Here is a 111,811-nt window from a genome sequence, read left to right as displayed (position 1 = left end):
GTTCGACCAGCAGACCGTCCTGGAACTGGCGGACGGACGGGAGACCGTGTCGGGCCGGGGGCTGCACCTGCGCGAGGGCGTGGTCGTCCGGCCGGTCGTCGAGCGCCGCAGCGAGGTGCTGGGCGGGCGGGCGATCGCCAAGGTGGTCAGCGGGGCGTACCTGACCCGCAAGGGCGGCACCGAGTACGAGTGACACGGCCGGTCCGGGAGAGGCCGGCGGGGAACCGGCGCCGCGGTGACGGCGGCTGCGCCGCGTCCGGTCCGCCGGTTCCCCGTGCCCCGTACGGCGCGCCCGACCTTCGGCGCGCCGTACGGGGTCAGACCTCCAGGTCGGCTTCGATCCGGGCCAGCTGGTGGCGGGCCATCGCCAGATTGGCGCGGCCCTTGTCCAGGGCCAGGTAGAGGAACAGGCCCTTCCCGCTGCGGCTGGTGAGCGGCCTGATCAGGTGGTACTGGTTGGTCAGCGTGATCAGGATGTCCTCGATGCCGTCCTTGAGGCCGAGCATCTCCATCGTGCGCATCTTGGCGCGGACGACGTCGGTGTTGCCCGCGGCGGCCACGCTCAGGTCCAGCCCGCCGGGGCCGTCGACGGTGCCCAGGGCCATGCCGCTGTTGTAGTCCACCAGGGCGGCTCCGATCGCGCCCTCGATGGAGGTCATGGTCGCTCGGAGGGTGTTGTCCACGTCGGTCATGTCGGTCCTCGGTTCCTTCGGATCTGGGAGGTGATCGGTTCTGCGGTGCGGTCGGACGTGCTCCGGGCCGGACGTGCTCCGGGCCGGACGTGTTCTAGGGGTCGGTGGCGGCGGTCACTCCACCTCCTTCGGCCCGAAGGTGCCGTCCAGCAGCGCGCCGATGCGCTCCGCCGAGCGGCGCCCCTCCAGGTGCAGGCGGCCCACGTTGACGGCCGGGTAGGAGAGCACCGTCAGCACGCAGACGGTGCCCGCCGCGTAGGTCGCCACGTAGCCGTGCTCGCCCCGGACCAGCGACTCCTTGAACTCGCCCTGCCCGGTGGCGTCGGCCAGCCGCTGGGCCACGCCGAGGGCGGCTGCCGTGAGCGCGGCCAGCCCCGAGGGTTCGGTGTCGTGGGTGTCGTGGGCCATCAGCAGGCCGTCCACGCTGGCCACCAGGCCGCCCGCCAGGTGCGGCACCCGGTGGCGCAGGGCGCGAAGTTCGGCCAGCAGGTCGGTCTCCAGAGCGATGGGTGGTCTCCTTCCGATGCGCTGCTTCAGCGCCCGCCTCATGACCACGAGAGCTGGGCTGCGGGCGGAGAGGGAGTCACAGTCGGTCCTCCAGTGCGGTGAGGACCCGGGTCAGCAGGGCGACGTCCGGGTCGTGGACGGACAGCGGGTGAACTGCCGCGTGCCGGGGTTGGCGGGGGTGGGCGAGGCTCTCGCCGGGATTCCGGCGCAGCAGCCCGGGTCCGGCCCGGGCCGCCCGGCGCGGTTCGCCCGGCGGCGGCGGAGCGGCGGGGGCGCTCTCGAAGGCCCGGGGCTCCGAAGACCACGGCCCGCGAGACGGCAACCCGGCAGACGGCAACCCGGGAGGTTGCGGCACGGGACGTGGTGGGCGGGTGAGCGGCGGAGCGGGACGCAGCGGTTCGGGAGCCGGGGTCTCGACCAGGCCGCTCGCGGCGAGGCGCCGGATCTCGACCGTGGTGGCGAAGGCGGAGCGGCCCAGCAGCCGGGCGATGTCCGCCGGTGTTCTTCGGCCGTCGGCCAGCTCCAGCAGCCGGCACCGGCGCGGGCCGAGCCGCTGCCGGGCCCGGGGGTCGGCCAGGCCGGGCCGGACGGGTGAGGTGTCGACCTGCGGCCACGGCCAGATCCGCTCCAGCAGGTCCCGGCGGCGTACGGTTTCCCGGCGCAGTGCCCGGGCGCCGACCAGGTTCACCGGGCCGAGCCAGTGCCGGACGCCGGGTTCGAAGACGCCCGTCGTGGTCCGGGCGGTGAGCGTGAAGAACGCCGCGTCGTACAGGGCGTCCAGGTGGCAGAGCTCCAGCTCGCCCCGGGTCAGGTGGCCCCGCTCGACCAGCATCCGCCCGACCCGGTGTTCGGGGCCGTAGGCGCGTACGGTCTGCAGCCAGGTCGCGGGGGAGACCCGGCCGCAGGCGGTGAGGACGGTGGCCAGGCCGGTGGCCAGACCGCTCTCGACGTGGACCACGCGCCCCTCGACGAGGTAGACCGTGCCGCCCGCGCCGCGCAGCGCGCCGGTGGCCCCGGCGGCGGCCAGCCGCTCGACGGTCTCGCCTGGTGCTCCCACCGTGGCGGTCATCCCAGGACCAACTCCTCGGCGAGAGCCTGGAGCCGGAACCGGGCGGAGGCCAGGTTCCCCGCCGCGCGGTCCAGCCACAGGTACAGGACCAGCCTGCTGTCGAAGACGGTGTCGACGAAGCAGAGCAGGTGGTAACTGGCGTTCGCGGTGAGGATGAGGTCCCGCAGCGGTGTGCGCGGGTCCTCCGGATCGGCGAAGGTCGGGCTGTCGGCGGCGGCCCTGGCCAGGTCGGTCACCTCGGCCGCTACCGCCTCGTGGTCCCCGTTCGGGCCGGTGCCGGCCTGCCCGAGGGAGAGTCCGCTGCTCCAGTCGATGAGGCTCACGCCGCGCGCTCCGGCGATCGACATCGCCTCGGACAGGCACTCGTCGATACCTGGCACGCGGGCTCCTTCGGGCAGGGATTCGGGCAGGGAATCGCTACGGCGCGGCGCGCATCACTACGTCCAGTGGCGCATCCGACACGGAAGGCTACTGGCGGTGAGGGTGTGATGAAAATGTCGTAGTCATATTCGATGATCGTTCGACGGTTTCCGGACAGTCGGAGCGCCCCAGGAGCCCGCCGGCGACCCGCCGCTGACCTGTCCGATCGCCAATGTCCCCTGGTAGAAGCCGGGTTGGGACGTTGGCCGAAAAGCATACCGCTCGATTTGCGCCACCGGGGCGGCTCGGTCGTATCCGGACGACCGCCCCCGTATGCGCCCTTATGCGGTGATGATCTGTCAGTTACCTTGGCGCTGGCGCACATCAAGCCCCCGAGCGGCCCGGTCCGACACGGCCCGGCCCGGTCGGGTCCAGCCCAGCTCAGGAGTGATGCCATGCCCACCACCCGGATACCCGGCCCGTCCGGACTGCCCCTGATCGGCTCGATGTTCGAGCTCACCCGGGACCCCCTACGGGCCTGCCTGGACGCGCAGCGCGACTACGGCGACGTGGTGCGCTTCACCGCCGGGCCGCCCGGCCTGCGGGCCGAGTTCTACATGGTGTTCTCGCCGGAGGGGGTGCAGCAGGTCCTGGCCGGTCAGGCGGCCAACTTCCGCAAGGAGAGCGCGCTGTACGAGGAGCTCAGAATCAGCCTCGGCAACGGGCTGCTGACCGCGCAGGACGGCGACTACCAGCGTCAACGGCGCCTGATCCAGCCACTGTTCACCCGCAGGCGGGTGGACGGTTACGCCGGCGCGATCGGCATCGAGTCGCAGGCGCTGGTGGAGCGCTGGTCGGCGGTGCCGGACGGGGTGGTGGACACGGTCGGCGAGATGTCGCGGTTCGCGCTGCGCACGGTGGCCCGGATCCTGTTCGGCACCGACGTGGAGGCGGCGATCGAGGCCGTCCGGACGAGCTTCCCGGTGCTGGGCGAGTACATCATGGACCGGGGCTTCGCGCCGGTGCGGATCCCGCGCCAGTGGCCGACGCCGACCAACCGCCGGGCGCTCACCGCGCAGACCGAGCTCTACCGGGTCTGCGACGAGATCATCGCCAGGCGGCGCGCGCAGGGGGTCGGCGAGGCCGGTACGTCCGACGAGGCGGTGGACCTGCTCGGGCTGCTCGCGGCGGCGCGCGGTGAGCACGGCGAGCAGCTGAACGCGTCCGAACTCCGGGACCAGGTCCTGGTGTTCCTGCTCGCGGGCCACGAGACCACCGCGACCTCGCTGACCTTCGCACTGCACCTGCTGGCCCTGCACCCCGGGCAGCGCGAGCGGGCCCGCGCGGAGGTCGACGCGGTGCTGGCCGACGGGCGCACGCCGGTCGCGGCGGACCTGGAGGCGCTGCCGTACCTGACCCGGGTGCTCAAGGAGGCGATGCGGCTCTATCCGGCGGCCGGGCTGGTCGGGCGGCGTGCGGTCGCCGACTGCGAGATCGACGGGCAGCGGATCCCCGCCGGGGCGGACGTGATCGTCTCGCCGTGGGTGACCCATCGGCACCCCGAGCACTGGGAGAACCCGGCCGACTTCGACCCCGACCGCTTCACCCCCGAGCGGGAGGCGGCCCGGCACCGCTACGCCTGGTATCCGTTCGGTGGCGGACCGCGCGCCTGCATCGGGCAGCACTTCTCGATGCTGGAGTCCGTGCTGTCGTTGGCCGCGCTGCTGCGGGCATTCGACTTCGAGGCGGTCGACACCGAGGTTCCGGTGGGCCAGACCCTCACCCTGCAGGCCGAGGGACCGGTCCGGATCCGCCTGACGAACCGTCAATAATGCATCCACCGTTCACTGTTCATGTGATCCGGCGGCCGGTCCGGGGGTGACCGGCCGGCCCGGCGGCACCTCTTCGACCGGCGCCGTTGCCTCGCCGGACGTCTGTACTCCATCCATCGGACCCCCTGCTGTTACCCGGGCGTCCTCCTGACGTTCGCGTTTCGTCTCTCTGGCCTTGCGCTGGGCCGGATTTGCTGTGCGCCGAGCGAGTGCGTGATCACGTCAGGGTCGATTCGCACATCGCCAGGAGCCCAGCGAGGAGCAGTCGAGATGACCAGCCGGAGCGCACCGTCCCATGACCGGAGACCGGGTACGGGAGGCAGGGCAGGCGTGGCGGCCACCGCGCTGGCCCTGCTGCCCGCCCTGCTCGCGCTCTCCGCCTGCGCGAGTTCGGCGGCCGCGCCGGGCGGGGGCGGCGGCGACTACACGGTGATGACCTGGGCCCCCTCGGCCACCGGCAGCGACGACCGGCCCGGCGTGACCGCGCTGGCCGAGGCGATCGGCCGGGACGTCGACACCAAGGGCGGGATGCACGGCGGCAAGCTGCGGGTCATCACCTGCAACGACCACAACACCGCCGCCGGCGCGACGGCCTGCGTGCGGCAGGCGGTGGACGCCAAGGTGGTCGCGGTGGTCGGCTCCTACAGCCAGTACGCCGACAGCTTCATGCCGGTGCTGGAGTCGGCCGGCATCCCCTACATCGGCGGATACGGCCTCTCCGGGCCGGAGTTCAGCAGTCCGCTCTCCTACCCGGTGGCCGGGGGCACCCCCGCGCTGATCGCCGGCAGCGGACGCCAGCTGGTGGCGGCGGGGTGCCGCAGCGTGGCCGTCATCCGGCCCGACACCCCGGCCGGGGACACGCTGACCACCTACCTGGCGAGCGCGCTGCAGCCGGACGGGGTCGCGATGGTCGACGTCAAGGTCCCGGACAAGACGGCCGACTTCGGCGGCACCGTGAGCAAGGCGGTCAACGGCGACCAGCGCGGCGGCTGCGTGACCAACGCGCTCGGCCCCGAGCAGACCCTGAAGCTGCTCGACGCGTACCGGCAGCTGAACCCCCGGCACACCCTGTTCGGCTCGGTGATCGGCAGCGTCCAGCAGTCCGTGATCGACTCCACCGGCGGGGCCAACGGCCCGCTCAACGGCACCTACGCGACCGGCTGGTACCCGCCGGAGTCGGCCCACGTCTGGGACACGCTGCGGTCCGAGGCCGGCGGCGACCCCCGGATCGTCACCTCCGACCTCGCCGTGCAGACCACCTGGGTCGCCTACCAGGTGCTCATCCAGGCGGCCGACCGGCTGAACTCGGCCGGCAAGCCGCTCACCGCCAAGGACCTGCGCGCGCAGCTGGACAGCGGGGACACCCTCGACACCGGCGGCGTCACCCCCGCGCTGAGCTGGGGCCAGACCGACATGCTGCCCAGTGCGCAGTCGCCGCGGCTGGTCAACACCTGGGTGACCTTCCAGCAGGTCCAGGACGGCAAGCTGGCCCAGCAGCAGAGCGGCTTCGTCGACGTCCGCTGGGTGCTCACCGGCGGGAAGCCGCCGCAGTAGCACCGCCGGGCCCGCGCGCCGGGCCTGCCGGGCCTGCACGCCGGCCCCGCCGGGCGGGCCCGCGCCGACGCGCGGGCCCGACCGGCCATCAGCTCATGGCGGGCCGGGGGTCGTACGCTGAAAATGTGATCACCCACGAGGACCGCAAGCTGCGGACACTGGCCGGCCAGGAGCGCTGGGCGGAGCTGCTCGACGTCTACCGGCGGACCCGGGCGGCCGGTGTCGCCCTCGGCGGCGACGCACACGGGGCGGCCGCGGCGGCGCCGGCCGGCCACCTCATCGCCTACGGCGCGCCGCCCGAGCTGGCGGCCAGGCTCTTCGACCCGGACGGCGCCCCCGGGTCCACGGCAACAGTGGGCGACCACGACGCCGGGCCGCTCTGGGAGGTGCTGGCCACCCGGCACTCCTGGCGCCGGCTGGCCCCGCTGCTCGGCCCGGCACCCGTCCGGCGGCTCGTCGCGCACACCCGGGTGCTGCTCGGCGAGGACCTGCGGCACGACGCGGAGCCCGACCGGGAGGCCGTCCCGCTCGCGCTGGAGCACTGGGAGACGGCGGGCTGGGACGAGCGCAGCCGCGTCCGGGAGTACCTGCGGGACGGCGGCGCGCGCCGGGCCCTGCTTGCGCTGCCCGCCGGACGGGAAGGCCTCGGGCCGGTGGAACTCCCCGCGCCCGGCCGGGTCGCCTCCTCGGGCCAGGAGGCGACCCGGCTGCTCGGCGGCTTCTCGCCGTGGGCGGAGGCGATCTGCGTACGCGGCACCGCCCCGGACGCGGCGGCCCAGCTGGCCTCGGGCCGTCAGGTCACCGGTGGTTTCATCCCGTTCGCCCAGGCCTACCCGGCGCTCGTCCAGGCCGCCTCGGACGACCCGGCGGCCGGCACCGCCCAGGGGCGGCTCGCACTCTGGCGGGTCCTGGCCGCGATGACGGGCGAGCCCCGGGTGGTGGCCCGCGAGATCGAACGCCTGATCGCCCGCCTCCGCTGCTTCACCTGGTCCGACCCGGCCGACGAACTCCACTACCTCCACGCCGCCATCGAGGACCCGGCCACGGGCCTGGCCTGGGCCCTCAGCGGCGGCACCTACGAGACCCTCGCCGGGGGGCTCGTGTGCGACGGGTGAGCCCTTGGGGGCGCGGGGAACTGCGCGACCGGCCCTCTACGGAGGTGCACGGTTGCGCGCGCGGTTCCTCGCGCCCCTGAGGTGGTTGCCCGTGTGCGTGGGGTGGGCCCTTGGGGGCGCGGGGAACTGCGCGACCGGCCCTCTACGGAGGTGCACGGTTGCGCGCGCCGTTCCTCGCGCCTCTGCTGTGGTTGCCCGTGAGCGTCGGGTGGGCCTCAGGCCGAAGGCTCCAACGCGTAGGCGCCCGCAGTGGCAGCCAGCGCCCGTACCGCGTGGGCGACCGAGGCCAGGGTGGCGTGCCGGTGCCAGCCTTCGAAAGAGCGGCCCTTGAACTCGGCGAGCCCGACCTGCTCGCCGACCTCGGCGAAGTCCCGGTCGACCCGGCGGGCGAGCTTGGCGAGCCGGAGCAGCCGTCCGGGCGGGCCGGTCAGGTCGGTGAGCCAGAACTCGGTCGGCCAGCTCCGGATGTCGCTCCACTCGCCCAGCAGGGTGAGTGTCCGGGGGCTGCCGGGCTGCGGGCCGGGCCGGGACGGGCGGTAGGGGCCGGGCAGGGTGGCCGGCCGTGGGCGGGCCGGGGGCCGGTCGGGGCCCCGGCCGCGCGGCAGCCGGACCTGGACGGCGGCGGCCAGCGTGGTGCGGGCCGTCTCCTCGACCGGGTCCCACCACTGGACCGGCCGCCGCAGGGTCCGGGCCGCGACCCCGCCCAGCAGCTGCTGCGCGGTGATCTCCTGCCCGGAGCGGTCCGGCAGGGTCGGATCGGCCCCGCTGAGCGGCGTTCCGCCCGGGATCCGGGCCAGGAAGGGCACTCCGGTCGCCGAGCAGGCCGTCATCACGGCGGCCGACTCCTCGGATCCCAGCTCCAGCACCACGGGCCGCGCGGTGAGCCCCCAGCCGTCCAGCACCTCGGTCAGCACCCGGCCCGCGCACTGTCCCGGCGTGATCGTCCCCCAGCGCTCGGGGATCTTCGCCCGGTTCCGCCGGACGCGGTCCTCCAGCCAGTCGGCGGGGAGGTGGAGGCTCCAGTTGAACGGGACGGACAGCTGTCGTGAGGCGGCCCAGAGTCCGTACGCCCGCTGGCTGTTGACGATCCGTCCGGAGTCGGGGTCGACCCGGCGGGTCACGCCGACGCTGTGCTCCCCGTCCTTGCGGACGACCATCGGACGCAGGACCCAGGCCGGCGGCGCGAGCACCCGCTCCAGGTGCCGGGCGAGCGCCTCCCGGACGGGCCGCCAGTCCCAGGTGGAGGAGCTGATGAAGTGGTGCATGCTCTGGCCCCGGGCCTCGGGGCCCAGGTGCAGCGCGATGTTGCGCATCGACTTGGTGCCTTCGGTGAGCAGCAGGCCCCGGGCGTACAGCTCGCCCTTGGCCCGCTGGTCGCTGCGCTGCATCGAGGCGAGCACCAGGTCGCAGAGGGTGCCCAGCGAGTCGCCGAGGTCGCCGAGGGCGTCGGTAGGCAGCGGGTGGCCGGGGCGTACCAGACCTGCGCTCATGGGAGGGTCCCACCTTCTTCTCGGGGTCTGACAGGGCGTTGGTGCGGAGGGGACGACCCCGGATCCTTCGGGAGGTGCCTAAAGGCCGTACGGCGTGCTCTCGGCCGGGCCGGTGGTGCCGGTGGGGAGGCCGAGCAGCAGGAGGACCGCGTTGGCGGTGCTCTGGTGGACGGAGGGCGGGACGGCCGGGTCCGACCAGCCGCCCGGCAGCGGCATCGGGAGCGGGACGGTGTCGACCTCGGTGTCGTACGGGCCGTCGTACGGGCCGTCGGACGGGCCGCCGTTCGGGTGCGGGTCCGGGTCCGCCAGCAGGATCAGCCGGCCGCCCTTGCAGGCGGTCGCCAGCAGTTCCAGCAGGGCCGCGCGCTGCCGGCCGGCGCCGGTGGCCGCGGCCTCCGGCGGTTGCGGCGGGAGGAGGTCGACCACCAGGTCGAGCGGGCCGAGGTCCTGCGCGATGTCGGACAGCAGCTTGTCCACGTCGGCGGGGTCGTCCAGGTCGACCTGGTACGGCAGGGCGGTGAGCCCGAGCCCGGTGAGCTCCTTGCTGAGGTAGGCGGCGCTCCCGCCGTCCGAGACGGTCACGACGGCCACGTTGACTCCGGCCGCCGAGAGGCGGGTGCTGACGATCCGTCCGGGCCCGGTCGCGCCGTCCATGACGAGTGCGGTGAGGGTGGTGGGGGGTGGGGTGGCGGACACAGGTGGTGCTCCGATCGGGTGTGGCCGTCGTGGAGTGCGGACGGCGGCGCGTCCTGGCGGGTGGTCCGGGTGGTCCGTATCCGGTCCGGCGGGTCGGCCGGCGCTTCGGTGCGGTCGCCGCCATGGGCATGTCCGAGGGGGGTCATGGCGGTGCTCCTTGGCTGCCGGGCCTGGTCGGAGGAGGGGCCCAGGGCTCTCACGGGCCGGTTAGCGGCTCCGAGGGCTTCTACTGACAAGGGAACCACTGCGGATCGCGGGTGTCCGCCTCCGGGAGAGCCAGGAAGCTGCCGCGCAGACTCCTGCCAAACATCGGGAAAGCGAACCGCTGACGTACGTTCGAGGCGGACCGAAATGTTCGATTTTTGGTGGTCACCCGTGTGTCCCACGCCGCTAAGGTGAGTGTCTGCACAGTGGCGTTCGCGGAACCGAGGGGATTCCAGATGTCCGAGGGTGCCGACCTTGACCAGAGATCGCTCGCCGTCTACCGCGCGGTCCTGTTGCACAGGGAGGCGGATCCCGCGGCTCTGGCCAAGCGGCTGAACCTGCCGGAGGAGCAGGTGAGCGAGACGCTGTCGCTGCTGATCGAGCTGTCCCTGCTGGCGCCCTCCTGGGAGCAGCCGGGACGGTTACGCGCGGTCAGCCCCACGCTCGGTCTGGAGGTCCTGCTCCAGCGCGAGCAGCAGGAACTGGCGCAGCGTCAGCACCGGATCGAGCAGAACCGGGCCGCGCTCGCCTCCCTGGCCGCCGAGTACGCGGCACAGGGTCAGGCCGGCGGCCTGGACGACTCGGAGCTGGTCAGCGGACTCGACCAGATCCGGACCCGCCTGGAGGCGCTGGCCGAGAGCTGCGTGCACGAGTCGCTGGCCTTCCACCCCGACGGCGCCCTCCCGGAGGAGTCCATCAAGGCCGGACGGCCATTGAACGAACGGGCGTTGGCCAAGGGAGCGCGCTTTCGGACCGTCTACCTGGACAGCATCGCGCGGGACCGGACGACCCGGGAGTACGCGAAGTGGATGGCGGAGCGGGGCAGTGAGATCCGCACCTCGCCGACGCTGCCGATGCGGCTGCTGGTCGTCGACGGGACGACCGCGGTGGTGGCCGGTCCTCGGCACGCCGAGCAGCCGACCGCGCTGATCCTGCACAGTCTGGTGGTGGTGCAGGCGATGCGGGCGCTGTTCGAGGCCTACTGGGAGCACGCGACGCCGATGGGGCAGCCGGTGGTTCCGGTGGCCGGTGGTCTCACTCCGCAGGAGCGGGAGCTGTTGAGGCTGCTCGCCTCCGGGCTCACCGACGAGGCGGTGGCGCGCGCGCTGGGGATCGGGGTGCGGACCGAGCGGCGCATCGTCGCGGAGCTGATGGAGCGCCTGGACGCGTCGAGCCGGTTCGAGGCCGGCGTGAAAGCAGCTCGGCTGAACTGGATTTGATCCATTGCCCGGCTGGGTGTCCGCCGTGAGGCAGCCGGTGATTTCCTGTGACACCACGTCAATGTCATCGACACGAAAGTCGGTGGCCGGGGGTGGCCGGTGCCGATCCGCGTCCTGCCGCCGAAAGGCGGGTCGTGCAATCGACGTACCGAGCGCCCTGTTATGCGGCAGGGGGCGGCGGGGTGGTCGTGGAGCCGCTCCCGCTGCCGGGCCAGACGAAGTCGGCGGGGGTCAGCCGGGTCTGCGCGGCGGCGGGCGCGGGTGCCGGAGTGGGGGCCGGGGTGGGGGTCGGGGCGAGGCCCGGCCAGACGAAGTCCGCAGGTGCGGCGGCGGGCCAGACGAAGTCGCCGGGGGCGGCGGCCGGGGCCGGGTGCACCGTGGCCGGTCTCGCTCCGGCGCCGGCCAGGCCGAGGTGCAGCGCTGCGGCGAGTGCGGCGGCGGTGAGGACATTGGCGGTTGCGGCGGTCAGGACGGTGCGCCGGGAAAAGGACATCGGAGAACTCCAAGTCGGCTGTGAAGAGCAGGATTTAGCAGGACTCAAGATTGCTTCGAGCGATGCTCCGCTGTTGAAACAAGGACACCATCGAGGACTCCGTCATGTCCCTATCCGGAGCGGCCAGGAAGCTGCCTCGCAGACTCCTGCCAAGACGGGAAGGAAGAACGCTTTGCCATGCCTGTCGGAAGTGGGGCGCCGAGTGGACGGCCGGGAGAACGGAAACGTCGTGTACTGCGGAATTCCGCCGGGCAAAGCTTTTTATGCACAAGGCCGTTGGGGCACAACGGCCGTGCGAATACCCACCGCCCGCCCGGCGGTGATCCGGACGGCGAAAAGCCCGGGCCCGGAGGCCGCCGTCCTGTGACGCGGCTCCCGGGCCCGGGCTTGCGGAGGTGTTTCAGAGCGAGGTCTTCTCCAGCCCGGGAGCCTCGGGCTGGGCGGGGAGGCCGGTCTCCGGTGTGCTCCCGGCGGGTGAGTTCTCGTCGAACGGGGCCTGGCCGGAGAGGACTCGGTGCATCCGCTGGTGGTCGAGCTCCTTCGTCCAGTGGCCGATCAGCACGGTGGCCACCGCGTTCCCGGCGAAGTTGGTCAGTGCGCGGGCCTCCGACATGAAGCGGTCGATGCCGACGATCAGGCCCACCCCGTCGACCAGTTCGGGCCGGTGCGACTGGAGGCCGCCCGCCAGGGTGGCCAGACCCGCGCCGGTGACCCCGGCGGCGCCCTTGCTGGCGATCACCATGAAGACGAGCAGCGAGAGCTGCTGGCCGAGCGACATCGGCCGGTCCATCGCCTGCGAGATGAAGATCGAGGACATCGTCAGGTAGATGGCCGTCCCGTCGAGGTTGAAGCTGTACCCGGTCGGGACGGTGATGCCGACCACCGGGCGGCTCACGCCCAGGTGCTCCATCTTGGCGATCAGGCGCGGCAGCGCGCTCTCCGAGGACGAGGTGGACAGGATCAGCAGGAACTCCCGCCCGAGGTAGCGCAGCAGCGCGAACACGTTCACCCCGGCCACCAGCCGCAGCAGCGCACCGAGCACCACGACGACGAACAGCGCGCAGGTCAGGTAGAAGCCGAGCATGATGACGCCGAGGCTCTTCAGCGCGGCCGTCCCGGTCGCGCCGACCACCGCCGCCATCGCGCCGAAGGCGCCGACCGGCGCCACCCACATGATCATCGACATGATCCGGAACACCAGCCGCTGGAGGTGCTCGACACCGCGCAGCACGGGCGCCCCGGCCGGGCCCAGCGCCTGCAGCGCGAAGCCGGCCAGCAGCGCGACCAGCAGGGTCTGCAGCACCTTGCCGTCGGTGAGGGCGGAGAACGCGGTGGTGGGGATGGTGCCGAGCAGGAAGTCCGCCGTCCCCTGCGAGCCGCCCGCGACCTGGGCGTGGCCGGACTTGGCGAGCGCCTGGGTGAGGTGCAGGCCGGAGCCGGGCTCGATCAGGTTGCCGACCGCCAGGCCGAGACCGAGTGCGACGGTGGACATCAGCAGGAAGTAGCCGAGCGCGAGCCCGCCGACCCGGCCGACCTTGGCGGCTTTGGAGACCGAGCCGATCCCGAGCACGATGGTGCAGAAGATCACCGGGCTGATCATCATCTTGATCAGGTTGACGAAGCCCGTCCCGACCGGCTTCAGCCCGACGGCGAAGCCGGGCGCGGCGAGCCCGACCACGATGCCCGCGACGACCGCCGCGAGCACGGCGAGGTAGAGGCGGTGGGTGCGGTCCGGTCCGGCCCGGCCCGGTGCTGGGATCGTCGTCATGCTGCGGCTCCTTCGGCTCCTGGCGGCCCCGGGGGGAGGGCCGATCCGACTATGGGCGGCGCAGTGACGGCCGTCACGTTTGCGTTCATAGAGTTCACGTCCGGCGGATCGGCCGCCCCGGGGGAGGCCCGGCCGGACGGGCATACTGGCTGGCATGACCCCGAACCTCCCGCCGCGCCGACGCCTGGGCGGCCTCGCGGGCCGGCTGTTCGCGGTGCAGATCGTGATCGTGGCCGCCGTGGTCGCGGGCGGCGCGGTCTTCGCGTACCTGTTCGCCGCCGACCGGGCCGAGGACTCCGCCGTCCGGCAGGTCACCGCCACCGCCCGGGCCGTCGCCGACTCCCCGGCCGTCCGGGAGGCCGCCGCCGGGCCCGACCCGTCGGCGGTGCTCCAGCCCTACGCGGAGCAGGTCCGCCGGGACACCGGGGTCGCCTTCGTCACCGTCATGGACACCCGCGGCGTGCGCTGGACGCACCCCGACCCGGCGCAGATCGGCAAGCCCTTCCTCGGGCACATCGACCGGGCGCTCGCGGGGCAGACCTTCCCCGAGACGTACACGGGCACGCTCGGCCCGTCCGTCCGGGTGGTCACGCCGGTGTTCGACGGGCAGCGGCACGTGGTCGCGCTGGTCAGCGCCGGGATCAAGGTGGAGTCGATCAGCGCCGGGCTGCGGCTCCAACTGCTCGAACTGGCCGGTGTCGCGCTCGCCGCGCTGGCGCTGGGCGGCTTCGCCAGCTACCTGGTGGGCGCCCGGCTGCGGCGGCACACCCACGGCATGGGCGCGGCCGAGCTGAGCCACCTGTACGACTACCACCAGGCGACGCTGCACTCGGTGCGCGAGGGGCTGGTGCTGCTCGACCAGCGGCAGCGGGTGCTGCTCTGCAACGACGCGGCACGCGAACTCCTCGGCCTCCCGGACGAGTCGGTGGGTCTGCCGGTGGCCGGCCTCGGCCTGCCCGAGGCGCTCGCCCGCGCCCTGACGGATCCGGAGCCGGTGCGGGACGAGCTGCACCTCACCGCCGAACGGGTGGTGGTACTCAACACCTCGGCGGTCGGCGCGGGCCTCGGCACCGTGGTCACCCTCCGGGATCACACCGAACTCCAGTCGCTGTCCGGCGAGTTGGACTCCGTACGCGGCTTCGCCGACGCGCTCGGCGCCCAGGCGCACGAAGCCGCGAACCGGCTGCACGCGGTGGTCTCGCTGATCGAACTCGGCCGCCACCGCGAGGCGGTGGAGTTCGCCACCGCCGAACTCGCCCTCGCCCAACAACTCACCGACCGGGTGGTCGCGGCGGTCGCCGAACCGGTGCTCGCCGCCCTCCTGCTCGGCAAGGCCGCCCAGGCGGCGGAGCGCGGCGTCGAGCTCACCCTCACCGAGGACAGCCGGATCGACGACGGCGTCCTGCCGCCCGGACTGACCCCGCGCGACCTGGTCACCCTGCTCGGCAACCTGGTCGACAACGCGGTGGACGCCGCCGTCGAGGGCACCGCCACTCGCTCCGGTCCGCCCGAGGTGACGGTCACAGCGCGGGTGGACGGCGGCGAACTGCTGCTCCAGGTCGCCGACACCGGACCGGGCATCGACCCGGACGCCGTGTCCGAGGTTTTCGTCCGGGGCTGGAGCACCAAGAGCAGCGGCCGTGGCCTCGGCCTGGCCCTGGTCGCCCAGACCGCCCGCCGCAACGGCGGCACCGTCGAGGTCGGCCGGGAGCGTGGCGCGGTGCTGACCGTCCGGCTCCCGCTGCAGCGGGAGCCGGCCCGGTGAACGACATCGACGTCCTGGTGGTCGAGGACGACCCCGTGGCGGCCGCCGCGCACGCCCTCTATGTGGAGCGCACCCCGGGCTTCCGGGTGGCCGGTACGGCGCACAGTTGTGCCGAGGCGCTGCGGCTGCTGGAACGCGCCCGGGCAGCCGGTACCCCCGTCGGCCTGACCCTGCTGGACCTGCACCTCCCGGACGGCCACGGCCTACAGCTCTGCCGCACCCTGCGGGCGGCCGGTCACGGGACGGACATCATCGCCGTCACCTCGGCCCGCGAACTGGCGACGGTGCGGCAGGCCGTCTCGGCGGGCGTGGTCCAGTACCTGCTGAAGCCCTTCAGCAGCGCCTCCCTGCGCGACCGCCTCGACCGGTACGCCCGCTACCGGGACACCCTCGCCCGCACGGGCGAGGCCACCGGCCAGGACGAGGTCGACCAGGCCTTCGCCGTCCTGCGCACCCCCGACCGCACCGCCCTCCCGAAGGGCCTGAGCGCCGAGACCCTGGACACCGTCGCCGCCGTCCTGCGCGCCGCCGCCGACGGCCTCTCCTCCGCCGGAGCCGCCACCGCCGCCGGCGTCTCCCGCATCACCGCCCGCCGCTACCTCGAACACCTCGTCGACACCGGCCTCGCCCTCCGCGAACCCCGCTACGGCCAGGTAGGCCGCCCGGAACTCCACTACCGCTGGCGCCCACCCGCCAGATAGCCAACCCGCTCAGCCACGGCCAGGGCTCCGCCCTGGGCACTCGCTCAGCCACCGCCAGGGGCGCGAGGAACTGCGCGAAACCGGAAGAGTGCAGACCGTTGCCTCCCGCCCTCGCGCAGTTCCCCGCGCCCCCGGTTTATGGCTGATCGCGCGCTCAAGGCGGAGTCATGTCCGTGGCTGAACGAGCGCACTACACCGCCCGCTGCTTGCGGTAGTGCCGCGCAGCCCGCGCACGGTTGCCGCAGGCAGGCCCGCACCACTCCTGTCGCGGATGCTCCCGGACGAAGAACTGGGTGCAGCCGGGGGCGTGGCAGGCCCGCAGCTCAGGGCGGAGTGAGCCGCCGAGGACGGCGATGGCGTCGCGGGCGAGGGCTGCGAGGGCGGAGTCGGTGTAGCCGCCGCCGGTCCGCTCGACGACCGCGTACGTGTCGCCGGAGACCGTGAGTTCGGGCCAGCTCGGGACGGTCGCGGCCGCCGCGTTCAGTACCGCGATGTCCTCCGGGGCCGGCGCCTGTCCTTCGGTGGCCGTCCGCAGCACCGAGCGGACGGCCGCGCGCAGCCCCAGGAAGGCCGCCACCTCGCGTTCCCCGATGGAAGCCGCGCCAGGCTCGAGCCCCAGTGCCAGGGACTCGGCCGCGAGCCAGCCGCTCAGCTCCTCCGGGGTGCCGATGCCCTCCCGGAGTTGGCCGCGTACCGAGTACCGCGTGTTGGCGAACTTGATCGACGGTGACTCGCCGCGTACGGCCGCACCGCCCGTCGTCTGCTGGTGATCACGCTCCACCTGGTCACGCTCCCCTCGGTCTCCCATTTTTCTCATGGTACGACACCCTTGTAACCGTGAGAATAGCGTGTCATTCTCTAACGGTTCCAGGTGGGTTCAACCATAAGAAAAGAGCGAGAGATGACCGTGACCACGGCCGAATCCGACCAGCCCGCAGCCGACCGGGCGGAGCTCCCGCCGCCGCAGAGCCTGTGGCGGCACGGTGACTTCCTGACGTTCTGGTTCGGCGAGACGGTCTCCCTGTTCGGCACGCAGGTCACCGCCCTCGCGCTGCCGTTGACCGCCGTGTCGGTCTTCGACGCCGGCCCGCAGGAGGTCGGCCTGCTGCGCTTCCTGCAACTCGTCCCGTACCCGGTCCTCGGCCTGCTGTTCGGCGTCTGGGTCGACCGGCTGCGGCGGCGGCCGCTGCTGATCGCCGCGAACCTGACCCGGATGGTCCTGATCGGGCTGATCCCCGTCCTGCACGCGCTGCACCACCTGTCGATGGGCCTGCTGCTCGTGCTCGCCGCCGCCATCGGCAGCGCGTCGGTGCTGTTCGACGTGAGCTGGATGTCCTTCGTGCCGACCGTGGTGCGGGACCCGAGGCTCTACGTCGAGGCCAACCAGAAGCTCGGCGTGACCTCCTCCACGGCGGACGTCGCCGGGCCGGGCCTCGCGGGCCTGCTGATCGGCGTCGTGTCCGCGCCCACCGCGCTGGCCGTCGACGCGTTCTCGTACCTGGCGTCCCTGGTGACGCTGATCCGGGTGCGGACGCCGGAGCCGCGCCCTGCACCGACGGGCGCCCGGCGCCGTCTCGGTGCCGAACTGCGCGAGGGCCTGCGCTGGGTGTTCGGCCACCGGGTGCTGCGCCCGCTCGCGCTGATCGCGCCGCTCTGCAACTTCTCGCTGGTCATCGTCTGGACGGTCTTCCTGCTCCACGCCGTGCGCGCCGAGCACCTGAGCCCGGCGCTGATCGGCGTCGTCTTCTCGGCCTCCTCGGTCGGCGGGCTGGCGGGCGGCCTGCTGTCCGGCCGGGTTGTGAAGCGCTTCCCGCTGGGCCGGGCCTACGCTTTCTCCATGTCGGCGATCTTCCTCGGTCCGCTGCTGATCCTGTCGGCGCACGGCCCCAGGCCGGTGGTGGTGGCGATGTCCACCGCCTCGTTCTTCCTCAGTTACGCGGGTCTCGGCGTCGCCGGGGTGATCATGGTCAGCCTGCGCCAGACCTGCACCCCGCCGTCGCTGACCGGCCGGATGAACGCCGCCTTCCGCACGATGCTGTTCGGCGGCGGCGCGCTGGGCGGCCTGACCGGCGGGCTGCTGGTGGGCGCCGTCGGGCTGCACCAGGCGCTGGTCGTGGTGGCCGTCGGATCGGCCGCGGTCGTCGGCCTGCTCGCCCTCTCCCCGGTCAGTAGGCTGCGCGGCCTCCCGGAGCCGGCGGTGGCGCCCGCACCCGCTGAAGGGCGGGCCTGACATGCGAGTTGCGGAACTCTGGCGGTTCCCGGTCAAGTCCCTGGGCGGCGAGCGGCTCGACACCGCCGAGCTGACCGAGGACGGCGTGGCCGGCGACCGGCTGATCCACGTGCGCCGCCCGGGCGGAGTCCTGACCGGGCGGACCAGGCACGGCCTGCTCGGACTCGCCGCGAGCACCTCGCCGGACGGCCGGACCCTCGTCGACGGCCGCCCCTGGGACGACCCCCGGACGCTGGCCGAGGTCCGCGCGGTGGCCGGCCCGGATGCCGGACTGGCGCCCTACGCGGGCCCCGAGCGCTTCGACGTCCTGCCGCTGATGGTCGCCACCGACGGCGCGGTCGCGACGCTGGGCCACGACGGGCGGCGGCTGCGGCCCAACCTCGTGATCGGCGACGTCGACGGCCTCGCCGAACGGTCCTGGCCCGGCCGGGCGTTGCGGATCGGCGAGGCGCTGATCGGCGTGGAGTCCTTGCGCGGCCGCTGCATCGTCACCACCGTCGACCCGGACACCGGCGAGCAGAACCTCGACGTGCTGCGCCGCATCATCCGCGAGTTCGACGGCACCTTCGCCCTCAACTGCTGGGTCGCCCAGGGAGGTTCGATCCGCGTCGGCGACCCGGTGGAACTGGTCGACGAGCCCCTGCCCAGGCCGCCACGCGGCGGCTGGATCCTCGGCCGGCCCTACCTCGTCCCGTGACCCGGGCGCCGCAGGCGGCCTACCGGGAGGTCCGCTCCGCCACCGCGAGATAGCGGTCGTCGCCGTCCTCGTAACGCGTGAGCCGCCAGCCTGCGGCGGCGAGCAGCGGGCGGAGGCCCGGTTCGGCGCGGAGGTCGTCCGGGGTGAGCTCGCGGCCGTGGCGGGCGGCGAGGGCGGCGCGGCCGATGGGGTGGAAGAGGGCGAGCAGGCCGCCGGGGCGGGTGGCGCGGGCGAGTTCGCGGAGATTGGCGGGCGGGTCGGGGAGGTGGGAGACCAGGCCGGCGCCGAAGACCGCGTCCAGTGCGCCGTCGGGGAGCGGCAGGCGGCCGACGTCGGCCAGGACGAGTGCGGCGTCCGCGCGGTGCGCGGCGGCCCGCCGGAGCATCTCGGGCGTCAGGTCGAGGCCGAGCACCGTCCCGCCGGGGCCGACGGCGGCCCGCAGCAGCGGCAGCGCACGCCCCGTCCCGCAGCCCGCGTCGAGGACGAACGCGCCCTGGGCGAGTCCGAGTTCGGCGATGGCGGCGGCGTAGCGCGGGCTGTCGTCCGGGAACTTGGTGTCCCAGGTGGCCGCTCGCGCGGCGAAGAACTCACGGGTGCGGGCGAGTTCGTCCTCGTACGTCATCGGCTGGCTCCTCGGTCTCCCGCTCCCGGCGTCTCCCGGGCAGCGTACGTGACCTCGGGGGCGGTCGGGTCGTTGGGTAGCCGGGGACCGGTCGCCCGGTCGGGTGAAATTCCGGGGCCGGAGCGCGGTGGGCTGCCATCGGAGGATTAGGTTAGGTTTACCTAATCTAACCGGGAGTCCGCTTTGACCCTCACCGTCGACACCCCCGCCGCCGCCTCCGGCGCCGCGATCCTGCGCCGCCAGCGGGTCCGCGAGTCGGCCGCCCGCACCTACGCGCGCTCCTTCCCGATCGTGCCGGTGCGGGCGGGCGGGATGACCGTGGAGGGTGCCGACGGCCGCCGCTACCTGGACTGCCTGTCCGGCGCGGGCACCCTGGCGCTGGGTCACAACCACCCCGTCGTCCTGGAGGCGATCCGCCGCACGCTGGACAGCGGCGCCCCGCTGCACCTGCTCGACCTCGCCACCGCCGAGAAGGACGACTTCACCACCACCCTGCTCGGCAGCCTCCCCGCTGCCGTCGCCGACGGCTCCCGGGTGCACTTCTGCGGCCCGGCCGGGACGGACGCCGTCGAGGCGGCGCTCAAGCTGATGCAGACCGCCACCGGGCGGCGCGGCGCGCTCGCCTTCACCGGCGCGTACCACGGCATGACGGCGGGCGCCCTCGCGGTCACCGGCAACGTGGGCGTCAAGTCCCCGCTGCCCAGCGGCGGAGAGGTGACCAGGCTGCCCTACCCGTACGCCTACCGCTGCCCGTTCGGCGTCGGCCCGCAGGGCGCCGAGCTGTCGGTGGCGTACGTCGAGCGGCTGCTCGACGACCCGGCGGGCGGCGTCGTGCCGCCCGCCGCGATGATCCTGGAGGTGGTGCAGGGCGAGGGCGGCGTCGTCCCCGCACCGGACGGCTGGCTGCGCGAGATGCGCCGGATCACCGCCGAGCGCGGCATCCCGCTGATCGTGGACGAGGTGCAGACCGGTGTCGGCCGCACCGGCGCGATGTGGGCGGTCGAGCACAGCGGCATCGTCCCCGACGCCATGGTGCTCTCCAAGGCGATCGGCGGCAGCCTGCCGCTCGCGGTGGTGGTCTACCGCGAGGAGTACGACGGCTGGCAGCCCGGCGCGCACACCGGCACCTTCCGGGGCAACACCCTCGCGATGGCGGCCGGCGCCGCGACCCTGCGGTACGTCGCCGCCAACGGCCTGGCCGAGCGGGCCGCCCTGCTGGGGGCCGGGATGACCGCCCGGCTCGGCGCGCTGAAGGACCGGCTGCCGGCGGTCGGCGACGTCCGGGGGCGCGGCCTGATGCTCGGCCTCGAACTCGTCGACCCGGCCGCCGGCCCCGACAGCTGCGGCGCGCACCCCGCCGATCCGGCGCTCGCCGCCCGGGTGCGGGCGGCCTGCCTGCAACGCGGCCTGATCGTCGAACTCGGCGGGCGGCACGACGCCGTGCTCCGCCTGCTGCCGCCGCTCACCATCACCGACGAGCAGGTCGAAGCCGTCCTGGACCGGCTCGCCGACGCCATCGAGGCGTCCGTATGAGCACCCGGCTCTCCGGCGGGGCCGACGGTCCGGACGCGCTGCGCCCGCTGCTGGAGCAGGTGCTGGCCGGCCTGCGGGCGGGGGCCGAGCGCCGGGCCGGGCCGATCCCGGCCGGCCGTCCCGAGGAGCTGGCCGAGCAGGTGGCCGAGCAGGTGGCCGGGCACCTGGCCGCGCAGTCGGCCGGGCAGGCCCCGGCGGCGTTCGCGGCGGAGCCGGACGCCCTGGCCCGCCTCACCGAGTTCCTCGCCCACGGCAGCGCCGACCCCGCCGACCCGGCCTGCGCGGCGCACCTGCACTGCCCGCCGCTGGCCGTCGCGGTGGCCGCCGACCTCGCGGTGAGCGCGCTCAACCCCTCGCTGGACTCCTGGGACCAGGCGCCCGTCGCCACCTCCCTGGAGACGGCGCTGCTGGCCGAACTCGCCGCCCTGGTCGGCTTCGACCCGGCCGAGGCGGCCGGCGTACTCACCTCGGGCGGCACCGAGTCCAACCTGATGGGTCTGATGCTGGCCCGCGACCAGGTGCTGGCCGCCGAGGTGGAGCTGGACGGCCTGCCCGCCGGGGTGCGCCCGCGCATCCTCGCCTCGCAGGCCGCCCACTTCTCGGTCCAGCGCGCCGCCGCCCTGCTCGGGCTCGGCGAGCGCGCCGTCCGGGCCGTCCCGGTCGACCGCGAGCTGCGGATGGACCCGGCCGCCCTCGCCGAGGCGCTCGCCGACACCGTCCGCGAGGGCGGCACGCCGATCGCCGTGGTCGCCACCGCCGGGACGACCGACACCGGAGCCGTTGACCCGCTGCACACCGCCGCCGACCTCGCCGCCGAGTACGGCGCCTGGCTGCACGTGGACGCCGCGTACGGCGGCGGCGCGCTGCTCTCGGACCGGCTCGCCCCGCTGCTGGACGGGATCGCCCGCGCCGACTCCGTCTCGCTGGACTGGCACAAGCTCGGCTGGCAGCCCGCCGCCGCCGGGGTGTTCCTGGTCCGCCGTGCGCGGACGTACGCCTCGCTCGCCCGCCGCGCCGTCTACCTCAACCCCGCGGACGACGAACGCGCCGGCTACCCGAGCCTGCTCGGGCTGTCGCTGCGCACCACCCGCCGGGCCGACGCCTTCAAGATCGCCGTCACCCTGCGGACCCTCGGCCGGGCCGGTCTGGGCCGACTTGTCGACAGCTGCCACGATCTCGCGCTCGGCGCGGCCGACACCGTCCGGCGCGAACCCGCGCTCGAACTGCACTGCGCGCCGGTGCTCACCACCGTGGTCTTCCGCTACCTGCCCGCCTCCGGTGACCCGGCGGCGGCGGACCGGTGCAACGCCGAACTCCGCCGCGCCCTGCTGCGGGCGGGCCGCGCGGTGGTCGGGCGGACCGAGCTGCCGGGCGAGGGCCCGGGCCGGGTCCGGCTCAAGCTGACCCTGCTCAACCCGCACACCACCGGGGAGCAGGTGGCCGCCCTGCTGGCCGAGGTGGTCCGGGCCGGCCGCGCGGTGGAGCGGGGGGAGGAGTGGGCGGAGGGGGAGTAGTGAGGTGCGGGCGGTGCGGGCGGTGCGGGCGGTGCGGGCGGTGCGGGCGGTGCGGGCGGTGCGGGCGGTGCGGGCGGTGCGGGCGGGAACCGGCTCGGCGGTTCGGCCGAAATCAGCTGTTCCGAACAGAACCCGGAGCCTCACACTCCGTCGGCTTTGGATGAAGACACACTGGTCAGGGACGTGCACGGCTGCGCCTTGCCGCGCCGAATGACTCCGTGGACATACTTTCCCCCGGTCTGTCCAGCCGCTTTCGGTCGTCCTGCCGATCGGTTTCGGCCATCCGTCCGGCCGGGCTTGCGCACCGGCCGAACCCCGGCGGTAACTTCTAGTAGCCGCCGCCACACCAGGAGCACACGGCCCCTCGGGACTCGCGGCGCTAGGGGGATCCGCCATGCGCGACCGCGATCTCGCGGCCACCGCGGCATGTCGTTTCGAGGCACCCGAAACGCCCGGACCGGTCGCGGCCACTGCTGCCGCATCCTCGGTCCGTCCACTGCCGGCCCGGCTGTAGGCCCGGCCGGCTCCCCCGGCCCGTCCGGCGCGGCACCCTGCCCCGGCGCGGCCCGTACCCCCGCCCGGGCGGAAACCGCCTCGGCCGGGTGATCCCCCCCCGAGCGGCGGCGCCCCCGCGCCGGAACCGCCCCCTTCACCCCACCCTGCGCCACACCACCACTTCAGTGCATTCAGTCCTGCGACGCGGAGGCCGCGCGGTATGAGCGACATGCTCCTGAGCACCAGCACCAGCACCAGCACCAGCACCATCAGCATCACCGGAACGACCGCTACGGTCGGGACCGGCGGCACAGCCGGTTCCCTCGACGCCCCTGCCCGGTTCGAAGCTCTGCCGTACTCCGACCGCTGCCGACGGGTCTGGCGGCGCGGCGATCACCTGCTGATCGGCGTCAGCCCCGGCAACAGCTACTTCAGCCCCCAGCGGATCGCCGAACTCCTGTGCTGGGGAGGAGAGTTCTTCGGCTCCATGGACATCGTCTACGCCGATCTGCACGTCGACACCCAGTTCGCGGCCTTCGGCTACCCGCCGGACCGTGCGCTGCGACGGGCCACCAAGGAGATCAAGACCACCCACCGCCGCATCCAGCGCGGGGTCGAGGAGGCCGGTCTGCCCGGGGTCCGGGTCCGCGCCCTCTCCGAGTTCCGCTCCGACGCGGTGTACCAGGGCCTGCATCGCAGCGTGCTGGAGGCACTGGAGGACGACCCGGTCTTCCGGGAGGCCGCCGAGGGGATGGCCCGTGCCTTCCTCGCCGCCCGGACGGCCGACGGCCAGGACGTCTCGGCCGCCCAACTCGCCGCCGGGGTCGCGTACATAGCCGCCGAGCTGCCGTTCTTCCTGGACACCCCCAAGCTGCTCGGCGTGCCCACCTCCGTCTCCTGCTACCACGTCCAACTACCGCTCACACCCGTCCTGTTCGGCCGGAGCGAAGGCCTCAGGGCGGCGCCGGAGCAGGGCTACGCCGTGATCCGCCCGCTGCCCGGGCCGCAGGCCCCCGCCGTCGCCGCGGCCTGAACCGACCGTCAACCCCAGCCCGTACCAAGAGGAGCAGCACCCATGCCCATGAGCGCACCGCCCGAGTTCACCTTCCCGCTCTCCCGGCGCGGCGACGTCCTGCCGGAGGAGGCCGACGTGTTGCGGGCCAAGCACCCGGTGGCCAAGGTCCGCACCCTGACCGGCGACGAAGCCTGGCTGGTCAGCAGCTACCAGCTGGCCAAGCAGGTGCTGGAGGACGAGCGCTTCAGCCTCAAGGACACCGCCAACCCGGGAGTGCCGCGCCAGTACGCGCTGACCATCCCGCCGGAGGTGGTGAACAACATGGGCAACATCAACAGCGCCGGGCTGCGCACCGCCGTCATGAAGACCCTCTCGCCGCGCGCCGACAAGGAGTTGGGCGGCTGGCTGGAGGCCGAAGCGCACCGGCTGATCGACCGCCTGGTCGAGCAGGGCCCGCCGGCCGACCTGCGGGACGGCTTCACCGAGCCGTACTCCGCCGCGCTGCACTGCAAGCTGCTCGGGATACCGACCGACGACTGGCGCCGGCTGATGTCCGGCATCGACCTGGCCTTCGTCACCAGCCCGGCGGTCTTCGAGGGATCCGGGCCGAACTGGTACAAGGACCTCGGTTACCTGCTGGGCCGGCTGAACGCCGACCCGGCGCCCACCGAGGGCCTGCTCGGCCGCTTCGCCGAGCTGCGGCGCTCGCCGGACGTCTCGGACCAGGTCGACGACGAGCTGCTGGCCACCGTTGCGCTCTCGCTGTTCGGTGCCGGGGCGGTCTCCACCTCCGCCTTCCTGCTGCACGCGATCATCGCCCTGGTCCAGCAGCCCGAGCTGGCCGAACGGCTCCGCCGGGAGCCGGCCGTGATCGGCCGGGCGGTGGACGAACTGCTCCGCTACAACCTGTCGATCGGCGACGCGTTGCCCCGGCTGGCGACGGCGGACGTCCGGCTCGGCGAGGTGCTGGTGAAGCAGGGCGAGCTGGTGCTGGTCCTGGTCGAAGGCGCGAACTACGACCCGGAGGTCTTCCCGCACCCCGAGAAGATCGACTTCGACCGCCCGGACAATCCGCACCTCGCCTTCGGCGCCGGCCGGCACTTCTGCCCGGCCTCCGCGCTCGGCCGCACCCACGCGGAGATCGCCCTCCAGGCGCTGGTCGAGCGGCTGCCGGCCCTCCGCCTCGCCCTCCCGGTGGAGCAGCTCGCCTGGCGCCCGGGCTTCATCAAGCGGCTCCCGGAACGGCTGCCCCTGCTCTGGTAGCCCAGGGGGCGCGGAGGTCCGCCCGACGGGTGGGCTGACCCAAGGGGCGCGGGGAACTGCGCGAAACGGGAGTGATGGTGCGGTGCCTTCCGATTTCGCGCAGTTCCTCGCGCCCCTGGATAGTGCAACCTTGGGCGAGCTGCAGAGCTGGGTCTCAGGTGGGGGTGCCGAGGAGGATGGCTCGGGTGCGTTCCCAGGTGGCGGGGTCGGAGGCGACCAGGAGGCCGTCGCGGCCGCCCGGGGGCTCGGGGTGGTAGGGGGTGCCGTCGAGCCGGGCGCTGGTGCCGCCGGCCTCGGTGACCAGGAGGGAGCCGGGGGAGTGGTCCCAGGGGAGGGTCCGCCAGTAGAGGATGAAGTCCTGGTCGCCGTCGGCGATCTGCGGGTACTCGATGCCCGCCGCCCGCAGGCCCTCGGAGAGGTGGCCGAAGACGCGTGCGTTGGTCCGCAGGCGGTGGTGTTCGGCCGGCTCCAGGAACCGGCTCTTCAGGACCCCGCGCCACTTCTCCGGCGCGTCCCCGGCGGGCGTGCGGGTCAGCTGGTGCCCGTTCCGCCAGGCGCCCGAGCCCAGCTCGGCCGCGTAGGCCGTCCCGGTGACCGGCTGCCAGATCCAGGCGGCCACGGTCTGCCCGCCGCGTACCAGTGAGGCCATCACGGCGAAGTCCGGGCGGCCCGCGACGAAGTTCGAGGTGCCGTCGACCGGGTCGACCAGCCAGACGGCGGGCTCGGAGAGCAGCGCCCGGGCCAGGGCCGGGTCGGCGGCGACCGCCTCCTCGCCGACCACGGGCACGGGCAGCAGTTCGCGCAGGCGGCGGGTGATGATCTGCTCGGCCTCGCGGTCCGCGACGGTGACCACCTCGCCGGGGGCCTTCTCCATCACCTCGCCGGCGGCCAGTGCCCGGAAACGCGGCTCGACCGCCTCGGCCGACGCCTCGGCGAGGATTTCGGCCACCTTCTCCATCAGCACGTGAGCGCTCCCTTCGATGGGTACCACTCTCGCACGTCCGTACGGCCCCGACCTGCGGCGGGCCCTGCCCGTGGTGCACCTCGTCAGCTGCGGCGCCCGGCTGCGGCCGCCGACCCGAGGAAGTGGAAGCCCGGCCGGGGGTGCATCAGGAACTCGTGGTGGGAGATGTTCCACGCGTAGGCGCCCGCCATCGCGAAGAGCACCCGGTCACCGGCCCGCAGCGCCCGGACGGGGGCCTGACGGGCCAGGACGTCCTTCGGGGTGCAGAGCTGCCCGGCCAGGGTGACCCGGCCGGTCGTCACGGCGGGGCGCGGCCAGGGGCGCGGCCAGTCGGCGACGGGGCTGACGGTGAAGGGCTGGTCGTGGCCGCGGGTCGCGGGCGTCCGCAGGTGGTGGGTGCCGCCGCGCAGGACCGCGAAGTCCTCGCCGTGGCTCTGCTTCACGTCCAGCACCTCGCTCGCGTACCAGCCGCAGTACGCCGTCAGTGCGCGGCCCGGCTCGATCCGCAGGGTCAGTCCGGGGTGCTGCGCCAGCAGCTCGGCCAGCCCGGCGCCGAAGGCGTTCCAGTCGAAGCGGGCCTGCGGGTCGGCGTAGTCGACGGCCATCCCGCCGCCCACGTTGACCTCGGCGAACTCGATGCCGTGCCGGGCACCCAGCTCCGCCGACCACCGGACGACCTGGGCGGCGACGGCCAGCTGCTCGGCCGCGTCCAGCCCGCTGGCGAGGTGGGCGTGCACGCCGCGCAGCCGCAGCAGCTCGAACCCGGGGGTACCGAGCAGCCGTACGCAGTCCGCCACCCGCGCCGGGTCGAGGCCGAAGGGGGTCGGGCGGCCGCCCATCGCCAGTGCCACCGAGTCCAGCGCTCCCGAAGTGACGGGCAGGTTGGCCCGGAGCAGGACGTCGACCGGCTGTTGGGCCTGCGCGGCGAGCAGCCGCAGTTCGTGCTCACTCTCCACGTGCCAGCGCCGGACGCCGAGCCGCAGCGCCGCCGCGATCTCGTCCGGCGTCTTCCCCGGACCGCCGAAGGCCAGCCGGGCGTCCGGCACGGCGGCCCGGACATGCGCCAACTCGCCTCCGGAGGAGACCTCGTAGCCGTCCACCGCGCCGCGCAGTGCGGCCAGGACCTGCGGCTCGGGGTTGGCCTTCGCCGCGTAGTACAGCTCCACCCGTGCGGGCAGTGCGGCCCGGACGGCGGCGGAGTGCTCCCGCAGCGCGTCCAGATCGTAGATGTAGGAAGGAAGTTGACTGCTCGTCAGTGCGGCGGCATGCCGCGCCACCCGGGCGCTCACCGGGCATCGTCCCAGTTGCGCGCGGCCTCGGCCAGCACGTCCTCGGCGAGCGGCGACGGCAGCCGTACGTACCCGGCCTCCCGGTCCGCCTTGCGCTCCCAGCGGGTCAGCAGGTTGGCCTTGGCGGGCAGCGGCACTCCGGCGATCAGGGCGTTCAGCCGGGGCGGGCAGCCGTGCGCGTCCGCGTACCCGGTCAGCACCGACCGCACCTCTGCCCAGAACGCGCCCTCCAGCAGCGGGTACCGGTCGGCGAGGGCGGCCAGCAGTTCGGAGACGTGGTTGACCAGCAGGCAGTAGACCACCCGGTCCCAGCCGCGCTGCGCGTCGTAGGCTATCGGGCCTGCCACCTGGGGCGGCAGTTGCGCCAGCAGCTCCGCGTTCCGCTCGGGGAGCAGTTTGGTGCCCTCCAGGTCGCGGAAGAAGACCTGCGCGGGCCGTCCGTCCGCGTCCACGCCGAGCACCACGTTCTGCAGGTGCGGTTCCAGCACCACGCCGTGGTCGAAGTAGGCGGCCAGGACCGGCGGCAGCACCAGCCGCAGGTACGCCGCCCACCACTCACGGGCCTCCTGCGGGCCCGCGCCGTCCAGCAGCGCGGAGATGTGAGCCGAGCTGGTCGGGTACTCGTCCGCCACCGCCGCCGCCAGCAGCGGGGTGACACCGGGGCGCAGCGCGCCGGCCAGCCCCTCCCGGACGATCAGGCCGAAGCCCTCGAACAGCGCCGTGTCGGGGCGCCCGTCGGCGCCCGGCAGGGCGAGGGTGCGGTAGGCGGGCTCGCGCAGCATCGTCGAGTCCGGGAAGCGCTCGGCCAGGTCGCCGAGCGGCCCGGCCAGCAGGCGGGTCAGGGCGACGGCGCCGGTCAGCTCGTACGCGGCGTTCTTGCGCAGGCAGTTGGTGATCCGCACGTTCAGGCTGAACTTCAGGAAGGCGCCGGCCCCGTGCAGGGTGCGGACGGAGGCGGTCGGCGTGAACGGCGCGCCGCCCGGGCCCAGGTCCAGGATGTCGCCGCGTTCCAGCGCGGCCTGCAACAGCGGGTTGTCACGCAGCAGTTCGTACTGCCAGGGGTGGGCCGGCAGCAGCCGGTAGCCCTCCGGGACGGAGCCCAGGCCGTCGAGCAGGGCGAGCGCGGCGGGGTCGGTGGTGTCCTCGGCGATCAGTTCGGCGCGGACGGCGAGGTGGCGCAGCCGGAAGGCGGCGCGGGCCTCCGGCGCGTACGCGTCCCAGGCCGTGTGGTCGGCCGAACGGGCCTTGGGTGCCGGGTGGAAGCGGTGGCCGAAGAGCAGCGCCTGCTCGGACTCCAGGTACCGGTCGGCGCCGGGCGCGGCGCGGCGGGCGAGTCCGGCGCGGACGCCCTGGTGGCTGGAGGCCAGCTGCGGCAGGAACTCCTCGTTGCTCAGCCCGCTGCGCAGCGTCAGCTCCGCCTGGACGTGCTCGGCCAGCTCCCGCCAGCCCAGCTCGGCCCAGCCCGCCGCGGTCTGCGCGAACGCCGGGCCGGTGAACCGGTGCGCGCCGGAGAGCGAGGTGCGGCGCAGCTCGATCCGCAGCACGACCCCGCGCCGGGGCAGCCGCAGGTGCAGCCGGCCGTCGGCGACGGCGGTCTGGTGCTCGGGGGCGGAGACCTCGCGGAGCAGGCAGTTGAGCAGGGTGTGCGTCACGGCGTGCTCGGCGCTCGGGAGTTCGGCCGGAGCGGCGGTGGAGGGCTGGAGGGCGGGGAGAGGAGAGGCCATCAGTTGCTCCGATGGGAGAGGCGGAAGAGGAGGGCGAGGCGGGGGAGGCGGGAGAGGAGGACGAGTGCGAGCGCGGCGAGCGCGGCGGCGGTGCCGGCCAGGACGGTGGCGCCCGGGCCGTAGACGCTGTTGACCAGCGTGGCGACCAGCCCGGCGGCGACGGCGCCGCCCTTGGAGACCAGCTCCAGGGTCCCGAACATCCGGCCGGGTGCCCGGCCGTGGGCGGCTTCGGCCGCCAGTACCGAGAGGCAGACCAGCCCGAGGGTCATCCCGGCGCCGAGGACCAGCCGGGCCAGCGCGAAGGCCGCCAGCTGGTGGGCCGGCCAGTGCCCGGCGAGACCGGCCGCGACCAGGGCGAACCCGAGTGCCAGGCCCGTCCGGGGCCGCCGCAGGAAGGTGCTGTGCACGCGGCCGGCGAAGGCCAGGTAGCAGAGGTGCGGGAGGGCGAACAGCAGGCCCGCGGTGGTGCCCGGGATGCCGGGCAGCCGGGTGTCGACCAGGGTGATCAGGTAGGGGTAGGAGACGATGGTGGCGAAGACGAACGCGAACTCGACGGTGTAGAGCAGCCGGAGCGGCTTGGGCGCAGCCGGGGCGGAGCCGGCCCCGGCCCCGGCGGGCGCGGGCCGGACGGGCTCCGGCAGCAGGGCCAGGAATCCGGCCGCCGCCAGCGGCAGCACGGCCATCACCAGGTACTGCCGGTGCGGCGGGATCCACGGCGAGAGCGCGCCGACCAGGATCGGCGCGGAGACCAGCGCGGCCCGTGCGCTGCCCTGCATCAGGGTGAGCGCCCGGGAGAGCTGCGAGCCGTCGAGGGCCGCCGCGAGGAAGCCGTTGGTGGCGGCGAAGGTACCCCCGAGAAAGCCCTGGAGCACCAGGGCGGCGGTGAAGGCCGGCAGGCTGTCGGCCGCCCCGGCGAGCAGGAACGAGACGGCGAGGCCGAGTTGGGCCCGGAGCAGCAGCCGCTTGCGGCCGTACCGGTCGGCCAGGCGTCCCCAGAGCGGGGCGCCCAGCGCACTGAAGACGGTCGGCACGATGTAGAGCACCCCGGCCCAGTGCGCCCGGGGGTCGCCGAGGGTCGGCAGGATGGCCGTGAGGTAGGGCGGCAGGCCGAGCGCGGCGAACGAGGCCACGAAGTAGCAGGCGGCCACCGCGTGCACCTGGCGCCGACCGAGGCCCGGCGGTGCGGCCGGTGCCGCCGGTGCGGCCGGTGCGGTCGACGCCGGCCGGCCGGTCGTGGTGTTCACCGGGAGACCCCGTACGGCTTCAGGTAGTTGGGCCCGGTGGTGTAGTGCTTGTTGACGTCGGCGGCGCCGGAGCGCTCCTTGCTGAACAGGGTGCCGGCGCTGACCATCGCCTTGACCGGCAGCCGGTCGGCGTCCAGCAGTGCGGCCCGCAGGGATGCCCCGGCGGGGCCGAGCCGCTCGATCGCGGAGTCCAGCCGGGCGTGGAGCAGCCCCAGGGTGTCCGCCAGCGGCACCCGTCCGTGCGCGGCCAGCTCGAAGGCGAGCGAGGCGGTGCAGAGGTGGCCGGTGATGGTGGTGAACAGGTTGGTGAGGGCGCGGTCGTCCGGGGCGGTGACCCGCTCGTCGTCGAACTCCGCTCCCAGAGGAGCCAGTTCGCCGAGCCGGGCCGGGTTGACCCGGGGGCCGTCGTTGTCCTTGTAGAGCAGCCGGAGTCTGGTCCCGCCGCCCCTGCCCGCTTCGCCGTCGGCGCGGTCGTCGAAGTCGAGTACCAGCGAGGTGTTCTGCTGGTGCGACTCCAGTGCGATCCCGTACCCGAAGAGGGTGGTCTGCCAGTCCAGCAGCAGTTCCAGGAACTCGTCGTAGAGCCCGATCACCGACCCGTCGTAGAAGCGGTCGGCCAGCCGGTCGACGACCAGCCGCCCGCCGGGGCCCGGCGCCGCCAGGGCCGCCAGCGGCACCGTCACCGCCTGCTCCAGCCCGGCCGGGTAGCGGCGGGAGAGTACGGCCAGCAGCTCGTGGCCGGCGTGGGCGTAGCACTGCTCGTCGGCGAGCAGCACCCGCCCGGCGAAGCGCGGCTCACGGGCGATCACCGCGGCCAGCAGGCGTTGCCCTGCGGCGCCGTCCACCAGGGTGCCGGGCTTGATGGTGCGCCGGTTGCGAAGGCCGAGAGTGGCGGTGGCGAGCGGCAGCTTGAGGTGGCAGGCCGGGTCCTGGTCGACGGCGACGGTGCGCATCGACAGCGTGGGGGTGACCGCCAGGTACGGCCGCTCGGCGAGCAGCGCGCCGGGCAGCGCGGCGAGCGCGGCGTCCGCCGTCAGCGGGTGCACGGGTAGCGTCAGGTACGGGCCGTCCGGGCCGTCCAGTCCGAGCCGGGCGGGCGTCGGCCACCAGGCGGGCAGCGGGCCGGCGCCCTCGACGGTGAGTGCGGCGGCCGGCACCGCGAGCCAGCGCAGTTCGAAGGACGGGTGGAACTCGGGTGCGTAGGAGCGAAGTTGATCGTTGTCCAGGCCGGAGCGGCCGCGTGCGGTCGGGTAGACGGGGTGGTCCAGGTAGGCGGCCAGCGTGTCGAAGGCCAGACTCCCGGCCAGGCCGGTCCAGTCGGCCGGGTCCGCGCCGTACCGTTCGGCGAGGGCGGCGTGCACCTCGTCCCGGACGGCGTCGTGCAGCCGCATGGTGGCCAGGGTCTGCCGGCACTCCTCGGCGAACGCCCGGTGGCCGGGCCGGTCGTCGGGGTCGGCGAGATCCTCCAACACCCGGATGATCGAGCCGAGTTCGGTGTGGGCGGCGCCGTCCAGCTCCAGCAGCGGCAGCCTGGCGGCGTACTCGCACTGGAAGCCCTGCCGGCCCTCCACCCGTACCGGCAGCGCCAGGCCCCCGGTGCGCAGCCAGTCGCCGTCGGGGCGCCGCTCCAGCGTGCCGGTGCCGCGCAGCCCGGCGACGTCCTCGCGCAGCAGGGCCCCGAGCACGCGCAGCGTCAGGTCGTCGGTGGTGCTCACGGAGTGATCTCCCAGCTGTTCGCGGTGATGAAGGCGGCCACGGCCGCGTCCACGGCGTCCTGGTCCGAGCCGATCGCCCAGACCACCCCGAGGTAGTCCCGGTTGGTGCGGTGGTGCTCGTGCCGTTCGCCGAGCCCGCGCAGCGGCCGGTAGGCCAGCCGCACGCCGTCGGTGTCCCGGTCGTACGGGCCGGGGGCGGCGGTGAGCACGCCCGCGCGGTCGGCGCAGACCACCTCGTTGCGGGCCCGCAGGTCGCCGCGGGCGCCGAGGTCGGCGGGCAGCGGCTCGCCCAGGTGGGCGCGGAGCACGTGCTCGAAGTACGGGATCTCCAGGATCTGGGCCAGCATCAGATCGCACTGGTCGCCGATGGCACGGTAGTTGACCTCGATCAGGCGGGCCCGGCCGTCCGGCTGGACGACGAACTCGGTATGGCAGGCGCCGAGCCCGACGCCCAGTGCGTCCAGCTGCGCGAGCACCTGGCCGAGGACGGCCGGCGGATGCGCCGGGACGAAGGTCAGCACCTCCTCGACGAAGTGCGGCGGCGGGGACAGCCGGGTGTGGAAGCCGCCGAGCACGTGCCGGGTGCGGCCGTCGCCGAGCGTCTCCAGGGTGTACAGCTCGCCGGTCAGGAACTCCTCGGCGACCAGCACCGCGTCGGGGCGGCGGCGCTGGATCTCCCGGCAGCGCAGCGCGAGTTCGGCCGCGTCGGCGACGAGTGCGACGTCCTCGCTGGCCACCCCTTCGCGCGGTTTGAGCACGCAGGGGAACGGCGGGTCGAGTGCGGAGCCGTCCTCGCCGGGCGCGATCTCGGCCGACCAGACGCTGTCCAGGCCCGCCTGTGCGAGGTGCCGTCGGAGCTCGGCCTTGTTCTTGGCCCGCAGGGCGGCCTTCCAGTCCTTGGCGGGCAGGCCGAAGTACTCGGCGGCCAGCGCGGTCTGGGTCTGCAGGTGGTCGCTGTTGCTGAACACCGCGGCCGGCGCGTGCTGCCGTGCGATCACCGCGATCACCTCGCGGTGGTCGCGGACCTCGCACTCCACCACCTCGGGTGCGGCCGCCAGCCCGGTGTACGCCGCCCGGTGGGCCTCGGCGGAGTCGGTCAGCACGGTGACCGTCAGCCCGAGTCTCGCGGCGGCGGGCAGGAAGCCCTGGGTGACGGAGTCGGTGGGGTTGAGGGCGAGCAGGTACAGCCGCACGACGGGGGTCCTCTCGGTGCTGCGGGGTCGGGGAGCGGGGGCGGTCCCTCTGTTGAACCGCCCCCGCACGGTGGCTACTTGGGGGCGTCGACGCCTGCGGCCTTGGCGATGTCGACGAGCATGGCGTCGGCGGCCTGCACGCCGATGCCCGACATCCAGGTCTCGTCCGGCACGTTGAAGACCTTGTTGTTCCGGACGGCGTTCAGGCCCTTCCAGACCGGCGTGTTCTGGACCTCGCTCTCCTTGGTCTTCGTGGGGTCGTCGGAGACGGTGACGAAGACCAGGTCGGCGTCGGCCTGGTTGATCTGCTCGGGGCTGACGTCCAGCATCGAGCCGTCGACGTTCTGCGAGGCCGGGCGGGCGAGGCCGATGTCGCTCAGCACGGTGCCGCTGAACGAGGACTTCTGGTAGAGCCGGGTCGGTCCGGCCACGAACCGGACCACCGAGGCGGTCGGCATCGTGCCGTTGTTCTTCGCCTTGATCTCGGCGCCCAGCTTCGCCGCGCGGGCCTGGTAGTCGTCCAGGGCAGTCTTGGCCTCGGCCTCCTTGCCCAGAGCCTTGGCGTACAGGGCCAGGTTGGCCTTCCACGGGAAGCCGGTGGTCTCCGCCAGGACGGTCGGCGCGATCGCGTTCAGCTTGTCGTAGACCTTCTCGTGCCGGACCTTGGAGGAGAGGATCAGGTCGGGCTTGAGGGAGGCGATCAGTTCGAGGTTGGGCTCGGCCATCGGGCCGACGTCCTTCGCCCCGCCGGTCCGGTCCTTGAGGTACGTGGGGAAGCCGCCCTCGGTCTTCAGGTGCGGTGAGACCGCGCCGACCGGGGTGATGCCGAGCAGGGTGACGTCGTCCAACTCGCCGCTGTCCAGCACCACCACGCGCTTGGGCTGGGTCCTGATCTCGGCGGTGCCCATCGCGTGCTGGATGCTGCGGGGGAAGGCGGCGGCCGGGTCGCCGGCGGCCCCGCTCGCGGCGGCGGTCGGCTTGCTGTCGGCGCTTGAGCCACAGGCACTCAGCAGAGCGGTGGAGAGCACTACGGCGAGCAGGGCGGTAGGCAGACGGTGGGACCGGTACGACATCATTTGTCCTTGTTCTCGGGATGTTTTCGGGCAGACTGAAAGGGCCCGCCAGGGGCGCGGGGAACTGCGCGGGGCGGAAGGCGCACCACCGTCACTCCCGTTTCGCGCAGTTCCCCGCGCCTCGGGGGCAGCGCTCCGCGTGCCTAGCGGACGGGCATCGCGCTCCGCGTTCTCGCACGGGGGACGACCAGCGGGGTGCCGGTCTCCGGGTCGGGGACGACCAGGCAGGGGACCTGGAAGACCCGTTCGACCAGCTCCGCCGTGAGGACCTCGGCGGGTGGGCCGGCCGCGGCGAGCCGGCCGCCGTCCAGTACGACCAGGTGGTCGGCGTAGCGGGCGGCCTGACCGAGGTCGTGCAGCACCATCACCACCGTCCGTCCGGCCTGGGCATGCAGGTCGGAGACCAGGTCCAGGACTTCGAGCTGGTGGCGGAGGTCGAGGAAGGTGGTCGGCTCGTCCAGCAGCAGCAGTTCGGTGTCCTGGGCGAGCGCCAGCGCGATCCAGGCGCGCTGGCGCTGTCCGCCGGAGAGCCGGTCCACCGGCTGGTCGCGCAGGCCGTCGGTGCCGGTGCGGGCGAGCGCCTCCTCCACAGCGGCCTGGTCGGCGGCCGACCAGGGGCTGAGCATTCGCTGGTGCGGGTACCGGCCGAGCCGGACGAGGGATTCGACGGTGATCGACTCGGGGGTGACCGGCTGCTGCGGCAGCAGGCCCATCCGGCGGGCCAGCGCGCGGGCGGGCATCCGGTGGATGTCGGAGCCGTCCAGGGTGACCGTACCGGCGGCCGGGGTGAGCAGCCGGACCAGGCCGCGCAGCAGGGTCGACTTGCCGCAGGCGTTCGGCCCGACGATCGCGGTGACGGCGCCGCCGGGGAGGGTGAGGTCGAGGCCCTGGACGACCACCCGGTCGCCGTAGCGCAGGTCGAGCCGCTGGGCGGCGAGCTGGTTCATGAGTCACTCCGGTGGGTGGGCCGGCCCTGACGGATCATCAGGACGAGCAGCCAGGGCGCGCCGAGCGTCGCGGTGACGGCGCCGACGGGCAGGCCGTGGACGGGCAGCAGGTCCAGCACGATGTGGTCGGCCGCGAGCAGCAGGAGGGCGCCGGCCAGCGCCGTGAGCGCGAGTGTGCCGGGGGTCGGCGGCCCGGCCAGCAGGCGGACCAGGTGCGGTACGGCGAGGGCGACGAAGGCGACCGGGCCGGTCAGCCCGGCGGCCAGCGAGGCCAGCACGACGGCGAGCAGCAGCAGGCCCAGCCGGGCCCGTGCGGGGTCGAGCCCCAGGCCGCCGGCCGAGTCCTCGCCGAGCTCCAGCACCGAGGTCCGACGGTGGGTCAGGAAGACCGCGGTGGTGGCCAGCACGATCGCCGCGCCGCCCACCGAGACCTCCGTCCAGGTCCGGCCGTACAGCGAGCCGGTGGTCCACTGCAGGGCGGAGGTGGCCAGTTCGGCCGGGAACCGGACGATCATCAGGTTGACCGCTGCGGCCAGACCGGCCTGTACGGCCAGGCCGACCAGCACCAGGCGGCCGACGGCGATCCGCGAGCGCCAGGCGAACGCGCCGAGCAGGACGGCCGCCAGCACTCCGCCGCCGAGCGCGCCGAGCGGGATCAGCGCCTGGCTCGCGCCGGTGGCCAGCAGCAGGACGGCGCCGAACGAGGCGCCGCCGGTGACGCCGATGACGTCCGGTGAGGCGAGCGGATTGCGGAACAGCCGTTGCAGCAGCGAGCCGGACACGGCCAGCCCGGCGCCCGCGATCAGCGCGGAGACCACCCGGGGCGCCCGGAACTGCTGGACCACCAGCACGTCGCCGACGTCGCCGAGGCCGGCCAGGGCGCGCAGCGCGCCGGTCAGCGGCAGCCGCACCTGACCGGTGCTCAGGGCGAGGCCGGTGAGCCAGACCAGTGCGGTGGCGAAGGCGGCGCAGAGCAGCAGCGTACGGTGGCGCCGGGCCGGGGCGGAGCCGGGGGTGGTGGGCGGTGCGGCGGCGGGCGCGGCGGCGGAGGCGTTCACCGGGCCGCCTTCCGGGCCAGCAGGGCGAGCAGCGGTGCGCCGAGGAAGGCGGTCACGATGCCGACCTCGATCTCGGACGGCCGGGCCGCCACCCGGCCCAGCACGTCGGCGGCCAGCAGCAGGGCGGGCCCCGCCACCAGGCAGCCGGGCACCAGCCAGCGGTGGTCGTTGCCGAGCAGCGGGCGGACGAGGTGCGGCGCGGCCAGGCCGACGAAGGCGACCGGGCCGGCCACCGCGACGGCGCCGGCGGCGAGCAGGACGACCGCCAGCCCGCCGAGCACCCGGATCCGGGTCACCGGCACGCCGAGCGCCTGCGCCGTCTCGTCGCCGAGCGCCAGCGTGTTCAGGGCGGGTGCGACCAGCAGCGCCAGCAGCAGGCCGGCGGCTATCAACGGCAGGACGGGGGTGAGTACTTCGAAGCCGCGGCCGCCCAGCGAGCCGGCCAGCCAGAACCTGGCCTCGTCCAGCGTCCGGCGGCTGACCAGCATCAGCGAGGAGGTCCAGGAGGCGAGCACGGCGGTGAGCACCGTCCCGCCGAGCGCGAGCCGGACGGGATCGAGGTCGCCCGACCTGCGGGCCATCGCGTAGGCGGCACAGGCCGCCGCGGCGGCGCCGAGGACGGCGAACCAGACGTACTGCACGGGGCGGGTGCAGTGCAGCGTGAAGATCGCGGTGACGACGGCGAAGCTCGCGCCCGCGTTGATGCCGAGCGTGGTCGGCGAGGCGAGCGGGTTGCGGGTGACGCCCTGGGCGACGGCGCCCGCCGCGCCGAGCGCGGCGCCCACCACCAGGCCGATCACGGTGCGCGGCAGCCGCAGCCCCGTCACCACGTCCGCGTCGCCGCCGTGGCCGGAGCCGGACAGTGCGTCAAGAACGGTGCCGAGCGGGATCGGCCGCGATCCGAGGGCGAGGCTCAGGGCGGCGCAGAGCACCAGCACGCCGATCCCGCCGGCCAGCAGCAGGGGCTGCCGGACCGGCCGGGGCCGTCGTGCCGGGGCGGTGAGCGCCGGCGGGTCAGTGGTAAGCACAAGAGCGATATTAGGTTAGGCAAACCTAAGTTAGTCAAGTCGTTCGATCTTGGCGTGCGGCATCTGTCGAGAATCGGTCAGGTTAGGCTAACCTAAATAGATCTTCGAGGGGGTTCTGATGCTCCGTACGCCCGTCGCACCGCCCGCGGCCACCGCCGTCCAACGCCGCCTGGCGGCGGTCTGCGGCGCGCTCCGCGTCCACCTGCTCGCCGCCGGCCAGTCGTCCTCGGATCCGGGGCCCGGATGGCTCCCGGTTTCGGAACTACCCAGCCGGACAGCCGAGTTGGTGCGCGGTGAAGCGGCCAGGATCGAGGCCGGGAACGGCGTCGCACCGCGCGTGCACGTCGCCGCCTCGCGGCTGCTGCACCACTACCTCTGGTCCGGCTGCCTGCTGTTCAGCGGCCCCTGGTACCTCGCCGGCCAGGTGCCCGTGATCCGGCCGGAGGACCTCTGGATCCACACGGCGACCGGCGATCTGGCGCTCCGTCCGGGCGGGCTCGTCCCCGGCACGGCGGCGGACCTGCGGGACGCGGTCGTCGAGCACCTCACGCCGGTGCTCGACGCCTTCGGACCGCACGTCAAGCGCGGGCCGCGCGCGCTCTGGGGCATGGCGGCGGACGACCTGCTCTCCGGGATCTGGTACCTGGGCCGGATGCTCGGCGAGGAGGAACGCGCCGTCCGGGTCGCCACCGACCTGCTGCCCGGCGGCACCCCGCCCTTCCCCGGCACGGCCGCCTTCCGCCGCCTGACCGGGACCGAGGGGCGCACCCACCTGACCCGTACCCGGCTCGGCTGCTGCCTCTACTACGCGATCCGCCCCGCCGAGGCCTGCGTGACCTGCCCGCGCACGGACGACCCGGAGCGGGTCCGGCGGCTGGAGCTCTGACCAGGCCCCGCTCTCGCCGGCCACCCGCTCCGACCAGGCCCGGGGCCCGCTCGGGGCCCGTCCTATGCTGGCGGGACAGCCCCCCGAGCCCTCCTGGAGCCACCGTGCGTACGGTCGTCACACCGCTGTTCTCGTTCCCGCTCGGAGACGGCGCCGTACTGCTGCCGCGTACTCCCGATCTGCTCGACGCCTACCAGGAGTTGCTGGCGGCCAACCAGGAGCGGCTGGCGCGCTGGGAGCCGTGGGCGGTCGAGCTGCCGACGCCGGAGGCGACCGGGGCCAACGTGCGGGAGTCCGCCCGGGGCTGGCTCGCGGGGGAGCAGGTGCCGACCGTCATCGCGGTGGCGGCGGAGGGTGGTTGGCAGCTGGCCGGGTCGGTCGGCCTGCGGATCAACGCCTACCGGCGGTCGGCCGACATCGGGTACTGGATCGACGAGGCCCATGAGGGCCGGGGCCTGGTCCGCCGGGCCGTCACCGCCCTGCTCGACCACGCCTTCGGGCCGCTCGGCCTGGAGCGGGTCGCGCTGCAGACCGAGGTCGCCAACCTCCGCAGCCGCGCGCTCGCCACCCGCCTCGGCTTCGCCGAGGAGGGGGTCCAGCGCGGGGCCATCGCCTTCCCGGCCGAGCGCCGTGACGAGGTCACGTACGGGATCCTGGCCGAGGAGTGGCACCGCCGGAACGGCTGACCCGGGGCGGCCCGGCGGGGCCGGGGCGGGGCCTGAGCCGGAGTGGGGCGGTCAGTCGGGCCGGTGCAGCACCGCGTCGTACTCGGCGTGCACCCGGCGGTCCATCGCCAGCGCGAACTGGGCGTCCGCGACGGTACGGGCGAGCGGGCGGACCCGCTGGATCTGGCCGGTCAGCCGGGCGGCCTCGGCGGGGGTGACGTCCTCGACGTGGGCGAGGGCGCCGAGCAGCTGGTCGCGGATCAGGGCGGTGAACACCTCGGCGACGGCGTCCGCGTGGTCCTGGGCCGTGCGGCAGGCGGCCAGGACGGCGGCGAGCGGCACGCCCTCGGCGACCAGGGTGGTGGTGGCGTCCATCAGGCGGCGGCTGATGTGGGTGATGCCGTCCTCCTGGACGGTGATGTAGCCCTGGTCGACGGACTCCCGCGTGTTGGCCTCGGTCAGCTGGTCGCCGAAGGCCGCGGCCAGCTCGGCCCAGCCGACGTGGACGGGCGTCTCGTCCGACCAGGGGGCGGTGATCGCCGCCCGCAGGCCGATCAGCTCGGCGACGTCCCGTCCGCTCTCGCCCGCGCCGATCAGCTCGGCGATGCCGCCGAGGGTGTGGCCGCGCTCCAGCAGCCCGCCGATCATGCGGAGCCGCTCCAGGTGCTCCTCGCCGTACCAGGCGATCCGGCCCTCCTTGCGCGGCGGCTGGAGCAGCTTGCGCTCCCGGTAGAAGCGCAGGGTGCGGGTGGTGATGCCGGCCGCCCGCGCCAGCTCCTCCACCCGGTACTCGCGCGCCGCCGCGCCGCTGCCGTCCCCGGCCCGCCTGATCGTCTCCACGCCGCCCAGCATAGGGCCGGGCGGCGCGCCGGGGACCGGGGGAAACCGGTGCCGCCGGGCTCCTTCCGTACGGCTCCCGCAGCGGTTACCCTGCCAATCGTGCCAGTGATTACTGGCGCGGTTCTAATGGACCCGGGCACCCCCACCCCACTCCCCTCAGGAGGCCGCCCCGATGGCATCCAGCCCCAAGCGCCCCAAGCAGCCGCAGCCGAGCACCCATGTGCGGGTGGCGGTGGTCGGCTCCGGCTTCGGCGGTCTGGGCGCCGGCGTCCGACTGCGCCGGGCCGGGATCACCGACTTCGTGATCCTGGAGCGCGCCGACTCGGTCGGCGGCACCTGGCGCGACAACAGCTACCCCGGCTGTGCCTGCGACGTCCCCTCGCACCTGTACTCCTTCTCCTTCGCCCCGAACCCGGAGTGGCCGCGCAGCTTCTCCCGGCAGCCGGACATCCGCGCCTACCTGGAGCGGGTCGCCGACACCTTCGGCCTCCGCCCGCACCTGCGGTTCAACACCGAGGTCACCGAGCTGCGCTGGGACCAGCAGGCGGCCCACTGGCGGGTCACCACCACGGCGGGCAGCTGGACGGCCGACGCGGTGGTCTCGGCGGCCGGCCCGCTCGCCGACCCGCAGATCCCGGACATCCCCGGGCTGGCCGACTTCCCCGGCAAGGTGTTCCACTCCTCGCGCTGGGACCACGACTTCGACCTCACCGGCAAGCGCGTCGCGATGGTCGGCACCGGCGCCTCGGCGGCCCAGATCGTCCCGTCGATCCAGCCGCAGGTCGCGAAGCTGACGGTCTTCCAGCGCACCCCGGCCTGGGTCCTGCCCCGCGCGGACCGGGAGATCTCCGCCGCCGAGAAGTGGCTGCACGCCGCGATCCCGGCCACCGGCAAGCTGCGCCGCGCCACCCTGTTCGCGCTGCGCGAGCTCCAGGTGGATGCCTTCGTCCGCCGCCCCGGTGCGCTGAAGCTGGTCCAGCGGCTCGCCGTCCGTAACCTCGAACAGGCCGTCGCTGACCCGCAGTTGCGGGCCAAGCTGACCCCGGACTACCGGATAGGCTGCAAGCGGATCCTGCTCAGCAACGCCTACTACCCGGCGCTCGCGGCGCCCAACGCCGAGGTGGTCGCGGCCGGCCTCGCCGAGGTGCGCGGCTCCACCCTGGTCGACGCCGACGGCGGCGAGCACGAGGCGGACGCGATCGTCTTCGGCACCGGCTTCCACGTCACCGACATGCCCATCGGCGAGCGGGTGTTCGGCATCGACGGGCGCAGCCTGGCGCAGGAGTGGAAGGGCGGCATGGAGGCGCTGCGCGGCTCGACCGTGCACGGCTTCCCCAACCTGTTCTTCGTGATCGGGCCCAACACCGGGCTCGGCAACAACTCGATGATCCTGATGATCGAGTCCCAACTGAACTACCTGGTCGACGCGTTGACGACGCTCTCGGCGATCGGCGCGACGGCGATCCAGCCCACGGCCCGGGCCCAGCGGCGCTGGAACCTCGAACTCCAGCACCGGATGTCCCGGACGGTCTGGACGACCGGCGGCTGCAAGAGCTGGTACCTGGAGGCGGACGGCAAGAACACCGTGCTCTGGCCCGGCTCCACCACCAGCTTCCGCCGGGCCACCCGCCGGGTCGACCTGGCCGAATACGAGATCATCAAGCGTCCCGTTCCCGTCGCCACCGTCTCCCAGGAGGTCCCAGCGTGAAGTTCGTCAGCGATCCGGCCCCGGACTGCGTGCTCCCCGCGCCCGAGCGGGAGTACCGGATCCGCTCGGCCGACGGCCACCAGGTGCACGCCGAGGCGTTCGGACCCGAGGGCGCGCCGCTCGTGGTGCTGGCCCACGGCTGGACCTGCTCGATCGCCTTCTGGGCTCCGGTGATCCGCCAACTCGCCGGTGATTACCGGGTGGTGGCGTACGACCAGCGCGGCCACGGCCGCAGCGGCACCCCGGCGACCCCGGCCGGCTACTCCACCGCCAAGCTCGCCGACGACCTGGAGGCGGTGCTCGCGGAGGTCGTGCCGGCGGGGGAGCGGGCGGTGCTCGCCGGGCACAGCATGGGCGGGATGACCGTGATGGCCGCCGCCGACCGCACCGGGGTCGCCGACCGGACCGCCGCCGCCGTGCTGATCAGCACCGGAGCGGGCGACCTGGTCGCCGAACTCAAGGTGCTCACCGTCGCGGTGCCCGGCACCAAGCTGGCCCTGCACCGGATGCTGCTGTCCTCCCGGCTGCCGCTCGGGCGGCCGAACGGCCTCACCGCCGCCGCGCTGAAGTACGCCACGATGGGGCTGGACACCCCCGCCGACCGGGTCGCGGCCGTCGTCCGGGTGGTGCACGCCTGCCCGACCAGGGTCAGGTACCGCTGGTCCCAGGTGCTCGCCACACTGGACGAGTACCACCAGCTGCCCAGGCTCGCCGCGCCGACCTCGGTGATCGTCGGTACCCGCGACCGGCTCACCCCGCCTGTGCACGCGCAGCGGATCGCGGCGGCGCTGCCCGACCCGCAGGGGCTGCTCCAGTTGGCGGGCGTCGGGCACATGGCGCCGGTCGAGCGGCCGGCCGAGGTGGCCGCCGAGATCCGCCGGCTCGCGAAGATCGGCGCCGTCGCCGACGCGGGCGTGACCGAAGGGAGCGTGGCCGAATGAGCACCACCCCGGCACTGTCCGCCCAGGTCGTCGTCGTCACCGGGGCCGCCCGCGGGGTCGGCGCGCTGACGGCCCGCAGGCTCGCCCAGCGCGGCGCCAAGGTGGCCCTGGTCGGCCTGGAGCCCGAGGAGTTGAAGGCGGTCGCGGCACAGTGCGGGGCCGGCGCCTCGTACTGGGAGGTGGACGTCACCGACGTCGACGCGCTCACGGCCACCGCCCGGGCGATCCAGGACCGGTACGGCCGGATCGACACCGTCGTCGCCAACGCCGGGATCGCGATCGGCGGCCCGCTGCTGGACAGCGACCACCGGGCATTCAGCCGGGTGATCGAGGTCAACCTGCTGGGCAGCGTGGCGACCGCGCGGGCCTTCCTGCCCGCGCTGGTGGAGAGCGGCGGTTACCTGCTGCAGATCGCCTCGCTGGCCGCGATGACCCCCGCGCCGCTGATGGCGGCGTACTGCGCGAGCAAGGCGGGCGTCGAGTCCTTCGCCCACGCGTTGCGCGCCGAGGTCGCCCACCAGGGCGTCAAGGTCGGTGTCGGCTACCTGAGTTGGACCGACACCGACATGGTGCGGGGGGCCGACCAGGACGTCGTCCTGCGGCAGCTGCGGGCCAGGCTGCCCTGGCCGGCCAACAAGACCTACCCGCTCGCCCCGGCCGTCGACCGCCTGGTCGCCGGGATCGCCCGCCGCTCGCCGCACGTCTACGCCCAGGCCTGGCTGCGCGGCCTCCAGCCCGTCCGCTGGGCCCTGCCGGGCCTGATCGCGGCCGTGGGATCCCGCGATGTGGCCCGCCTGGCACCCGAGTTGAGGGCCACCGCCACCACCCGCCTGCGCCCGGTGGGCGCGGGCGGCGAGGCCGACTCGGCTGCCCGGGGCGCGGTGGAGTAGCCACGGTCCCACCGGTGGGCCCGGGGTTCCTTTTTCAGGGGGCGGGAGGCATCCCCCTTCGCGCGGTTCCTCGCGCCCCCTGCACTGGCTGCTCCTGTGCGTACAGGGCTCCGCGCCGGGGGCCACTCCCGGTGACGGGGCCTCAGGGGCTACGGTCGGGGGCATGACCACTGCCCTCATCACCGGCGCCACCGCCGGCATCGGTGCCGCGTTCGCCCGTCGTCTCGCCAAGGACGGGCGGGATCTCGTCCTGGTGGCCCGGGACGCCGAGCGGCTCGCCGCCTCGGCCGCCGAACTCGGCAAGACGTACGGCGTCCAGGTGGAGACCCTGTCCGCCGACCTGGCCACCGACGCCGGGATCACCGCCGTCGAGGACCGGCTGCGCGACGGCTCGCGTCCGGTCGACATCCTGATCAACAACGCCGGGTTCGGGAACCGGGGGGCGTTCCTGACGGTGCCGCTCGACCAGGAGCTGGACATGCTCAAGGTGCACGTCGAGGCGATCCTGCGGACCACCACCGCCGCGCTGCCGGGCATGCGCGAGCGCGGCTTCGGCGGCATCGTCAACGTCGCCTCGGTCGCGGCCTTCCTGCCGCGCGGCACGTACGGGGCGACCAAGGCGTGGGTGGTCAGCTTCACCCAGGGCATCGCCCGCGACCTCGGCGGCAGCGGGGTCCGGCTGCTCGCGCTCTGCCCGGGCTTCACCCGGACCGAGTTCCACGAGCGGGCGGGCATGGGCACCTCGAACATCCCGGCCTGGAGCTGGCTCTCCGCCGAGCGCGTGGTCGACGAGGCGCTGCGTGACCTGGCCCGCGGCCGTTCGCTCTCCGTCCCGGGCAAGCGGTACAAGGCGATCGTCGCGCTCGGCCGGGTGCTGCCCTCGGGCAAGCTCGGCGGGGTCTCCTCCAAGGCGGCCCGGACCTACCGCACCGACTGAGCGCAGCAGGCGGGCGGGAGAAGGTTAGGAGAGGGACGAGGAGGAGCCGGGCGGGCGACCTGACGGGAATAGGACGTACCTCATTATTAGCTTGGCTAACTATGAGCTACTCTCTATATGCTGGCAGCCTGCCCGCATCCGCCCGATCAGGAGGTCGCCCTTGAGGCCCGAAGGCACAACCTGGACCCCGTCCCCGCGTACGGACGACGGACCACCCCCACCCGCCCAGCTGCGCCGCATCCTGGCCCTGTTCCGCCCGTACTCCGGCCGCCTCGGCGTGGTCGGGCTGCTGGTCGGCGCCTCGGCGGTGGTCTCGGTGGTCACGCCGTTCCTGCTGCGCGCCGTACTCGACACCGCCATCCCGCAGGGCCGCACGGGGCTGCTCAGCCTGCTCGCGCTCGGCATGATCGCGGCGGCGGTGGTCAACAGCATCTTCAACGTGCTGCAGACCCTGATCTCGACCACCGTCGGCCAGCGCGTCATGCACGACCTGCGCACCGCCGTCTACACCCACCTGCAGCGGATGTCGCTGGCGTTCTTCACCCGGACCCGCACCGGCGAGGTGCAGTCCCGGATCGCCAACGACATCGGCGGCATGCAGTCCACCGTCACCTCCACCGCGACCTCGCTGGTCTCCAACCTCACCAGCGTGGTCGCCACGGTCGTCGCGATGGTCGCGCTGGACTGGCGGCTCACCGTCGTCTCGCTGCTGCTGCTCCCGCTGTTCGTCTGGATCAGCCGCCGGGTCGGCAGCGAGCGCAAGAAGATCACCACCGAACGGCAGAAGCAGCTCGCCCTGATGAGCACCGCCGTCCAGGAGTCGCTGTCGGTCAGCGGCATCCTGCTCGGCCGCACGATGGGCCGCTCCGACTCGCTCTCGCACGAGTTCACCCGGCAGTCCGACGAGCTCGCCGACCTGCAGATCCGCTCCAGCATGGCCGGGCGCTGGCGGATGTCGACCATCGGGATCGTGATGGCGGCGATGCCCGCCGCGATCTACTGGGCCGCCGGGCTCGCCTCCGCCGGCGGTGCGCCGATCGTCTCGATCGGCACCCTGGTCGCCTTCGTCTCGCTCCAGCAGGGGCTGTTCCGGCCGACCGTCAGCCTGCTCTCGACCGGCGTGGACGTGCAGACCTCGCTGGCGCTGTTCCAGCGGATCTTCGAGTACCTCGACCTGCCGATCGAGATCGCCGAGCCCGCCGCCCCCGTCAGCGTCCGCCGGGCGGACATCCGGGGCGACGTCGTCTTCGAGAACGTCGGCTTCAGCTACGGCCCGGACCAGGACGCCCCGACCCTCGCCGGTGTCGACCTCAGGGTCCCGGCGGGCAGCTCGCTCGCGGTGGTCGGCGAGACCGGCTCGGGCAAGACCACGCTGAGCTACCTCGTCCCCCGGCTCTACGACGTGACCTCCGGCCGGGTCACCATCGACGGCACGGACGTCCGCGAGCTCTCGTTCGCCACCCTGTCCGACGCCACCGGCGTGGTCTCCCAGGAGACGTACCTGTTCCACGCCTCGATCGCCGACAACCTGCGCTTCGCCAAGCCGGACGCCACCGACGCCGAGCTGGTCGCCGCCGCCGAGGCCGCCCAGATCCACCAGATGATCGCCGGGCTGCCGGACGGCTACGACACCGTGGTCGGCGAACGCGGCTACCGGTTCTCCGGCGGCGAGAAGCAGCGGCTGGCGATCGCCCGGACCGTCCTGCGCAACCCGCCGGTGCTGATCCTCGACGAGGCCACCAGCGCGCTCGACAACCAGACCGAACGCGCCGTCCAGCAGGCCATCGACGCGCTGGCCGAGGGCCGCACCACCATCACCATCGCGCACCGGCTCTCCACCGTGCGGCACGCCGACCAGATCGCCGTACTCGACGCCGGCCGGGTCGCCGAGCTCGGGACGCACGAGGAGCTGCTCGCCCTCGACGGCCGCTACGCCGCGCTGCTGCGGCGCGAGCAGCCGGTACGGCGCCCGGCCGCCGCGGCCGTCCGGGCCTGACGGCGCTCAGGCCGGCGGTCCGTGCCCGGGGGCGGCTCGGGCCCGACGGCGGTTCAGGCCGCCAACGGGCGCTCGTTGTAGACCTCGGCGCACTCCTGGCCGGAGAGCTTCTGGATCGACCGCATGACCTCGTCCGTCACCTGACGGCGGGCCTGGGCGGAGCGGGCCCGGCCGTGCAGCTCGGAGAAGTCCAGCGGCTCGCCGAAACGGACCGTCACCTTGCGCAGGCGCGGGATCCGCTTGCCGACCGGCAGGATCTCGGCGGGGCCCTCCAGGGCCACCGGCACCACGGGCACCCCGGCGGTCAGCGCCAGCCAGGCGACCCCGGTCTTGCCCCGGTACAGCCGCCCGTCCAGTGAGCGGGTGCCCTCGGGATAGATGCCGAACGCCTTGCCGTCGCGCAGGATCTCCAGTGCCGACTCCAGCGAGGCCTGGGCCGAGCGGTAGGTGCCGCGCTCGACCGGCACGGCGTTGATCGCGCCGAAGAACGCCCGGGAGAGCGCGCCCTTGACCCCGGTGCCGGTGAAGTACTCGGCCTTGGCCAGGAAGAACACCTGGCGCGGCGCGGTCAGCGGGATCACCACGCTGTCGATGAACGACAGGTGGTTGCTGGCCAGGATCACCCCGCCGCTGCGCGGGACGTTCTCCAGACCTTCGATGACGGGCCGGTAGACCGCTCTCGCCAGCGGCTTGAGCACGAGCTTCGTGATGAGGTTGATCATGGACCCTCCCTGGCCGGCTGACGCCCCGGACTCACAACGGGGCCGAGGTCAGACCGCAGAGTACGACATTCTCCTAGCGGCTCGTCCACCGCGACGGCTGGGCGCGGACTGCGGCGCTCGTCACGCGACGCGCACGGCCGGATGCGGAACCGGTCGGCCGGGGTGCGGCGGTGACGCTTCGTCGGTAGGCGAACCGTGCCCAATCGGTACACAACCGGCAGTGGACCGGCGTGCAGCCGGCCCGCAAGCGGGCGCGGCCGGTCCCGGGGGCGGGAGGGCCGGAGGCCGGCGGGGGTGAGCGTTGTCACGATCGTGCGCCACCCCGGGCACGGCTCGGCGAGTGGCCGAGAGCGGGTGCCCTGGGACGGCTGTGACGGGTGGGGTTCTGGGGCGTGCGCGGACGGCGGCGCGCCCCCGGAGCCCGGCTCCGCGCCGGGGAGGCCCGCCGGGCAGTGCCCCCTGGGCAGTGCCCCCCGGGGGGTGTTCGCACCCGCCCGGGGGAGGCCCGGCTCCGGCGGGCCTGCCGCCGGAGCCGCTCAGGCCTCGGCCGGCGAGGCCGCGCGCGGAGAGGCCGCAGGCGGCGGCACGGCCGCGCCGCCGTGGACGGGGAAGATCTGCCGGACGACGCGCTCGGCCGCTCCGCCGTCGTCCCAGGGGCAGAACCGCTCGCGGAAGGCCGCGCGGGCGGCCGCCGCCGGGTCCTCGGCGAGCAGCGCCTCGGCCAGCTGGTCCAGGTCGGTGGCGACCGCACCCGGAGGCGAGGCCATCAGGTCGAAGTAGACGCCGCGCGCGCGGCGGTACTCGGTCCAGTCCGGGGCGAAGATCACCACCGGGCGGTCCAGGACGGCGTAGTCGAACATCATCGAGGAGTAGTCCGTGACCAGCACGTCGGCCGCGAGGTAGAGGTCCTCGACCGCCGGGTGGTCGGAGACGTCCACGATCGCGGCGGCGCCCTCGCCGGCCGTCAGGTCGCCGGCCCCGCCGGTGTGGAAGTAGTGGGTGCGGACCAGCAGGGTGTATCCGGAGCCGAGCCGCTCCGCCAGGTCGCGGACGTCCAGCAGCGGCACGTACCCGCCCCGGCCCTCGCGGTGGGTGGGCGCGAACAGCACGGTCCGCTGACCGGCCGCCAGCCCGAGCCGCTCGCGGACGGCGGCCGACTCGGCGGCGCCGGCCAGGGCCAGCCGGTCGTTGCGCGGGTAGCCGGTCTCCAGCAGCTGGTACCGGCCGGGGAAGGCCCGGCTGAAGTGCTCGCTGGTGTGCGGGTTCGGCGAGACCAGGTAGTCCCAGCGCCCGACGGCCTCGCGCAGGCGGTCGAAGTCCATGCCGTCGGCGGCGGCCGGGCGGTCCTTCAGGTCCATGCCCATGCTCTTCAGCGGCGTGCCGTGCTGGGTCTGCAGGTGCACCGTGCCCGGGCGCTTGGCCATGGTGTGCGGGAAGTTGACGTTGTTGACGAAGTACTTGGCGGTCGCCATCGCCCGCAGGTAGCCGGGGGTGTTGACGATCACGTACGGCACCCCGTCGGGCAGCTTGGCGGCGTGCGCGGCGGTCTCCGCCACCCAGACCCCGCGCACCTCGGGCGCGAGTTCGCGGGCCTTCTCGTAGATCGCCGCCGGGTTGCAGGCGTAGCCCCGGTGCCAGTAGGCCGCGTAGACGGCCAGGTGCTCGTCCAGCGGCAGCTGCCGGAAGGCGTTGTACGCGGTGAACCGGGCCCCGCTGCGGACGCCGCGCCGCACGGCGGGGGCGACGGCCCTGGCCCGCCGCCGCAGGGTGCGCGGGAGGCGGCCGGTGCGGCGCAGCTCGTCGTACGCGCGCCGGGAGCCCATCGAGGCCAGCCGGTACTGGACGCCGCGCAGGCCGGCCGGGAAGGAGTAGCCGGCCGGGCGGTGCCGGGCGAAGTGGGCGGAGATCTGCGCGAAGAACTCCCGGCGCAGCTCGGCCGGGACCAGCCCGGGGGTGTCGTAGACCGTCAGCGCCTGCTTGACGGTGCGGTCGAAGACCAGGCGCTGGTTGGTCAGGCCGCGGCGGCTCAGGAAGGCGAAGATCGCGTCGTACTGGGCGAAGACGTCCGCGTGCTTGGGCGAGGCGGTGCTGGTGATCGCGCCCGGGCGGCCGCGCCGGTAGTTGTAGCAGGAGCGGTCGAGGTAGCGCAGCCGGCCGGCGGCCAGCAGGGCCGGGTAGGTGACCGAGATGTCCTCGTAGAAACCGCGCCCGAAGGAGACCTCCAGGCCCTCCAGGAACTCGCGCCGGAAGATCTTGTTCCAGACCGCCATCACGGTCTGCAGCAGCGCCGGGTGCTCGGCCGCGGTGCAGCCCTCGACCAGGGGTGAGCCGGTCAGCAGGTGGCGCCACGGGTTCGGCTCGCTGCTGCCGTCGGGGTAGCTGTGGTCGAAGTCGGTGAGCAGGACGTCGGCGGGGACGGGCCCGGCCTCCTCGCGGCGCAGCTCGGCCGTCACGGCGGCCAGTGTGCCGTCGGGGAGCCAGTCGTCGCTGTCGACGAACCAGACGTACCTGCCGCGGGCCTCGGCCAGCCCGGCGGTCCGGGCGCCGCCCAGGCCCTGGTTCCGGCGCAGGTGCAGGACCCGCAGCCCGGGGTTGCGGGCGGCGTACTCGTCCAGGATGGCGCCGCAGCCGTCCGGGGAGAGGTCGTCCACCGCGATGATCTCGACCTCGTCCGGGGAGCCGGGGGTGTCGGGCGGTGCGGCGGGAAGGCCTGGACCGGGCGTGCTGCCGAGTCCGAGCGAATCGAGGCAGCGCGGCAGGAAGCGCTCCACCCCGTGGACTGGCAGCACAATGCTGAGGAGGGGACTCACGCTTGTTTACTCCGCGGAGGGGCTGGGCTTCGGCAGGTTGCCCGATGGGACCACTCTACCGACCTCGGATGAGAGGCCCGGCCGGTGGCGGGTGCTGCCGGAGCGCCCACGGGCCCGACGGCGGCTCTGCGGGACCGGTGTGACGGGCGGGGCGGGTGGGATCCTCGGGACGGGATCCATGGGATTCATGGGATTCGCGGGATCTGCGGGCCTCGGAGGGCCGGCGGAGTTCCGGAAGTAGCGGAGAATGTGACCGCCGGTGCCGCGCCGTGCGAGCGGCGGCACCGGCAGTCTGGTCGGCGGCCCGGCCGACCCTCAGCGGCCGGCCACCAGTCCGTCCACCAGCGGAGAGCCGGGTCGTCGCGACATCGGGACGACCGGACAGTGACTCGCTTCTGGTGTCGGAAGTTCTGTTCATCTGTCGAAAGCACTGGACCGGGAAGCTTGCCGGATCGCCCCGGAGTTCCCGTCGTTAGAGATATTGCTTGTAGGTTACGACGGCGTCAATCCCCCAGATGTGTTCAATTCCTGAATCATCAGGTCAAGAGTGAGTTCCGGCCCAGGGCGCTGGGACGGTACTGCGGCCCCCTCGGCCTACCCGGACCGGCCGGCTGCCGAGGCCGTCCGCCGGGGCCGTCCGGCAGGGCCGTCCGCCGGGTCGGTGGTGCGCCCGGCGCGTACGGTCTGACCTGTGCGCCTCTGCGGATGCCGCACCATTTTCGGGCTTCCGGGTTTCACCACTGTTCCGACACCGTCGATGCGCAGTCGTGACCGAGGCCACGGGCTCCTGGTGAAGCGTCAGTTCGCTTCGCACGATACGGTGGCGGAACACCAGGACGGTTGCGCGAAGGCCGTCTCTCACGGATAGTCTTCGCCTCACGGCCCTGGCGCCTCGTAGGGGTGGGAAAAACAGATGGAACACATGCAAGTGCGGAGTCGGCCTCGGGTGCCGGCGATCCAGTGCGGTGTCGGCGCGACCGGCCGTCGGATCGACCGTCACCTCGCGGTGCTCGGCGCACCGGCCCTCTCGGTGGGTGACACCGTTGAGGCACTGGGTCTGATAAGGGAGCTGACGCCGCGTGGCGTCAGCACCCCGGCTGCCCCGCGCCGCATGGCGCGGGTGTCGCTGCTGGCGCCCCTGCGGCGGCTGCGGCGGAGCCTGTTCGGCGGGCGTGGCTGAGGTCTCCGACCAAGGCCCGCTCCACCGACCCGATGGACCACCAGGTCCATCGGGCCAGTGGCATGTCCGGAGCCGGGAGCGGTACGGCACCCGGGCGGCCCCGGTCTCGCGGTACGGATGTCGCACGCGCCGCACGTCGGCCCTGGGTCAGGATGGCACCATGGCGGACACCTTTCACTCCATCACCTTCGACCTCACCACCGGTACCGGAGAGGTCGCCCTCGACATCACCGACCGCTGCGCCGCGTTCCTCGACAACGCGGCCACCGGCCGGGACGGGCTGCTCAACGTCTTCGTCCCGCATGCCACGGCCGGCATCGCCGTGATCGAGACCGGCGCCGGCAGTGACGACGACCTGCTCGCCACCCTGCGCGAGCTGCTCCCGGCCGACGGTAGGTGGCGGCACCGGCACGGCACCCCCGGCCACGGCCGCGACCACGTGCTCCCCGGGCTGGTCGCCCCGCACGCCACCCTGCCGGTGATCGGCGGCAAGCTGGCCCTGGGCATCTGGCAGTCGGTGGTCCTGATCGACACCAACGGGGACAACCCGCGACGGACGGTCCGGCTCTCCTTCCTCGGCTGACGGTGCTGACGGTGCTGACGGTGCTGACGGTGCTGACGGTGCCGACGGTGCTTGCGGGCGCGCGGGGACCGGGGTAGGAAGGCCGCATGACGGACAACGACAGCGGCCGGTCCTGCGAGGTGCCTCCGGCGGTGGACACGGCCGCCGCGCTGCGGCCCGCGGCCGACGGGCCACGGGCCGACTGCGTCCGGTGCGGCGAGCCCACCGAACTCCCCGCCGACCACCCCGACGCCACCACCCTCTGCCCCCTCTGCGCGTGGCAGCAGGGGCAGCGCGGGGCCTGCTCGGGCTGAGGGCCGGTACGCACCGGGGCGGACCGTACGCACCCGGGTAACCGGATCAGGGGCGCGGGGAACTGCGCGAGCAACCGTGCACCTTCGTGGGTGCCTGGTCGCGCAGTTCCCCGCGCCCCTGGGGGTTGTCCGGCTGGGGCGTGAGATCCCCCCATGCCACTGGGAGGGGGACCAGCCCTGAACGGTCCGGTGTGCCTCAGGTGTTCTCCTGGTCGGCGAGGCGGAGGGTGGAGCCGTGGCGGGTCTTCCTGACCAGGAGTTGGGCCGGGATGCGGGAACGCAGGTGGGGGACGTGGCTGACGATGCCGACCGCGCGGTCGCGCTCCCGTAGGCCGTCCAGTACGTCCATCACCTCTTCCAGGGTCTGTTCGTCCAGGCTGCCGAAGCCCTCGTCGATGAAGAGGGTGTCCAGCGGCATCCCGCCCGCCTCGTCGGTGACGACGTCGGCCAGGCCGAGGGCCAGCGCCAGGGAGGCGAAGAAGCTCTCCCCGCCCGAGAGCGTCGCGGTGTCGCGTTCGCTGCCCGTCCAGGCGTCGACCACCCGCAGGGCCAGCCCGGACCGCCGGTTCCCGGATGCGCGGCCGTCGCTGTGGACGAGGGTGTAGCGGCCGCCGGACATCCGGACCAGCCGGGCGCTGGCCGCCGCCGCGACCTGCTCCAGCCGGGCCGCCAGGACGTACGACTCCAGCCGCATCCGCAGCACGTTCTCGCCCGAGGTGCCGGAGGCGAGCCCGGCGAGCCGGCTGATCCGCTCGTACCGGTCCAGGTCGGGGGCCAGCCGGGTGGCCAGCCCGGTCAGCTCGCCGCCGATCCGGGCGAGTGCCTCGCAGCGCTCCCGGGCCGTGCGCTCCTCGGCGGCAGCCGTCCGCAGCCGGGCCGTGGCGGCCTGCAGCTCCGCCTGCACCAGCGGCAGGTCGACGGCCGGGCACGCGGCGGCGGCGACCAGCTCGGGCTCCGCGAGCCGTGCCTCGGCGGTGTCCCGGGCCGCCCGCAGGCCGTCCAGCCGGGCCTTGAGGACCGCGAGCTCGGGGCCGGGCAGCAGCGCCGCCCGCGCCGCCTCCGGGTCGGTGAACCCCGCCGCCTGCGCGGCCTGCCGCAGCTCCCGCTCGGCCTCGGCCAGCCGGGCCGCCGTCTCCGCGCGGGCCCGGGCGGCGCCCGCGGCGGCGGCCAGCGCCTCGGCGAGTGCACCCAGTGCCGCGGCCCGGGCGGCCACCGACGGAGCGTCACCCCGGGCGGCGGCGAGCCGCAGGCCCAGCTCGGCCCGTTCGGCCGCCAGGGTCTGCACCTTCGCGGCCAGCGCGGCGGCGTCCTGCCCGGCGCGGCGGAGCTGGGCCTGCTGGTCGGCCTGGTCGGCCGTCAGCCGGGCGAGCTGCCGGGTCGTCCGGCCGAGGCCGTCGGCCGCCCGCAGGGCCTCCTGCCGGTCCTGTTCGACGGTGTCGAACGCCGCGCGCAGCTCCGCCGCGTCCTGGGTGCCGGCGGCGCCGGCCGCCGAGGCCTCGTCCACCCGGAGCGCCGTCAGGGCCGACTCGGCGGCGGCCACCGCCTGCTCGGCGCGCAGTTGGACGGCGCCCGCCCGCTCCTCGTCCTCGGCCCGCACCTGCGCCCCGCTGGGCCGGGCGGGGGCGGGATGGACGGCCGAGCCGCAGACCCGGCACGGTTCGCCGTCGGAGAGCTGCCCGGCCAGCTCGGCGGCCATCCCGGCGAGCCGCCGCTCGCGCAGCTCCTGGCCGTGCTCGCGGGCGTCCAGCGCCCGGCCGCGCAGGGCCAGCAATCCGGCCTCGGCCTGGGTGATCCGGCCGCGCAGCCCGTCCCGGCGGGCGGCGGCGTCGAGCCGGGCGGCCAGCTCGGCCCGGCGGGTGTCCAACCGCTCGACCTGGGCCTCGGCCGCCCGGGCCTCGGTCTGCTCGTCCTGGAGGGTCTTCAGCCGGGCGTCGAACCCGGTCAGCCACTCCTGCGCCTCCTCGGCGAGCTCCTCGGCCCGGCCGCGTTCGCGGCCGAGCTGCTCCTGCTCGCGGCCGAGCGCGTCGTGGCGCCGCTCGTCGGCGCCGGCCGCCGCCAGCCGCCCGAGCTGCTCCCGCAGCAGGCGCTCGGCCGCGGCCAACCCGTCGGCGTCGGCCGCCGCCTCGGGGCCGGCCGCGGCCCGGGCCGCGAGCTCGGCCCGCTCGGCGTCCCGGTGCGCGAGGGTCGCGCCGTCCCGCAGGCGCAGCAGGGGCTCCACCCCGAGCGCGGCCTGCGCCGCGGCCAGCCGCTGCCGGTCCTCGGCGAGGCCGGCCGAGGCGTCGGCCAGCCGGGCGGCCTCCAGGACGGCCGCCCGGTGCCGGCGCTGACGGTCGGCCAGCTCCCCGGCCCGCTCCTGGCGGTGCTGGGCCGCCTGCTGGGCGGTGTCCGCACCGGCCAGCGCCTGGTGCGCCACCGCCAGTTGTTCGGCGGCGCCGCCACGCAGGATCGCCGCCCAGGCCAGCAGCCCGTCGGCGTGCCGGCCGGCCGGCCCGTCCTCCTCCGGCACCCAGCCGTCGGCCGGCTCCGCCGCCGGGCCCGCGACCTCGTGCGCCCGGTTGGCCAGGTCGCGCAGCTTGAGCCGCCCGGCCTGGACCTTCGCCTCGTGTCCGCGCCGCTGCTCGCCGAGCCAGCGTTCGACCTGCTCGAAGCGGCCGGTGTCGAACAGCTGGCGCAGCAGCGCGGCCCGGTCGCCCGCGTCGGCGCGCAGGAAGCGGGCGAAGTCGCCCTGCGGGAGCAGCACCACCTGGCAGAACTGGTCCCGGCTCATCCCGATCAGGCGGCGCAGCTCCTCGCCCGCCTCCTGGTGGGACTTGCTGACGGCCTGCCAGCCGGAGCCGCCGTCGGGCAGTTCGGCGCACCACTCGCGCAGCAGGGTCTGCGGCTTCTCCACCGTCATGCCGGTGCCCCGCCGCTTGGGGCGGAGCTGCTCGGGGCTGCGGGTGATCTCCAGCCGCCGCCCGCCGAGGGTGACCTCCAGCCGCACCTCGGTGAGCCGCAGCGAGTCGGCGTGGTCGCTGCGCAGCGGGTTGCCCTTGCGGGCGCCCGGCACCTCGCCGTAGAGGGCGAAGCAGACCGCGTCCAGCACGCTGCTCTTGCCCGCGCCGGTGGCGCCGCGCAGCAGGAACAGGCCGGCCGAGGCGAGCCGGTCGAAGTCGACCCGCTCCGTCCCGGCGAACGGCCCGAAGGCGGTGACCGTCAGTTGGTGCAGCCTCATCGCGCCGTCTCCTCCCGGGACCGGTCCTCGCTCTGCCGGACGCTCTCGAACGCCTCCCGCAGCCAGCTCCGCTCCGACTCGTCCACCGTGCTGCCGGGCCGTACGTGCCGGACGAAGCCCTCGGCGACCTCCAGGTCGGGACGGCCGCTGACCCGGGCCGCGTACGAGGGGTGCGGCTCGTCCGGCGTGTGTTCGGGGTCGAAGAGCAGCTGGAGGGTGTGCGGGAAGCGCTTGCGCAGCTCCTCCATCGGGTTGGCCGGGCGGGCGGCGTCGGTCAGGGTGACCTGGACCCAGGACTCCTCGTGTCCGGCGTGCTCCGGGTCGGCGAGCAGGTCGGCGAGGCGTCCGCGCAGCCGGGCCAGCGGGCGGGGCGCCGGGCAGTCGACCCGCTCGGCGGTGACCGAGCCGTCCCCGGCCAGGTCGACCAGCCACACGGTCTTGCGCTGGTGCACCTCGGAGAAGGAGTACGCGAGCGGTGAGCCGCTGTAGCGCAGGTGCGGGGCGAGCGTCTGGCTGCCGTGCAGGTGGCCGAGGGCGGCGTAGTGCACGCCGTCGAAGACGCTCGCGGAGACGGCGGCGACGCCGCCGACCGTGATGTCCCGCTCGCTGTCGCTTGGCTCGCCGCCGGTCACGAAGGCGTGCGCCAGCACCACCGCCCGCGTCCCGGCCGGGCGGGCGGCGAGGTCGGCCCGGACCAGGTCCATCGCGGCGCCGAGCACCTGCTCGTGGCCGCCGCGCTCCAGCCCGAACCGCTCCCGGGTCAGCGCGGGCTCCAGGTAGGGCAGGCCGTACACCGCGACCGGGCCGTGCCCGTCCGCGAGCAGGACGGGCTCGGCGCAGCCGTCCGGATCCGTCCGCAGGTGGATGCCGGCCCGGCCGATCAGCCCGGCCCCGACCCCGAGCCGGCGGGCCGAGTCGTGGTTGCCGCTGATGAACACCGTCGGCACCCCGAGAGCGCCGAGCCGGTGCAGCACGTCGTCGAAGAGCGCCACGGCGTCCAGCCCGGGCAGCGCGCGGTCGTAGACGTCGCCCGCGACCAGCACGGCGTCCACGCCCTGCTCCCGGACGACCGCCACCAGGTGGTCGAGGAAGGCGCGCTGGGCCTCGTGCAGGCTCTCCCGGTGGAAGGAGCGCCCGAGGTGCCAGTCGGAGGTATGCAGGAGTCGCATGGTCCCCGACCCTAGCGGCCGCCGCCGACAACGCGTGCCGGACGGGGGCCGGGTGGTCGCCGACGGTGGATTGTCAGTGACGGTGTGTAGCTTCGGCGGCATCGGGGTCCGGCTTCGGCGGGTGCTCCGTGAGTCCGTCTCCCGAAGGAGGGTCCATGGCGAAGAAGCACACCTCCGAGAGCCGTCCCACGCGTGGTTCCGGCTCCCTGCGTCCGCCCGGCTTCGGCCGCCGTGGCCGGTCCCGGGCGGCGCCGCCCCGGGAGCCGGTGGCGGTCGCGGTGGCGGCCGACGCCGCCGACTTCGCGGGGCTCGGCCGGCACGGGCTGTTCGGCGAGGCCGACTACCCGTCCTACCTGCGCCGGACGGAGGGCCGGCTGCGGGCGATGTACGGGCAGGGGCTGGACGTCCACCTGCGGGTCCTGGAGCCGGCCGACTTCGAGGAGTTCTGCGAGGAGCACCTGCTCGACCCGGCGGACCCGGTGGCCCGGGTCGCGTACGCCGCCGACCCGGAGCTCGCGGGGGAGCCGTTCCGCTACACCGGGCAGCGGCTGGCCGAGCTGCTGCCCGCCCTGCTGGCGGACCACCTCGCCCGGGTCCGGATCTCGATCGGCTGCGCGGCGCTGCTGGCGGCCGTCGGCTGGGAGGACCGGCCGGAGGAGCGGCTGGCCGCGGTGCTGGGCTACGTCTCCGAGGTGTGCCTCGCCCTCGCCGCCGGCGCGGGGGAGGGCTGTCACGGGGTCACGCTGCGCTCGGTCGGCCCGGCCGACGGGGAGGAGTTGGCGGCGTCCACCGACCTCTGTGTGGTCTCCGGCGAGCTGCCGGGCGGCGGGCGCGGGCTGGAGGCGCTCTGCGTCACGCTGGCGGCCGCCGTCGCCGGCTGCGGGTCGGGCGAGCTGCTGCTGCGCACCGACGGCCGGGTGCGCGGCTGGGCCCTGGTGGACGGCTGGCTGCGGCCGATGTCGGCGGCGGAGACCGAGGCGGTGCTGGCGGCCGTCCCGGCCGCCGAGCGGGGGTCGGCGGTGGCCCGGGCGGGCTTCCCGCTGCGGGTGGGGGAGTAGGCCCGCCGCGCGGCGCCGCCCACGGCGGCGCCCGTGCGCCCGCCCGGTGCAGCCGATGCCCCGGGCGGCGGTCAGGGCTGTTCATCGACCGGATGTTCGGGGAAGATCAACAGTCGGGGAGCGTGGTCGTTGCGGCCGCGCCCCCGGCGAAGGGCCGCAGTACGGTCCGCGCCCCAGCACACCGCACGCCTTGACGGCCGGACACCGGAGGGGGACGAATGAGCCGCATCGAGTACAGCGCGGAGATCGTCGAGCTGCTCGGCCGCGTGCGCCGCCGTCCCACCGCCGGGTGGCCCTGGCGTCCCGGCGAGCCGGTCCCCGGCGGCCTGCCCGTCAAGCAGTCCTGGGGGTGGCTGTTCGTCCCGGACGGCCGGGTGCTGACGCTGGTGAACCCCAAGGACGGCGTGGTCAGCCTGCCGGGCGGCTCGCTGGAGCCGGAGGACGACGGTGACCCCGGCGCGGCCCTGGCCCGTGAGGCGGCCGAGGAGGCGCAGGCGCTGATCGGCCCGCCGCACTACCTCGGCTATCTCTACGACCGGGTCGGCTCCGCGAACGGCGGGCACGAGTGTGCCCGGGTCCGGATGTCGGCCGCGCTGCGCGGCGTCGGCCCGACCGCCCCGGACCCGGCCTCGGGCCGTCACTACCGGCGGCTGCTGGTCGCCCCCGGGCTCGCGGTCGAACTGCTCGGCTGGGGTACGACCGGGCTGCGGCAGGCGCGGGCGGCCGTCGCCGCCGCCGTCGTGGAGCTCGGTGTGCCGGCTGCCGCGAACGAGACGATCGAGGAGCTGCCGTCCGCCGGGACGACCTTCTCGCGGTGACCGAACCCGCGATGACAACACGCTTGTCAGACAAGCGACTTGACACACTTTGGGCCTGACGGTGCCGCAGCGCGCGCACTTCGCAACAACTTTGGCATGGGCACTATCGCGGCAAGCTACTGCCTGGTACAAAAATGTGACCAGCGTCACTCCATGGAGGTGCCCGTGCGTTCAGCCCGTGTCGTGTCCGCCGCCAGCCTGGCCGTTCTGCTCTCGCTGTCCACCGTCGCCGCCGCGACCGCCGCGCACGCCGCGACGGTCAGTTACGCCGCCCTGGGGGACTCGTACTCCTCCGGTGTCGGAGCCGGCAACTACACCAGTGAGAGCGGCAGTTGCAAGCGGAGCTACAACTCCTACCCCTACCTGTGGAAGAGCGCCCACGCGCCGTCGGCCTTCGTCGACGCCGCCTGTTCGGGCGCCGTCACCGGGGATGTGCTGAACAGCCAGATCTCCGTGCTCAACTCCTCCACCACGCTGGTGAGCATCACCATCGGCGGGAACGACGCCGGGTTCGCCAGCACCATGGAGACCTGCGTGCTGAGCTCCGACAGCTCCTGCATCAGCGCCGTCAACACCGCCGAGGCGTACGCCAACAACACGCTGCCCGGCCAGCTGGACCAGGTCTACTCGGCGATCCACGGCAAGGCCCCCAACGCCCACGTGGTGGTGCTCGGTTACCCGCACCTCTACCAGGTCCCCGGCACCTGCTGGTTCGGCATCAGTGACACCAAGCGGAACGCGATCAACGGTGCCGCCGACACCATCGACGGAGTGATCGCCAAGAGAGCCGCCAACGCGGGCATCACCTACCAGGACGTCCGCAGCCAGTTCAGCGGCCACGAGATCTGCGGCAGCAGCTCCGTGTGGCTGAACAGCACCACCCTGCCCATCGACGAGAGCTACCACCCCAACGCCTCCGGCCAGGCGGGCGGCTACCTGCCCGTCTTCTCCGCCGGAGTCTGACGCCCCACCGTCGGAATGCGTCGGCCGCACCCCGCGCGGGGTGCGGCCGACGTGTTGTGCGCAGGGGTCAGCAGGGGCCGTCGTCGGCCCAGACGCCCCACTGGCCGCTCGCGCTCGGGTTCTCGTTCAGGGTCCACCACTTGGCGTGCCACCGGTGGCCGGCGTAGGAGACGGTGTTGCCCGCCGTGTAGACCTTGGTGCTGTCCCACGCCGCGGCCGTGCAGGTGCCGGAGGAGGGCGTCGCCGAAATGGTGGAGGTCGGCGAGGAGGAGGTCGGCGGGGTGCTGGGCGGGGTGGCTCCGGCGAACCTGACCGTGTACTTGGTGAAGTCCCAGTCGCCCTGCGCCACGCTGGAGCAGGAGCCGGAGAGCCCCGGGTCCACCGCGCCGGTGCACTGCCGGTCCCGGTTGACGGACCAGAAGGTGTAGCGGGCCAGGCCGTGGGCCGTGGCGAAGTCCAGCACGGTCTGGAAGTCGGCCTGCCGGAAGTACTCGGCGGAGTCGGTGCGGCCGTTCATCATCGAAACACCCTCGTGGGCGTAGGCGGTGGCCTCGCTCCAGCCGAAGGTGGACTGGAGCAGGGAGTTGAACTTCACCAGCGCGTCGGTCTGCGCGGCCCCGCTCGCGAAGCCGCCGTCGAACGGCATGATCGAGTAGTTGTTCGGCGTGAAGCCCTGCGACTTCGCCTCGTTCAGCATCTGCTGGCCGAACCAGCCGGTGCCCGACGTGGTGCCCGCCGTGGTGATCGAGACATACAGGCCGGGGTTGTTCTGCTGGAGCAGCCGGGCCGCGCCGATCTCGTTGTGGATGGCGGCGGTGTTCTCGTACTCCGGCTCCTCCAGGTCGAAGTCCACCGCCTTCAACTGGTACTTGTCGACGGCCTTCTGGTACGCGGCGGCGGTCGCCTCCGGGGTGCCGCAGGTCTGGCCGAGCTTGGTGCCGCCGTAGCCGCCGAACGAGACCGAGACGTCGCCGCCCTTGGCTCGGATGGTCTGGATCACGGCGGGCATGGTGGTGTCGGTGCTGATCGCCGAGGTGCCGCCCCAGGCGGGCTGGCAGCTGCCGCCGTCCAGGATGAAGGCCAGCTGGAAGGCCTTCTGGCCGGTGGCGTCCATGACGGCGGCCGCGTCCGGCGGGTTGTTGTCCTCGGGCATCAGGTAGGGGGCGCTGGCGTACCAGTTGCTGCCGAGCGCGGCGGTGGTGGCCGCCGAGGCGCTGTCACCGAGCGCCAGCGCGGTGAGGCCGCCGGCCAGCAGGCCGAGGCCGAGCAGCGCGGCGACCGGGCCCCGGGCGCGGGCGCGGGCGCGCGGGCGGGGCCGGCCGGGAGCGGGCGGGGTGAGGCGGGCACGTTCCATGACGGGTCTCCTGGTGTGGGGGCGCGGCCGCCCGGCTGGGGGGCCGGACGGCTACGGTGGGAGAGCGGGGTCGGTGCGGGTGGCCGGTCAGTGCAGGTAGTCGGTCAGCCCGGCGGGCTTGAGGCCGGCCGCCTGGGCGGCGGCCAGTGCGCGGGGCAGGTCGGTGGCCAGGGTGTCGGTGAAGTGCATCAGGACCACGTCGCCGGGCTGGAGGGCGCCGCCCCGGTAGATGTTCGACTGGCCCCAGCTGAAGTCGGCCGTGGCGGTGAGCACCGTCCGCATGCCGCAGTCGGCGGCGGCCTGCAGGGTGTCGGCGTTCCAGGTGAAGGACGGCGGCCGGAAGATCGTCGGGGCGGTGCCGTACAGCCGGAGGTCGGTGTCCCGGGCGCTGCAGATCTCGGCCTGCTGCTCGGCGAGCGAGAGTGTGGTCAGATCCCGGTGCGAGACGCTGTGGTCCTGGATCGAGGAGCCGGGCACCGCCGTGACGCGCTTGAAGTAGTCCGGGTCGAAGCCGGACGGCATCGGCAACGGGAAGGCGGTGATCGGCAGGTGGTGGTCGGCGATGAACTGCTCCGCCTCCGGGGTCCGGTACCAGCCGTCGTCGATGGTGAAGAAGACCACCTTGTCGGTGGTCGGCACGTTCCAGGTGGGGTTCGCCGGGTCCGGCGCGGGGCCGCTCAGCTGGACGTCGTCGGCGCTGAACGCCCCCTGGCCGTACCAGCCGTGGAGGTAGAGGTGGACGGAGGTGCTGTCCGTCCCGGTGGTGAAGCTGGTGGTCAGCTGCTGCCAGCCGCCGCCGGTGTTCGCCGCCCAGGCCGGCGGCACGTCGTGCCCGGTGCCGGTGGCACCGAGGAACACGTACGAGCCGCGCACCCAGGCGGACAGCGTGTACGTGGTGGACGGGCGCACCGAGACGGTCTGGCCGCACTCGCCGGTGCTGTTCGCGCCGGCGGGCGTGACCGAGAGGGCCGAACTCCCGCTGTGCGCATCGGAACTGACGCTGGCCTCGCCGGTCGCGCAGTTCCAGCCGGGGATCGAACCCCAGTCGCCCAGCGGCAGGGTGGGGATCTCGAAGCCGGGGTTGGTGGCTAGGTTGAACGGTGCGGCGTCCGCGTGGGCGGCGGGCGCCGCGACGCCGAGGGCCGCGAGGGCCGCGGTGGCGGCGCAGGCGGCCAGCCGGCGCAGGGAAGTGGACCTGGACACGAAGCAACTCCATGGTGGGGGAAGGCTGGAGTGCTCCCTGAGGGAGGGGAGGAGTCGGCCCGCCGCACGCAGGCCGAGCCACACAATGGACTGGACCAACCGGGCCAGTCAAGAGGCCGGGGCAGCTGTGCAGTTCACCCGCCGTGCACCGTCCGGGCGTGCGGAACGGTTACGCGGCTCGCCGGCCTCGTCGCGGGTGTCAGGGCGACTGCGGTTGCCGCAGTCCCTGGAGCAGCAGGTCGATCAGCCGGCGGGGGTCGTAGCGGGGGTCGCTGTCGCGCCCGATACAGAGGTTGCCGATGCCGCGCATCAGCTCGAAGGCGTGGGTGCCGGGCCTGATCTCGCCGGCGTCGACCGCGGCGTCCAGCAGCTGCGAGCAGACGGGCACCAGGCGGTCGAGGAAGTAGGAGTGCAGCGCGTCGAAGCCACTGTCCGCCTGGAGGGTGTTGGCGAGTCCGTGCTTGGTGACCAGGAAGTCGACGAAGAGGTCGACCCATTGGCGGAGGGCTGCGAGGGGTGATCCGGTCTCGGCCAGCAGGGCCGGGCCGGCCTCGGCGCAGGCCTCGACCTGGTGCCGGTAGACGGCGACGGCGAGGTCCGCCCGGGTGGGGAAGTGGCGGTAGACCGTCCCGACGCCGACGCCCGCTCTGGCCGCGATCTCGCGGATCGGCGCATCGATGCCGGAGGCGGCGAACACCTCGGCGGCGGCGGCGAGCAGCGTCTGCTGGTTCCGTACCGCGTCGGACCGCCTGCTCCGGGTCGGCGTCTTCTCGGGCTGGCCTGCGCTGGACACCACGTTCTCCGTCCGGACGGTGGTTGACTAAACGGAACGCTGTTCCGTATCGTATCTGGAACAAGGTTCCGCTTCGAGTCTAGCCGAAGCGGCCCTCCCGTCCGCCTCACCCCGCCGCCCGCCGAGCCAGCTCGGCAGCAGAGCCGCGGGAACGGAAAGGCACCTCATGACTGCATCGACCCACCCGGCTCACACCGCCGGCGAGCCCACTCCCGTCCTCTCGGTCGGCCCGGTGGTCCTGCCCACACCCGGCCGCGCCGTGGACCTGCACCTGCGGGTCTCCGCCCCGGTGACCGGGGACGACCTGCCGGTCCTCCTCCTCTCGCACGGCCAGGGCCCCTCGAACAACCTCTCCTCACTGAACGGCTACGCCCCGCTCGCCGACTACTGGGCGGCGCACGGCTTCGTCGTCATCCAGCCCACCCACCTGAGCTCCAGGACGCTGCGCCTGGCCCCCGACACCCCTGGGGCGCCGCTGTACTGGCGGTCGCGGGCCGAGGACATGACGCGCGTCCTCGACCGCCTCGACGAGATCGAGAAGGCCGTCCCGCAGCTCCGCGGACGCCTCGACCGGAGCAGGGTGGCCGTGGCGGGGCACTCGATGGGCGGGCACACCGCGAGCCTGCTGCTGGGCGCCCGGCTCACCGACCCGGACAGCGGCGCGGAGGTGGACCTGTCCGAGCCCCGGATCAAGGCGGGCGTGCTGCTCGCCGCACCCGGCCGCGGGGGTGACGCCCTCGTCGGGGCCGTCGCCGAGAACTACCCGTTCTTCTCGACCACGGACTTCAGCCGGATGGCGACGCCCACGCTCGTGGTCGCCGGCGACAACGACCACTCCGTCCATCTGACGGTCCGCGGTGCGGCCTGGCACGTCGACCCGTACCTGCTCTCCCCGGGCCGCAAGTCCCTGCTCACGCTGTTCGGCGGGGAGCACGGCCTCGGCGGGGTCTCCGGATACGACGTCGCCGAGACCACGGACGAGAACCCCGAGCGGGTCGCCGCCGTCCAGCGGCTCACCTCGGCCTACCTCCGCAGCGAGCTCTACCCCGGGGATCCCGCCTGGCGCACGGCGTGCGAACTGCTCGCGGCCGGACCCGACCCGCTCGGCCAGGTCGAGTCCAAGTAACCCCGGCCCCGCCACCCGGCGCCGCGTGGCCGCCGGGGGTCAGGTCGCGTACAGCTCCGCGATGTCGTCCGCGTACAGGTCGATGATCGCCTGGCGGCGGAGCTTCAGCGACGGGGTGAGGAGCCCCTGTTCGAGGCTGAACTCCCGTGGCAGCAGGCGGAACGCACGGATCGACTCGGCCCGGGAGACGGTGGTGTTGGCCGCGGCCACCGCCCGTTGGATCTCGGTGTGCAGCTCCGCGTCCGCCAACGCCGTCCAGGGGTCGAGCTGTTCGCGTCCCCGGGCCTTCAGCCAGTGCGCCAGGGCCTGGGCGTCCAGGGTGATCAGGGCCGCCACGTACGGGCGGTCGTCCCCGACCGCCAGGCACTGGGCGACCAGCGGATGCGCCCGGACCCGGTCCTCCAGCGCCGCCGGGGCCAGGTTCTTGCCGCTGCTGGTGACGATCAGCTCCTTCTTGCGGCCGGTGATGGTGAGATAGCCGTCCTCGTCCAGGCTGCCGAGGTCGCCGGTGGCGAACCAGCCGTCGTACCGGTCGTCCCCGGCCTCGTGCGGGTCGTTGAGGTAGCCGGTGAAGACCGTGGCGCCGCGCACCCAGACCTCGCCGTCGTCGCCGATCGCCACCGTGGCGCCGGGGACGGGCCGGCCGACCGTGCCGAACTTGGGCTTGCCGGGCGGATTGGCGGTCACGGCGGCGGTGGTCTCGGTCAGCCCGTACCCCTCGTACACCGTCATCCCCGCGCCGGCGAAGAACAGGCCGAGTTCGCGGCTGAGGGAGGAGCCGCCGCACATCACGTTCCGCACCCGGCCGCCGAACACGGCGCGCAGCCGCTGGTAGACCATCCGGTCGTACGCGCGGTGCCGCAGGCGCAGCGCGGGCCCGGGCCCCGGCCCGCGGCCGAGGGCGCGCTGCTCGCGGGCGGCCGCCCACTCCACGGCCGTCTCGGCGGCCTGGGCGAAGAGTTCGCCGCGTCCGGCCTCCTCGGCGGCCTCCCGGGCGCGCTGGTGGATCTTCTCGAAGATGTACGGCACCACGTGCAGAAAGGTGGGCCGGTACGAGGCCATCGCGGGCAGCAGCGAGTCGGTGGAGAGCTGCCCGTGGTGGCCGAGCCGGATGCCGCCGCGCACCGAGGCGACCTGCACGACCCGCCCGTACACGTGGGCCAGCGGCAGGAACACCATCGTGGCGGGCGCCACCGGCCCGCTGTCCCGGAACACCGACCCCCAGCCCGCGAGCAGGGCGTCCGCCTCGGCCGCGAAGTTCCCGTGGGTGAGCAGGCAGCCCTTGGGGCGGCCGGTGGTGCCGGAGGTGTAGATGACGGTGGCGACCGAGTCGGGGGAGACGCCCAGGCGCTGGCGGTGCACCAGGCTGTCGGGTACGCCGTGGCCGTCCTCGGTGAGGGTGGCCACGGCGCCGCGGTCGAGCTGCCAGATCCCGGTCAGGTCGGGGAGGGCGTCGCAGACGGCGCCGACCGTCATCGCGTGGTCCTCGTGCTCGACCACGCAGGCGATGGCCTGGGTCTCGGCCAGGATCCAGCGGACCTGCTCGGCGGCGGCGGTCGGATAGACCGGAACGGGGATCGCGCCGATCGACCAGAGCGCGTAGTCGAAGAGGGTCCACTCGTACCTGGTGCCCGACATCACCGCGACCCGGTCGCCGTAGCGGATCCCCCGGACGAGCAGGCCCTTGGCCAACGCCATGACCTCGTCACGGAACTGAACGGCCGTCACATCCAGCCACCGGTCACCCCGGCGCCGGGAGAACTGGACGAGCGCCGGGCTGCGTTCGGCGGTGTCGTACACCGAGTCGGCCAGGCCGCCGACCGCCGGGGCGGGCAGGGCGGGGCTGCTGGACTCGCGCACACGGCCCCCGATCCTCGTGTCCCGGGCCGTCGCCCACGTCGCCGACCACACCGCCGACCGGTCCGGGCGAGGGCCGGGCGGAAGGGTTGCTGCGAAGCTACCGGATCACCGGGGCGCTGCCCAGGGCTGCCGGTGCGTTCGGCCGGATCGGCACGTGCCAAGTCCGCGGGTGCCGTCGGCCGGGGAGGGGGCATTGTGCGCATTCCGGGTAGGAGATCACAATTACGACAGTGGTCTCGGAAGATGCCCGGAACAATGCGTTCGACCCTTCGAACGAGTGGTCAGGGAGTAGTAAGCTCGCGCAGATCCACCGGCCGGGCCGTCACGGCCCCGGCCGGTTCCGGCTGCCCAGGGCAGCGCCCCACGACCGCACCCCCGTCCGCGCCTGGCCCTTCCCCACCGAGGACTCCATGCGTCTGCGCAGCCGCTCGATCCGCGCGAAGATCATCGCGCTGCTCATGGTGCCCATCGTCGCGCTCACCGGCCTGTGGATCTACGCCACCCTGGTGACCACCGGCGACGTCTGGACCCAACTGGACGTCAGTGCGGCCTTCCGCACCTTCGGTACCCCTACCGACCAGTACGCCCGGGATCTCCAGGACGAGCGCCGCGCCGCCGTCCTGCGGCTCGCCGACGACACCTCCCAGCCCGCCAAGGACACCTACCGGCAGGCCCAGACGGTGACCGACCGCGACCTCCAGCTGCTGCGCTACCAGTCGACCGGCCCGGACGCCGGCAAACTGGACGGGAGCCAGAAGACCAGGCTGCAGGCCATCCTGAGCGCGGCCGACCAGCTGACGGCGCTGCGCGGCCAGGTCAACCGGGAGGCCAACAGCTGGGGCTACGTGGTCGGGCAGTACGCCGACCTGATCGAGCCCGTCTTCGGCTTCCGGTCCTCCTTCGTCAGCCGGCAGAGCGGCCAGGTGCCGCGCCAGGGCACCATCCTGATCGAGCTGATGCGGGCCCGCGAGTACCTCTCGCAGGAGGACGCCGCGATCGAGGGTCTGCGGGCCACCTCCACGCCCGACGACCGGATGGTGCAGGCGGCGCTGGACGGGCTGCACAACCAGCGCGCGCTGTTCGGCATCTACCTCAGCGAGCTCGACCCGCAGGACCAGACCGACTACCGGGACCTCCAGATCGGCAGCAACTGGACCTACCTGGCCAACGACGAGGCGTTCTTCGACTCCTCCTCCGACCGGGCCGGGGCCGCCCGCAACCCGTCGCTGAGCAGCTACCACGACCTGGCCGGCGCGGCGCTCGGCGACCTCGCCGACCTGAACACCCGGCTCGGCGACACCATCGCGGCCCGCGCCACGGCCTACACCGACAACGCGCTGGTGCGCGGCGGCGTGGCCGGACTGGTCGGGCTGGTCGGGGTGGTGCTCTCGATCGTGGTCTCCTACCGGATCGGCCGGGGCCTGGCCCGCGAGCTGATCGGGCTGCGCAACGCCGCACAGGAGATCTCCGGCACCCGGCTGCCCGCGATGATGCTCCGGCTGCGCCGGGGCGAGGCGGTGGACGTCGAGGCCGAGTCGCTCGCCCTGGACTTCGGCGCGGCCGAGATCGGGCAGGTCGGCCGCGCCTTCAACGAGGTGCAGCGGACGGCCTTCCAGGCGGCGGTCGAGCAGGCCGAGCTGCGCCGCGGCGTGTCGGCGGTCTTCGTCAACCTCGCCCGCCGCAGCCAGGTGCTGCTGCACCGCCAGCTGACCCTGCTCGACACCATGGAGCGGCGCACCGAGGACCCGGGCGAGCTGGAGGACCTGTTCCGCCTCGACCACCTCACCACCCGGATGCGGCGGCACGCCGAGGGCCTGATCATCCTCTCCGGCGGCTCGCCGGGCCGGGCCTGGCGCAAGCCGGTCCGGATGGTCGACGTCGTCCGCGCGGCCGTCGGCGAGGTCGAGGACTACGCCCGGGTGATCGTCCGGCCGTTCCCCGGCACCGGGCTGCTGGGCAGTGCGGTCGCCGACGTGACCCACCTGATCGCCGAACTGGTCGAGAACGCCGCCGTCTACTCCCCGCCGCAGACCCAGGTCACCGTGCAGGGCGAGGTGGTCGCGCACGGCTTCTGTCTGGAGATCGACGACCGGGGCCTCGGGCTGAGCGAGCCGGCGCTCGCCGAGATCAACCAGCGGCTCTCGGTGGAGCAGGAGTTCGACCTCGCCGACACCGACCGACTGGGGCTCTTCGTGGTCAGCCGGCTCGCCCGCCGGCACGGCATCCGGGTGCACCTGCGGCCCTCGCCGTACGGCGGCACGGCGGCAGTGGTGCTGATCCCGCGCGAACTGCTCGCCGAGGCCGTCGAACAGGGCGGCGACGCCCCGGCGCCGCCCGCGCCGACGGCGGCCCCCAAGCCCCCGGCGCGGCGCGGCCAGCGCGAGCTGGCCTCCGTTCCGGCGCTCGCCGAGGACGGCGGGCACCGGCGCAGCGCCGGGGCGCCCGTCACGGGTGACGAGCCGGTGCGTTCCGTGCCGCGCCCGGTCGGCGGACCGCGCCCGGCGGTCGCCGAGCCCGCCCGTACACCGGGCGGCCTGCCGCGCCGCCGCGCCGCCTCCGGCGGCACCGGGCGCCACCGCCGGGCGGGCGAGGATCCGGTCGAGAGCGCCGGTGACGCCCCGTCGAACCCGGCGCACGCCGCTCCGCCGGTGGCGGGCGGACTGCTGCCCCGCCGGGTACGGCAGGCCAGCCTCGCGCCCCAGCTCAAGCCGGGCACCACGGCGGAGCCGGCCGAGGCCGGCCGGGAGCGCTCGCCGGAGGAGGCCAGGTCGACCTTCTCCTCCTTCCAGCGCGGCTACAAGCGCGGCCGGGGCGACCGGTTGCAGCCCGCCTCGCTCACCGTCGTCCCGGACGTCCCCGGGCCCGCCCCGGCGGCGCCCGAGCCGCCCCGGCCCCGGGCCGCGCTGATGTCGGCCCCGGTGCCGCAGGCGCTGGCCGCGGCCCCGGCCCAGCCCGCACTGCCGTTGGCACCACCGGTACGCCCTGTACCGCCGACCCCACCCGTACCAAAAGCTCAGCCTGTTTCAGCGGAAGGAACCGAATCATGACCGCAACGACCCAGCCGTCCGGAGACCTCAACTGGCTCCTGGACGACCTGGTGGGACGCGTCGCGGCCCTGAGGCACGCGGTGATCCTGTCCAGCGACGGGCTGGCCACCGGCACCTCCGGCGGGCTCGCCCGCGAGGACGCCGAACACCTGGCGGCGGTGGCGGCCGGCTTCCACAGCCTCGCCAAGGGCACCGGACGGCACTTCCAGGTCGGCGGGGTCAGACAGACGATGGTCGAGCTGGACGAGGCCTTCCTCTTCATCACCGCCGCCGGGGACGGCAGCTGCCTCGCGGTGCTCAGCGAGGCCGAGTCGGACGTGGGCCAGATCGCCTACGAGATGGCACTGCTGGTCAAGCGGGTCGGCGAGCACCTGTCCGCCGAGCCGCGCGCCTAGGGCGTGTCCGGTCCGGTCCAGTCCACAGCGCCGCGGGGGAGATGAGTGAGGCGATGAGTACCGAGGAAGCCGAGACCGAACCGGCCCGGGACGGCCTGCCGGGGCCCGACCTGTTCGCGCCGCGCACCCCGGTCGACGACCGGTGGTTCGACGACGACGCGGGCCCCGTGGTGCGCCTGTTCTCGATGACGCGCGGCCGGGCCAGGGCGTCCGACGACGGCCTCTTCGACCTGATCTCGCTGATCACCGCCGCCGAGCCGGACGATCCCGGTGCTTCCGGTGCTTCCGGCGCTTCCGGTGTTTCCGGCGCGGAGGGCGCGGCGCCCGTCCTGGACCCCGAGCACCACGCCATCCTGGCGCTCTGCCGGCACGAGCCGCTGAGCGTCGCCGAGCTGGGCTCGTACACCGACCTGCCGGTCAGCGTGGTGCGGGTCCTGCTCGGGGACCTGCACGACGCCGAGCTGATCGACGTCGCCCGACCCGTTCCGTTCGCCCAGCTACCGGACGAGCGCCTGCTGCGAGACGTGATCAATGGCCTCCGTGCACTCTGACGCCCCGCCCGCACCCGCACCCTCCTCATCCGCCCCCTCCTCGCCCTGGAGCGCGACCGCGCTCAAGATCCTGGTGGCCGGCGGCTTCGGCGTCGGCAAGACCACCCTGGTCGGCGCGGTCAGCGAGATCCGGCCGCTGCGCACCGAGGAGCAACTGAGCGAGCTCGGGCGCCCGGTGGACGACGTCTCGGGCGTGGAGGCCAAGCGCACCACGACCGTGGCGATGGACTTCGGCCGGATCGACCTCCGGCCCGGCCTCGCGCTCTACCTGTTCGGCACCCCGGGCCAGGACCGGTTCTGGTTCGTCTGGGACGAGCTGGCCCGGGGAGCGCTCGGCGCCCTGGTGCTGGCCGACACCCGGCGGCTGGCGGACTGCTTCCCCTCGGTGGACTTCTTCGAGCAGCGCGGCATCCCGTTCGTCGTCGCGGTGAACTGCTTCGAGGGCACCGAGGTCTTCGCCCCCGACGACGTCCGGGCGGCGCTGGACCTCGACCAGGCGGTTCCGGTGCTGCTCTGCGACGCCCGCCGCCGCGAGGACGGCAAGGAGCTGCTGATCCGGTTGGTCGAGCACGCGGCGGCCACCCGGAGAGGGGCGCACCGGCGTTGAACGAGGGCAGGTGACACAACACGCCGTTCATCTGGTTCAATGAGCGCATGAACATCGTCGCGGACAGTGCCCAGGGTCGTTTCGACCTTGAGCCTTTCTGGCCGTCCCGACAGCCGCACCTCTTCGACCAGACGTGTCCGGGTTCGCCCAGCGCGTCCCGGCTCTCCGCCCACTGACCCGAGGTCAGTCCCGGCAGCTCGGCCCGGTCGACGCGCAGACGAACTCCCACGTCCTCACGCGCGAAAGAGCGGCACCATGTCTTCCTCCACGGCCATCCTCACCCTGCCCTCCGCGACCCCGCACCTGCGTGCGGTCCGGTCCCTTCCCCCGATCTCCGCCACCTCGCCCGCCACCGAGCGCCGACACCCGGCCAGGCAGCCGGCCGGCCACCCCCAGCCCACTCCGGCGGAGCTGTTCACCTCGCTGCCCGCAGGCGCCACCGTCGTCGCCACCCTGCCCCAATCGGCCATCCCCCAGGGGCTGTTGGCGCAGTACGGCGCCCAGCTCGGCGAAGCAGCCGCCGGCCGCCCGGTGATCGGCTACCTGGTGCTGGTCCCGACCGAGGCACCCACGACCGCAGCCGGGCCCGTACTCGCACCCGCAGCCGGTTCCGTGCCCGCGCCCCGTCCCGCCGGCCGCCCCGCGCACCCGGCCGCCCGGGGCATCAGCATCGACCTGGACCGGCGGAACGCCTGGGTGGACGGCGAGTTGCTCGACCTCACCTACCTGGAGTTCGAGCTGCTCGCCCACCTCACCGAGCACCCGCAGCGCGTACACACCCGCGACCACCTGGTCTCCGCCGTCTGGGGCTACGGCCACGTCGGCGACGGCCGCACCGTGGACGTCCACGTGGCCCGACTGCGCCGCAAGCTCGGCCACGCCTACCGGAACACCATCGTGACCGTCCGCCGAGTCGGCTACAAGTACGCCCCCGCAGCCGACCGTTAGCCCCAAACTGGGTGCACTCCTTTGGGGGCGCGAGGAACTGCGCGAAATCGGAAGAAAGCCCCGCCGCACCCTTCCGCCAAAACGCCACCCCCTCGCGCCCCTCTTGGCGTACAGCGGTGAACTCCTCTGGGGGCGCGAGGAACTGCGCGAATCCGGAAGAAGCGTTGCCGCGCCTTCCGCCAAAGCGCACCCCCTCGCGCCCCCCAACAAGCCCCCCGCGTCTCAGCTGCTCAGCCGGTCGATCTCCGCGAGCTCCCCGTCCGTCAGCGCGGCGCCGCGCAAAGCGTCCAGGTTCTGGTCGAGCTGCGCGACGCTGCTCGCGCCGATGATGACCGAGACGACCCGGGGGTCGCGCAGCACCCAGCAGAGCGCCAGCTGCGCGAGGCTCTGGCCGCGCTGCTCGGCGACCCCGGCGAGCGCCCGCAGCTGCTCCAGCTTGGCGCCGGTGAGCGCCTCCTCCTTCAGGAAGTGCCCCACCGACATCCGCGACCCGGCGGGGACCTCGCCGCTGAGGTAGCGGTCCGTCAACAGGCCCTGTGCCAGCGGGGAGTAGGCGATCAGGCTGGTCTGCGTCTCGCCGACGGCGTCCAGCACGCCGTCCTGCTCGACCGACCGCTCCAGCAGGGAGTACCGGGCCTGGTTCATCAGTACCGGCGTGCCCAGCTCGCGCAGGATCGCCACGGCCTCCCGGTGCTGCGCGGCGGGGTAGTTGGAGATGCCCGCGTACAGGGCCTTGCCCGAGCGGACGGCCGAGTCCAGGGCGCCCATGGTCTCTTCCAGCGGGGTGTCCGGGTCGAAGCGGTGCGAGTAGAAGACGTCGACGTACTCCAGGCCCATCCGGTCCAGCGACTGGTCCAGGCTGGCCAGCAGGTACTTGCGCGAGCCGCCGTCGCCGTACGGGCCCGGCCACATGTCCCAGCCGGCCTTGCTGGCGATGAACATCTCGTCCCGGTACGGGCGGAAGTCCTGGGCGAACAGGGTGCCGAAGTTCCGCTCGGCACTGCCGTACGGCGGGCCGTAGTTGTTGGCCAGGTCGAAGTGGGTGACGCCCCGGTCGAAGGCCCGGCGCAGCACCGCGCGCTGCACCTCCAGCGGCTGGGTGTCACCGAAGTTGTGCCACAGGCCGAGCGAGACGGCGGGCAGCTGTACGCCGCTGCGGCCGGCCCGACGGTAGGTCATGGAGGAGTAGCGGTCATCGGCCGCGAGGTACGTCATGCCGGTCATCCTGCCAGCTCACCGCCCGGGTCGGGGGGCGGCGACCCGGCGGACGCGGACGCGTACGCTGGTCGCAGGGACGGGCGGACGGCGGAGAGGAGCGGCCCCGATGACCACGCACCCCGACATCACGGGCCGGGCGGACCTGGAGCCGCTGCTGCGCGGCTTCTACCTGGCCGCGTTCGCCGACCCGCTGATCGGCCCGTACTTCACCGAGATCGCCGGGCTCGACCTCGAAGCCCACCTTCCGCACATCACCGACTTCTGGGAGCGCGCGCTGCTCGGCACCGGTTCCTACCGGCGCGACGCCTTCGCCCCGCACGCCGGCCTGCACGGACAGCGGCCCATGACCGCCGCGCACTTCGGGCGCTGGGTCCAGCTCTGGCGGGCGGCCGTGGACGGCCGGTACGCCGGTCCGACCGCCGACCGCGCCAAGGAGCAGGGCGAGCGGATCGCGCTGGCGCTGCTGCGGCGCACCTCCGGTGGGGACACCGGCGGCGGTGACGGCGGGTTCGTCCCGCTCGCCGCCGTCCTGCTGCGCGGCTGACCCGTCCTCCGCGCGGCTGACGCGGTCACCGCGTAGCCGAACCACCCTGCGCCCGAACGGCCTTGCCCGGCCCGTGGCCGCCGCAGGACCCGATCCCGGTCTGGCACGGCAGCGCGACCAGTGAGCAGTCCACCGACCTGGCAGCCTGCTTCGGCGACCCGCTGTTCTCTGCCAACAGCTTCCACCCGCTGGAGAAGTACCGGGCGCTGGTCGGCAGCCCGCAGCAGGTGATCGAGAAGATCCACCGCTACCACGAGGCCTTCGGCAACGAGGTGGTGGGCATCGGTGTGGACAGCCTCACCGAGTCCGTCCAGCACGAGCAGTTGGAACTCTTCGCCACTGAGGTCGCCCCGGCGGTCCGCCGCGCCCTCGGGTGACCATGTCCCTGCTGGCGCGCTGTACGTACCAGTAGGTACACTGGCCGCCGTGACGACCCAGGACAGGCTGATCGAGACCACCCGTGAGCTTCTCTGGGAGCGGGGTTACGTGGGCACCAGCCCCAAGGCGATCCAGCAGCGTGCCGGGGTCGGCCAGGGCAGCATGTACCACCACTTCACCGGCAAGCCCGACCTCGCCGCCACGGCCCTGCGCCGCACCGCCGAGCAGCTGCGCGCCGGGGCCGGGCAACTGCTGGCCGGCCCCGGCACGGCGTACCGGCGGATCGAGGCGTACCTGCTGGCCGAGCGCGACGTGCTGCGCGGCTGCCCGATCGGCGGGATGACCCAGGACCCGGAGGTGGTGGCCGACCCGGCGCTGCGCGGGCCCGTCCAGGAGACCTTCGCCTGGCTCGGCGGGCGGCTGGCCGCGGTCGTCGCCGAGGGTCAGGCCGCCGGTGAGTTCACGGCGGACGCCGACCCGGCCGACCTCGCGGCGGCCGTCGCCGCGATCGTCCAGGGCGGCTACGCGCTGGCCCGCGCCGCCGGCTCGCCGGAGCCGTTCCACCAGGCCGTCCGGGGCGCGCTGGCCCTGCTCCGGGCCCGGTAGCGCCCGGGCCCGGCACGGGGGGAAGGGCCGCCCGGCGGCACTGCGACAGCACCCGGTGGTACCCGACGACGACAGGGGAGTCGCCATGCAGGCGATGCAGTACGAGATCACTCTGCCCGCCGACTACGACATGCGGATCATCCGGCACCGGGTGGCCACCAGGGGCCACCTGCTCGACGACTTCCCGGGTCTCGGGTTCAAGGCCTACCTGATCCGCGAACACGGGACGGCCGGCTCGCCGGTCAACCAGTACGCGCCGTTCTACCTCTGGCGCACCGCCGAGGGGATGGCGGACTTCCTCCAGGGCCCCGGGTTCGCGGGCCTGAGCGCGGACTTCGGGCGTCCGCAGGTGCGGCACTGGCTGGGCACCGGCCACCACCCCGGCCCGGACGGCGACTCGGCCCGGGGCCTGACGCCCCGCACCGCCACCCGCCGTACCGAGGCCCTCCCCGAGGGTGCCGACCCCGCCGCGGCCACCGCCCGCGCGCTGGCCGAGCTCGCCGGCCGCCCGGGGCTCCACTCGGCCGCCGTCGCACTCGACCCTGACCGCTGGGAGCTGCTGCGCTTCGCCCTCTGGCACGACACCGCGCCGGACGACCACCGGGACACCCGCTACGAGGTGCTCCACCTCTCCCGCCCGGGCCACCCGGCCGGGTAGGCCCCGGCCGTCGGGGTGCTGCGGGTGCTGAGGGTGCTGCTGACGGTACGGGCGCTGCGGGCGGTACGGACGGCTAGGACGTCGTGAACGTGGTCAGCGGCGGATCGGCCTCGTTGGGCCGGAAGCCGGTGCCGTCGCAGGTGCGGCAGATCTCCTCCCGCAGGAGGGTCTTGTTGCCGACGGCGTCCACGCTGTAGCGCTTGTACATGCCGGTGCCGTCGCAGAGCCCGCAGTTGCCGTGCGAGTCGACCGTACGCGTTCCGATGCCGCCGCACAGCGTGCACTGGAGGCCGCCCTTGAGGGCGCCCTGCAGTCCGCCGAGGCGTCCCGTGCCGGCGCAGATCTGGCACACCACCGTACTCATGATCATCTCCTCCGCCGGTCCCGCGGCGCCGCCGTTGCTGCCACCGGTACCGCTGCTTCCGCTGCGCTGCCGCGAGTGCCGCCGCGAGTCGCCGCCGCACATCAGCCCACCATAGCCGCGCGGGTGTCGACCCCGTCAGGGGATCTCCTGTGCGTACCTTCGTACGCATCTTCGTGCGGCCGTCCCGGCCGTCCCGGCCGCCGCCGGGGCGCCGGGAGGGGCATGCTGGTGGGTGAGGGCCACACCTTCGAGCGCCACCGGAGTTGATCATGAGCGGTAGATCCCCCGCAGGAGTGGTGGTCGGGGTGGACGGTTCACCGCACGCCGCGACGGCCGCCGACTGGGCCGCCCGCGAGGCCGAGCGACGGGACTGCGCACTGCACCTGGTGCACGCGGTCAACACCGGCACCGTCACGCTCTCGCCCCGGGCCGGCGCCGCCGTCACCGACCTGATCCTGAGCAACGCGCAGGCCGTGCTGGACGAGGCCCTCGGCAAGCTGCACGCCGCCCACCCGACCGTGCGCCTGACCGGGGATGTCGTCCCCCGCGAGGCGGCGGCGGCCGTGCTCACCGCCGCCGAGCACGCCGAACTGGCCGTCGTCGGCACCCGGGGCCACGGCGGCTTCGCCGCCCTGCTGCTCGGCTCGGTCAGCCTGCGGGTCATCGCACACGCGGTCTGCCCGGCGGTGGTGGTGCGGCCCGCCCCGGAGGCGGCCGACCACATCCTGGTCGCGATCCGCGACGAGCGGGACGACGTCATCCTGCGGTTCGCTCTGCGCGAGGCCGAGCTGCTCGGCCTGCCGGTGCACGCCGTTCACACCTGGTCCACGGTGGCGGCCGGCCTCGGCCACATGGCGCCGATGACGGACGAACGCGGGGAGGAGGCCGTCCTGCACGAGCAGTTGCTCGGCCGCGTGGTCGACGCCGTCCAGCCGGAGTTCCCCGATGTCACGCTCCACGCCCGGCAGCTCACCGGCTCCGCGGCGGCGGTCCTGGTCGAGGAGTCGCGCAAGGCCGCCCTGTTGGTGATGGCCCGCCACGAGACCACCCAGCACTTCGGCCTGCGCCTGGGCACCGCCGTCCACGCGGTGCTGCACCACGCGCACTGCCCGGTGGCGGTGATACCGCTCTGACCGGTGGCCGGGCCACCCGCTAGGCGGCCGGGCCGCCGGCCTGCCAGAGCCGCAGGCCCGCCGTCAGTTCCCGGATGCAGCGGGCCGCCAGGTCGCCGGCCCGGTCGGCCGGGGCGCCGGAGGCGGCCCAAGTCTCCATGGCCACCCGCATGCCGGTGTTGGCGGCCGCCGCCGCGAGCCGGACCTCCAGCGGGTCGGCGCCGGGGCCGGCCAGGGCGGCCAGTACGGGGGCCAGGGCCAGCTCCGAGTCGTGGTGCACCCGGTGCCAGACGGCCAGCAGGTCGGGGTCGTGCCGGGTCACCAGCAGGAGCCCGCGCACCCAGTCGAGCGCCAGGGCGGGCTGGTCCGGCACCGGGCCGAGGGCGATCCGGGCCGAGCGCTCCAGTGCCGCCGGCCCGGGCAGGCCGGGCGGGCCGCTCGCCAGTTCGGCGATCCAGTGCCGGACGCCTGCGGACAGCAGCGGCGCGACGGCGTCCTCCTTGGTGCGGAAGTACCGGTAGAAGGTCCGCAGCGAGACGCCGGCGGCGCGGGCGATGTCCTCGGCGGTGGTGCCGCCGGGGTCTTCGCCCCTGCCGTCGCCGCCGTCGCCGCTGCCGTGTTCGGCGAAGAGTTTCGCGGCGGCGAGGGCGATCTCCTGCTGGGTGGCGGCCTTGCGGCGCTCGGTCAGCGACGGGCGCTGGGTGGTCTCGGACACACCGGAAGTCTAGTGGCAGGGCGGCGCCGTGTGCGTATGTGGCACATCGTGCCATCTAGGCGTACCGTGCAAGAGAAGGCGCGTCCGGCGGCCGGCCCATGCGGCCGCCCCGGACGCGTACGTCCGACGCACCACCCAGCAGGGAGAGCACCATGAACCGCTACGACGGCCGCCGTGTACTGATCACCGGCGCGGGCTCGGGCATCGGCCAGGCCACCGTCCGCAGGATCCTCGCGGAGGGCGGCGCCGTGGCCGGTGTCGACGTCGCCGAGTCCGGCCTCGCCGCCACCCGCGAGCTCGCGCTCGCCGACGGCACCGCCGACCGGCTCACCACCGCCGTCCTGGACATCTCCGACGAGGCCTCGGTGCGGGACGGGGTCGCGGCGGCCGTCGCCGGGCTCGGCGGCCTGGACGCCCTGGTGAACGCGGCCGGCATCCTGCGCTCCTCGCACACCGACCGGACCACGCTGGAGTTCTGGAACCGGGTGCTGGCCGTCAACCTCACCGGTACGTTCCTGGTCACCCGGGAGGCGCTGCCCGCCCTGCTGGCGAGCGGGCACGGCGTGGTGGTCAACTTCAGCTCCACCTCGGCCACCTTCGCCCACCCCTACATGGCGGCCTACGCGGCGAGCAAGGGCGGCATCCAGTCCTTCACCCACGCCATCGCCCTCGAATACGCCGCGCAGGGCCTGCGCGCGGTCTCCGTCGCCCCCGGCTCGATCAGCAGCGGCATGACGGACGCCTCCGGCGCGAGCGGCCAGAACCGCGGCCCCGGCATCCCCGAGGACGCCGACATGTCGCTCTTCGCCAAACTCGCCCCGGCCCTCAAGCCGGCCGACAGCCCCTACGGCTTCGCCGGCCCCGAGGCGGTGGCGGGCGTGGTCGCGATGCTCGCCTCCGACGACGGCGCGTTCGTCACCGGCACCGAGATCCGCATCGACGGCGGAACCCACGCCTGACGAGCCCCACCCTGCGCGGGGAACCGCGCGAGTCCGGAACGTACGCCGCCGCACCCACCCAGGGACCCGAACGGGTGACACTCCGGGGCGGCCCGCCCGGCCCCGCGGGCGGGCCGCCCGATGATGGGCGGGAGGGAACGGAGGCCGGGCCGATGCGCGACCGCGTGGTGGACGTCCTGCGGCTGGCGTTCGGGCTGCTCGCCGCCGTGGCCGTAGGCGTACAGGCACATCACACCGCCGACCACGGCGCCTCACTGGTCAACCTGTTCAGCTACTTCACCGTGCTGAGCAACATCGCCGGTGTCCTGGTGCTGCTCGTTGGGGGAGTGCTCGGCCTGCTCGCGCGCCCCGGGGTGCCGGACGGGATCCGGGGTGCGGTGACGCTCTACCTGGCGATCACGGGGCTGGTCTACGTCCTGCTGCTCTCCGGCGAGGACGTACCGCTCCAGGTCCCGTGGGTGAACGCCGTGGTGCACGGGATCATGCCGCTGGTGTTCCTGGCGGACTGGCTGGCCGCCCCGCCGCTGCGCCCGGTCTCCCGCCGCACCGCGCTCGGCTGGGCGGCCTTCCCGCTGCTCTACCTGGTGTACACCCTGAGCCGTGGCGCGGCCGTCGACTGGTACCCGTACCCCTTCCTCGATCCCCGGCTGCCGCGCGGCTACGCCCGGGTCGCCGGTGCCTGTGCCCTGGTGGCCGTCGCCTTCGTCCTGGTCGGTGCCGTGATCAGGTGGGCCGGCAACCGGCTGGGGGTCCGGGCGGCCGGCGGGCCCGGCGGCCACCGCCCCGCTCACCGGCCCACCGGGGACGTGCATACTTGACCCCCGGTGGGAGCGGGCTGGGAACTTCCTGGAATCGGCTCGGGGTTCGGCGCAACCTGGTACCCCGTTCGCGGCGTTCGTGCCTGTGGGCGACCCGGGGTGTCCCGTCGGTCGCAGGGACGGGCCGGGGGCCCGGTCGAGTACGGGAGCAACGGGTACATGGGCCTGACGAGCCACAAGGTGCTGGCACTGGTGGTGCTGGCCGCCGTCCTGGTGATGGCGGCGACGGTGTGGGTGTGGCCGCGGCTGGCGGGCGGGAACTGGCGCGCGGTGCTGGGCCGGATCGGCACCCTGCTGGGGACGCAGCTCGTGGTGATCTGCGCGCTCGGGCTGGTGGCGAACAACTACTTCGCCTTCTACAGCAGTTGGGACGACCTGCTGGGCACCGGCGACCAGGGTGCGGTCACCGTGCACACCAAGACCGCGGGCAAGGACCCGGCGGGCGGGCGGAGGATCCGTGTCATGCCCGTGCAGGACCTCGGCCGGGCGGCCGTCCAGGGCGGCGGCGCGATCGGACGGGACCCGAAGCAGGCCGGCGAGATCCAGCTGGTCCGGATAGCCGGTCCGGCGACCGGGCTCAGCACGGACGCCTACGTCTACCTGCCGCCGCAGTACTTCCAGCCGCAGTACGCGAACCGCCAGTTCCCCGCCGCCGTGGTGATGACCGGCTTCCCCGGTGACGCCAAGAACCTGGTGACCAGGCTCAACTACCCCGGTGCCGCACTCCAGTTGCTGCAGGACGGCAAGATGCAGCCGACCGTCCTGATCCTGATGCGCCCCTCCCCGGCGATGCCCGCCGACAGCGAGTGCGAGGACATCCCGGGCGGCACCCAGGCCGACTCGTACTTCACCAAGGACGTCCCCCAGGTGATCGAGGCCTCCTACCGGGTCTCCGCCGACCCGCACGCCTGGGGCGTGGTGGGCAACTCCACCGGCGGCTACTGCGCACTGAAGCTCGCGATGCGCCACCCCGACGTCTACCCGAACGCCGTCTCGATCTCCGGCTACTACAAGGCCGCCGAGGACGAGACCACCGGTGACCTCTTCAAGGGCAGCCGGCAGCGCCGTGACGAGGCCGACCTGATGTGGCGGCTGAAGAACCTGCCGCAGCCCGCGATCTCGGTGATGCTCTCCGGCAGCGAGGAGGGCGACGGCGACTACAAGAAGGAGACCGACGCCTTCGAGGCCGCGATCCAGAAGCCGATGAACGTCAGCACCGCCACCGTCCCGACCGGCGGCCACAACTTCCAGACCTGGACCCGCCTGCTGCCGCCCTCGCTGGAGTGGCTCTCCCAGCACCTCACCGTCCCGGCCGCCCCCGCCGTCCCGACCGGCGCGTAGCGGCTCCGCCGCCGGGGCCCGGATGGGCGCCCCGGCGGTCGTCCGGGAAGTTCCTCAGGCGAGGGGCTCCAGGGTGCCGGTGTGGAGCTCGCCGACCCGGCCGCCCTCGCCCTCGTACGTCCAGAAGACCCGGACGGTCAGCGCGGCCAGGTCCATCACGTGGCTGACGGTGATCCCGCTCGCCTCCGTCCAGCTGACGAAGTAGAGCTCCGGGCCGACGTGGGCGACGTGCAGGCCGACGTCCTCCCACTGGCCGGCCGACTCGCCGAGTCCCTCCCAGCGCAGCCGCGTCCCGTCGGCGGAGTAGGCGTTGCGGAAGGCGGCGCCGTTGTCGACCTGGAACAGGTAGGTGCGTCCGGCGAAGCCTGGCAGGGGCGCGGTCATCTTCGGGGCTTCCTCGTCTGGCTCGTCCTGGTGGCGACGGCCGGAGGCTCCGGCCTTGACCACCAACCTATCCGAACGGCACCCCGGTGAGCCGCTCCTTTCCGGGGGCGTCCACCGGTGCCGTCGGCCGCCCGGCGAGCCGGGACCCGACGCGGAGCCGGGCTTCCCGACCCGGGCGACGCCACGTCCGGGACGCGGTTCGAGACCCGGGGGCGGCCGCCGCAGCCCGGTGCTGCTCGCCGCCGGGATCGTGTTCGCGGTGGCCGCTGTCGCCGCTGTCGGCGTATCGGTTCACCTGATGTCGTCTGATCATCCGTCACATCCCATCCCCTCGAAGGCTTCTGTCCCGGGCGGCAGCGGCTCCGCCACCTTCGACCCGTCACCCGATCCGTCCCTCGGCCCTTCGCCGGACGACTCGCCCGACGACTCCCCGGGGATCGACTCCCCGTCACCCCTCCCGAGCCCGAGCACGGAGTCGCCGACCTCGGACCCGCCGCCCGCGACCGACTCGGCAGCGCCGAGCACCACGGCCTCCGCCGCCTCCCAGGACCCGGCCTCGGTCGTCCTCGCGTACGTCGCAGCCATCGACGCGCGCGACTACGGCCGGGCCTGGCAGCTGGGCGGCAGCAACGTCAGCTCCGACTACCAGAGCTTCGTCTCGGGCTTTGCCGCAACCGAGAGCGTCACCGCGACCCACACCGACGGCTCCGTGACGGTCTTCACCGGCACGTTCACGGTCGTCGGCGGGGTGATCACCGCCGCCGCGATGCACGCCGCGAACTGAGCCGGTACGCGGCTGTGCCCACGAGGGTCCCGCCGGGCGTACGGATTCTTGCGGGCCGCCCTACTTGCTGGTAACTCGGTTGGTGCCCAAGGGACTTGTCTGCTGTGGTCGGCCGCCAGGGGTGACCGTACGGACGCTCGCTGACCCCCTGCGGTCGCCCGGCTGCGGGCTGTGCGATGTGAGAGACGTCTCGTTGTTCGATCATGGTCAAGCTGGCTAGCCTGCACGGGATGTCCGCTTTGTGCGGACCCTGCCGTCGGGACGCCGAGTCCTGTCCACCCGCCGGCGGGCACTCGACCACCGAACACGGACAGGAGCGGGGGAACCAGGTCAGTCGCCGTACCGTCGTGCCCGCTCGTGGGTCGCGGTACGGCTTGGGGTGAAGCCGCTCCCCAGGCGGCCGGGCTTCCTCAGGGCCCGAACCCGACAGCTCACCTCGCAGGCGTCGCAGAGGACCTTCTCCATGCGCATTTCTGCCTCCCCGGCGCGCCTCGGCGCGATAGCCGGCGTCGCCGCCCTGGTCACCGTCCCGCTCGTGGGCCAGGCCAGCGCCGCCACCGGCGTCAGCGAGGACCGGCTGACCCCGACCTCGATGACCGCGGGCACCGCCACCACGGCGAGCCTCACGCTGCACTCGACCTCCTGCTTCACCGCCAAGACGGTCGGTGTCGGCATCCGTGACGCGGCCGGCCACAACCTCGACTTCCCGGGCAACCACTCCAACGTCCGGATCTGCCCGACCGGTGTCACGATCACCACCGGCGCCCGCACCCTCCCGGCCGGGACGTACACCCAGTTCGGCTTCTGGCAGGACAACGCCGGCCAGTGGCACAACCTCGCCGCCCGCCAGCTGACCGTCTCCAACGGCACCCCAGCCCCGGCCCCGGCTCCGGCCCCGGCTCCCGCGCCGAAGCCGACGCCCGCGCCCGCCCCGAAGCCGACGCCCGCTCCGGCCCCCGCCCCGGCTCCGGCGCCCGCGCCCACCCCGACCACCGGGTCGCCCGTCCCCGGCAAGTCGCTGACGTGGTCCGACGAGTTCAACAGCTCGATCAGCTGGGGCGACCGCTGGGTCGGCAACCAGAGCACCTCGTACAAGTACGGGAACCACAACCCGGACGACAACAAGCTCGACTGGCTCAACACCAACAACGTGAGCGTCTCGGGCGGCGTCGCCACCCTGACCGCGACCCCGTCCAGCCACACCCTGGAGAACGGCAAGCAGGCCTGGGACACCGGCTTCCTCACCACCGAGGGCTCGAAGGAGGGCTTCCAGGTCAAGACCGGCGACTACGCCGAGACCCGGGTCAAGCTGCCCGCCGGCTCCGGCGCCTGGCCCGCCCTGTGGACCTGGAAGAACGGCAACGGGGAGATCGACTCCTTCGAGTACCACCCCGACAACCCCAACCTGCTGGAGCTGACCAACCACGTCACGTCCGGCTCGAACTACTACACCAACGCGGGCGCCGTCGCCCCCGACCAGTGGGTGACCATCGGCACCTACTACGGCGCGAACTCCGTCGACTGGTACGTCAACGGCGTCAAGGTGTACTCCGACGGCCACGGCGTCGGCAGCAACTGGTCCGCGTACCTGATCCTGAACCTGTCGGTGGGCGCGGGCCAGTACCACCCGGGCCCGGCCGGCTCCGCGCCGATCACCATGCAGGCCGACTACGTGCGGGTCTACCGCTGACGGTCAGCTGACCGTGAGCGAGAACGGCGTGCTGTTGTTCTCCGGGTGACGGTCGTCCAGCCCGAACACCCTGACGTGCCCCTCGGCCACCGTGCCGTGGGGCACGTCGCGTCCCACCTGGACGGGCGCGAGCACGGTGGCCGTCCGCAGCCACGGCAGCCCGGGCGGGAAGGTGCAGCGGACCAGGTGCCCGGCGGCCGAGGTCACGCAGTCGGTGGGGAAGGACGCGGCCAGGAGGGTGAACCCGGCCGGTACGTCGATCAGCACGGTGAACGGCGAGGCCGTCCGGTCGGGGCCCAGGTTGGCGACGAAGCCGTGCACGGTCGTGCTGCCGCCCGGCGCGGCCGGGGCCGGATCGAGCCGGACGACGGCCAGATCGGAGTCGGAGGGGAGTTTGGCCGGTGCGGCGCCCAGGGTGGCGCCGACTGCCACGGTCACGGCCACGGCGATCGTTGCTCGGAGCATGGTCCTCACCTGTCTGCGTCAGGTACTGATGTGCATACCCAACGTAGCGGCGTAGCCTGAAATCCGGAGGTGAGGACGATGTCCGGACAGGTGTTGAGCGAGGTCAGTGCCGTGGTCGCGACCGACCGCCAGGCGGAGTTGGTGACGTCCTACCGGGAGCTGGTGGCCGGCCCGCTCCCCGAAGGGCTGATCAGGACGGAACTGCTGCGGGGCCCCGGCGGGCGTTGGCGGGTACAGAGCCTCTGGCGGGACCTGGCCGCCCTGGAGGCCGTCCGCGCCGACCCGAAGCTGACAGCGGCCCCCCGCCTGTTCCGCGCCGTGGGCGCGGAGCCGGAACTCACCGTCTTCCAGGTGACAGCCGCCCAGGTCGGAGCACTCGCCCTCGGCTGACGCCCCACACCGGCCCGACCCGGGGAAAACGCCAGGACCCCGCTACGCCGAACGGGGTAGCGGGGTCTCGCCGACTCTTCCGGTCAGACGCTGCCGAAGTCGCCGGCCTTGACCGCAGCGACGAACGAGGCGAACGCGTCGGCGGGGAAGACCAGCGCCGGGCCCTCGGGGTCCTTCGAGTCGCGGACGGGGACCACGCCGGGGAAACCGTCGGCAACCTCGATGCAGCCGCCTCCGCCGTTGCTGTGCGTGCTCTTGCGCCAGGGGGCGCCGGATAGGTCAACCATGGGTCTCAAGTTCCTTCCGTACCTCACGGATCACGGCCAGGCTGTCGGCCCGGCTCAGTGCGTCCACCTGGAGCCGATCGTACTTTCCGGCCCAGCCGGCAACTGTCTCGGCGTCCTGCTCCAGGTACCCCCTCTGGAGTGTCTCCGTGTAACCGACCATGGTTCGGTTCGGCAGGGTGAGCAGGGTCACCGCGTGGGACAACGGCCGATCTTCCGCGAGTCGGTAGGGCGCAACCTGTAGGAGTACGTTGGGTCGTTCGCTGAGCCGTTCCAGGTGGCTGAGCTGTTTCGTCATGACGATCGGGCCCCCGATGGGGCGATGTAGGACTCCCTCATCCAGGACGGCATGGATAGCCGCTGGCTGGTCCAACTTGCGCTGTCGCACTGCCAGGAGGCTGAGGCGTTCCTCCGCCTGTGCTTTCGTGGCTTCGCCGCGTCGCACGATGGCCGACTCGTAGGCACTGCCGTACTCCGGATGCTGAAGGATGCCCGGCACCATGTCCGTCTCGAACAGCCTTATGGCGATGGCCTTTCGTTCCTTGGGGGTGTACTCGGCGAAGCCTGGAATCAGGGCGCCGTTCTTCCAACTCCACCACAAGAGCGTCAGAGCGCCGTCGGTCCCCAGGTGTTGGTCGGCCAGCGTTACGAACTTTAAGCTCGGAGCCTGTTTCGCCGTCTCGACGTTCGAGATGTACACGTTGGAGTAGCGAACAAGCTTGCCAAGTTCGACCTGAGTCAGATTGCGCCCTTCTCTGGACCTGCGAAGTTGAACAGAGAGTGCGGCCAAGGGGGATGACGTTGGATCAAGTGTCCGACGGTTCAAGATCGCCCCTATTTAAAGTCACCGGAACTGGAGAGTTCAAACGCTTCCGATCGTAGCTCTGTGTGCCGATGCTGATACACAGAACGACGGAAGGGGGCGCAGTGAGCGCTCAGAACACCCCGGCCACCCCGGCCGCCTCTCGGCCCAGGATGACGCAGCGGGCCCTCAGTTCCCTTGGGCTTCCCGCGAGTTGGTCGCCGCTGGACGACTACGACCCCCAGCTCTCCCGGCGGGCGACCGGTCTCATCCCGCAGGCGTACGAAGGTTGTTCGTGCGCCCGGTGCCGGAGCCTGCTCGCGGTGACAGGCAGCAGTGGAAGTGGAGTGGAGCAGTGAGCCCCCGGCGCAGCTCTTCGGCCGGCTTGTTGATCGCCACGGCGGTTACCGTCGTGGTGAGTGTGGGTGCGGGGCTGCTGGTGATGCTGCCGCTCGGTGACGGCGCGAGCTTCTCGACCCGGGTCATGCTGTTCATGTTCACCGCATGCCCGCTGGTCATGGTCTGCGCAAGCGCCTCCGGGCCGTTCATGCGGCGGCGGGGATGACCGCGCCCGCACTGTCACCCGTCCCGCTGCCGCCCAACCACCAGTGGCAGCTTGGGCGTTGCGTCTGCTGCGACCGTCAGACGCTTGTCGCTCCGGGGCCGCAGATCCCGGCGGACAGCGGGCTGGTGACCCTCCCGTACTGCCTGACCGGCTTCGAGCGGGCCGGGCGGTACGTCCAGCGGGTCCGGCTCCGCGCGCAGCTGTTTGAGAACCGAACGGAGTTAGCCGGATGACCCGGGGTCGAACGTCCCTCACGAGTCCGCCGCCCCGGCGGATCGCCGGCCAGGCCGTACTGGTCCACCCGGACGACGAGCGGGTGCTCCTGCTCGATGCGGCCGGCGGTCCGTACCGGCGGCTGCCCGGCGGGCAGGCCGGACAGGACGAACCCGCACACCGCACCGTCCGCCGCCTGGTCGCCGCGCAGCTCGGGATCGCCCTGCCGTTCACCGGCGCCGACCTCGCCGCCGTCGACTACTCGCCCGCCGCCCCGTCCACGGGCAGCCGCGAGGGGTACGCCTTCGTCTTCGCCGTACGGCTGACGCACGACCAGGCAGCCCGGACAGCCCAGGCCCAGGCCCGAAATCCGGACCCGCCGGGCTCCGGCTGGACCACCCCGGAGAAGCTCTCCGCAGTCTGCGCCCACCGCGACCTGCTGCGCATCAGCGAGGCCCTGGCCTGGTACGCCGTCCAGGGGTCGGCCGCCCTGCTGGTCGACGGCGCCCTCGCCGCGTAGCCCAGGATCCCCGGAGCAGACCGGCCCCGGCCGGCCCCGTTCGCAGCGGGGCCGGCCTCCGGGCGGTGCGGGGGCGCTACGGCGCCAGGACCTGGCCGAGCCGGGTGGCGATGTCCCGCATCACGGGGACCAGGCCCGCGCTGCCGGCCTGTTCCTCCAGGGCGCGGATGCGGGCCTCGGGGCCGGAGACCGAGAGGGCGGTCGGGGTGGGTGCGCCGGGGACGGCGACGGCGATGCAGCGGACGCCGATCTCCTGCTCCTGGTCGTCGACCACGTAACCCGACTCGCGGGCCTGGGCCAGCTGGGTGAAGAGCCGGCCCTGGTCGGTCACGGTGTAGGGGGTGTGGGCCTGGAGCGGCTGGTTGCCGAGCACCGCGCGGGCCTCGTCCTCCGGCAGCTGGGCGAGCAGGGCCTTGCCGACGCCGGTGCAGTGCGGCTGCACCCGGCGGCCCACCTCGGTGAACATCCGCATCGAGCGCCGCGACTGGACCTGCCCGACGTAGACCACCTCGCCGCCCTCCAGGACGGCCAGGTTGGCGGTCTCGCCGGTGGCCTCCATCAGCTCGGCGAGGAAGGGGCGGGCCCAGCTGCCGAGCAGGCGCCCGGAGGTCTCGCCGAGGCGGATCAGCCGGGGGCCGAGTGTGTACCGACGGGCTGTGTCCTGGCGGACATACCCCTGCTGTACGAGGGTACGAATCAGGCGGTGGATGGTCGGCATCGGCAGACCCGAGACGCCCGAGAGCTCGCTCAGGGTCGCCACGCCGCCGGAGTCGGCCAGCGCCTCCAGGAGCTGGAAGGCGCGCTCGACGGACTGCACGCCGCCGGTGGCCCGGTCGGTTCCGGTGGGTGCTGTGGCGGGGGTGCTGGACACCGGCGTTCCCTTCGCTGTCGGGGGAGGAGTAGAGTCCCAGCGATCAATCTCAACAAAGCGTTGAAATTCTGTATCGCGGAAACTACTCTCCACCTTACAGAACGAAACCCACCGGTAGGCGGGTTTCAGATCAAGGAAGTTCCCACCGGAACTTCCTTCGCTGGCTCATACCGTGCAAGGAGTGTCCTGTCCATGGCTGCAGATCAGGGACCCGCCCCCAGCCTCCGGCCGGGGGTACCCCCAGGCGCTGCTCCCGCCGCTCCGGTCGTCACTGTCGCCGGTCCGCGCGTCGCCCGCGCCGAGGAGGTGCTCACGCCGGAGGCGGTCGCCTTCGTCGTCGGTCTCCACCGTGCCTTCGAAGGCCGACGCCAGGAGCTCCTGACCCGACGAAAGTCCCGCCGCGCGGAGATCGCCGCGGCTGGCACCCTCGACTTCCTCCCCGAGACGGCCGCCGTCCGGGCCGGTGACTGGAAGGTCGCCGAGGCTCCCCGGGCGCTGCAGGACCGCCGGGTCGAGATCACCGGACCGACCGACCGCAAGATGGTCATCAACGCGCTCAACTCCGGCGCGAAGATCTGGCTGGCCGACTTCGAGGACGCCACCTCGCCGACCTGGGAGAACGTGGTCAGCGGCCAGGTCAACCTGATCGACGCCTACCTCGGCCGGATCGACTTCAGCACCCCGGCCGGCAAGGCGTACGCGCTGAAGCCCGCCGCCGAGCTCGCCACCGTCGTGGTCCGCCCGCGCGGCTGGCACCTGGACGAGAACCACCTGCTGGTGGACGGCGTCCCGGTCGCCGGCGCGCTCTTCGACTTCGGCCTGTACTTCTTCCACAACGCCGCCCGGCTGCTCGCGCGCGGCGCCGAGGACCCGAACTCCGGCCCGTACTTCTACCTCCCGAAGACCGAGAGCCACCTGGAGGCCCGGCTCTGGAACGAGGTCTTCACCCACGCGCAGGCCGCCGTCGGCATCCCGCACGGCACCATCCGTGCCACCGTGCTGATCGAGACCATCACCGCCGCCTTCGAGATGGACGAGATCCTCTACGAGCTGCGCGACCACGCCGCCGGGCTCAACGCGGGCCGCTGGGACTACCTGTTCTCGATCGTCAAGAACTTCCGCGACGCGGGTGACCACTACATCCTGCCGGACCGGAACAGCGTGGGCATGACCTCGCCGTTCATGGCCGCGTACGCCCGGCTGCTGGTGCAGACCTGCCACAAGCGCGGTGCCCACGCCATCGGCGGCATGGCCGCGTTCATCCCGTCCCGCCGCGACGCCGAGGTCAACGCCGTCGCGTTCGAGAAGGTCAAGACCGACAAGGACCGCGAGGCGGCCAACGGCTTCGACGGCTCCTGGGTCGCCCACCCGGACCTCGTCCCGGTGGCCCGGGCCTCGTTCGACGCGGTGCTCGGCGACCGTCCGAACCAGAAGGAGAACCCCGGTTCCCCCGAGGCCGTGACGGCCGCCCAGCTGCTCGACATCGCGGGCGCCGGCGGCACCTGCACCGAGGCGGGTCTGCACAACGCCGTCCAGGTCGGCATCCGCTACATCGAGGCCTGGCTGCGCGGTCTGGGTGCGGTCGGCATCTTCAACATGATGGAGGACGCCGCCACCGCTGAGATCTCGCGCTCGCAGATCTGGCAGTGGATCCACAACGGCGTGGTGCTCTCCGACACCGGCGAGAAGGCCACCGCCGAGCTGGTCCGCCGGCTCGTGGCCGGGGAACTCGCCGCACTGCGCGCCGAGTTGGGCGCCGAGGCCTACGCCGGTGGGCGCTGGGCCGAGGCCGCCGAACTCTTCGAACAGGTCTCGCTCGCCGAGGAGTTCGCGGACTTCCTGACCCTGCCCGCGCTGCCCCTGCTGGGCTGAGCCGCCGGGCCGCCTGCTCGGCTGCGCCCAATCTATCTATCGGCGATCGCCCTGCCGCCTGCCAAGCTGTAGCACCGGCCGGTTCGATTGCTCCGATCCGTACGGCTGTGGCCGGGGGTCTCTGCCCCCGGCCACAGTCACATCCCGAGGAGGCCATCCGATGGCGCGTATCTTCTTCAACGGCCAGGCCATGGTCGGCGGCCCGTTCCACCACTCGGTCGCCGACGCCCTGATCGGCCCGGTGACCACCGCCCCCGGCTACCGCTTCTTCTCCATCCGCGACGTCTGCCCCGGCCTGCTCCCCGACCCGGCCGTCGACACCGCCATCGAGGGCGAGCTCTACGACGTCGGCCTGGAGCACCTGCGCGACGTCATCCTGCCCGGCGAGCCGGCGGAACTGGAGCTCGGCATCATCGAACTCGCCGACGGCAGCGCCTGTTTCTCCATGCTGCTGGCCCGGGGCCAGGAGCAGCGCGGCGTGCACAAGGAGATCACCGAGTTCGGCGGCTGGCGCGCCTACCTCGCCACCCTGGGCCGCACCGCCTGAGCCCTCTGAGGGGGGTACGGCCCAGGCCGTACCCCCTCAGGCGTCTCCCGTGCGCCGACGGCTCACTTCTCCCAGTGCGGGCTCAGCGCCACGGCCGTCAGTTCGTCCAGGCTCAGGGCCGGTTCGGCCAGGGGCAGGTTGCCGCCCCCGACGATGAGGTCGTCGGTGTTGTACTCCAGGATGTCCACGAGTCGGCCGTCGGGACGGAGCACCTGGACTCCCGCCTTGACCAGGCCGTTGCCGGGCGTGAACCGCCCGGCGACGACCTGCGTGCCGTCGGGCAGCGTCCCGCACTCCTCCCCGACCGGGGGGCAGTCCAGTGGGGAGGCCGGTGCAAGCGGATCCGGATCTTTCACGTTGAGCGTGACGGTGGTCCCGCCGTGCCCGTCGTAGAACACCAGGCGGCTGCGCACTATCCCGCTGAGGCGGCCGTCGGTGAACGAGCCGCTGCTCTCGACCTCCGTGCTGTGGCCCCGCTCGGGAAGCAGCGCGGCGAACTGTTCGTAGAGGGACCCCGAGCGGGGGACGGTCGGCGGGCTGTAGACCGGCGGACGGTAGGTGGGGGACGGCGGCGCACTGGGCCGGCCGCTGGTCGGTGAGGTGGCGGGGGTGAGCTGGTTGAGCCCCAGGACCGTGCCACCGAGGGCGATGACGGTGACGGCGCCCAACTGCGCCCGCCGGGTGCGGCGCAGCCGCCGCCCCCGCAGGGTGGCGCGCTGGACCAGGTCGGGGCTGTGCGGGGCGAACTGCCGGGCGGCGTGGTCCATCGCCTCGGGCATGGCCTGCCCGAACTGCTCGTCGGGGGACACCGTGTTCTCCGTTCGGTCCGGGCGCGATTCCGGGAGGGACTCCGGGCGGGATGAGGAGGGTCGAGGCCCGGTCACAGGCGTGCCAGTTCGGCGAAGTCGTGGCCGAGGACCTGCCGCAGTCGTTGCAGCGCCCGGAAGCTGCGGGTCCGGACGGTCCCGGTCGAGATCCTGAGTATGTGGGCGGTGTCCTCCACCGACTGGTCGTCCCAGTACCGCAGGACCAGCACCGCCCGGTCCTTCGCCCCGAGCTGGGCGAGCCCGTCGATCAGGGTCAGCCGCAGCGCCGGGTCGTCCGTCCGGGCCGTCGACTCCGGGAGCCGCCCGGAGGGGCGCTCGCCGGACCTGCGCAGGCGCCGGTAGGAGATGAAGGTCCGGACCAGCACGGTGTGCGCGAAGGCCACCGGGGACTCCGTACGGTCGATCCGGTGCCAGGAGCGGTACATCTTCGCGAGCGTCTCCTGTACGAGATCCTCCGCGAGATGCCAGTCGCCCGTGAGCAGGCAGGCTGTACGGAACAGCTGCCCGCTGCGGGCGTGGGCGAACTCCAGATAGTCCGCGGGTGTTTCCCCCACCGAGATGTCCTTCCAGGTTGCGACGTCAACCCTTTCACGCCGCCACCCTCGGGGGTGTTACAGGTCGGAGCCCCCGAGTTCGACGCACCAGTCGTTGGACTGCAGGAAGCTGCCCTTCGGGTACTCGAACTCCACCTCGCCCAGCAGGGTGAAGCCGGCCTTGCGGCAGATCGCGTTGGAGGCGGTGTGCTCGACCGACGGGAAGGCGTGCAGCGTGCGGTGGCGGCCCTCGGCCCGGGCCGCGTCGATCACCGCCAGGGCGGCGGCGGCGGCGAGGCCCCTGCCCTGGAACGGCGGCAGGATGCCCCAGCCGGTCTCGTAGACGGTCTCGCCCTGCCAGACGTGTTCCCAGTAGCCGACGCTGCCGACGGTCTCACCCGTCCGGGACAGCACGACGGTGAACATCCGGCCCGTCCCGTTCGCGCCCACGGCCAGGTAGCGCCGGTGGCGCTCGGGGAGCTTCTCCTCGGGCTCGGGGCCGCCGAGGTGGGCCGTCATCTCCGGAGTGTTGGTCAGGGTGAGCAGGGCGAGGTCGGCCTCCGACCACGGCCGGAGCCGTACCTGTGGGGTGTGCGCGTGCTCCGGCATCCTCGGCCTCCTCGTGATCACTGACGGCAGGCACCCGACCCTGCCACCAGCCGGGGTGTCCGCGCCAGCGGCTCGGGAACCCATGCGGGTACGGGCACGCCGTCCCGCCCGCGCGCGACGCGGGACGCGGGAGGAGGACGGCGCGAGCTGCCGCGCCTTCCGCCTCCCGCGTCGGCCGGCCTGCCGGCCGGAGCGCCCCGCGGGGAGCCGGTCAGACCGCCGAGCGGACGCCCGGCCGGACGGCCTCGGCGCTCGGCGCCGAGGCGGCGGTGGCGGCGGCCCGGCGGCGGTTGACGATCGCCGCGGCGATGAGCACGATCGCGGCCGCGACCAGCGAGAGGATCATCTGGATCCGTCCGTCGTGGTCGGTGAACATGTAGGCGACGACGAAGCCGATCAGGCCGATGGTCGCCCAGGTCAGGTAGGGGTAGAGCCACATCCGGACGGTGAGGCGCTCGGGGGACTCACGCTCGATGATCTTGCGCATCCGCAGCTGCGAGAAGCAGATCACCAGCCAGACGAAGAGGGCGACCGCGCCGGAGGAGTTCAGCAGGAACTGGAAGACGGTGTCCGGCGAGGTGTAGTTGAAGAAGACCGCGACGAAGCCGAAGACCACCGAGGTGAGGATCGCCGTACGCGGCACGCCGCGCCCGCTCACCTGGGCGAAGGCCCGGGGCGCGTCGCCGCGCTGCCCGAGCGAGAAGGCCATCCGGGAGGCCGTGTAGAGACCGGAGTTGAGGCAGGAGAGCACCGCCGTCAGCACGATCACGTTCATCACCTGGGCGGCGCCCGGGATGCCGACATGCTCCAGCACGGCGACGTACGGGCTGCCCTTGACCGAGGCCGCGTTCCACGGGAGCAGCGTCACGACGATCGCGATCGAGCCGAGGTAGAAGATGCCGATCCGCCAGATCACGCTGTTGGTGGCCTTGCTGACGGCCTTCTCCGGGTCGCTCGACTCGCCGGCCGCCAGGGTGACGATCTCGCTGCCCATGAAGGCGAAGACCACCGTCAGCATGCCCTCGAACACCTTGCCGACGCCGTGCGGCAGGAAACCGCCCTGGCCGGTCAGGTTGGTCGCGCCCACCGCGTGGGTGCCCGGCAGCACGCCGAGGATCGCCAGCACGCCGATCACGATGAACGCGGCGATCGCGACGACCTTGATCCCGGCGAACCAGAACTCGAACTCGCCGTAGGAGGCGACCGAGAACAGGTTGGTCGCGGTCAGCACGGCCATCACGATCAGCGCGAAGGCCCACTGCGGCACACCGGGGACCCAGTTGTGCAGGATCTTCGCACCGGCGGTGGCCTCGACCGCCAGCACCACGACCCAGAAGAACCAGTACAGCCAGCCGATCGTGAAGCCGGCCCACTTGCCGAGCGCGCGGTCGGCGTAGGCGGAGAACGAACCGCTCTGCGGATCGGCCGCGGCCATCTCGCCGAGCATCCGCATCACCATCACGACCAGGATGCCGGCCAGCGCGTACGAGAGCAGAATGCCCGGTCCGGTCGCCGCGATTCCGGCGCCGGAGCCGACGAAGAGCCCGGCGCCGATCACGCCGCCGATGGCGATCATTGAGAGGTGGCGGTTCTTCAGGCCTGCTTGGAGTTGCCCGCTGGGGGGTCTGGTGTCCGTATTCATTGGGCGAAGGTAACCCCGGTATTCGGCCCCCGGTAACCCCGGAATGAAGGTCTGCTTCTTTTCTGTCACTTTATTTGAGGGTTATTTGAGGGTTACCCGTGCGTTCGCCGCGAATACGGCGGAAAGGTGACAGCCCCGGACTCTCGCCGTGAGCCCGGGGCTGCTCTCCGGTCCCCCCGCAGGGGGCGGAGTCCGGGTGGCGCGCCGTCCCTGGCACGTCACCCGGAGTCGAGGGGTGTGGATTCCGAAGGGTGTCGTCGGTTCTGACGGGTGTCAGTCGCGTGCGGCGAGCTCCTTGGCGGCCCGGGCGCAGTCCAGGGCGATCTTCTCCTCGTTGACCGTGGTCAGGTTGCCCTTTTCGACGACGGCGTTGCCGTTGACGAGGAGCAGCGCCAGCGGCGGGAGGGCGCCGAGGGTGAGGGCGGCGACCGGGTCGGCGATCGAGGAGTGCATGATGCCGTCGATCTTCCAGAGCGCCAGGTCGGCGAGCTTGCCGACCTCGATCGAGCCGATCTCGTTCTGCCGGCCGAGCACCCGGGCGCCGCCCATGGTGCCCAGGCGCAGCGCGCTGCGGCCGGTCAGCGCGGTCGGGGAGCCGTGCAGGCGGTTGATCAGCAGCGCGTTGCGCAGTTCGGTGCCGAGCTCACCGGATTCGTTGGAGGCGGTGCCGTCCACGCCGAGGCCGACCGGAACGCCCGCGCGGAGCATGTCGGGTACCCGGGCGATGCCGGCCGCGAGGCGGGCGTTGGAGGACGGGCAGTGCGCGACGCCGGTGCCGGTCTCGGCGAACTTGGCGATGTCCGAGTCGTTCATGTGGACGCAGTGCGCCATCCAGACGTCCTCGCCCAGCCAGCCGGTGGACTCGAAGTAGTCCGTCGGGCCCATGCCGAACAGCTCCTTGCAGAACTGCTCCTCCTCGGCCGTCTCCGAGCCGTGGGTGTGCAGCCGGACGCCCTTGCGGCGGGCGAGCACGGCGGCCTCGCGCATCAGCTCGGTGGAGACCGAGAAGGGGGAGCAGGGCGCGATGGCGATCTGCAGCATCGAGTCGAAGGAGGCGTCGTGGTACTTGTCCACGGCCGCCTCGGAGGCGATCAGGATGTCCTCGGTCTTCTCGACCGCGTGGTCCGGCGGCAGGCCGCCGTCCTTCTTGCTGCGGTCCATCGAGCCGCGCAGCGCGGTGAAGCGCATGCCGAGCTCCTGGACGGCCTCGATCTCGGCGCCGAGGATGTCGCCGCCGCCCTTGGGGAAGACGTAGTGGTGGTCGCTGGCCGTCGTACAGCCGGACTTGAGCAGCGCGGCGGCCGAGCCCTGGGCGGCGGCGTGCACCAGCTTGTCGTCGATCCGGGCCCAGGTCGGGTAGAGCGCGACCAGCCAGTCGAAGAGGATGTTGTCCTGGGCCATGCCCCGGGTGATCCACTGGTAGAAGTGGTGATGGGTGTTGACCAGGCCCGGGGTGATCAGATGGCCTTCGCCGTTGATGCGGCGCACCACGTTGTCCAGCCACTGCGGGGCGGGGCCGTTGCCGACCGACTCGATCTTGTTGCCGAGGACGACCACGTGGCCGCGGGCGTACTCGGTGTCGTTGGCGTCGACCGTCGCGATCGCGACGTTCTCGATCACGATCCGCTGGTCGGCGGGCGGGGGCTGGACTGCCATGGTGTTTCTCCTATGGGGGGAGGGTAGGGGCGCGCGACGTGCAGTGCGCGCCCCTACCGGTCAGGACGGTGTCGCCGTTGGCACCGTCGCGCCGGGTGTCTCGCCGGCCGGGGACCGGCGGCCGACACCGACGTGATGGAAGAGCAGGTTGAGCAGGACGGCCATCACGCAGCCGGCCGATATCCCGGAGTGCATCAGCGTGCGGACGGCCTCCGGGAAGGCGTCGTAGAAGTCGGGTGCGGCGATCGGGACGATGCCGACCCCGAGGGCGACGGACACCAGGATGGTGTTGCCGCCCGACTCCATGCCCGCCTCCGCGAGGGTGCGGATGCCGCTCGCCGCGACCGTGCCGAAGAGCACGATCCCGGCGCCGCCGAGGACGGGCTGCGGCACCAGTGAGACCAACGAGCCGAGCACCGGGAAGAGACCCAGCAGGATCAGGATGCCGCCGCCGGCCGCGACCACGAAGCGGCTGCGGATCTTCGTCAGCGCCACCAGCCCGATGTTCTGGGCGAAGGCGCTGCAGGCGAACCCGTTGAAGACCGGGCTGAGCGCGGAGGCCAGCCCGTCGGCCCGCAGACCGGCGGTCAACGTCCGTTCGTCCGCCTCGCGTTCGACGATCCGGCCCAGAGCCAGCATGTCGGCGGTGGACTCGGTCATCGAGACCACCATGACGATGCAGAACGAGACGATCGCCGCCGCGTCGAAGACCGGCGCGCCGAAGTGGAACGGGGACGGCAGCGCGAAGATCTTCGCCTGCCGGACCGCGCCGAAGTCGGCGAGCCCGAGCGGGAAGGCGAGCAGGGTGCCGGCTGCCAGACCGACGAGCAGCGAGAGCTGCTGCCAGAAGCCGCGGAGCAGCTTGTTGCACAGGACCACCGCGGCGAGGGTGAACGCGGCGAGTCCGATGGCCTTCATGGAGCCGTAACCGGGTGCGCCGGGAGCCCCGCCGCGTGCCCAGTTGACCGCGACCGGCAGCAGGGACACCCCGATGAGGGTGATCACGGTGCCCTGGACGACCGGCGGGAAGAACCGGATGAGCTTGGAGAAGTACGGTGCCGCGAGGAAGCACAGGACCCCCGCGACGATCACCGCTCCGAAGATCACCGGTAGGGCGTTCTTCGGGCCGTGCTCCTTGGCGATGGCGAGCATCGGCGCCACACCGGCGAACGAGACGCCGTTCACGAACGGCAGCCGTGCACCGATCCGCCAGACGCCCAGCGTCTGGAGGAGGGTGGCCAGACCTGCGGTGAACAGGCTGGCCGAGATCAGGAGGGCGAGCTCGGCGGGGGAGAGTCCCACGCCGGCGCCGACGATGAGCGGGGGCGCCACGACGCCCGCGTACATCGCGGCGACGTGCTGCAGACCGGTACTGATGAGCTTGACCGGAGGCAGCAGCTCGTCCACGGGGTGGACCTCGCTTCCGGACGGTGTATCGGGCGAACCGGGTGACACACCGTCCGGTCGCGAAGGACCGTCAGGAGTGGAACCGCCGTCAGTGGTTCTGGTGGAGCGGAGTGCCATGTCGAGCCCCTCTTGCGCTCGTGGCTCTCGGCGCGCCCGTGGCGCTGGAGGCCCCCCGAGGGCGGGACGGCGGTGCAAGAGTCCCTCGGGCAGTTCCTCCGGCTCCCCGGGCCGGCCGCCGTGAGGCGAGCACGATCTCCGGTTGGTGGGGGTGGAGAAACAGGTGGAGCGGAAACAGGTGGAGCGGGTGGAGCGGATTGTGCGGGAGACCGTCCGGTACCGTCCGGCGACAGCGGTGTCGCGCGCAGCGCGCCCTTGGAAGGGTGGTGGCGGGCGACGGGCGGGCCGGTACGTGCGCTGGTACTGGACGGGGTTCACGGGGGGTTCCCGGATCAGGCCACCGGGATGACCGGTACGACGCCCTCGCGGTGCACGGTGCCCTCGATCAGGCCGTACATCCGGTCGGCGGCGTAGTACACCTCGTTGTCGTTCTTGAGGCCGAACGGCTCCAGGTCGACGAGGAAGTGGTGCTTGTTCGGGAGCTCCAGGCGGACCTCGTCCACCTCGGCCCGGTTGTTGAGGACCCGGGTGCCCATCGCGTGCAGGGTCTGCTGCAGCGAGTAGGAGTAGGTCTCGGCGAACGCCTCCAGCATGTGGCGGCGGACGTGCGCGTAGGACCGGTTCCAGTTCGGCTGGGCCTCGTTGTCGACGCCGGTGAAGGAGTACTTCCAACGGGCCGTCACCTGGGTGGCGAGGATGCGGTCGTACGCCTCCTTGAGGGTGGTGTACCTGTCCTTGATGTAGCCCCAGAACTCCGAGTTGGTCGTGTTCATCACGACCAGGTCCTTCAGGCCCGAGATGACCTGGACGGTGGTGCCGTCGTAGGTGATCTCGCAGGTCCGGACCTCGCCGCCGTTGCGCGAGAAGGAGTGGCCGACCTCCTCCGAGCCGATGAACCGGGAGGAGTTGTCCGGGGTCTTGATCCGGTCCCAGGTGTACTCCTCGATCCGGATCCGGGCGCGGTGGATCGGCTCGTTGTTGTCCACGAAGTGCTTCGCCAGCGTGATGCCGAAGGCCTCCGCCGACTCGATCCCGTACTCCTTCGCGAAGGCGTAGACGGTGTTCTTCGTGGTGTCGGTGGGCAGGCAGTTGGCGTTGGAGCCGGTGAGGTGGACGTCGTCGAGGTCACCCGAGAGGGCGACCGAGACGTTCAGGTCCTTGATCTCGTGGCGGGTGCTGTCGCGGTAGACGCGGACGATGCGGTTCTCCGCCTTGCCGTACTGGTTCTGACCGAGCACGTGGGCCATGGCTAGGCTCCTAAGCTTCTTCTGCGGTCTAGCTTCCGCGGTAGACCGAGTATCCGAACGGGTTGAGCAGCAGCGGCACGTGGTAGTGGTGCTGCGCGGGCGCGACCGTGAAGACGATCGAGACCTCGGGGAAGAACGGCGTCTCGTCCGACTTCTTCGCGAAGTACGCGTCGGTGTCGAACAGGAGCCGGACGACCGAGCCCGCCTCCACGGCCGGCAGGTCCTTGGCCCGGCCGTCGGAGTCCGTGGCGGAGGTGCCGAGCACCTGCCAGCCACCCTCGGTGTGCAGTGCGAGCTCGACCGGGACACCCTCGGCCGGGCGGCCGAGGCTGGTGTCGAGCACGTGCGTGGAGATGCCAGTCATGGGTGAAGTGACCTTACTGATGGCAGGATGTGACGCTCTGTCAGAAGCTCAGGCTTCGTCGAGGAGGCGGTTGATACGGATGTCGTTGATCTTGCGCAGCTCGCCCCGGACGATCTCCGCCTCGGTGGCGGCGTCGTGGGGGAAGCGTTCGCGCAGCGACGCGAGCATGGTGTCCGCGGTGCGGCCCGTCGCGCAGATCAGGAACACGTGGCCGAACTTCGCCTCGTAGGCGGCATTGGCCTCGTGCAGTTCATCGAGGAGAGCGGAGTCCACTCCCTGGATGCCGGCCTGCTCGCGCTCGGAGGTGGCGTCGCCCGACTTGGGCTTGCCGATCCGGGCGTGGCCGGCCATCGCGTCGGCCAGGTCGCCGACCGTGAGCGCGGCCATCGCGGCCGTGTTGGCGGCCAGCAGCGCGTCGCGGTCGGCCCAGGGCCGGGAGGCCGCGACGGCTGCGGCCCAGCTGGGGCTGGAGCAGATCTCCAGCAGGGTCTCCGTCAGCTCGGCGGCGGGAGCCGCCGCCAGCGCGTCGAGCGCGCCGGCCGCGTCAGGAGACGTTCGGGGGTGGTTGGTCACGGGTGGACCTCCTGAAGAGTGGTGCCACCCGCAAAAGCTAGATCCACCACCCCCGGTCGTCAACACTTTGTTGAACGGTTGGTGGTTACGTTTTGAGACGGGGCCCGTTACTGCCCGGTTTCGTGTGCGATTCGCCAAGTGTGCCCGGTGTGTCCACCGGGACAGACTGGCCGCAGCGGCGGGACGCGACCGGTCAGCCGGTCTTCGTTCCGCTCGTACCGTCCTGGCGGTTCAGATAGTTGTACACCGTGAACCGGCTCACGCCGAGCGCCGTGGCCACCGTCTCGACCCCGTGGCGGACGGTGAACGCGCCGCGCTCCTCCAACAGGGCGACGACGCGCTGCTTCTCCCAGCGGTCCAGCTCGGCCAGCGGGCGCCCGTCGAACTGGCGGGTCATCTCGGCCAGCAGCCGGTCCAGGGCGCTGCTGAGGTGCGGCAGGCGGACGGCGATGGCCGGCGCTCCCTCCCACTCCAGCACCACGTCCTCGGGGCGGGCGTCGGCGACCGCGACCGGAGTCGCGCCCACCGCGTCCAGCAGCGGCTTTATCGCCGCGGCGAGCGGGTGTTCCAGGGCGTTGCTCACTGCGTACCCACTCCTTCCGGGTTCTTGTTCCGGTTCTCGTCCTCGCCGAGGACGCTGACCTGGACCGAGATCCGGGTCGCCCCGGCGGTCAGGGTCTCGCGCAGCAGCTTGGTCACCGCGGCGAGGACCTGGTCGGCCTCGCCCTCGGCGCCGGTCCCGAACGGGCCGACGGCGACGGCCAGGCCGGCTTCGTCGACCACGCGCCGCGCGGCGACCGCGTGCTCGGGGAACGTGTCCAGCTCGAACGGTTCTGTCGTGAACTCCACCATCAATCGCACCCGCTCACTGTAGCGAGCGGGCCGGGGGAGGGAAGGGGTCGGCGGACCAGCCTCTTCAACAAATTGTTGCGGCGGGGTTGACACCCTGCGGACTTCCCGAGCATGCTTCCACCAAGCAGAATCCTTCTTCCGGATCGTGGAAGTCGGGGCTCTTCAAAGAGCGACCCCAGAGTGTGAAAGGTGATTGACGTGACTGCCGCTTCCAAGCACACGCGTTTGAATGGACGCTTCACGGTCAACCTGTCGATCCTGTTCAGTGAGCTGCCGCTCCTGGAGCGCCCCGCCGCCGCCGCGGCCGCCGGCTTCACCGCCGCCGAGCTGTGGTGGCCCTTCGGCGAGAACCCGACCCCGTCGCAGGCCGAGCTGGACGAGCTCCGCAAGGCCTTCACCGACGCGGGTGTGCAGCTCACCGGCCTCAACTTCCTGGACGACCTCACCAAGGGCGCCCGCGGCACCGTCTCCGTACCGGCCGAGAAGGACCGCTTCCGCGAGAACATCGCGGTGACGGCCGGGCTCGCCGAGTCGCTCGGGACGAAGGCGCTCAACGCGCTCTACGGCAACCGCGTCGACGGCGTGGACCCGGCCGAGCAGGACGCGCTGGCACTGGAGAACCTCGTCCTGGCCGCCAAGGCCGCGCACGAGATCGGTGCCGTGCTGCTGATCGAGGCCCTCAACAAGCCCGAGTCGCCGGACTACCCGCTGGTCACCGCGGCCGCCGCCGTCGAGGTCGTCGACAAGGTGAACGCCGCGACCGGCCTCGGCAACGCGAAGTTCCTCTGCGACCTCTACCACCTGGCGATGAACGGCGAGGACCTGGCCGCCGTCATCGACACCCACGCCGACAAGTTCGGCCATGTCCAGATCGCCGACAACCCGGGCCGCAACGAGCCCGGCACCGGCGGCCTCGACTTCGAGGACCTGTTCACCCGGCTGACCGCCGCCGGCTACCAGGGCCGGATCGGCCTGGAGTACCGCCCGGCGAAGGGCGTCAGTGCCGACAGCTTCGAGTGGCTGCCCCGCGAGCACCGCGCCGCGAACTAGTCACCACCCCACCCCTTTCCCCCGTACGAAGGAACGCGACGCGATGAGCGCCTCCCGCAAGATCGCCTTTATCGGCCTCGGCATCATGGGCAGCCCGATGGCCGCCAACCTGGTCAAGGCCGGCCACCACGTGACCGGCTACAACCTGGAGCAGTCCGCGATCGACGCCCTGGTGGCGGCCGGCGGCCACGGCGCGGCGAGCATCGCCGACGCGGTGAAGGACGCCGAGGTCGTCATCACGATGGTCCCCGCCGACCCGCACGTCCTGCAGGTCATCCTCGGTGAGGGCGGTGTCCTGGAGAACGCGCAGCCGGGCACCCTCGTGATCGACATGTCCAGCATCACCCCGCAGACCTCGATCAAGGTCGCCGCCGCCGCCAAGGAGAAGGGCGTCCGCACCATCGACGCCCCGGTCTCCGGCGGCGAGGCCGGTGCCGTCGAGGCCGTCCTCTCGATCATGGTCGGCGCGGACAGCGCGGACGACTTCGCCGAGGCCAAGCCGCTCTTCGACGCGCTGGGCACCACGGTCGTCCACGTCGGCCCGGCCGGCGCCGGCCAGACCGTGAAGGCCGCCAACCAGCTGATCGTGGCCGTCAACATCCAGGTCCTGGCCGAGGCCGTGGTCTTCCTGGAGAACGCGGGCGTCGACCTCACGGCCGCGCTCGACGTGCTCGGCGGCGGGCTGGCCGGTTCGACCGTGCTGAACCGCAAGAAGGCCAACATGCTGAACCGCGAGTTCGCCCCCGGCTTCCGCATCGACCTGCACCACAAGGACATGGGCATCGTCACCGACGCCGCCCGCGCCGTCGGTGCGGCCCTCCCGGTCGGCGCGGTCGTCGCCCAGCTGGTCGCCTCGGCCCGCGCCAACGGCGACGGCTCGCTGGACCACTCCGCGCTGCTGCGCGGCGTCGAGCGCCTCTCCGGCCGCCCGGTCGCCTAAGCAGCACCCCGGCCCCGGGGAGCCTGACTCTCCCCGGGGCCTCCCCAAGACTCCTCCTGGTGGCGTGTACCTGTCCGGTCGTGCCCGCGCCACCAGGAGGCCAGATTCGACCGGCAGGTGGGTCCGGTGCTCATCCACCCACCTGCTGGTCGTCCCAAGCCGGCGAAGCGCGCGCCATGCCTCCCGGGGACACTTCGGTCGTGTCCGCGCGCGCATCGCCCGGCCCCCTCCCTCGCCGAGGGGAGCCTCTCGTACGTCGGAAGCGGGACGAGAGGAACGGCGGGGAGGGGGTCGCACCACTCCTTTGCTTCGCAGGAGCATGGGTAACCAAACGCTGAGGGGCAACCTCAAGGGGCGCGGGGAACTGCGCGCGCAACCGTGCACCTCCGTACTGCCCTGGTCGCGCAGTTCCCCGCGCCCCTGTTGGGTTGACCGTCAGCACACAGTTCATCCGTGCCTGATGTGGTTGACCAGAGTGCATCCGTAAACCCGTTCCGGAAGTGAGGCCCACGCCATGCCCGCCACCCCCACCCAGGGCCATGTCGTCGTCGCCCCCGACAAGTTCAAGGGCACGCTGGAAGGCGCCGAGGTCGCCGCCCGCCTCGCGGCCGGCATCCGCCGGGCCGCCCCGGGCGTCGAGATCCGCGAGCTCCCGGTCGCCGACGGCGGCGAGGGCACCCTGGCCGCCGCCCTCGCGGCCGGCTTCACCCGGGTCGCCGCCAAGGTGGCCGGTCCGACCGGACTGCCGGTGGACGCTGCGATCGCCCTGCGGGGTGACACCGCCGTGGTCGAGCTGGCCCAGTCCTCCGGGCTGGCCCGGCTCCCCGGCGGCCGGACGGCCCCGCTCGGGGCCGGTTCGTACGGCGTCGGCCAGCTGATCGCCCGGGCCGCGAGCCTCGGGGCGAAGCGGGTCGTGCTCGGCCTCGGCGGCAGTGCCTGCACCGACGGCGGTGCGGGCATGGTCCAGGCGCTCGGCGTCGGCCTGTACGACGCCGACGGCACCGAGCTGCCGCCGGGCGGTGGCGCACTGCGCAGGCTGGACCGGCTCGACCTCGGTGCGCTCGCCGACGGGCTGACCGGGGTGGAGATCGTGGTCGCCTGCGACGTCGACAACCCGCTGCTCGGCGCGCGCGGCGCGACGGCCGTCTACGGCCCGCAGAAGGGTGCGGACGCCGACGACCTGGTGATCCTGGAGGAGGGCCTGACCCGGTTCGCGGACGTCGTCCGCGATGCGACCGGCCGGGACTTCCGTGATGCCCCCGGCGCCGGGGCAGCGGGCGGAGTGGGCTTCGCGGCCCTCGCCCTGCTCGGCGCCACCATGCGGCCCGGCATCGAGCTCCTGCTCGAACTGCTGGGCTTCGACGAGGCCGTGCGTGGGGCACGCCTCGTCGTGACCGGTGAGGGCTGCCTGGACGCGCAGACGCTCCATGGCAAGGCACCCGCCGGCGTTGCCGCGGCGGCCACCCGGGCGGGGGTTCGGGTGGCCGCGGTGGCAGGGCGTCTGGAGCTGTCGGAGGATCAGTGGCGGGCGGCGGGTTTCGTGGCCGCCTACGCGCTCACCGACCTGGCGGAGGAGCCCGGCGACAGTATGACGAAGGCGGCCGAGCTCGCCGAGGTCGCGGGGGAGCGCCTTGCGGCGGAGCTGCTGGCGAGCTGACCGAGGCGAGCTGACCGACTCGTAGCTTCCTACATTGACGTTTTGTTGAAGGCGGGCCTAGGCTCCGAGCAGTCGCAGCGGAGGTCTGATCATCAGATCTTCCAACTGCCGCCTCGGCACTGCCTGCCCGCCTTCAGCGACCCCCACCCCGTACTTCACCCCGGAGGTCCAGATGCCCCTCAGCGAGACGCCTTCCGCCCCGGTGGTCATCCGCTCCCGCCGCGTGGTCCTGCCGGAGGGGGAGCGCCCCGCCGACGTGCTGGTCCGGGACGGGCGGATCGCCGAGATCGCCGAGCACGGCTCGCTCTCCGCCGCCCAGGTCACCGACCTCGGCGCCGTCGCGCTCCTGCCCGGCCTGGTCGACACCCATGTGCACGTGAACGAGCCCGGCCGCACCGAGTGGGAGGGCTTCGCCACCGCGACCCGCGCCGCCGCCGCCGGCGGTGTCACCACCATCATCGACATGCCGCTCAACTCCATACCCCCGACCACCACGGTCGACGGGCTGGCCGCCAAGCGCAAGACCGCCGAGGGCCAGGCCTGGGTCGACCTCGGCTTCTGGGGCGGCGCCATCCCCGGCAACGCCGCCGACCTCGAACCGCTGTACGAGGCGGGCGTGTTCGGCTTCAAGAGCTTCCTGGCCCCCTCCGGCGTGGACGAGTTCCCGCACGTCGAGCAGGCCGACCTGGAGACCGCCCTGGCCGAGCAGGCCCGGATCGGCGCGCTGGCCATCATCCACGCCGAGGACCCGGCCGTGCTGGAGGCCGCCCCGCAGCGGCCCGGCACCCACTACCGCGACTTCCTCGCCTCCCGCCCCGACGACGCCGAGGCCGCCGCCGTCGCCCGGCTGCTGGACACGGCCCGCCGCACCGGCGCCCGCGTCCACATCCTGCACGTGTCCTCCGCCGCCGTGCTGCCGCTGCTGCGGCAGGCCCGCGAGGACGGCGTCCAGGTGACGGCCGAGACCTGCCCGCACTACCTCACCCTCGCGGCCGAGGAGGTGCCGGACGGCGACACCGCGTTCAAGTGCTGCCCGCCGATCCGCGACGAGTCCAACCGCGACCAGCTCTGGGCGGCGCTCGCGAACGGCGAGTTCATCGCCGTGGTCTCCGACCACTCGCCGTCCACCCCGGACCTGAAGCTGCTCCAGAAGTACGGCGGCAGCGGCGACTTCGCCGCCGCGTGGGGCGGCATCGCCTCGCTCCAGCTCGGCCTGCCGGCCATCTGGACGGAGGCCCGCAGGCGCGGCCACACCCTCGCCGACGTGGTCCGCTGGATGTCGAGCGGCCCCGCCTCGCTGGTCGGCCTGACCGGCACCAAGGGCGCCATCGCGGTCGGGAACGACGCCGACCTGGTCGCCTTCGACCCCGACGGCAGCTTCGCCGTGATCGCCGAGAACCTGCACCACCGCAACCCCGTCACCCCGTACGCGGGCAAGACGCTGACCGGCGCCGTCCGGACGACCTGGCTCCGAGGCCGGGTGGTCGAGGCGGAGGCCGAGCCGTTCGGGCGCCAGATCGTCCGTCCGGCCGCCCGATGAACCCTCCGGTCACCCGATGACCCGGCCGGCCGTCGGATCACCCGTCCGGTCGCCCGAACCGTCCGTCCGACCACTCGATCACTTGGAGACTCCCGCATGAGTACCAGTCAGACCACGAGCGCTCCGTTCACCGACCTGGTCAACCTGGCGTCCCGGCTGCTCGGCGCCGGTGTGGTCGCGACCAACGAGGACACCTTCGCCGAGGCCGAGAACCTGCTGGTCGCCAAGCCCGCCGAGTTCCGCCCGCACACCTTCGGCCACAAGGGCCAGATCATGGACGGCTGGGAGAGCAAGCGCCGCCGCGGAGTCTCCGCCGAGCAGCCGCACCCGACCGACGAGGACCACGACTGGACGATCGTCCGTCTCGGCGTCGGCGGCGTGATCCGCGGCGTGATCGTGGACACCGCCCACTTCACCGGCAACTACCCGGACTCGGGCTCCGTCCAGGCCGCGTCGATCCCGGGCATCCCCTCGGTCGAGGAGCTCGAAGCCGCCGAGTGGGTCGACCTCGTACCCCGCACCGCGCTCCAGGGCGACACCGCCCACGAGTTCGCGGTCGCGAACGAGACCCGCTTCACCCACGTCCGCCTCAACATCTGGCCCGACGGCGGTGTCGCCCGCCTGCGCGTGCACGGTGAGGTGCTGCCCGACCCGCGCGACCTCGACGGCCTGACCTTCGACCTCGCCGCGCAGGAGTTCGGCGGCGTCGCCGAGGCCGCCTCGGACCGCTACTTCTCCTCCCCGCACAACCTGAACTCTCCCGGCCGAGCCACCGTCATGGGCGAGGGCTGGGAGACCCGGCGTCGGCGCGACAAGGCCAACGACTGGGTACAGATCGCCCTGGCCGGGGGCGGCGAGGTCCTGGCCGCCGAGGTGGACACCACCCACTTCGTCGCCAACGCCCCCGGCTGGGCCGACCTGGTGGGCTACGACGCCTCGAACGGCGGCGACCCGTCGACCGACGCCGACGGCTGGTTCGAGATCCTCCCCCGTACGCGGCTGCAGCCCGACACCCGCCACCGCCTCCGGCTGCCCGGCGGACGGACCGTCACCCACGTGCGGATCAACGTCTACCCGGACGGCGGCCTGGCCCGCCTGCGGCTCACCGGCAGGCTCACCGAGGCCGGCAGCGCCGCCCTCGCGCTGCGCTGGTTCAACGCGCTGCCGGCCGCCGAGGCCGAGGCCGCACTGACCGAGGCCGGCCTGAACCCGGCGGAGGCCACCGGCCTGACCGCCGCCCGCCCGCTCGCGGACGCCGCCGCGACCACCGCCGCCGTCGCTGCCCTGCAGCCGACCGACGGCCCCGACGGCGAGCAGTCCTCCCGCCGCCGCTCCGCGATCTGGCGCCTGCTCGGCATCTGATCCGCCTTTCTCCCGCACAGCTGCTACTGAAGGACCCCCTCATGTCGAAGATCTTGACCACCGAGTCCGGCGCCCCGATCGCCGACAACCAGAACTCGGCCTCGGCCGGCGAGTACGGCCCGCTGCTCATCCAGGACCAGCAGCTCCTCGAGAAGCTCGCCCGTTTCAACCGCGAGCGCATCCCGGAGCGCGTCGTGCACGCCCGTGGCTCCGGCGCGTACGGCTACTTCGAGGTCACCGACGAGGTCTCGCAGTTCACCCGCGCGAACTTCCTCGCCTCCGTCGGCAAGCGCACCGAGGTCTTCCTCCGCTTCTCGACCGTCGCGGGCAACCTCGGCGCCAGCGACGCGGTGCGTGACCCCCGTGGCTTCGCGCTGAAGTTCTACACCGAGGAGGGCAACTACGACCTCGTCGGCAACAACACCCCGGTGTTCTTCATCAAGGACCCGATCAAGTTCCCCGACTTCATCCACTCGCAGAAGCGCGACCCGTACACCGGCGTCCAGGAAGCCGACAACGTCTGGGACTTCTGGGCCCACTCGCCCGCCTCGACCCACCAGATCACCTGGCTCTTCGGCGACCGCGGCATCCCGGCCTCGTACCGGCACATGAACGGCTACGGCTCGCACACCTACCAGTGGGTCAACGAGTCCGGTGACGCGTTCTGGGTGAAGTACCACTTCAAGACCAACCAGGGCGTCCGCTCGCTCGACGGCGGCCAGGCCGCCGAGGTGGTCGGCGCGGACGCCGACAGCCACCAGCGTGACCTGCACCAGGCCATCGAGCGGGGCGTGTTCCCGTCCTGGACGCTGTACGTCCAGCTGATGCCGGTCGCCGAGGCGGCGGACTACCGCTTCAACCCGTTCGACCTCACCAAGGTGTGGCCGCACGCGGACTACCCGCTGCAGAAGGTCGGCCGCCTGGTCCTGAACAAGAACCCGGAGAACGTCTTCGCCGAGGTCGAGCAGTCCGCCTTCTCGCCGAACAACTTCGTGCCCGGCATCGGCCCCTCCCCGGACAAGATGCTCCAGGGCCGGCTGTTCGCCTACGCGGACGCCCAGCGCTACCGCCTCGGTGTCAACCACACCCTGCTCGCCGTCAACGCCCCCAAGGCGACCGAGGCGAACAACTACGGCCGCGACGGCCTCTCGGCGGTCAACAAGTCCGGCCGCGGCAAGAACTACGAGCCCAACTCGTACGACGGCCCCGCCCAGACCGACGCCGCGCTCGCCGCGCCGGTGGCCCTGAACGGCCACACCGGCACGTACACCACCCCGGCCCACACCAAGGACGACGACTTCTTCCAGGCGGGCGAGCTGTTCCGCCTGATGTCGGCCGGTGAGCAGGAGCGCCTGATCGGCAACCTCGCGGGCTTCCTGGCCCAGGTCAGCCGGGACGACATCATCGAGAAGAACCTCGCCCACTTCCACGCCGCCGACGAGAACTACGGCTCCCGCCTGGAGGCCGCCGTCGCCAAGCTCCGCGCGGGCCAGGAGAGCTGACCCCGAACCACCTGACCGACCCTCACCGGTCACGCCGGCCGAACCCGGCGTGACCGACCGACGGGCCTCTCCCCCCAGGGCAGTGGGGGAGAGGCCCGTTCGTTTTGCGGTTCCCCTTCAGGGGGCTTCGACGGGCCGCCCCGAGGAGCGATCAGGGGTTGTGCGACCTGGTCATCGGGAGCTGCAGCAGTTGGGCGACGACCATGTCGGGCGAGCCGACCGGGGCGAAGTCCACCGGCTGCTGGAGCTGGTAGACGTCACCCTGCGGCGGGAAGAGCTTGAGGCTGTCGCACAGGGTGGTCATCGTCCTGGTGTTGGAGAGGACCATCGGCTCACCACCGCCCGGGGGCTTCTCAAGCGTGAGGGTGAAGTCGTGGAAGAGGGTGTTGCGGAAGGCCGGGGGGAAGTTGCTGGTGACTTCGAGCAGGCTGAGCGGAGTGGTGTCGATGTCGGCCTGCGCGAGGGTGACCTTGCCGAGGACGGGGGAGTCGGCGCTGTACTCCTCGCCGATGATCTTCAACTTCACCCCGCCGAGGCCGCCCGCGATGTTGGATTCGACGCGGAACCTGATGCCGCCCTTGAGGTCCAGGGTGACGATGCCGAGCACATTGATCTGCAGCGGTACGTTGACCGCATAGCTGGAGCAGGGAATCTCCAGCCCGACCGGGGGGATCAGGCCGCCAAGGCTGACCACGGGAACACCTCCAAGAATGGGCATCCCACGCCGCACGACGTGGGCATGCCGACCGAGTAACGGTGCGGCGCACGTTACTGACCGGGACGGGTGTCGACTGTGCTTCCGTGGCGGGCGGCCCCGTAATGATGAATTTGGCATGGCCACGGTGTATCCAGGCCGGTGTTCTGGTAGAAGAAACCTTCCGCTGACCGGTCGTCGGACACGCAGCCCTCCGGGATCTCGGAGCGGCGCCCGGTTCGGGTCCATGGTGTTGCCCGGCCTCCGGGCCACGCGGCCTGTCAGGTCGTGCCCGGTCCCCGCCTCCTGATGTCGTCTCGCATCCGGGTCACCCCCGTGTGGCATATGCCAACTGAGCAGTACCCGCCACCTGCGGCAATATCCTGTGAGGGTGGCGTGGTTGGGCCGTACGGTGGATAGGCTGGGGGTTGTCACCACGGAAGGGGTCGCCATGTCGGCACAGAGCCGGGACCGTCAGGCCATGCTCGCCGAGGGTGGTCGGAGCGGCCCCTTCGGCACGTTGCAGCGCGCGCTCCGGGTGCTGGAGGCGGTGGACCGCCACCCCTCCGGGGCGACCCTGGCCGGTCTGTCGCGCGAGTTGTCGCTCCCGCCCGCCACCGTCCGCGAGTTGGTGGAGGTGCTGGAGACCGAGGGGTACCTGCTCTGCCAGGACGGCGACTGGGTGCTCGGCGGCGCGTTCGCCGTGCTCGGCCAGCGCAACCGGGAGCAGGTGCTGCGGGCCAGGCTCGACCAGCAGTTGACCGAGCTGCGCGACGAGCTCGGCGCCGCCGTCTACTTCAGCCGCTACCACGACGGCGAGCTGTCGGTCGAGGCGGTCGCCTCGGCCGAGCACGCGCCGGCGGTGGAGGAGTGGGTGGACTTCCGGGCCACCGCGCACGCCAGCGCGATCGGCAAGTGCCTGCTCAGCCAGCTCGACCACGACGGCCGCCGCGACCACCTCTCCCGGCACCCGATAGCGCGCCTGACCTCACGGACCATCACCGACCCCGAGCAGCTGATGCACCGCCTGGAGCGCCAGCCCGCCACCGTCCCGGTGCTGGACATCCAGGAGTACGCCCTCGGCACGGTCTGCGCGGCCGTCCCGGTCACGGCGGGCCGGACGGTCGGCTGCCTGGCCGCCTCGATGCCGGTCGACAACGTGCACCGGCTGCGCGCCGCCGCCGAGCTCCTCGCGGAGCGCGCGGCGCCGCTGATGCTCGCGATGGCGGTCTGACGGCTACCGCTGCCGGGCCATGAGCGGTCAGACTGTCGCGGACAACCGTTCGAGCGAGTGACAGGGCAGGACCGACCCGTGGCCCGGAGCAGAACCAGCAAGCCCAAGTCGACGCCGCTGCCGAGGCTCGTGCCGGAGCCCACGGCCAAGGCCAGGGACCGTGCCGTGAGCAAGGCGAAGGCCCGGGCGGCCTCGATCGTCCCGCGCCGTCTGATCCCGCGGGTCACCGTGCTGACCGCGATCGGCGCGCCGGTGCTGATGGTCGCTCTGGTGGTGCTCGCCACCAACCCGGACTACGGGCCGCTGGGTGGGATCCCGGCCGTGCTGGTGTTCATCCTCGCGCTGGTCGTGGTGATGATCGTCGGACAGTCCGGATGGCTGCTGGCGCTGGCCGTGCCCAGCGGGATCGTGCTCCTGCTCCTCGGCGGGATGGCCTTCAAGACCGAGGTGATGGCTCACCGTGGCGTCCCGACTGACGTGGTGGTGACCGGCGTGCACGGCAGCAAGGGCAAGAACGGGAAGATCGGCTGGACGTGCGACCTCCGCCGCGCCGACGGCCGCCCGCTGCCGCACGCCAAGCTGGCCGATTCCGGCTGCTGGGGCTCGGGCCAGCTGGGCCGGACCGAGAGCGTCCTGGTGGACCCGGCCGGCTGGGTGCCGCCGGAGTCGGCCGACGGGAGCGGCTCCGTGAGCTGGACGGAGCTCGCGGCCGTGGGCGGTGCGGCTGGCCTGTTCGTCCTGTCCATCGCACTGTCCGGGCGGCGGGCGCTCCGCCTCGCGGTCTGAGCTCCGGGGCCCGAGTCTCGCACTTCTCGGCTGCCAGGTGTGAGCGCCGAGGCCCGATCTCCACCACCTGATCCGGGTGTGACTCCGATGGATAGTTTGCGAGTCTGTCGTCTTCGAGCTGGGGCTCCGACCTGTAGTTTGCGAGCCGTTTGAGCCGGGACACGTTAGTTGGAACCTGGCCTCGCTTGTTGGAGTCGCTGGGTCTCGGCATCGCGGTGGGGCTCTGCGCCGTGGAGTGAGTCGTGAGGCTGTCGGTGGTCACGTCTAGGGTGTCGGGCCATGGGGTTCTCGGGATCATTCATCGTGGCGCGTGCTGATAGGCCCGTGACGGAGCTGGTGGCGCTGAGGTCGTCGCCCTGTATCGCGGTCTGGTGGGCGCGGGACAACGGTTGGCAGATCCTGCAAGCACTCCCCGGAGGGGACCCTGACTCATCGATCGTTGGTGAGACGGCGGCTCCGGTGCTGGTCTGTCATGTGGTCGACAGCGACTTCGTCACTGTGCAGGCGGCCAGTCCCGGTGGTCTGTCATGGCAATCTGTGTTGTCTCCGGTCATGGCGCGGGGCTACGGCTTCCCCGAGGAGTGGATCGGCGATCCGGACGAAGTAGCCGGGCAAGCAGTTGCCTGGGCTCGGGAGGCCGGGCTCGACCCGACCCCGACGGAAGTGAGAGCTGCCCTGGTGGCGGAGTGTGATCCGTTGGCAGAGAGCTTGGTGTTCCAGCTCGCCCAGGCATTGGGGTTCCGGTTCGACGACGGGGCGGATCTGCCGTAGGCGCCCTGGCCCGACCGCGACCGCAGACGCTGCGGGCTCCGGATGCTCGGAACTGGTTCCAACATGAATGGCACTTCACCACTGGTTGCAAGAAGCGTGACCAAATGGTTCCAACAAGCGTGTCCCACGAGGTCCAAACCGCCAGCTCAACATTCCCTCGTGGTTCCAACTACCGTGTCCCGGCTCACAGTTCCGAGCGTTAGTTTGCGAGAAGCCGTCTGGCTGGGGTGACCGTCTGTGGCAGATTAGATTGCCGGTCGGTCTAAGAGTGGTTTTTAAAGATCAGATCCTGAGTAGGATCGAGGCGACGGTAGTAGTGGCCTGGTCGGACTCGTGGGTCTTGTCGTAGTAGGCGGTGGAGGCCTCCGCGATCATGAGTGCAGGTGTATGAAAGGAGCCGCGTGGCTACCAAAGAGGAGAAGGCACTCAGCAAGATCTCGTTCGTGACCCAGAAGGCGCCGGTTGATGAGCGTGGACGTGCGCTTTACGCCGTTGCACGGTCAATCCTTCGAGCGCTCGTCGATCAGATCCCTGATTCCGGCCTGACGGTTTTGAACTCTGATCGAGTCGATGTGACGCTTCGTCAGCTCGCCTACGTCGCTCGACTCCAGCGAGACAAGGGCATGCGCGGAGATGGGTTCGAATGGGCGGTTCACGAAGCGATTCAAGGGGCGGAGCCCACAGTCATCGAGCCCCTCGTCTGGGCCATGAAGCGGGCTTCGCCAAGGGGCTTCAAGGATCTTGAGCGTCCGGAGTCGTTGCTGTTTGGCTACGAGCGGGCGAAGTATCTTGGATTCCTTGAGGCCGTTATCGACAATGCCTCGGAAGAGGCCGTGATCCTGCCCGATACACGTGGTCGGCCGCCCGCGTTCGACAACTGGGTGCGGCTTGCGGCGATCGGCGAGGCGGCCGAGCCACAGCTTGGAGCGAGGCTTAGAAAGATCTGGCGGACAGATCTGTTCGTCAGCGATCAGGAGCGCCACCGTCACCTTGCGGTGACCATCAAGAGCAACAAGGAGCAGCTGGAGAGCGGGCCGGGCTTGCGGATCGGCGTTGTCCCGGAGCACAAGGATCTACCCGCTGGGGTCACGAAGCAGACGAGCAAGGCCGGAGACAGCCTGTGGGTCGTAACCTTGCCTGATCCTCACGGCTTCATGGGGCTGTACAACGACGCCTACGCGGCAGTCGGGGAAGCAGTTACGACGCTCGGACGGCATGAACGCGGTAACTACTGGCAGAAGCCGACGCCGATGGCTCAGAAGATCCAGCAACAGTTGGAAGGTTATGCCGACGTGAAGGTTGCCGAGATTGAGTGGGCGCTCAATGAGGCTGCCCAACAGGATCTCGCCGACGTCGAGTCGAGGCTTCTGTCGGTGGACGCTCCTGACTGGCTTCACCTGGGCCAGCCGGATCGGGAAGCCACATCTCTGGCCCCGCGCCCCTCGTTCATCAAGCTGGATTGACCAGACGCCGAGCCCGACGTGCTGGATAGACACGCTGAGTAATGAACTCGTTGTTCTCGCGGCTGGAGTACCCGGTCCTGGAAATCATGACGTTACTGAAGTTGAATCCGTGATGTCGCTCGGATGGGTGAAGCAGGGGCATTCACCTGCCTGCGGGGGGTCGGTCCCGGTAGTCATGTGCTGTGAGGTATGCACAGGGCGGCGGTTTGACCGACGCGGAGAGAGCCGCGCGGGAGCGGATCCGGCGGCAGGCCGTGG

106 protein-coding genes and 1 riboswitch (1 of these 107 cut by a window edge) are annotated in these 111,811 nt (G+C 72.9%); of the genes, 57 read left to right on the top strand and 49 right to left on the bottom strand.

The annotated features are described in order from the left end of the window. Window positions 1-193: the 3' end of an RNA ligase (ATP) gene (locus tag ABD330_RS06575; protein WP_344461741.1), read on the top strand. The gene continues 875 nt to the left of window position 1, outside the view; only the last 193 of its 1,068 coding nucleotides appear in the window; its start codon lies off the left edge, out of view; the stop codon is at window positions 191-193. Window positions 194-317: 124 nt separating this feature from the next. Here the strand turns inward: ABD330_RS06575 and ABD330_RS06570 are convergent, their stop codons facing one another. The 4 genes from ABD330_RS06570 to ABD330_RS06555 all read right to left on the bottom strand — a co-directional run bounded on the left by ABD330_RS06570 (window position 318) and on the right by ABD330_RS06555 (window position 2,648). Continuing rightward, complete coding sequence (locus ABD330_RS06570; RefSeq protein ID WP_344461739.1) at window positions 318-692, bottom strand: hypothetical protein; 375 nt, start codon at window positions 690-692, stop codon at window positions 318-320. 114 nt (window positions 693-806) lie between these two features. Further along, window positions 807-1,241: a roadblock/LC7 domain-containing protein gene (locus ABD330_RS06565; protein WP_344461737.1), complete on the bottom strand. Its 435-nt coding sequence runs from the start codon at window positions 1,239-1,241 to the stop codon at window positions 807-809. A 34-nt stretch (window positions 1,242-1,275) separates the two neighbouring features. Beyond that, window positions 1,276-2,268, bottom strand: coding sequence for a DUF4388 domain-containing protein (locus ABD330_RS06560; RefSeq protein WP_344461735.1), 993 nt, complete (start codon window positions 2,266-2,268; stop codon window positions 1,276-1,278). Then, window positions 2,265-2,648 (bottom strand): hypothetical protein, encoded by a 384-nt coding sequence (locus ABD330_RS06555; RefSeq protein WP_344461733.1) that lies wholly within the window; start codon window positions 2,646-2,648, stop codon window positions 2,265-2,267. The genes ABD330_RS06560 and ABD330_RS06555 overlap by 4 nt, the downstream gene beginning before the upstream one ends. A 435-nt stretch (window positions 2,649-3,083) precedes the next feature. Between ABD330_RS06555 and ABD330_RS06550 the strand changes: the two genes are divergently transcribed. From ABD330_RS06550 to ABD330_RS06540, 3 genes are all read left to right on the top strand, one after another. Next, window positions 3,084-4,460: a cytochrome P450 gene (locus tag ABD330_RS06550; RefSeq protein ID WP_344461731.1), complete on the top strand. Its 1,377-nt coding sequence runs from the start codon at window positions 3,084-3,086 to the stop codon at window positions 4,458-4,460. A gap of 330 nt (window positions 4,461-4,790) precedes the next feature. After that, the gene (locus ABD330_RS06545) at window positions 4,791-6,014 is read left to right on the top strand and encodes an ABC transporter substrate-binding protein (RefSeq protein WP_344461729.1); all 1,224 of its coding nucleotides are present in this window, start codon (window positions 4,791-4,793) and stop codon (window positions 6,012-6,014) included. Between the two features lie 125 nt (window positions 6,015-6,139). Then, complete coding sequence (locus ABD330_RS06540; protein WP_344461727.1) at window positions 6,140-7,129, top strand: hypothetical protein; 990 nt, start codon at window positions 6,140-6,142, stop codon at window positions 7,127-7,129. Window positions 7,130-7,344: 215 nt separating this feature from the next. Here ABD330_RS06540 and ABD330_RS06535 read toward each other — a convergent pair whose 3' ends face one another. Both ABD330_RS06535 and ABD330_RS06530 read right to left on the bottom strand, forming a co-directional pair. Continuing rightward, window positions 7,345-8,619: an IS701 family transposase gene (locus ABD330_RS06535; protein WP_344461725.1), complete on the bottom strand. Its 1,275-nt coding sequence runs from the start codon at window positions 8,617-8,619 to the stop codon at window positions 7,345-7,347. A 78-nt stretch (window positions 8,620-8,697) separates the two neighbouring features. Beyond that, window positions 8,698-9,315, bottom strand: a complete 618-nt coding sequence (locus ABD330_RS06530) for an SDR family NAD(P)-dependent oxidoreductase (RefSeq protein ID WP_344461723.1) — start codon at window positions 9,313-9,315, stop codon at window positions 8,698-8,700. Between the two features lie 440 nt (window positions 9,316-9,755). Between ABD330_RS06530 and ABD330_RS06525 the strand changes: the two genes are divergently transcribed. Continuing rightward, a complete protein-coding gene (locus ABD330_RS06525) occupies window positions 9,756-10,739 on the top strand; it encodes a LuxR C-terminal-related transcriptional regulator (RefSeq protein WP_344461721.1) in 984 nt (327 codons plus the stop codon). A gap of 160 nt (window positions 10,740-10,899) precedes the next feature. Here the strand turns inward: ABD330_RS06525 and ABD330_RS06520 are convergent, their stop codons facing one another. Next, complete coding sequence (locus ABD330_RS06520; protein WP_344461719.1) at window positions 10,900-11,232, bottom strand: hypothetical protein; 333 nt, start codon at window positions 11,230-11,232, stop codon at window positions 10,900-10,902. Window positions 11,233-11,632: 400 nt separating this feature from the next. Beyond that, a complete protein-coding gene (locus ABD330_RS06515) occupies window positions 11,633-13,000 on the bottom strand; it encodes a cation:dicarboxylate symporter family transporter (protein WP_344461717.1) in 1,368 nt (455 codons plus the stop codon). Window positions 13,001-13,154: 154 nt separating this feature from the next. Between ABD330_RS06515 and ABD330_RS06510 the strand changes: the two genes are divergently transcribed. Next, on the top strand, window positions 13,155-14,765 hold the full coding sequence (locus ABD330_RS06510; protein WP_344461715.1) for a sensor histidine kinase: 1,611 nt from the start codon (window positions 13,155-13,157) through the stop codon (window positions 14,763-14,765). After that, a complete protein-coding gene (locus tag ABD330_RS06505) occupies window positions 14,762-15,466 on the top strand; it encodes a response regulator (protein WP_344461713.1) in 705 nt (234 codons plus the stop codon). Before ABD330_RS06510 ends, ABD330_RS06505 begins: the two co-directional genes overlap by 4 nt. Window positions 15,467-15,656: 190 nt before the next feature. Here the strand turns inward: ABD330_RS06505 and ABD330_RS06500 are convergent, their stop codons facing one another. Further along, a complete protein-coding gene (locus ABD330_RS06500) occupies window positions 15,657-16,274 on the bottom strand; it encodes a CGNR zinc finger domain-containing protein (protein ID WP_344461711.1) in 618 nt (205 codons plus the stop codon). Between the two features lie 93 nt (window positions 16,275-16,367). Here ABD330_RS06500 and ABD330_RS06495 point away from each other — a divergent pair, with 93 nt between their 5' ends. Next, on the top strand, window positions 16,368-17,696 hold the full coding sequence (locus ABD330_RS06495) for an MFS transporter (RefSeq protein ID WP_344461709.1): 1,329 nt from the start codon (window positions 16,368-16,370) through the stop codon (window positions 17,694-17,696). A 1-nt stretch (window position 17,697) separates the two neighbouring features. After that, complete coding sequence (locus ABD330_RS06490; protein WP_344461707.1) at window positions 17,698-18,393, top strand: MOSC domain-containing protein; 696 nt, start codon at window positions 17,698-17,700, stop codon at window positions 18,391-18,393. Between the two features lie 19 nt (window positions 18,394-18,412). Here the strand turns inward: ABD330_RS06490 and ABD330_RS06485 are convergent, their stop codons facing one another. Next, window positions 18,413-19,015 carry a class I SAM-dependent methyltransferase gene (locus ABD330_RS06485; RefSeq protein ID WP_344461705.1) on the bottom strand — a complete coding sequence of 201 codons (603 nt, stop codon included), beginning with the start codon at window positions 19,013-19,015 and terminating at the stop codon, window positions 18,413-18,415. Between the two features lie 183 nt (window positions 19,016-19,198). On the opposite strand from ABD330_RS06485, the gene ABD330_RS06480 reads away from it, so the two are divergent. The 4 genes from ABD330_RS06480 (at window position 19,199) to ABD330_RS06465 (ending at window position 24,835) form a co-directional block, all read left to right on the top strand. Beyond that, window positions 19,199-20,548, top strand: coding sequence for a diaminobutyrate--2-oxoglutarate transaminase family protein (locus tag ABD330_RS06480; RefSeq protein WP_344461703.1), 1,350 nt, complete (start codon window positions 19,199-19,201; stop codon window positions 20,546-20,548). Then, window positions 20,545-22,062, top strand: coding sequence for a pyridoxal phosphate-dependent decarboxylase family protein (locus ABD330_RS06475; protein WP_344461701.1), 1,518 nt, complete (start codon window positions 20,545-20,547; stop codon window positions 22,060-22,062). The genes ABD330_RS06480 and ABD330_RS06475 overlap by 4 nt, the downstream gene beginning before the upstream one ends. Window positions 22,063-22,777: 715 nt before the next feature. Further along, window positions 22,778-23,590 carry a tRNA-dependent cyclodipeptide synthase gene (locus ABD330_RS06470; RefSeq protein WP_344461699.1) on the top strand — a complete coding sequence of 271 codons (813 nt, stop codon included), beginning with the start codon at window positions 22,778-22,780 and terminating at the stop codon, window positions 23,588-23,590. A 42-nt stretch (window positions 23,591-23,632) separates the two neighbouring features. Continuing rightward, window positions 23,633-24,835, top strand: a complete 1,203-nt coding sequence (locus tag ABD330_RS06465; protein WP_344461697.1) for a cytochrome P450 — start codon at window positions 23,633-23,635, stop codon at window positions 24,833-24,835. 154 nt (window positions 24,836-24,989) lie between these two features. Here ABD330_RS06465 and ABD330_RS06460 read toward each other — a convergent pair whose 3' ends face one another. From ABD330_RS06460 to ABD330_RS06415, 10 genes are all read right to left on the bottom strand, one after another. Then, window positions 24,990-25,793: an inositol monophosphatase family protein gene (locus ABD330_RS06460; protein WP_344461971.1), complete on the bottom strand. Its 804-nt coding sequence runs from the start codon at window positions 25,791-25,793 to the stop codon at window positions 24,990-24,992. 89 nt (window positions 25,794-25,882) lie between these two features. Beyond that, the gene (locus ABD330_RS06455) at window positions 25,883-27,088 is read right to left on the bottom strand and encodes a type III PLP-dependent enzyme (protein ID WP_344461695.1); all 1,206 of its coding nucleotides are present in this window, start codon (window positions 27,086-27,088) and stop codon (window positions 25,883-25,885) included. Next, window positions 27,085-28,812: an IucA/IucC family protein gene (locus ABD330_RS06450; RefSeq protein ID WP_344461693.1), complete on the bottom strand. Its 1,728-nt coding sequence runs from the start codon at window positions 28,810-28,812 to the stop codon at window positions 27,085-27,087. Before ABD330_RS06450 ends, ABD330_RS06455 begins: the two co-directional genes overlap by 4 nt. After that, window positions 28,812-30,056, bottom strand: a complete 1,245-nt coding sequence (locus ABD330_RS06445) for an MFS transporter (protein WP_425555464.1) — start codon at window positions 30,054-30,056, stop codon at window positions 28,812-28,814. The genes ABD330_RS06450 and ABD330_RS06445 overlap by 1 nt, the downstream gene beginning before the upstream one ends. Continuing rightward, the gene (locus ABD330_RS06440) at window positions 30,053-31,771 is read right to left on the bottom strand and encodes an IucA/IucC family protein (RefSeq protein WP_344461691.1); all 1,719 of its coding nucleotides are present in this window, start codon (window positions 31,769-31,771) and stop codon (window positions 30,053-30,055) included. Before ABD330_RS06440 ends, ABD330_RS06445 begins: the two co-directional genes overlap by 4 nt. Continuing rightward, complete coding sequence (locus tag ABD330_RS06435) at window positions 31,768-32,964, bottom strand: ATP-grasp domain-containing protein (RefSeq protein WP_344461689.1); 1,197 nt, start codon at window positions 32,962-32,964, stop codon at window positions 31,768-31,770. Before ABD330_RS06435 ends, ABD330_RS06440 begins: the two co-directional genes overlap by 4 nt. Before the next feature lie 74 nt (window positions 32,965-33,038). After that, window positions 33,039-34,037 carry an ABC transporter substrate-binding protein gene (locus ABD330_RS06430; protein WP_344461687.1) on the bottom strand — a complete coding sequence of 333 codons (999 nt, stop codon included), beginning with the start codon at window positions 34,035-34,037 and terminating at the stop codon, window positions 33,039-33,041. Between the two features lie 143 nt (window positions 34,038-34,180). Then, window positions 34,181-34,984: an ABC transporter ATP-binding protein gene (locus ABD330_RS06425; RefSeq protein WP_344461685.1), complete on the bottom strand. Its 804-nt coding sequence runs from the start codon at window positions 34,982-34,984 to the stop codon at window positions 34,181-34,183. Further along, window positions 34,981-36,042 (bottom strand): FecCD family ABC transporter permease, encoded by a 1,062-nt coding sequence (locus ABD330_RS06420; protein ID WP_425555463.1) that lies wholly within the window; start codon window positions 36,040-36,042, stop codon window positions 34,981-34,983. Before ABD330_RS06420 ends, ABD330_RS06425 begins: the two co-directional genes overlap by 4 nt. Continuing rightward, complete coding sequence (locus ABD330_RS06415; RefSeq protein ID WP_425555462.1) at window positions 36,039-37,070, bottom strand: FecCD family ABC transporter permease; 1,032 nt, start codon at window positions 37,068-37,070, stop codon at window positions 36,039-36,041. The genes ABD330_RS06420 and ABD330_RS06415 overlap by 4 nt, the downstream gene beginning before the upstream one ends. Window positions 37,071-37,188: 118 nt before the next feature. On the opposite strand from ABD330_RS06415, the gene ABD330_RS06410 reads away from it, so the two are divergent. Continuing rightward, the gene (locus ABD330_RS06410) at window positions 37,189-37,956 is read left to right on the top strand and encodes a (2Fe-2S)-binding protein (protein WP_344461683.1); all 768 of its coding nucleotides are present in this window, start codon (window positions 37,189-37,191) and stop codon (window positions 37,954-37,956) included. Window positions 37,957-38,060: 104 nt separating this feature from the next. Beyond that, window positions 38,061-38,642 carry a GNAT family N-acetyltransferase gene (locus ABD330_RS06405; RefSeq protein WP_344461681.1) on the top strand — a complete coding sequence of 194 codons (582 nt, stop codon included), beginning with the start codon at window positions 38,061-38,063 and terminating at the stop codon, window positions 38,640-38,642. Window positions 38,643-38,693: 51 nt separating this feature from the next. Here the strand turns inward: ABD330_RS06405 and ABD330_RS06400 are convergent, their stop codons facing one another. Further along, window positions 38,694-39,473 carry a MerR family transcriptional regulator gene (locus ABD330_RS06400; RefSeq protein ID WP_425555461.1) on the bottom strand — a complete coding sequence of 260 codons (780 nt, stop codon included), beginning with the start codon at window positions 39,471-39,473 and terminating at the stop codon, window positions 38,694-38,696. 160 nt (window positions 39,474-39,633) lie between these two features. Between ABD330_RS06400 and ABD330_RS06395 the strand changes: the two genes are divergently transcribed. From ABD330_RS06395 to ABD330_RS06375, 5 genes are all read left to right on the top strand, one after another. Further along, on the top strand, window positions 39,634-41,169 hold the full coding sequence (locus tag ABD330_RS06395; RefSeq protein ID WP_344461677.1) for a flavin-containing monooxygenase: 1,536 nt from the start codon (window positions 39,634-39,636) through the stop codon (window positions 41,167-41,169). After that, on the top strand, window positions 41,166-42,110 hold the full coding sequence (locus ABD330_RS06390; RefSeq protein WP_344461675.1) for an alpha/beta fold hydrolase: 945 nt from the start codon (window positions 41,166-41,168) through the stop codon (window positions 42,108-42,110). Before ABD330_RS06395 ends, ABD330_RS06390 begins: the two co-directional genes overlap by 4 nt. After that, window positions 42,107-43,000 carry an SDR family oxidoreductase gene (locus ABD330_RS06385; RefSeq protein WP_344461673.1) on the top strand — a complete coding sequence of 298 codons (894 nt, stop codon included), beginning with the start codon at window positions 42,107-42,109 and terminating at the stop codon, window positions 42,998-43,000. The genes ABD330_RS06390 and ABD330_RS06385 overlap by 4 nt, the downstream gene beginning before the upstream one ends. Before the next feature lie 163 nt (window positions 43,001-43,163). After that, the gene (locus ABD330_RS06380; RefSeq protein WP_344461671.1) at window positions 43,164-43,937 is read left to right on the top strand and encodes an SDR family NAD(P)-dependent oxidoreductase; all 774 of its coding nucleotides are present in this window, start codon (window positions 43,164-43,166) and stop codon (window positions 43,935-43,937) included. 160 nt (window positions 43,938-44,097) lie between these two features. Then, window positions 44,098-45,933, top strand: coding sequence for an ABC transporter ATP-binding protein (locus tag ABD330_RS06375; RefSeq protein ID WP_344461669.1), 1,836 nt, complete (start codon window positions 44,098-44,100; stop codon window positions 45,931-45,933). 53 nt (window positions 45,934-45,986) lie between these two features. On the opposite strand, the gene ABD330_RS06370 is transcribed toward ABD330_RS06375, so the two are convergent. After that, on the bottom strand, window positions 45,987-46,655 hold the full coding sequence (locus ABD330_RS06370; protein ID WP_344461667.1) for a lysophospholipid acyltransferase family protein: 669 nt from the start codon (window positions 46,653-46,655) through the stop codon (window positions 45,987-45,989). Window positions 46,656-47,191: 536 nt separating this feature from the next. After that, a complete protein-coding gene (locus ABD330_RS06365) occupies window positions 47,192-49,465 on the bottom strand; it encodes a bifunctional glycosyltransferase/CDP-glycerol:glycerophosphate glycerophosphotransferase (protein ID WP_344461665.1) in 2,274 nt (757 codons plus the stop codon). A 913-nt stretch (window positions 49,466-50,378) separates the two neighbouring features. Here ABD330_RS06365 and ABD330_RS06360 point away from each other — a divergent pair. The 3 genes from ABD330_RS06360 (at window position 50,379) to ABD330_RS06350 (ending at window position 51,521) form a co-directional block, all read left to right on the top strand. Then, on the top strand, window positions 50,379-50,645 hold the full coding sequence (locus ABD330_RS06360; protein WP_344461663.1) for a hypothetical protein: 267 nt from the start codon (window positions 50,379-50,381) through the stop codon (window positions 50,643-50,645). 160 nt (window positions 50,646-50,805) lie between these two features. Continuing rightward, window positions 50,806-51,228, top strand: coding sequence for a YjbQ family protein (locus ABD330_RS06355; RefSeq protein WP_344461661.1), 423 nt, complete (start codon window positions 50,806-50,808; stop codon window positions 51,226-51,228). Between the two features lie 86 nt (window positions 51,229-51,314). Then, window positions 51,315-51,521: a hypothetical protein gene (locus ABD330_RS06350; RefSeq protein WP_344461659.1), complete on the top strand. Its 207-nt coding sequence runs from the start codon at window positions 51,315-51,317 to the stop codon at window positions 51,519-51,521. A gap of 196 nt (window positions 51,522-51,717) precedes the next feature. Here the strand turns inward: ABD330_RS06350 and ABD330_RS06345 are convergent, their stop codons facing one another. After that, window positions 51,718-54,735: an AAA family ATPase gene (locus tag ABD330_RS06345; RefSeq protein WP_344461657.1), complete on the bottom strand. Its 3,018-nt coding sequence runs from the start codon at window positions 54,733-54,735 to the stop codon at window positions 51,718-51,720. Beyond that, complete coding sequence (locus tag ABD330_RS06340) at window positions 54,732-55,904, bottom strand: exonuclease SbcCD subunit D (RefSeq protein WP_344461655.1); 1,173 nt, start codon at window positions 55,902-55,904, stop codon at window positions 54,732-54,734. Before ABD330_RS06340 ends, ABD330_RS06345 begins: the two co-directional genes overlap by 4 nt. A 155-nt stretch (window positions 55,905-56,059) precedes the next feature. Here ABD330_RS06340 and ABD330_RS06335 point away from each other — a divergent pair, with 155 nt between their 5' ends. From ABD330_RS06335 to ABD330_RS06325, 3 genes are all read left to right on the top strand, one after another. Then, complete coding sequence (locus tag ABD330_RS06335) at window positions 56,060-56,962, top strand: hypothetical protein (protein WP_344461653.1); 903 nt, start codon at window positions 56,060-56,062, stop codon at window positions 56,960-56,962. A gap of 218 nt (window positions 56,963-57,180) precedes the next feature. Continuing rightward, window positions 57,181-57,780 carry an NUDIX domain-containing protein gene (locus ABD330_RS06330; protein ID WP_344461651.1) on the top strand — a complete coding sequence of 200 codons (600 nt, stop codon included), beginning with the start codon at window positions 57,181-57,183 and terminating at the stop codon, window positions 57,778-57,780. Between the two features lie 165 nt (window positions 57,781-57,945). Beyond that, complete coding sequence (locus tag ABD330_RS06325) at window positions 57,946-58,743, top strand: SGNH/GDSL hydrolase family protein (protein ID WP_344461649.1); 798 nt, start codon at window positions 57,946-57,948, stop codon at window positions 58,741-58,743. Between the two features lie 67 nt (window positions 58,744-58,810). On the opposite strand, the gene ABD330_RS06320 is transcribed toward ABD330_RS06325, so the two are convergent. The 3 genes from ABD330_RS06320 to ABD330_RS06310 all read right to left on the bottom strand — a co-directional run bounded on the left by ABD330_RS06320 (window position 58,811) and on the right by ABD330_RS06310 (window position 62,096). After that, complete coding sequence (locus ABD330_RS06320; RefSeq protein ID WP_344461647.1) at window positions 58,811-60,097, bottom strand: carbohydrate-binding protein; 1,287 nt, start codon at window positions 60,095-60,097, stop codon at window positions 58,811-58,813. Between the two features lie 87 nt (window positions 60,098-60,184). Continuing rightward, complete coding sequence (locus ABD330_RS06315) at window positions 60,185-61,300, bottom strand: polysaccharide deacetylase family protein (protein WP_344461645.1); 1,116 nt, start codon at window positions 61,298-61,300, stop codon at window positions 60,185-60,187. A 199-nt stretch (window positions 61,301-61,499) separates the two neighbouring features. Next, on the bottom strand, window positions 61,500-62,096 hold the full coding sequence (locus ABD330_RS06310) for a TetR/AcrR family transcriptional regulator (protein ID WP_425555458.1): 597 nt from the start codon (window positions 62,094-62,096) through the stop codon (window positions 61,500-61,502). A gap of 163 nt (window positions 62,097-62,259) precedes the next feature. Here ABD330_RS06310 and ABD330_RS06305 point away from each other — a divergent pair, with 163 nt between their 5' ends. Then, complete coding sequence (locus ABD330_RS06305) at window positions 62,260-63,219, top strand: alpha/beta hydrolase family protein (protein WP_344461641.1); 960 nt, start codon at window positions 62,260-62,262, stop codon at window positions 63,217-63,219. Between the two features lie 39 nt (window positions 63,220-63,258). Here ABD330_RS06305 and ABD330_RS06300 read toward each other — a convergent pair whose 3' ends face one another. Next, a complete protein-coding gene (locus ABD330_RS06300; protein WP_344461639.1) occupies window positions 63,259-65,079 on the bottom strand; it encodes an AMP-dependent synthetase/ligase in 1,821 nt (606 codons plus the stop codon). A 410-nt stretch (window positions 65,080-65,489) separates the two neighbouring features. On the opposite strand from ABD330_RS06300, the gene ABD330_RS06295 reads away from it, so the two are divergent. The 5 genes from ABD330_RS06295 to ABD330_RS06275 all read left to right on the top strand — a co-directional run bounded on the left by ABD330_RS06295 (window position 65,490) and on the right by ABD330_RS06275 (window position 70,627). After that, window positions 65,490-68,126 carry a nitrate- and nitrite sensing domain-containing protein gene (locus tag ABD330_RS06295; protein WP_344461637.1) on the top strand — a complete coding sequence of 879 codons (2,637 nt, stop codon included), beginning with the start codon at window positions 65,490-65,492 and terminating at the stop codon, window positions 68,124-68,126. Next, the gene (locus ABD330_RS06290) at window positions 68,123-68,521 is read left to right on the top strand and encodes a roadblock/LC7 domain-containing protein (protein WP_344461635.1); all 399 of its coding nucleotides are present in this window, start codon (window positions 68,123-68,125) and stop codon (window positions 68,519-68,521) included. The genes ABD330_RS06295 and ABD330_RS06290 overlap by 4 nt, the downstream gene beginning before the upstream one ends. 53 nt (window positions 68,522-68,574) lie before the next feature. Continuing rightward, window positions 68,575-69,072, top strand: a complete 498-nt coding sequence (locus ABD330_RS06285) for a DUF742 domain-containing protein (RefSeq protein ID WP_425555457.1) — start codon at window positions 68,575-68,577, stop codon at window positions 69,070-69,072. After that, window positions 69,053-69,679 carry a GTP-binding protein gene (locus tag ABD330_RS06280; protein ID WP_344461633.1) on the top strand — a complete coding sequence of 209 codons (627 nt, stop codon included), beginning with the start codon at window positions 69,053-69,055 and terminating at the stop codon, window positions 69,677-69,679. The genes ABD330_RS06285 and ABD330_RS06280 overlap by 20 nt, the downstream gene beginning before the upstream one ends. Window positions 69,680-69,934: 255 nt before the next feature. Beyond that, window positions 69,935-70,627, top strand: coding sequence for a winged helix-turn-helix domain-containing protein (locus ABD330_RS06275; RefSeq protein WP_344461631.1), 693 nt, complete (start codon window positions 69,935-69,937; stop codon window positions 70,625-70,627). Window positions 70,628-70,849: 222 nt separating this feature from the next. Here the strand turns inward: ABD330_RS06275 and ABD330_RS06270 are convergent, their stop codons facing one another. Continuing rightward, window positions 70,850-71,842 carry an aldo/keto reductase gene (locus tag ABD330_RS06270; protein WP_344461629.1) on the bottom strand — a complete coding sequence of 331 codons (993 nt, stop codon included), beginning with the start codon at window positions 71,840-71,842 and terminating at the stop codon, window positions 70,850-70,852. 109 nt (window positions 71,843-71,951) lie between these two features. Here ABD330_RS06270 and ABD330_RS06265 point away from each other — a divergent pair, with 109 nt between their 5' ends. The 4 genes from ABD330_RS06265 to ABD330_RS06250 all read left to right on the top strand — a co-directional run bounded on the left by ABD330_RS06265 (window position 71,952) and on the right by ABD330_RS06250 (window position 74,031). Then, the gene (locus tag ABD330_RS06265) at window positions 71,952-72,389 is read left to right on the top strand and encodes a group III truncated hemoglobin (protein ID WP_344461627.1); all 438 of its coding nucleotides are present in this window, start codon (window positions 71,952-71,954) and stop codon (window positions 72,387-72,389) included. Window positions 72,390-72,451: 62 nt separating this feature from the next. Then, complete coding sequence (locus ABD330_RS06260; protein WP_344461625.1) at window positions 72,452-72,766, top strand: hypothetical protein; 315 nt, start codon at window positions 72,452-72,454, stop codon at window positions 72,764-72,766. A 49-nt stretch (window positions 72,767-72,815) separates the two neighbouring features. Next, on the top strand, window positions 72,816-73,373 hold the full coding sequence (locus ABD330_RS06255) for a TetR/AcrR family transcriptional regulator (RefSeq protein ID WP_344461623.1): 558 nt from the start codon (window positions 72,816-72,818) through the stop codon (window positions 73,371-73,373). 85 nt (window positions 73,374-73,458) lie between these two features. Further along, on the top strand, window positions 73,459-74,031 hold the full coding sequence (locus ABD330_RS06250; RefSeq protein ID WP_344461621.1) for a DUF4865 family protein: 573 nt from the start codon (window positions 73,459-73,461) through the stop codon (window positions 74,029-74,031). A 73-nt stretch (window positions 74,032-74,104) separates the two neighbouring features. Here the strand turns inward: ABD330_RS06250 and ABD330_RS06245 are convergent, their stop codons facing one another. Continuing rightward, window positions 74,105-74,395 carry a hypothetical protein gene (locus ABD330_RS06245; RefSeq protein ID WP_344461619.1) on the bottom strand — a complete coding sequence of 97 codons (291 nt, stop codon included), beginning with the start codon at window positions 74,393-74,395 and terminating at the stop codon, window positions 74,105-74,107. A gap of 269 nt (window positions 74,396-74,664) precedes the next feature. Between ABD330_RS06245 and ABD330_RS06240 the strand changes: the two genes are divergently transcribed. Next, entirely contained in the window at window positions 74,665-75,528 is an 864-nt protein-coding gene (locus tag ABD330_RS06240) for a universal stress protein (protein ID WP_344461617.1), read from the top strand. A gap of 19 nt (window positions 75,529-75,547) precedes the next feature. Here ABD330_RS06240 and ABD330_RS06235 read toward each other — a convergent pair whose 3' ends face one another. Beyond that, on the bottom strand, window positions 75,548-76,222 hold the full coding sequence (locus tag ABD330_RS06235) for a TetR family transcriptional regulator (protein ID WP_344461615.1): 675 nt from the start codon (window positions 76,220-76,222) through the stop codon (window positions 75,548-75,550). A 152-nt stretch (window positions 76,223-76,374) separates the two neighbouring features. Between ABD330_RS06235 and ABD330_RS06230 the strand changes: the two genes are divergently transcribed. From ABD330_RS06230 to ABD330_RS06220, 3 genes are all read left to right on the top strand, one after another. Further along, window positions 76,375-77,181 carry an SDR family NAD(P)-dependent oxidoreductase gene (locus ABD330_RS06230; protein ID WP_344461613.1) on the top strand — a complete coding sequence of 269 codons (807 nt, stop codon included), beginning with the start codon at window positions 76,375-76,377 and terminating at the stop codon, window positions 77,179-77,181. 152 nt (window positions 77,182-77,333) lie between these two features. After that, the gene (locus tag ABD330_RS06225; RefSeq protein WP_344461611.1) at window positions 77,334-77,999 is read left to right on the top strand and encodes a Pr6Pr family membrane protein; all 666 of its coding nucleotides are present in this window, start codon (window positions 77,334-77,336) and stop codon (window positions 77,997-77,999) included. Window positions 78,000-78,158: 159 nt separating this feature from the next. Next, on the top strand, window positions 78,159-79,340 hold the full coding sequence (locus tag ABD330_RS06220) for an alpha/beta hydrolase (protein ID WP_344461609.1): 1,182 nt from the start codon (window positions 78,159-78,161) through the stop codon (window positions 79,338-79,340). Window positions 79,341-79,394: 54 nt separating this feature from the next. Here ABD330_RS06220 and ABD330_RS06215 read toward each other — a convergent pair whose 3' ends face one another. Further along, window positions 79,395-79,724, bottom strand: a complete 330-nt coding sequence (locus tag ABD330_RS06215; RefSeq protein WP_344461606.1) for a MoaF-related domain-containing protein — start codon at window positions 79,722-79,724, stop codon at window positions 79,395-79,397. A 298-nt stretch (window positions 79,725-80,022) separates the two neighbouring features. Here ABD330_RS06215 and ABD330_RS06210 point away from each other — a divergent pair, with 298 nt between their 5' ends. Beyond that, window positions 80,023-80,508 carry a hypothetical protein gene (locus tag ABD330_RS06210; RefSeq protein ID WP_344461604.1) on the top strand — a complete coding sequence of 162 codons (486 nt, stop codon included), beginning with the start codon at window positions 80,023-80,025 and terminating at the stop codon, window positions 80,506-80,508. Between the two features lie 288 nt (window positions 80,509-80,796). Then, a riboswitch (cyclic di-AMP (ydaO/yuaA leader) is annotated at window positions 80,797-80,968 on the top strand. 3 nt (window positions 80,969-80,971) lie between these two features. Beyond that, window positions 80,972-82,198 (top strand): glycoside hydrolase family 16 protein, encoded by a 1,227-nt coding sequence (locus tag ABD330_RS06205; protein WP_344461602.1) that lies wholly within the window; start codon window positions 80,972-80,974, stop codon window positions 82,196-82,198. A gap of 3 nt (window positions 82,199-82,201) precedes the next feature. Here the strand turns inward: ABD330_RS06205 and ABD330_RS06200 are convergent, their stop codons facing one another. Further along, window positions 82,202-82,663 (bottom strand): hypothetical protein, encoded by a 462-nt coding sequence (locus ABD330_RS06200; protein WP_344461600.1) that lies wholly within the window; start codon window positions 82,661-82,663, stop codon window positions 82,202-82,204. A 78-nt stretch (window positions 82,664-82,741) separates the two neighbouring features. Here ABD330_RS06200 and ABD330_RS06195 point away from each other — a divergent pair, with 78 nt between their 5' ends. Beyond that, on the top strand, window positions 82,742-83,053 hold the full coding sequence (locus ABD330_RS06195; RefSeq protein WP_344461598.1) for an antibiotic biosynthesis monooxygenase family protein: 312 nt from the start codon (window positions 82,742-82,744) through the stop codon (window positions 83,051-83,053). An 83-nt stretch (window positions 83,054-83,136) separates the two neighbouring features. Here ABD330_RS06195 and ABD330_RS06190 read toward each other — a convergent pair whose 3' ends face one another. Both ABD330_RS06190 and ABD330_RS06185 read right to left on the bottom strand, forming a co-directional pair. Next, entirely contained in the window at window positions 83,137-83,340 is a 204-nt protein-coding gene (locus tag ABD330_RS06190; RefSeq protein WP_344461596.1) for a DUF397 domain-containing protein, read from the bottom strand. After that, entirely contained in the window at window positions 83,333-84,127 is a 795-nt protein-coding gene (locus ABD330_RS06185) for a helix-turn-helix domain-containing protein (RefSeq protein WP_344461594.1), read from the bottom strand. Before ABD330_RS06185 ends, ABD330_RS06190 begins: the two co-directional genes overlap by 8 nt. Before the next feature lie 367 nt (window positions 84,128-84,494). On the opposite strand from ABD330_RS06185, the gene ABD330_RS06180 reads away from it, so the two are divergent. Next, entirely contained in the window at window positions 84,495-84,704 is a 210-nt protein-coding gene (locus ABD330_RS06180) for a hypothetical protein (protein ID WP_344461592.1), read from the top strand. A gap of 229 nt (window positions 84,705-84,933) precedes the next feature. Then, window positions 84,934-85,437, top strand: coding sequence for an NUDIX hydrolase (locus tag ABD330_RS06175; protein ID WP_344461590.1), 504 nt, complete (start codon window positions 84,934-84,936; stop codon window positions 85,435-85,437). Window positions 85,438-85,513: 76 nt separating this feature from the next. Here ABD330_RS06175 and ABD330_RS06170 read toward each other — a convergent pair whose 3' ends face one another. Continuing rightward, window positions 85,514-86,308 carry an IclR family transcriptional regulator gene (locus ABD330_RS06170; protein WP_344461588.1) on the bottom strand — a complete coding sequence of 265 codons (795 nt, stop codon included), beginning with the start codon at window positions 86,306-86,308 and terminating at the stop codon, window positions 85,514-85,516. 192 nt (window positions 86,309-86,500) lie between these two features. On the opposite strand from ABD330_RS06170, the gene aceB reads away from it, so the two are divergent. After that, window positions 86,501-88,180: a malate synthase A gene (gene aceB / locus ABD330_RS06165; RefSeq protein WP_344461586.1), complete on the top strand. Its 1,680-nt coding sequence runs from the start codon at window positions 86,501-86,503 to the stop codon at window positions 88,178-88,180. Between the two features lie 160 nt (window positions 88,181-88,340). After that, window positions 88,341-88,727 carry an allophanate hydrolase-related protein gene (locus ABD330_RS06160; protein ID WP_344461584.1) on the top strand — a complete coding sequence of 129 codons (387 nt, stop codon included), beginning with the start codon at window positions 88,341-88,343 and terminating at the stop codon, window positions 88,725-88,727. 62 nt (window positions 88,728-88,789) lie between these two features. Here the strand turns inward: ABD330_RS06160 and ABD330_RS06155 are convergent, their stop codons facing one another. From ABD330_RS06155 to ABD330_RS06105, 11 genes are all read right to left on the bottom strand, one after another. After that, a complete protein-coding gene (locus ABD330_RS06155) occupies window positions 88,790-89,536 on the bottom strand; it encodes a hypothetical protein (protein WP_344461582.1) in 747 nt (248 codons plus the stop codon). A 71-nt stretch (window positions 89,537-89,607) separates the two neighbouring features. Beyond that, a complete protein-coding gene (locus tag ABD330_RS06150; protein ID WP_344461580.1) occupies window positions 89,608-90,108 on the bottom strand; it encodes a SigE family RNA polymerase sigma factor in 501 nt (166 codons plus the stop codon). Between the two features lie 57 nt (window positions 90,109-90,165). Beyond that, on the bottom strand, window positions 90,166-90,696 hold the full coding sequence (locus ABD330_RS06145; protein WP_344461578.1) for a GNAT family N-acetyltransferase: 531 nt from the start codon (window positions 90,694-90,696) through the stop codon (window positions 90,166-90,168). A 211-nt stretch (window positions 90,697-90,907) separates the two neighbouring features. After that, window positions 90,908-92,338, bottom strand: a complete 1,431-nt coding sequence (locus tag ABD330_RS06140; protein WP_344461576.1) for an amino acid permease — start codon at window positions 92,336-92,338, stop codon at window positions 90,908-90,910. A gap of 273 nt (window positions 92,339-92,611) precedes the next feature. Then, window positions 92,612-93,994 carry an 8-oxoguanine deaminase gene (locus ABD330_RS06135; RefSeq protein ID WP_344461574.1) on the bottom strand — a complete coding sequence of 461 codons (1,383 nt, stop codon included), beginning with the start codon at window positions 93,992-93,994 and terminating at the stop codon, window positions 92,612-92,614. 60 nt (window positions 93,995-94,054) lie between these two features. Beyond that, on the bottom strand, window positions 94,055-95,518 hold the full coding sequence (locus tag ABD330_RS06130; RefSeq protein ID WP_344461572.1) for a nucleobase:cation symporter-2 family protein: 1,464 nt from the start codon (window positions 95,516-95,518) through the stop codon (window positions 94,055-94,057). A gap of 332 nt (window positions 95,519-95,850) precedes the next feature. Next, window positions 95,851-96,765, bottom strand: coding sequence for a factor-independent urate hydroxylase (gene pucL, locus ABD330_RS06125; protein ID WP_344461570.1), 915 nt, complete (start codon window positions 96,763-96,765; stop codon window positions 95,851-95,853). 28 nt (window positions 96,766-96,793) lie between these two features. After that, the gene (gene uraH / locus ABD330_RS06120) at window positions 96,794-97,129 is read right to left on the bottom strand and encodes a hydroxyisourate hydrolase (protein ID WP_344461568.1); all 336 of its coding nucleotides are present in this window, start codon (window positions 97,127-97,129) and stop codon (window positions 96,794-96,796) included. Window positions 97,130-97,177: 48 nt separating this feature from the next. Beyond that, window positions 97,178-97,702 carry a 2-oxo-4-hydroxy-4-carboxy-5-ureidoimidazoline decarboxylase gene (gene uraD, locus ABD330_RS06115; protein WP_344461566.1) on the bottom strand — a complete coding sequence of 175 codons (525 nt, stop codon included), beginning with the start codon at window positions 97,700-97,702 and terminating at the stop codon, window positions 97,178-97,180. Window positions 97,703-97,895: 193 nt separating this feature from the next. Then, on the bottom strand, window positions 97,896-98,285 hold the full coding sequence (locus ABD330_RS06110) for a helix-turn-helix domain-containing protein (protein ID WP_344461564.1): 390 nt from the start codon (window positions 98,283-98,285) through the stop codon (window positions 97,896-97,898). Further along, the gene (locus ABD330_RS06105) at window positions 98,282-98,554 is read right to left on the bottom strand and encodes a thiamine-binding protein (protein ID WP_344461961.1); all 273 of its coding nucleotides are present in this window, start codon (window positions 98,552-98,554) and stop codon (window positions 98,282-98,284) included. The genes ABD330_RS06110 and ABD330_RS06105 overlap by 4 nt, the downstream gene beginning before the upstream one ends. Window positions 98,555-98,743: 189 nt before the next feature. Between ABD330_RS06105 and ABD330_RS06100 the strand changes: the two genes are divergently transcribed. The 6 genes from ABD330_RS06100 (at window position 98,744) to ABD330_RS06075 (ending at window position 106,605) form a co-directional block, all read left to right on the top strand. Next, a complete protein-coding gene (locus ABD330_RS06100; protein WP_344461562.1) occupies window positions 98,744-99,604 on the top strand; it encodes a TIM barrel protein in 861 nt (286 codons plus the stop codon). 43 nt (window positions 99,605-99,647) lie between these two features. Next, the gene (locus ABD330_RS06095; protein WP_344461560.1) at window positions 99,648-100,544 is read left to right on the top strand and encodes a 2-hydroxy-3-oxopropionate reductase; all 897 of its coding nucleotides are present in this window, start codon (window positions 99,648-99,650) and stop codon (window positions 100,542-100,544) included. A 514-nt stretch (window positions 100,545-101,058) separates the two neighbouring features. Next, window positions 101,059-102,201 (top strand): glycerate kinase, encoded by a 1,143-nt coding sequence (locus ABD330_RS06090; RefSeq protein WP_344461558.1) that lies wholly within the window; start codon window positions 101,059-101,061, stop codon window positions 102,199-102,201. Window positions 102,202-102,373: 172 nt separating this feature from the next. Beyond that, complete coding sequence (gene allB, locus ABD330_RS06085) at window positions 102,374-103,741, top strand: allantoinase AllB (protein ID WP_344461556.1); 1,368 nt, start codon at window positions 102,374-102,376, stop codon at window positions 103,739-103,741. 96 nt (window positions 103,742-103,837) lie between these two features. Beyond that, window positions 103,838-105,103 carry an allantoicase gene (alc, locus tag ABD330_RS06080; RefSeq protein ID WP_344461554.1) on the top strand — a complete coding sequence of 422 codons (1,266 nt, stop codon included), beginning with the start codon at window positions 103,838-103,840 and terminating at the stop codon, window positions 105,101-105,103. Between the two features lie 41 nt (window positions 105,104-105,144). Beyond that, window positions 105,145-106,605, top strand: coding sequence for a catalase (locus tag ABD330_RS06075; RefSeq protein ID WP_344461552.1), 1,461 nt, complete (start codon window positions 105,145-105,147; stop codon window positions 106,603-106,605). 151 nt (window positions 106,606-106,756) lie between these two features. Here the strand turns inward: ABD330_RS06075 and ABD330_RS06070 are convergent, their stop codons facing one another. Beyond that, window positions 106,757-107,299, bottom strand: coding sequence for a hypothetical protein (locus ABD330_RS06070; RefSeq protein ID WP_344461550.1), 543 nt, complete (start codon window positions 107,297-107,299; stop codon window positions 106,757-106,759). 451 nt (window positions 107,300-107,750) lie between these two features. On the opposite strand from ABD330_RS06070, the gene ABD330_RS06065 reads away from it, so the two are divergent. The 4 genes from ABD330_RS06065 (at window position 107,751) to ABD330_RS06050 (ending at window position 111,553) form a co-directional block, all read left to right on the top strand. Further along, entirely contained in the window at window positions 107,751-108,533 is a 783-nt protein-coding gene (locus ABD330_RS06065) for an IclR family transcriptional regulator (protein ID WP_344461548.1), read from the top strand. 78 nt (window positions 108,534-108,611) lie between these two features. Next, entirely contained in the window at window positions 108,612-109,319 is a 708-nt protein-coding gene (locus ABD330_RS06060; protein WP_344461546.1) for a hypothetical protein, read from the top strand. A gap of 324 nt (window positions 109,320-109,643) precedes the next feature. After that, complete coding sequence (locus tag ABD330_RS06055; RefSeq protein ID WP_344461545.1) at window positions 109,644-110,090, top strand: hypothetical protein; 447 nt, start codon at window positions 109,644-109,646, stop codon at window positions 110,088-110,090. A 401-nt stretch (window positions 110,091-110,491) separates the two neighbouring features. Further along, complete coding sequence (locus tag ABD330_RS06050) at window positions 110,492-111,553, top strand: hypothetical protein (RefSeq protein WP_344461543.1); 1,062 nt, start codon at window positions 110,492-110,494, stop codon at window positions 111,551-111,553. Window positions 111,554-111,811 lie beyond the last annotated feature (258 nt).

It is taken from the genome of Kitasatospora kazusensis, from assembly GCF_039529945.1.
Taxonomy (GTDB): Bacteria; Actinomycetota; Actinomycetes; order Streptomycetales; family Streptomycetaceae; genus Kitasatospora; species Kitasatospora kazusensis.
This window is presented reverse-complemented; position numbering and strand designations above follow the sequence as displayed.

Bases quoted from the DNA above. Each gene is read 5' to 3' on its own strand.
- ABD330_RS06570 (WP_344461739.1), bottom strand. From the start codon at position 692: ATGACCGACGTGGACAACACCCTCCGAGCGACCATGACCTCCATCGAG.
- ABD330_RS06565 (WP_344461737.1), bottom strand. From the start codon at position 1,241: ATGAGGCGGGCGCTGAAGCAGCGCATCGGAAGGAGACCACCCATCGCT.
- ABD330_RS06560 (WP_344461735.1), bottom strand. From the start codon at position 2,268: ATGACCGCCACGGTGGGAGCACCAGGCGAGACCGTCGAGCGGCTGGCC.
- ABD330_RS06550 (WP_344461731.1), top strand. From the start codon at position 3,084: ATGCCCACCACCCGGATACCCGGCCCGTCCGGACTGCCCCTGATCGGC.
- ABD330_RS06535 (WP_344461725.1), bottom strand. From the start codon at position 8,619: ATGAGCGCAGGTCTGGTACGCCCCGGCCACCCGCTGCCTACCGACGCC.
- ABD330_RS06525 (WP_344461721.1), top strand. From the start codon at position 9,756: ATGTCCGAGGGTGCCGACCTTGACCAGAGATCGCTCGCCGTCTACCGC.
- ABD330_RS06520 (WP_344461719.1), bottom strand. From the start codon at position 11,232: ATGTCCTTTTCCCGGCGCACCGTCCTGACCGCCGCAACCGCCAATGTC.
- ABD330_RS06515 (WP_344461717.1), bottom strand. From the start codon at position 13,000: ATGACGACGATCCCAGCACCGGGCCGGGCCGGACCGGACCGCACCCAC.
- ABD330_RS06510 (WP_344461715.1), top strand. From the start codon at position 13,155: ATGACCCCGAACCTCCCGCCGCGCCGACGCCTGGGCGGCCTCGCGGGC.
- ABD330_RS06500 (WP_344461711.1), bottom strand. From the start codon at position 16,274: ATGGGAGACCGAGGGGAGCGTGACCAGGTGGAGCGTGATCACCAGCAG.
- ABD330_RS06495 (WP_344461709.1), top strand. From the start codon at position 16,368: ATGACCGTGACCACGGCCGAATCCGACCAGCCCGCAGCCGACCGGGCG.
- ABD330_RS06490 (WP_344461707.1), top strand. From the start codon at position 17,698: ATGCGAGTTGCGGAACTCTGGCGGTTCCCGGTCAAGTCCCTGGGCGGC.
- ABD330_RS06485 (WP_344461705.1), bottom strand. From the start codon at position 19,015: ATGACGTACGAGGACGAACTCGCCCGCACCCGTGAGTTCTTCGCCGCG.
- ABD330_RS06475 (WP_344461701.1), top strand. From the start codon at position 20,545: ATGAGCACCCGGCTCTCCGGCGGGGCCGACGGTCCGGACGCGCTGCGC.
- ABD330_RS06470 (WP_344461699.1), top strand. From the start codon at position 22,778: ATGAGCGACATGCTCCTGAGCACCAGCACCAGCACCAGCACCAGCACC.
- ABD330_RS06465 (WP_344461697.1), top strand. From the start codon at position 23,633: ATGCCCATGAGCGCACCGCCCGAGTTCACCTTCCCGCTCTCCCGGCGC.
- ABD330_RS06460 (WP_344461971.1), bottom strand. From the start codon at position 25,793: ATGGAGAAGGTGGCCGAAATCCTCGCCGAGGCGTCGGCCGAGGCGGTC.
- ABD330_RS06450 (WP_344461693.1), bottom strand. From the start codon at position 28,812: ATGGCCTCTCCTCTCCCCGCCCTCCAGCCCTCCACCGCCGCTCCGGCC.
- ABD330_RS06430 (WP_344461687.1), bottom strand. From the start codon at position 34,037: ATGTCGTACCGGTCCCACCGTCTGCCTACCGCCCTGCTCGCCGTAGTG.
- ABD330_RS06425 (WP_344461685.1), bottom strand. From the start codon at position 34,984: ATGAACCAGCTCGCCGCCCAGCGGCTCGACCTGCGCTACGGCGACCGG.
- ABD330_RS06410 (WP_344461683.1), top strand. From the start codon at position 37,189: ATGCTCCGTACGCCCGTCGCACCGCCCGCGGCCACCGCCGTCCAACGC.
- ABD330_RS06400 (WP_425555461.1), bottom strand. From the start codon at position 39,473: ATGCTGGGCGGCGTGGAGACGATCAGGCGGGCCGGGGACGGCAGCGGC.
- ABD330_RS06395 (WP_344461677.1), top strand. From the start codon at position 39,634: ATGGCATCCAGCCCCAAGCGCCCCAAGCAGCCGCAGCCGAGCACCCAT.
- ABD330_RS06385 (WP_344461673.1), top strand. From the start codon at position 42,107: ATGAGCACCACCCCGGCACTGTCCGCCCAGGTCGTCGTCGTCACCGGG.
- ABD330_RS06380 (WP_344461671.1), top strand. From the start codon at position 43,164: ATGACCACTGCCCTCATCACCGGCGCCACCGCCGGCATCGGTGCCGCG.
- ABD330_RS06370 (WP_344461667.1), bottom strand. From the start codon at position 46,655: ATGATCAACCTCATCACGAAGCTCGTGCTCAAGCCGCTGGCGAGAGCG.
- ABD330_RS06360 (WP_344461663.1), top strand. From the start codon at position 50,379: ATGGAACACATGCAAGTGCGGAGTCGGCCTCGGGTGCCGGCGATCCAG.
- ABD330_RS06355 (WP_344461661.1), top strand. From the start codon at position 50,806: ATGGCGGACACCTTTCACTCCATCACCTTCGACCTCACCACCGGTACC.
- ABD330_RS06350 (WP_344461659.1), top strand. From the start codon at position 51,315: ATGACGGACAACGACAGCGGCCGGTCCTGCGAGGTGCCTCCGGCGGTG.
- ABD330_RS06345 (WP_344461657.1), bottom strand. From the start codon at position 54,735: ATGAGGCTGCACCAACTGACGGTCACCGCCTTCGGGCCGTTCGCCGGG.
- ABD330_RS06340 (WP_344461655.1), bottom strand. From the start codon at position 55,904: ATGCGACTCCTGCATACCTCCGACTGGCACCTCGGGCGCTCCTTCCAC.
- ABD330_RS06335 (WP_344461653.1), top strand. From the start codon at position 56,060: ATGGCGAAGAAGCACACCTCCGAGAGCCGTCCCACGCGTGGTTCCGGC.
- ABD330_RS06330 (WP_344461651.1), top strand. From the start codon at position 57,181: ATGAGCCGCATCGAGTACAGCGCGGAGATCGTCGAGCTGCTCGGCCGC.
- ABD330_RS06320 (WP_344461647.1), bottom strand. From the start codon at position 60,097: ATGGAACGTGCCCGCCTCACCCCGCCCGCTCCCGGCCGGCCCCGCCCG.
- ABD330_RS06305 (WP_344461641.1), top strand. From the start codon at position 62,260: ATGACTGCATCGACCCACCCGGCTCACACCGCCGGCGAGCCCACTCCC.
- ABD330_RS06295 (WP_344461637.1), top strand. From the start codon at position 65,490: ATGCGTCTGCGCAGCCGCTCGATCCGCGCGAAGATCATCGCGCTGCTC.
- ABD330_RS06290 (WP_344461635.1), top strand. From the start codon at position 68,123: ATGACCGCAACGACCCAGCCGTCCGGAGACCTCAACTGGCTCCTGGAC.
- ABD330_RS06285 (WP_425555457.1), top strand. From the start codon at position 68,575: ATGAGTACCGAGGAAGCCGAGACCGAACCGGCCCGGGACGGCCTGCCG.
- ABD330_RS06280 (WP_344461633.1), top strand. From the start codon at position 69,053: ATGGCCTCCGTGCACTCTGACGCCCCGCCCGCACCCGCACCCTCCTCA.
- ABD330_RS06275 (WP_344461631.1), top strand. From the start codon at position 69,935: ATGTCTTCCTCCACGGCCATCCTCACCCTGCCCTCCGCGACCCCGCAC.
- ABD330_RS06270 (WP_344461629.1), bottom strand. From the start codon at position 71,842: ATGACGTACCTCGCGGCCGATGACCGCTACTCCTCCATGACCTACCGT.
- ABD330_RS06265 (WP_344461627.1), top strand. From the start codon at position 71,952: ATGACCACGCACCCCGACATCACGGGCCGGGCGGACCTGGAGCCGCTG.
- ABD330_RS06250 (WP_344461621.1), top strand. From the start codon at position 73,459: ATGCAGGCGATGCAGTACGAGATCACTCTGCCCGCCGACTACGACATG.
- ABD330_RS06245 (WP_344461619.1), bottom strand. From the start codon at position 74,395: ATGAGTACGGTGGTGTGCCAGATCTGCGCCGGCACGGGACGCCTCGGC.
- ABD330_RS06240 (WP_344461617.1), top strand. From the start codon at position 74,665: ATGAGCGGTAGATCCCCCGCAGGAGTGGTGGTCGGGGTGGACGGTTCA.
- ABD330_RS06230 (WP_344461613.1), top strand. From the start codon at position 76,375: ATGAACCGCTACGACGGCCGCCGTGTACTGATCACCGGCGCGGGCTCG.
- ABD330_RS06225 (WP_344461611.1), top strand. From the start codon at position 77,334: ATGCGCGACCGCGTGGTGGACGTCCTGCGGCTGGCGTTCGGGCTGCTC.
- ABD330_RS06220 (WP_344461609.1), top strand. From the start codon at position 78,159: ATGGGCCTGACGAGCCACAAGGTGCTGGCACTGGTGGTGCTGGCCGCC.
- ABD330_RS06215 (WP_344461606.1), bottom strand. From the start codon at position 79,724: ATGACCGCGCCCCTGCCAGGCTTCGCCGGACGCACCTACCTGTTCCAG.
- ABD330_RS06210 (WP_344461604.1), top strand. From the start codon at position 80,023: ATGTCGTCTGATCATCCGTCACATCCCATCCCCTCGAAGGCTTCTGTC.
- ABD330_RS06205 (WP_344461602.1), top strand. From the start codon at position 80,972: ATGCGCATTTCTGCCTCCCCGGCGCGCCTCGGCGCGATAGCCGGCGTC.
- ABD330_RS06200 (WP_344461600.1), bottom strand. From the start codon at position 82,663: ATGCTCCGAGCAACGATCGCCGTGGCCGTGACCGTGGCAGTCGGCGCC.
- ABD330_RS06195 (WP_344461598.1), top strand. From the start codon at position 82,742: ATGTCCGGACAGGTGTTGAGCGAGGTCAGTGCCGTGGTCGCGACCGAC.
- ABD330_RS06190 (WP_344461596.1), bottom strand. From the start codon at position 83,340: ATGGTTGACCTATCCGGCGCCCCCTGGCGCAAGAGCACGCACAGCAAC.
- ABD330_RS06175 (WP_344461590.1), top strand. From the start codon at position 84,934: ATGACCCGGGGTCGAACGTCCCTCACGAGTCCGCCGCCCCGGCGGATC.
- aceB (WP_344461586.1), top strand. From the start codon at position 86,501: ATGGCTGCAGATCAGGGACCCGCCCCCAGCCTCCGGCCGGGGGTACCC.
- ABD330_RS06160 (WP_344461584.1), top strand. From the start codon at position 88,341: ATGGCGCGTATCTTCTTCAACGGCCAGGCCATGGTCGGCGGCCCGTTC.
- ABD330_RS06145 (WP_344461578.1), bottom strand. From the start codon at position 90,696: ATGCCGGAGCACGCGCACACCCCACAGGTACGGCTCCGGCCGTGGTCG.
- ABD330_RS06140 (WP_344461576.1), bottom strand. From the start codon at position 92,338: ATGAATACGGACACCAGACCCCCCAGCGGGCAACTCCAAGCAGGCCTG.
- ABD330_RS06135 (WP_344461574.1), bottom strand. From the start codon at position 93,994: ATGGCAGTCCAGCCCCCGCCCGCCGACCAGCGGATCGTGATCGAGAAC.
- ABD330_RS06130 (WP_344461572.1), bottom strand. From the start codon at position 95,518: ATGGCACTCCGCTCCACCAGAACCACTGACGGCGGTTCCACTCCTGAC.
- pucL (WP_344461570.1), bottom strand. From the start codon at position 96,765: ATGGCCCACGTGCTCGGTCAGAACCAGTACGGCAAGGCGGAGAACCGC.
- uraH (WP_344461568.1), bottom strand. From the start codon at position 97,129: ATGACTGGCATCTCCACGCACGTGCTCGACACCAGCCTCGGCCGCCCG.
- ABD330_RS06105 (WP_344461961.1), bottom strand. From the start codon at position 98,554: ATGGTGGAGTTCACGACAGAACCGTTCGAGCTGGACACGTTCCCCGAG.
- ABD330_RS06095 (WP_344461560.1), top strand. From the start codon at position 99,648: ATGAGCGCCTCCCGCAAGATCGCCTTTATCGGCCTCGGCATCATGGGC.
- ABD330_RS06090 (WP_344461558.1), top strand. From the start codon at position 101,059: ATGCCCGCCACCCCCACCCAGGGCCATGTCGTCGTCGCCCCCGACAAG.
- allB (WP_344461556.1), top strand. From the start codon at position 102,374: ATGCCCCTCAGCGAGACGCCTTCCGCCCCGGTGGTCATCCGCTCCCGC.
- alc (WP_344461554.1), top strand. From the start codon at position 103,838: ATGAGTACCAGTCAGACCACGAGCGCTCCGTTCACCGACCTGGTCAAC.
- ABD330_RS06075 (WP_344461552.1), top strand. From the start codon at position 105,145: ATGTCGAAGATCTTGACCACCGAGTCCGGCGCCCCGATCGCCGACAAC.
- ABD330_RS06065 (WP_344461548.1), top strand. From the start codon at position 107,751: ATGTCGGCACAGAGCCGGGACCGTCAGGCCATGCTCGCCGAGGGTGGT.